Genomic DNA, 115343 nt, shown 5'->3' with positions numbered 1-115343 from the left:
ACGAAGCTTTGCTGAAGATGCTGTACCTGGCGACGATGGAGGTGACGAGAAAATGGACGATGCGGGTGGCCAACTGGGGCATCATTCTGGGGCAATTGGCCATCTACTTCGGAGATCGCGTGACGCCTTACCTTCCGTGACGACGTTAGGTGGCATGCCCACGGTGTGTGGCATGCCACGTCCGGCCAGGATGGCAGCCTAGCATCGGCTGTCAAGGCTGGGAGACGTACCTTGACAGCCTCACATAGGTACGACATCCTGGTACTCGCTACATGAACGAAGTAATCTCTTCAAAATGGAGTTTACACAGAACGCTTGACACACCCGTCCAATGCTCGGAATGAGAGCGGTTGCACCTCTTATGAAGACAAGCGGCCACGGTTCCATCATCAACATTGGCTCCTTAGCTGCTATGATGGGGCATCCAACGACCGCTTATGCTGCTGCCAAGTGGGGGCTTCGGGGACTCTCAAAATCGGCTGCCCTTGAACTGGTGGATTGGGGCATACGGGTGAACACGATTCATCCAGGGATTATCCGAACGCCTATTATTGACGTCAACGGTCCTCTCTACAAAACGTTCGTAAAACACACGCCTTTAGGACGGGGAGGTCGACCGGAAGAAATTGCTGCGACTGCCCTGTTCCTTGCGAGTGACGATTCCAGTTTTATTACGGGAATCGATATTCCGGTTGATGGAGGGTTTTCTGAATTGACCGCATACCGGATGCTATGGAAAGCAAGTCAGGCTGACGGTCAAATCCACAGAGATTGATGCCCTGTATCACGACGATTCCTAGCGTCACTTCAGATTCTTCAAATTCATCTGGAAAGAAGGAGATTAAGCGATGTCACAGATTAAGATGCCGACCGTTGACCAAGCGCAAATTGCACCTGCCGTCCCGTTTCCGAAATTCGAGGAGTACTCCGAGAAGTACAAAGAGCACATCATCATGGAGCGCAGAGACGGCGTGATCATGCTTCGAATGCATACGCACAACAAACCTGTCATCTGGTCGATTGCACTTCATCGTGCCATTCACCAGGCCATCGCTGAGGCTGCCAGAGACCCTGAGAATAAGGTCATGATCCTCACTGCGACAGGTAACTTCTGGGTAGCCTACGGTCTGGCTGTTGAGAAGGGGAAAGAGTGGATGAAGGAGGATGATTGTGCACAACGAGCAGCGGTAAGTCAGGAATTTTTTATAGGAGATGGAATGCCGCTTCAAAACAATTTGATCTTTGATGTGGCGATTCCCACCATCGGCGCGATCACTGGACCTGGATACCACATGGAGTTGGCGCTGCATTGCGATTTAACCATTTGCACAGAAGATACCGTGATGATTGACGTTCATCGATGGATGGGGTTCGTGTCAGGCGACGGCGTGAACATTGCATATCAAGAATTCATGGGCACCAAGCGCGCGAACTACGCCATGCTGTTGGGGACCCCCATCACCGCCCAACAGGCGCTGGAGTGGGGGATGGTGAACGAGGTCGTGCCGCGAGAAAGAATATACGAGCGAGCCTGGGAACTGGGTGCGGAAATTATGAGGGGTGGGGACACGCGCAGTGCTTGGCGCCGATGGATGACCGAAGTGATGCGCAAGCCCTTGAAGAAGAGAATGGCCGAGGATTTCGCTGGCGCCTTCGCGATGGAGATGTATAACTACATGGCGGATCCCGGCGTCAGCCACAATGACGAATATCTCAGTGAGATGTGGGAGAAGGCGGGCATCGAAATTCCAGATTGGACCACTCTCCCCCCTATGAAATGACCTTGTGATGCGCCGTGTTCCGTGTACGGCAGCAAGGGAATGTAGAACACGGCGCTCACAAGCTCGCGCAAGGACTCCAAATACGAAATCCTTCTGACACGAGTGTAGATATGAGGGGGGCGTAGAAGTTGAAACTATTAGATCCCAGCTTATTCAAAGAAACGGAGGAGGGGCTGGCCCTCGTAGGTCAGAAGTGCCGGACCTGCGGGAAAATCGCTTTCCCGAAGAAGCGCGTCTGCCCAGCGTGTTTCTCAGACGATCTCGAAGACAAGCTTCTGAGCAAGACAGGTACGCTCCATACCTTTACCTGCACCTATCTCGGTGTGCCACACCTGAACCCTCCCTACGTCATCGGCTTTGTCGACCTGCCTGAGAAGATCAGGCTCCTTTCGCTCATTACCGACTGCGAGCCCTGGGATGAGGTGTTGCAAGTCGATATGCCGATGGAGATGGTGATCGACAAGTTGATGGAGGACGAGCAAGGCGAAGACGTTTACTGTTACAAATTTAGGCCAAAGGGAGCGGCCGATAGGAAATGACCATGAATTTGAGAAAAGTCGCAGTCGTCGGCATCGGTGAGACGAGTTTCGGCAGGCACATGGAACGTTCAATCACGGATCTGGCAGCGGAGGCTTGCTTGAAGGCGATCAAGGACGCAGGAGTCAGTCACAGGAAGGTGCAGCTCGCGACAGGCGCCTATGCGGCTCAGTGGAACAGCGCCTTAGGCCAGTACTTTACCCTCCCTCAAATCGTCCTCAGAGAGATTGGCATCACCCAGATTCCCATCTTTCGCGTGGAGAATGGCTGCTCGAGCGGTTCAGTGGCCTTTCGAGACGTCTGGTATCGTATCGCGACGGGTGAGTACGATATCGGGTTAGCTTTTGGCGTTGAAAAGATGAACGTGGCGGACTCCAAGAGCATCCGCGGACAGATTTCCGATCACGTGCCGGAACGCGATTTTGATCTCGGTCTTACGGCTGCAGGCATTTACGCGATGATGGCGAGGAGAATGATGGCTCAATACGGGGTCACAAGAGAAAATCTTGCCCAGGTCGTCGTGAAAAATCGGCGCTTCGGGTCAATGAACCCCTTGGCTCAATACCAAGATGCGGTGACGATCGATGAAGTGCTCAGTGCTCGCATGATTAGCGATCCGTTGACGCTCTATATGTGTTGTGGCAGAGGTGACGGAGCGGCCGCAGTCATCCTGATGGACGCGGAAACGGCTAAGCAGTACACGACACACCCCGTCTATGTCGCGGCCAACGTGTTGACTTCTGGTACCTATGCGGACGACGTCGATTTTGTCACCTTTGATGTCGACGTCAGGGCAGCCGCGCAAGCCTATGAGATGGCCGGACTCGGCCCTGAGGACCTTGACGTGGCAGAAGTCCATGACAGTTTCGCTCCGGCTGAGATCAAGCATTATGAAGACCTTGGGTTCTGTGCAAGAGGTGAGGGCGCTCGCTTCTTGGAGGAAGGATTGTCGGACATGGGCGGAAAGATTGTTGTGAACACGAGCGGAGGACTTCTGTCCAAAGGACACGTCATCGGTGCGACAGGCATATCCCAGGTATGTGAACTGGTCAAGCAGTTGAGAGGTACCGCCCATCACAGGCAGGTGGAGGGGGCGAAAGTGGGGCTCCAGCACAACTCAGGCGGATACGTTCATACAGAGTTCTGCTCGTGTGCTATCAACATCCTTACAAGATAGATTTGACCAAAGCATAACGGGGTGAACACGAACATGTCAATGGATAGAAAATACTGGGACATGGAGGCGGAGAGCCTTCTCAATACTCCACAGATGAGAGAAATCCAACTCGCAAAGATCAAGTCATTGTTAACCCGTCTCTACGATGCCAAACCGTATTGGAAAGAGCGGATGGATAAGGCAGGTCTGCGACCAGACCGCATTGCGAGCCTTGAGGACTTTAGCCGAGCCATGCCGATCATGGATAAAGCGGAACGACGCCAGCTAATCCTGGATTGCGATGGTGACGTCCTGAAAATGGTCGATAGGACCATCGCGGTTCCGTTGGACAAAGTCGTTCTGATGGCGGCCACGTCGGGAACAACCGGAGATCCAACGCCATATCCGTTCACGACACGCGATATACAGGTGTATTCGGATCTGTTCTCACGCATGCTGTGGAGGATCGGAATTCGACCGGGCAATCGGATCTTACACGCTTTCGGATTGAGCATGTGGATGGCAGGCGTCCCATATGTCGAGTTCATGCAAAATATCGGCGCTTGCGTGCTTCCAGTAGGAGCAGAAGCGGGCTCGGAGAGAATGCTGCGGTTCATTCGACAGTTCAAGCCGGACACACTCTTTGGGACCCCTTCTCTCGTTGAGCACCTGATTGAGAAGACGCCTGAGATCCTCGGATTGCCCGTTGAGCGCCTCGGCATCAAGAGAATCTTGTGCGCCGGAGAGCCAGGAGCAGGGATTCCCGAAGTCAGGAAGAGGATAGAGACGGCCTATGGAGCCAAGCTCTTTGATCACGGAGGTGCTCTCGGCGTCTCGTGCGACTATGCAGAGTATCAAGGGATGCACCATCTTGCGGACGACAAGTACTTTATCGAACTCGTTGACCCCGAGACGCTTGAACCGATTCCTTTTGAGAATGGTGCCCAAGGAATGATGGTTACCACTTCCCTGGACTTTGAAGGGATGTTGTGGTGCCGTGAGACATTCGGCGATATCTGGCAGGTGTTCACGGATCCTTGCCCCTGCGGACGATCGGGATGGCGTTACAAGATCATTGGTCGGGTTGATGATATGTTGAAAGTGAAGGGTGTGATGGTATACCCCGCCGCTATCGATGGTGTCATCACAGGGTTCGTCCCCCGAGTAACAGGGGAGTTCAGGATTGTGCTCGACACGAAACCACCGCGTGTCGTACCCCCTTTGAAACTCAAGGTAGAATATGGAGAGAACATCAAAGAGAACGAACTAGAAACATTATCCAAGGAAATTGAGGAAAAGATGCATGCCACCCTGCGGATTACGCCTAAGATTATTTGGGTACCTCCGTACAGTCTCGAGAGAACCTCGGGCAAAACCAAGTTTATTGAGAAGGCCTATGTCGACTAGATGATGCACCCTCGTGGTGAGGTGGATGATGATTACGAAGGCGATGAGGAGGTGCGTCAGATGAACATCTATATCGTCGGTGTTGGCATGACGCGGTTTGGCAAACTCCACGACATGAGTGTGAAAGACCTTACCCGTGTGGCCGTGGAACAGGCGTTGAAAGATGCAGGTTGCCGAATACAAGACATTCAGGCGGCGTTTTTTGCACAGACCACACAGGGTGTCTTGGAGGGACAGGTTTTTATCCCAGGACCCATCGCCCTAAGCGCTATGGGCTTTTCCGGGATCCCGATGCTTACGGTGGAGAATGCTTGTGCGTCGGGATCGACAGCGATGTGGGAGGCAATCAACTACATCCGCTCCGGAGCTGGTGATGTTGCGTTGGCCGTGGGTGTAGAGAAGATGAATGTTGGAGATAAGAAGAAAACGCTTTCCTTGTTCGAGGGTGGGTGGGATGTTCACGAAGTCGACAAAAACCTCGAGCGGCTCAAGGAACTCGGCAGCGGGGTCGAGGTGCCGGACGGATCAACGTCGAAAGACCCATATAGTCGTTTCATGGACGTGTATGCAGCGTATTGCCGATATCACATGAAGACGTATGGCTTGACGCAGCGGCAGCTGGCGGCGGTATGCGCCAAGAATCACCGACACTCCGTATACAATGAGCGAGCGTTCTTCCGTAAACCATTCACGATAGATGAGGTTCTGGCCGCGAAACCCGTTGTTTACCCCTTAACGGTCCCCATGTGTGCCCCGGTGACCGATGGAGGCGCAGCGGCCATCCTATGCAGCGAAGGCGCCCTGAGTAAATACGGGTTCGATCGTAGACGGGCGATCAAGGTGTACGCTTCAATCCTTTCATCAGGCCGCGACGCCCCGTACGAGGCCGGAGAGAACAGTGTGGTGGCTATTGCCGCACGGAACGCCTATGAATCGGCAGGTATAGGACCTGAGGACATTTCTTTTGCAGAAGTGCATGACGCGACATCCTTTGGCGAAATTGCAGCGACGGAAGCGCTCGGATTGTGTCCAGTTGGAGAAGGCGGTCTGCGCGCGGAAAAGGGTGAAACGTCGATCGGCGGTCGTATACCGGTCAACCCATCTGGGGGGTTGGAGTCGAAGGGACATCCCATAGGAGCGACGGGGTTGGGGCAGATTTTCGAGATGGTTTCACAACTGCGGGGGGAATGCGGGCAGAGGCAGGTTGAGGGGGCCCGCATTGGCATTCAGGAGAATGCAGGGGGATTGATTGGGACTGAGCCTGCAACTGTGGTCATTACGATTTTGGGCAAATAGCACAGTTGAACTGTGAGTCGATGGGCTCATTGCGAAATGGCATCTTGAGTTCAGAATCTCAGTCTTAGACCGACAGATGAACTATGGGCAGTGTTATCATATGTCCGGCATCAGAAAGGCGGCCGCCGAAACTCCGAGCGACCGCCTTACGTTCTTTGAAATGGCGTTTTACTGAATGGCGCCGACGATCTTTCCTTGCGCGTTGTATTTTAAGAAGATAGGTACGACCGAACCCTGATAATGTTGCTCGATAAACTTCTTTACGGCCGCCGACGTGATAGCCTTGTCGAGCGCGACGATGGCAGGATTGTTCTCTTCGCCAGGCCGCACGACGATCACGTTGGCATAGGTCTTCGCAGCCAGAGAGTTCGCCTTCTCCGCTGCCAGCGCGTCCTTGATGTGGTAGCCCGCCTGGAGCGCGTAGTTGCCGTTGATGATCGCGTAGTTCACGTCCTGTTTCACGCGTGGCACGGCCGCCGGATCGATCTCTTCAATCCGAATGTGATGCGGGTTCCAGGTGATGTCGTTCGCCGTCTCCTGCAGGCTGTTCGGATTCTTCAATTTGATGAGGCCAATGCTCTGGAGAAGCAGTAGAGCACGCGCTTCGTTTGTGGTGTCATTCGGTACCGCGATGGTCGCCCCTTCCGGGATGTTCTTGAGGCTGTTGCTCCGGCCAGGGTAGAGTCCCAGCGGCTCAAAGTGCACGCTCACCGTCGGGATGAGGTGAGTGCCGTTTTTCTTGTTGTAGTCCTCGAGGTAAGGAATGTGTTGAAAGTAATTCGCATCGAGTTGGCCAGACGCGAGTGCGCGGTTCGGCTGGATGTAGTCGTTAAACACGACGACTTGTAGGTCAATGCCTTGCTTTGCAAGGATCGGCTTGATATAGTTCAGAATCTCAGCGTGCGGTTCGGGTGTGGCACCAACGCGCAGAACGATCGTCTTGTGCGGCGTGCTCGCCTCCGCGGTCGACGGCTCAGCTGGCTTGTCTGAGCGCACGATTCCCCAGACGATCGCGGCCACAGCTAAAAGACCGCCCAGGGCGATGGACATCCACTTCTTTGTCAAATCTGACCCCTCCACTCTAGGATGACGTGTGTGATATTCTAAATTCATATCGGTATACTATGAAAAACGCCGAGAGCTGTCAAGACGTTTCGTAGTTACCAGAGAACTTATGCTATTGTCACGACCAGGAGAGCTAGGAGAGAGGAGAGTTGCTATTGATCTGGCTGGATGGAATCACGCACGTCTACGAGAGCGGAAACCGTCCCGTCGTCGCCCTCGACGATGTCACGCTCCATATTGAAGCGGGAGACATTTTCGGCGTGATCGGTTTTTCAGGGGCGGGCAAGAGCACGCTTCTGCGCACCATCAACTTACTCGAGAAGCCATCGAGAGGGCGCGTCGTCGTCGATGGGCGCGAACTCACTGCACTCCCCAAGCGGGAGCTGCAAGAGGCGCGCAAGCGGATCGGTATGATTTTTCAACATTTTCATCTCTTGAAGTCGGCGACTGTGGAAGAAAACGTGCAATTTCCGCTCGCACTCGCGAAAGTTCCCTCGCAGAAGGCGAAGCGGCGTGTGGAGGACTTGTTGGCACTCGTAGGGCTCGAGGGCTATGAGAAACACTATCCGGCACAGCTGTCAGGCGGACAAAAGCAGCGCGTCGCCATCGCCCGGGCGCTCGCGAACGATCCCGTCGTCCTTCTGTGCGACGAGGCGACGTCCGCGCTCGATCCAGAGACGACGCAGTCGATCTTGGACCTGCTGGTCGATATTCACCAAAAGCTCGGTGTGACCATGGTCGTCGTCACTCACGAGATGTCGGTCGTGAGCCGCATCTGCCGCCACGTCGCCGTTATGGAGCAAGGGAAGATCGTCGAACAGGGCGGCGTGATCGACGTACTGCTCGAGCCGAAGTCGGCAGTCGCGAAGCGGCTGCTGGGCAAGCGCGACGGTCAGCTCGCAGGCCGATTCCCGGGTTATGAAGTGAAACCGGATGCGCTGCTGTGTGAAGCGATTCTACTGGGCGATCTCGCCTATTCACCCGTCCTTGCACAAGTGGCCGCCACGCACGGCGTGACGTTCACCATCCTGTCAGGGACCGTCGATGTGTTGGGCGGCAAGCCGTATTCCCACATGGTGCTTGATTGGCATGGCGATCTCGACAGCGTCCAGGCCGCCTGGCGCCGTCTGCGGGATGTCGGTGCGAAGGTGCGGCCGCTTCGCCTCGCCGCGGCAGGTGAGTTCGAGCTGGAGGTGACGGGTTGATGTTCTCGGACATCACGTGGGGTCAAATTGGACAAGCGTCGCTTGAAACCCTGTATATGGTCGCTTTATCGACGATCGGCGCCGTCGTGTTGGGGCTTCCCCTCGGCATTTGGCTGTACTTGTGCGGGCCAGGAGGTGTCGCCGCCAATCGCCCTCTGTATCAGGTGTTGTCCGTCGTCGTGAACATTGTCCGCTCGGTACCGTTCATCATCCTGCTCATTGCCCTCATCCCGATCACCGAGTGGATCGTCGGCACGTCGATCGGCGTCAATGCCGCGATCGTGCCCCTCGTCGTGGGCGCGGCGCCTTTTTATGCGCGCATCGCTGAGACGTCGTTTCGTGAGGTCGACCCCGGCGTCGTGGAAGCGGCCCAGTCCATGGGCGCGTCCATTTGGCAGCTCATCTTCCGCGTGTTGTTGCCTGAGGCGCGACCAGGGCTTATCTCCGGCGCCACGATCACAGCAGTGACGCTCATCAGCTATTCGGCGATGTCGGGCGTCATCGGCGGCGGTGGCTTGGGTGATCTTGCGGTGCGCTATGGCTACGAGCGATTTGAGACGGGCGTCATGCTGCTCACAACGGCGCTGATGATCGTCCTCGTCGAGATCATGCAGTGGGTGGGCGATCGCGCCGCATACCACTTTGCTCGCCGCGAGCGATGAGAAAGGAGAGGCGAGGGTGCAGTCGTATGACACGCTGATCCTTGGTGCGGGTACGGTGGGGCTGTCCATCGCGATCGCGCTCGCGCGCCGAGGTCGGCGCGTCGTGGCGTTCGATCCGCACCGGCCCCCGCACCCGTTTGGCAGTCACCACGGCGAGACGCGCATGTTGCGCGTGCTGTACAGCGAAGGGGTTGCGTACACCACACTGGCGCTCGTCGCCCGGGAAACATGGATGGCACTCGAAAGCGAAGCAAAGGCACAGGGTGTCCTGCCTGAGGGCCGTGTCCTTTTTCACCCTGTCGGCGTCGTAGGCATCATGTCCGCCGACGCACCGGAAGCGCGTCGTCTTGAACAAGCCCGCCGTGAATACAATCTCTCCGGCGGTCCATGCGAAAGCCTCGAGTCAAGGCGCAGGTTTCCTCACATTGCGGTGTCGACGGGCGAGATCGCCTACTGGGATCCGTTCGGCGGGATTCTGGAGAGCGACTTGTGCATGGAGACGATGCGCAACATGGCGGAGAAACTCGGTGTGCACTTCGTCTTCGGCGGGCCGCTGGCTGACATCTCGGTGAAGGCCCGAGCGGCCAGAGTGACGTGGGACACCCAAACGTATGAAGGGGAGATGCTTGTTCTCGCGGCAGGGGCTCACGCAGGTGCGGTCCTTCGGAGATACTTTCCCGAGTGGCAGGCGCCCGTCGTCCCCGTGCGAAAGGCGGTCGCCTGGTTCCCGAGTGTGCGACCTGTTTCACCTGACCTTCCTGCGTTCTACTGTTATGATGGCGATCACGCCTTTTACGGATTTCCAGATATGGGGACTGGCTACAAGGTGGGGCAACACGACGGCGGAGAGCCGTGTGATCCTGGTGCACTCGACCGCCAGTTCCGGGACAGGGATGCCACGCCGCTCGAAGCATGGGTCAGGCGGCGCTTGCCGCTCGCCAGCCCGCGGGCGGATCGGGGTCAGGTGTGTATGTACGCCATGACGCCAGACGATCACTTCATCTGCGACCGGCACCCGTGTTGGCCGCACGTGTACGCCGCCGTCGGGCTTTGTGGGCACGGGTTCAAGTTTGCTCCGGCCTTGGGGGAATGGATAGCCGAGGAGATCGCGGACGGTCGCGAGCGGCAAGAGTTAAGGTTGTTTCGAACCAGGCGCTTTGCCTAGTTCGTTCAACGGTGCCATCGCCAGTGTATCGCACGAAGCTTACGGACATCTTCTCCTTGAGTCATCGGATTGCCAACGGATTCCCTGAGGGAGAGGGGCTGCAGCACAAGTTCTGCCACTGCACGGGTGAAGCGATGGTCTTCGTTGCTCAACGGCCCCTCATCCCCCGGGAGCTCAGGTGACGTCCGGGATCGTTCATGGCGACGGAGACTTTGTCGAGCTTGATGCGCCTGCGTGAAGCCAGGCGCTTCGCGTGCGTCAGCTCCTACAACGTGGAGACCTTGGCCTCCCGGGCCGGGATGCCATTGATGCGCATGACACTCGTGCGGCCATCCACACTCACCGGTACTTCTCCAACCAGCGCGACCCGGCGTACGACGCGGCGTTGCTTGCCATAATCGTTGATGGCGTAATGCTGGGTCGCCCGGTTGTCCCACATAGCCACGTCTCCAGCCGACCAGCGCCACCGCACCGTATGTTCAAGCCGCGTGACATGACCTTGTAACACGGCGAACACGTGTGCAGAATCTGTGGCGGACAGGCCGAGAATTTTTTTCACGAACTGACCGAGAACCAACGTCCTTTCGCCTGTCTCGGGGTGCACGCGCACCACCGGATGTTCTGTTTCATAGACGCGTTTGGCAAAGACTTCGCGATGGTATCTCAAGGAATCCGCCGTGACATGTTCGCGCTGAGCTCCGTAGTCGTAATCGTTGGTATGCAGCGCCCATAGGTGGTCGGCGAGATCGCGAAGCTCAGGAGGCAGTGACTGATACGCGGCGGCTGTGTTAGCCCATACGGTATCGCCGCCGGCGGGGGGAACCTCAACGGCGCGCAGGATGCAGAACTTGGGATATGCGTCCACAAACGTGACATCCGTGTGCCACGCATTGGCTCGGCCTCCAGGGTGCTCTGCATCCAATTCGAAGATGTACTGTGTACCGTCTCGTACCGGAACGGTTGGATGGGCGATGGGTTCACCGAAGAGCCGTGCAAATGCTTCTTGCTCCGCATCGTCCAGATGATGTTGTCCGCGGAGGAAAACCACTTTGTGTTTGAGGAGCGTTTCACGGATCAAGTCGATCTGAAAAGGCCTGAGGTCCTTGGATAGACGGAGACCCCGAATTTCTGCACCGATATGGCCGGCGATAGGGATCACTTCCGGGGTATCTCCGCTGTGGGAATCGGTGAATGCTTGACTCATGTCATGTCATCCTCCTGTTCCTGTAATCCTCAGAGATTAGAAAATGATCCCTGAAGCCTGTGCTGTGGGCTTCAGGACTGAATTGCATCCGCCTTCGCATCAGCCGGCGGTCTCGGCGAACCCTGCGGAGGAGGTTCGTGCACAGGTGGCGTCGGATGTCATCCCCCCTCGAGTTCCCGCTGCGAAAACAAAAGAGGCCAGAACCCTTCGCGACTTGGGATTCCAGCCTCCGGTCTTCCGGTCAGCGGCTTGAAACATAAAATCCTATCGGTTTACTAGAGATACTAGCCGCCCAGCCCACTGTTGTCAATGCCCGTGGCCGAGCAAGACTTCCTCGTCCAGGAGAGAGTTCACTCCATTCCAATGCGATGGACGCATGTACGATGGACGCATCGAGCATGAAGGCCATAGCTTGCTTTCTCGCAGGAAATCACGGGTCTGGAACTTCGGATGAACCAACTCTCACACGTTTTCCGGTCATAAGCAACGAAGGGCACACAAAAGATGGCTGGCGCATAGGCCAGCCCAGTTCGAGAGGTCAAGGAAGGTTGAAGGAGTGGCAAGGGCGACGACGAAATGACAACAAACGCGCCGTCCAGCTCGCATTTAGCCCCGTTCCGCGGCTGGAACCTCGGCCGTTTGGCGTCCGCGGCGAGGTCGAAATCGTTCAGACCTTGCGGCGAAGTAAGATCCAATCACAAACAGAGCGGCGGCGATCTGTGCAATCACCGTTTCCCAGTTGTTAAAGATGGAGAACCAGGTACCCATCCAGTCTGGGATGGCCAGGGGGAACGTGTGCGTCGGAAGCCAGTGTGCCGCCTGCATCTCGTTGACCTGTTCACCGACCATGATTTCCAGCACGACGCCGAGCATGATGCCGGTGAAGACAAGCATGCGTTTGTAGGGCAACACCTGATGCGCGATGAAGGTGAAGTACCCCGTGACGCCGATGAGCACCAATGCAAATAGGGTGCCTAAGAGGACGATGTGGCCGCCCACCTGCAGTCGGATGCTCTGCAGAAAAATGTCCACTTCAAAGCCTTCACGGTACACGGAGGCGAACCCGAGGAGCACCAGGCCTTGGTATGCAACCGTGCGAACCGCCGTCCCATTGGAATCTTCCGCCTGTTCCATGGACGCGATGTACTCACGCTTCTTGCGGTTGTGGAAGGAGATCCATCCCGTCCAATAGATGCGGTGGAAGAACCAGTTCATGACGACCAGCAGAACTGCAATGGCGAAAAGCCCGGTTGCCGCTTGGATGTCCAATTCGGAAGCCGTATCAGCGACGAGCGCAAGGATGGACACGAGGACGATCCAAGTGACGAGCGTCGCACCGAGCCCGATGCCGGCGCCAAGGGCGATGGGCTTCCAATACACCTTCTGAGTTCGGACGAGCCCCGCGACCATGGCCGCAAGCACCATGATGCACTCAAGTCCTTCCCGGTACACGAGAACCGCAGTATCGATCATGGCGCCCAACGGCGTAAGTCCATGAGCCGTGGGATCCGGATCGCCTTTGGCGGTGATGCCCTGCCAAGCCAACACCGCGATGAGGAGTGCCCCGCCAGCTAGCACGGCGGCCGTCCGAAGCCCATTGCGCCGCATGCGTGCAATCCCTCCTTTCCTGTGGAATTTGCGAAAGTTGACCAACGGGATCAACTTTGCAAGGAACATGTTAGCAATTAGAGTTAGCTAACGTCAAGAGTTAGATCGATCTATCCGAAAAGGTTCGCCGTCATGGTCTAGGGTGGAGCTGTCAAGTGATGTACGGGTATTTGCCATGCGAAGATCTCGCGCAAGGCTGTTAGCGCGAAAAGGCGGATCCTTTGACCTGAAAGAATCGAACATTCAGGCAATCAATGTCGGGCTTCGGCAGGAGAGTTTCCGTGATGAGTTGACACTCGTGCCCTGATGTGAGCTATGATACAGTACGGTCGTACCGAAGGGGCTTCGGGATAGAATTCTACGATGAAGGGGTCTTCTCTATGGCAAAAACACCGATTACCGTGGCGTTCGGCGATGGCATAGGTCCTGAAATTATGACGGCAACGCTCCGCATTTTGGAGGCGGCGGGCGCGGAGCTCGAGATTGAGACGGTCGAGATCGGCGAAAAGGTGTACAAGCGCGGCATCGATAATGGCATGGATCCCAAGGCATGGGACAGCGTGCGCCGGACGCGCGTGTTGTTGAAGGCGCCGATTACGACACCGCAGGGCGGTGGCTACAAGAGTCTGAACGTCACGCTGCGAAAGGCGCTCAACCTATACGCCAACGTGCGCCCCACGGTGGCGTATAGCCCGTTTGTGGAGACTACCCATCCCAAGATGGACCTCGTGATTATCCGCGAGAATGAGGAAGACCTGTACGCAGGCATCGAGCACCGTCAGACGCAGCAGGTGTATCAGTGCTTGAAGCTCATCACGCAGCCTGGCTCGGAGCGCGTGATTCGGTATGCATTCGAATATGCGCGCGCGAATGGGCGGAAGAAGGTCACGTGCTTCGTGAAGGACAATATCATGAAGTTCACGGATGGCCTGTTTCACAAGGAGTTCGAGCGCATTGCGGCGGAATACCCGGATCTCGAGCATGAGACGATGATTGTGGACATCGGTGCGGCCCGCCTGGCCAACACACCCGAGCGTTTCGATGTGGTGGTGATGCCGAACCTGTACGGCGACATTCTCTCGGATGTGACGGCCGAGCTGTCCGGCTCTGTCGGGCTCGCGCCTTCGGCAAATATCGGCGACGGGTTCGCGATGTTCGAAGCGATTCATGGATCTGCGCCGGACATCGCGGGACAGAACATCGCCAACCCTTCCGGACTGTTGCTCGCGGCCGTCATGATGTTGCTTCACATCGGGCAACCGGCGGTCGCTGAGAAGATCCATCTGGCCTGGTTGCGCACCATTGAAGACGGCATTCACACCCGCGACATCTATCGCGAAGGATCGAGCCGGAAACTCGTGGGGACGGACGCGTTTGCCGATGCCGTGATCGAGCGCCTGGGCGAACGGCCGCAGATCCTGAAGCCTGTGTCGTACCGGCAGGATGCAGCCGCCGTGGCAAAGCGCATGTGGCAGCCTGGGCCGAAGGCCCAAAAGCAGCTCGTCGGCGTGGACGTCTTCCTCGATTGGGGGCCTGGCGCGCCGGACGATCTCGGCAACCAGCTGAGCCAAATCCGTGTGAACGACTTGAAGTTGGAGGTTATCACGAACCGGGGCATCAAGGTGTGGCCCAACGGCTTGCCTGAGACGTTCTGCACGGATCACTGGCGGTGCCGCTTCCGCAAGGAAGGCGGTGCGCCGGTTCAGGCCGCGGAGGTCGTGGAACTGCAACGCCGGATCATCGAAGCGGGCTTTGACGTCATCAAGACGGAAAATCTGTACACCTTCGACGGTGTCCCCGGGTTCTCGGCCGTGCATGGTTGATGTGCGGGCTGCCGGAGCCCAGGGATGGTGTTCTGAAAAGGGGCGTTCTCGAGTGTTTGCATCACTCGGGCACGCCCCTGCTTTTTCGTCTGGCGGAATTCCTTACATGAAAACAGAACGTTTGAGACAGGCTACGGGAAGATGAGGAAGAGTGGGAGGGTTGTGGTTGGCGGCCGAACAACGTGTGTTCCCCCGGACAGCGGCAGACGCCGCGCGTCAAATTGACGAAGCGCTGCGGCCGTGCCCTGATCTGCGGCTGGAGTCCTGGTCGACACAACGCGAGACAGGTCTCATCCTGTGGATCGATGGACTGGTGGATGCGGACAGGCTCCAGGAGGCCTTGGTCGCGCTGCGGCAAGGAGGAGGTCATCGGGCGAGAAGCGGGAAGGCGCTCAAACCGGGCGTGGCAACGGAGGAGGTGGTCACGCTCTCGGCAGCCATCCAGGCCCTCCTTGAAGGATGTGCGGTCGTCTTGCGAGACGATGCGCACTCGGCGTGTGTCTGGCGGCTGGAACGCGTCCCGGCGAGGGCCGTGGATCGGTCCGAAAATGAACCCACTCTGCATGGTCCGCAAGAAGCGTTCATCGAACGATTGGCCGTGAATATCGCCATGGTGCGAAAGCGCCTCAAGTCGCCGCGGCTCAAGATTGAGACGTTCACCGTCGGAGAGACGTCGCCGGGCACGCTGGCCATGATGTATGCGGAAGGCGTGGTGAAGTCCGATCTGTTGCGCGAGGTTCGGAGGCGCATGGCGCAGATCCGCGTGGATTACGTCGCGGATATCAACGAGGTGCGCGAGTTTATCAACGATCCGCGATTCTCGGTGTTTCCGACCACGGAGGAGACAGAACGGCCCGATCGCGTCGTGGCCGCGCTGATGGAGGGGCGAGTGGCGATTCTGGCCGACGGATCGCCGACGTGCCTCTTGGTACCCGTGACGTTCGCCATGAACCTGAGCTCGCCGGAAGATTACTACATGCACTATTCGCTTGCCCTGCCACTTCGGCTGTTGCGCTATCTGATGTTCTGGGCATCCGTGCTGCTGCCGGCACTGTACGTCGCCCTGTTGACGTATAACCAGGATCTTCTCCCAACGCCGCTTCTGGTGAGTGTGGCGGCACAGCACGCGGGCATCCCCTTCCCCACGGTCATCGAGGCCCTCGGCATGATGGTGGCGTTCGAGGCGCTGCGAGAGGCGGGCACCCGGTTGCCGCGAGCGGTGGGACAGTCGGTGAGCATCGTGGGCACGCTCGTCATTGGCGATGCGGCCGTGCGCGCAGGCCTTGTGTCGCCCGGGATGGTGATCATCGTCTCCGCGACCGGTGTGGCCTCCTTCACGTTGCCGGCCCTCGGACTCGTGCAGGCGACCAGGCTGCTCCAATTTCCGTTTGTCTTAGCCGCGAGTCTCTTCGGGCTGTATGGCATCCTCATGCTCGGCATCGCGCTGCTTGGCCGTATGGCTTCGCTGCGGTCGTTTGGCGTGCCGTATCTGGCGCCCATGGCCCCAACCTTCATCCGCGACATGAAGGACGTCATCATTCGCGCGCCCTGGTGGATGATGCAGGGCAGGCCCCGTCAGTTTGAAACCGTCGAGCGCCATCGCGTTCCTCCGCGCGCGCAGACCAAGGGATCTCGCTGGCGCCGGAGGGGACGCCCGTGACGCACCGGACAAGACCTGGACTCAAGCGCTGGCGGGCGATCTCGGCCGCTCTCTTTTTCGCATGCTTCGCGACAGCCTGCGATTACAACGACATCGACCATCTCTACATCACGACGGGCATGGGCGTAGACCGAGAGCAACAAGGCGTTCGCCTTTCGCTGGACCTGGTTCAACCCGGAGGTGCTGGTAACCCAGCGACGTCTGAGAGCTCGAATACGCAGGGCAACGCGCCGGATTGGATTGTCTCCACTGACGCGAACACCTTCGAGGACGCGATGAGCGAACTGCAGGCGCAACTGTCGCACGCGTTGTATTTGCAGCACAACGCGCTCGTGCTGTTTTCGAAAGACGCACTGCGCGACTTCGCGCCTGTCGCCGACGCCCTGGAGCGCAACCGTCAGTTGCGCAGAAGCCAGCTGTGGCTGGTCACGCCGGGTTCTGCCGAGAACGTGCTGAGGGGGTCGCAAGGGCAGACAGAGCCTATCTCGCTGGTCATCCGCGATCTCGTTGACGAGGCGTCGAGGCGGGAGACGTGTTTTGCGAGCGACGAACTCCATGTGGTCAAATCCTTGCTTCGCCCTTCGGGCGTCGCGCCGCTCGCGGCCGTGGATCTGGGGCGCGGCGGATCGCCCGAAATCGTTGGCCTAGCCTACCTTAGCCGGGACGGACGGGTGGATCTCGTCGAACGCGACCAGTTGCTCGGAAACGCCTGGTGGCTTGGGCGTACCTTGGACGTGCGCGAAACCGTTCCTTGGGTTGAACACGGGAAGCAGGGCGTCATTGGGGTGCATTGGCTGAGAACGTCGACGCGAATCGTGGTGAGCGGGGAGAAACGCCCCCCGACGTTGCGCGTCGTCTGGCGCGGCACCGGGGAAGTTGAACGGTGGGGGGCGAAGGCAAAGATGAGCGCCCAGACGTTTGCCCAACTGGAGTCCGCCATTCGTGAGGATGTGAGACAGCGTCTCGAATCGGCACTGGCACACGCGAAATCGGAAGACATGGATGCCTTCGGGTTTGCTAATGTGTGTCGAGAACGGGGGATCGAACTGCCGAACGGTGAGTGGAAAAATATATCTGTCGAATATGACATTGAGCCGCACATCGTTCACGGCCAACTGGCCAGCACGACGCCGTTTTCAGAGGGCTCAAGGGAGGGAGGACACTGAGATGACCAGCGTGTGGGCCGTGATTTGGGCGATTCTCGGTGCCCTCGTCGATGTTCGCAGGTGGGTGCCGAAGTCGTGGCGCGAATGGCTCGGATGGTTCGCGATGACCGCGGTCGCCATCGGCGTCGCGGTGGCAGCCGATCTCCACCTATGGCCCCGCGTCGGCGCGCTTCACCTTTTCGATCTCGCCTTTTCCGGTCCGACGGCGTGGCTCTATGGAGGGCACGCCGGGCCTTAGGAGGAATGTCGTGTGGTGCAGATCTCGCGGTATCAGCTCATCCTCATCCTGATTTGGACGGTGCTTGGCACCGGCATCGTGACGATGCCAGGGACCATTGCTCAGTTCACGCTTCGGGATGCGTGGATCTCAAGCTTTGGCCTCCTCCTCGGCGCAGTGATGTGCGCGGCCATTGCGCTTGCTCACGTGCGTCTGTTTCCGGGACGAACCCTCACGCAGGCCGCCATCGACGTGCTCGGACCGGTGTTCGGCCGCCTGTACGGCATCTGGTATCTCGCCTATGGCTTTGTGACCATGGCCACCGTTGGCCGCGAGATGAGCGCGTTCATTGGCATCTCTGTGTTGCCCAACACCCCCGATTTCCTCTTGGCCGCCATCGCGTTCGCGGTGTCCATGTACCTGTCGTACCTCGGCCTCGAGGTGGTGGCGCGCGTCAACGAGTTCATCGTGCCGCTTTCCGTCTTGGTTTCACCGATCCTGCTTCTGCTCGCGATTCGCCTGTTTGACCCATCCCCTTTCCAGCCGTTTCTCGGCGATCCCGTGAGCGCCGCATGGCGAGCCGCGGTCGTTCCGGCCTTCGCCTATGGGCTCGAGTTTTCCATCGCGCTCCAGTGGGTCCCTGCGCTTCGCACGCCCCGCACGCTGCCGTGGGACATTCTCATTGCGGGCGCCATTTGCGCCTTCATGCTGGCCGCGCTGGTGACGTTGACGATAGGGGTGCTGGGCGATCCCGCCCGCTATTTGAACTATCCCGTTCTGGAACTCGTGCGCGCCATCCGCCAAGGCAAATTCGTCGAGCGCCTGGACACCCTGTACGTCATGGGGGTCGCCATCACGCTCGTGATAAAGCTCGCAGCTTTTCAACTCGCCGTGGGCGAGGCCGTGAAGGACGTCAGCGGATCGCCCGAACGCACCTGGATTCCCGTCCCCGTCGCGCTTCTCGGATGGTCGCTCTCGAATTACCTCTTCCGCAACGTCTTTGATCTGACGAACTTCATCCTGCGAGACGTGCCGAGCTACTTCCTCGTCACCGTGGTGTTGCTCCCCGGGGCGCTGTATGCCATTCGCGCGCTACAGGAGGCGAAAGCTAGACGCAGGTTGCCAAGCACATAAAATGCCGCGATCCAAGGCATGGATATGACGGGACACGCACAAGGATGGAGGAGATGTCATGCGACAGTCGGCCGAGCCGCTGGTGAGTCAACCCATCAGCCGGACGCTGGAGCACAACGTCAATTACATCAATCAGCTCCTCGGTGTTGGCGTCACGTGGGACATCATGGCAAAACCGTTTCGGTATGGCCGCCTCAACATGATGTCGTACGTGACGAACGGGTTTTTTCTCACGATGAACGTCGTCCTGGTGCTCGACAGTTTCCATCGCAACGTGGAGGCGTTCGAACGGGAGCGCCAAGGTCAGGATTACGACATCGAGGAACTCGTGTTTTACCTGAACACGCACATCGACTTCGTCCAGGTGCAGGTCGTGGATCAGATGACGGACGCCGTGCGCTTCATCCTCTCCGGCCCGCTCGTCACCTTCATCGACGGTTATGACAAAGTGCTCGTCGTGGACACGCGCGTCTATCCCATGCGCGGCATTGAACCGCCCATGATCGAGCGCGTGGTGCGCGGCAACCACGACGGATTCACCGAAACCATGCTCATGAACACGACCCTCATCCGCCGGCGGCTCCGGGATCCGCGCCTGCGCAATGAACTGTACCAGGTGGGCGATCGCGGCCAGACCGACGTGAGCCTCATGTACCTGAAGGACGTCGCAGACGAGGAGACCGTTTCGTCCATTCGAGAGCTTCTCCGCAGCGTCAAGACGGGCGGCATGATGATGGGCGAACAGCAACTCGTCGACCTGATCGGCAAGGTCAAGTGGAATCCCTATCCCATCGTGCGCTATACGGAACGGCCGGACGTCGCGGCGACGGCGCTCATCGAAGGCCACGTGGTGATTGTCGTCGACGCCACGGCGGAGGTCATTATCGCGCCCACGACCTTCTTTCAGCACATTCAGCACCCGCAGGAGTATCACTCCTTTCCGCTCGTGGGCACGTACTTGCGCTGGATCATCGTCATTTCTGTGTTCTTGAGCATTTTCCTTCCAGGTATTTTCATGCTCGCCAATCAGCACCCAGGCATGCTGCCGCCGTGGGCCAAGTTCTTTATGGCAAGCCGCAACGATCCGCTGCCTCTGTGGGCGCAGTTGTTATTGGCAGAGTTCGCGCTCGACGTGCTGCGCCTCGCAGTGCTGAACATTCCGGTGACCTTGTCGAACGCCATCGGCATCGTGTCCGCCTTGCTGTTTGGCCAGTTTGCGACCCAAATTCAATTGCTTCAGCCCGAGGTTTTGGTCTACATGGGTGTCGTCATGCTCGCGCAGTACGCGACGTCGTCGTTTGAATTGGCCTCTGCCAATCAAATGGCGCGCATTTGGATCATGCTCTGGACAGCAGCGCTCAACTGGGGAGGCTTCGTGCTGAGCACGGCGTCCTGGTTCCTCCTGCTTCTGACCACCAAATCGTTTGGCAAACCGTACCTGTGGCCTCTGCTCCCGTTCGCTTGGAGAGACGGCATGCGCGATGTGCTCGTGCGCTGGCCTTCGAGCGATCTCGGCGGTGTGCCGGCCATCTTTCGCAATCGGCGCCGCGCGCGATGACGGGCACCTGCTCGGTGAGGTGGGCGCGCGATCCACGCCCTTTCTGATATAGTGGTCGTGGTTCTACTTCGCTGGGGGTGTGAAGGCATGATTCTGGTGACTGGAGCGGCCGGATACATCGGCTCGCACACGTGCGTGGCGCTCTTGGAATCCGGTTACGACATCGTCGCCATCGACAACTTTGCGAACTCGAAGCCGGAGGCGCTGCGGCGCGTGGCCGAGATCGCAGGCAAGACGTTTCCGGTTCACTCGGTGGACATGTTGGATGCGCAGGCCTTGGACGCCGTGTTTCAGGCCTACGCCTTTGAAGCTGTCGTTCACTTCGCGGGCCTCAAGGCGGTCGGGGAATCGGTGGCGCAACCGCTGCGGTATTACCGGAACAATCTCGTAAGCACGTTGCACCTGCTCGAATCCATGGAACGCCATGGCGTGAAGAAGATCGTGTTCAGCTCGTCCGCCACCGTGTATGGGGCGGCGAACGAAATGCCGCTCAAGGAGGACATGCCCATCTCGCCCGTCAATCCGTACGGACAGACGAAGGCGATGATCGAACAGATGTTGCGGGACGTCGCGGCGGCGACGGCCGATTTCGGGGCGGCGCTGCTCCGGTATTTCAACCCTGTGGGGGCCCATCCATCCGGCCGAATTGGCGAGGACCCGCAGGGCATACCCAACAATCTGGTTCCCTATGTGGCACAGGTGGCGGTCGGCAAGCGCCCGGAGGTGGTGGTGTTTGGCGGGGATTATCCGACGCCGGACGGCACAGGCGTGCGCGACTATATCCACGTCATGGATCTGGCGGAGGGTCACGTGCGCGCGCTCGACTGGGTGTTGTCGAACACGGGCGCCGAAGCGTTCAACCTCGGAACCGGAAAAGGTTCCAGTGTACTCGAGGTCATTCGCGCGTTTGAGCGCGCGAGCGGCAGGCCGATCCCATACCGCATTGGGCCCAGGCGCCCCGGAGACGCTGCCGTGAGCTACGCTGATCCTTCCAAAGCCGAGCGCGTGCTTGGCTGGAAGGCCACGCAGGACCTCGACGCGATGTGCAGGGACACCTGGCGCTGGCAGTCCCAAAATCCCAACGGTTACGATCCCGCCTGACACCCTTCAGCGGGCCCCGAGAAACGGCAACCTCCGCATCGCCCGAGCGAGGGGCTCGCCGATCACCGGGATCCGCGCGATCTCGTCGATGGTCGCGAGTCGGAGGTACACGGCCGACGCGACGTACGTGATCATCCCGACTGCGGCGCAGAGCGCGAATTGCATCCACGCCGTCTGATTCGTGGCGTGATGCTGCACGCCGCGCATGGGGAGCCAAGCCAGCGCTGCCGCGATCGCCATCTTGAGGGTCATGCGCAGATCGAGGTCCAGGTCGTGATAGCGGCGGACGGCGAGCATGGCGAGAACCGTGGCGACGATTCCGCTCGCCGCCACAGCCGATGCCAGACCTTGGATCCCTTCATGTCCGACGGCGACAAATTCATAGACGCAGGCCAGACGGGCAGCGCTCGAGAGAAACGTGATGGCGGTCGACACGAACGCCCGGTTCAAGCCCTGGAAGACGGCGAAGAGCGGATCGCTGAGATACAGGAACAGGCAGGACGGCGCAAGATACACGAGCAGCTGTCCGGCGGTCGGATTGCGGTACAGTGCCACCGCCGCGTCCTGTCCGGACGCGGTGAAAAAGGCGACGGCAAACAGCGCGACAAACGCCGCAGCGTGGATGGACTGGGCGATCCGGCGGGCGACGAGCCGCTCGTCGTGGAGGGCCGCGGCTTCCGAGATGGCCGGGACGATGACGGAGGAGATGGCGCCGGACAACACGGTCGGCATGAATAGAAGTTCCATCGCCATGCCGAAAGCCCCGTACATGGCCGTGGCTTCGCGCCGATCCACACCGGCGTCTCGAAATGCCTGATACATCACCGCGGGCTCTGCCGCGAAGGCGATGACCCCGAGCACGTTCGACAGCATGGTCGGCACGGCGATCTCGGCGAGATCGCGCCAAACGCCGCGGGCGGGCGGATGACCTTGTGGATGTCCGGCGAGCGCTCGGCGATCGCGCAGCAAGTAGGTGGCGAGCATCGTGAGATACCCGGCGAGCTCGCCCATTCCGCCGCCAATGACGAGCGCGAGCGCGCCGTAGCGAACGCCCCACGGGCCCATCCAGATCATGAGCGGTACCGACGTCGCCGCACGCACCGAGGTCTCCACGATCCAGGCGAGCGCAGGTGGGGTCTGGTTCTGGATGCCCATATAAAATCCGCTCATGACCGACGAAAGGCTGACGATGGGAATGCGAAAGACCATCGCCAAAAACGCCGGGACGGCGCGGGGGTCCATCCAGCGGGCGAGCTTTGGCGCCAGGGCGAACGCGAACAGGACCATCGCCGTTCCGGACAGGGCGCTCCACGCGTTGGCCGTCGTCCACGCTCTGCGCGCTCGGGCGATGTCTCCGACGGCGAGGTTTTCGGCGATGACCTTGGAGATGGCGGGCGGCAAGCCGAAGGTGGCGATGGTCACGAGCAAAAAATAAGGAGGGCTGATGGTCTGGAACAGCCCAAAGCCTTGGGCGCCCATCGTGCGGGCCATGACCATCTGGACGCCGAGGGCCATGGCCCGTGTCACGATGCCGGCAAACGCGAGAACGGCCGCGCCGTGCAAGAACGACTGTCGCGCTCGGGTCATTGCATCCACCCCACATCTTCGTCACCGAAAGGGTATGTCACACCTTCTGGACAAAGACCTCGAAATCGGCGGCAATCGGAAGAGAGGTTCATTTCCGTCAATCGCTTGAAGTCACTTTGAACTCGCAGCGCTACCCTCGGATCAGAAACGGTGCGAGGACGTGGGACCATCCGGCCTCGTCCCGCGCTCGAGATCAGAAAGTTACGGGGGAAGCGGAAGATGAAAGCGAAGACGGTTTGGCTGTCTGCTGCGGTTTGGTTCATAGCGGCAGGCGTTACGGGATGTGGTGTGGACCGCGGCCCTGAGCCGGGTGGAGCCGCGGATGTGGCGGTGAAAGCGGTCGCCAATGAGACGCAGAATTCTTTCACCACGGCGCCCTCTGCGTCAACCGGAACCCAGGCGGCGCAAGGCGGTGCGACCGGCGCTCCATCCGCCGTGCAAAGTCAGCCGTATCCGGTCGTCAACACGCATGTGTCTCCGAAGGTCTACGGCATGCGGAAATTTCCGTACCCGTATGAAGCCATGCTGGCCATTTCCTCTGACGCCGACAGCGAGACGTTGAGGAAGTTCAACCTGATCCATGAGTTCATCAATACGACGGAGATGACGCCGCTCGGCAAGGGCCTGGGGCTCGACTTCGCGGACTCCTTCTTCATGTATAACGGAGACAACCTGCCTGGCTATGTCGATATCCATCACGAGCCGATGTCCGACGAGCTGAGTTGGTTCAAAGGGGTATCGAATCAGCCCTATGCCGCGGCCATCCTCAATCACTACATTCACGTCGGCTGGATCGACACGATGCACACATTTGGCGACTTCAGCCAGCGCAATCAGAACGAGACCCTGTTTTCCAGAAAGCTCGCCATCCAGGCCATCGACACGTTGAAAGCCGATGGAGACTTCCTGACGGTCTGGACGGATCACGGCAACAAGTCGAACGTCGACAATTTCGGCGATTACGGCAAGACGCCATTTTACGACTATCAACAGGGCGCGAATCCGTGGTCCAAATACTATCACACGGACCTCACCATTCCGTACGGAATCCGGTTCGTGTGGCCGGACGGGGCGAGTGACCAGTTCGGCATGCGTTCGATGATTTACCCGCTGAAGCTGCCCGATGGGCGGGAAGTGTGGGGATTCTGGCGCTACACCTCGGAGGGGTTCAACGCCAAGGGAGATCCGGAGTGGAACTGGACGCCGTTTGGACTCGACGAGCAGCTGTCGCCCGCCCATTTGGAGGAACTTGAGCGCGATCACGACTACGCCATCGTGGCTCAACACCTGTGCGGAACGACTTATCCGGGCGTGTTGCCGCAGCCGGCGGTCGAAGCGCTCCGGCGCTTGGCGCAACAATATCATGAGGGAAAGATCCTCGTGACGCGCACGAGCCGCCTTTTGAACTACAACGTGGTGCAACAATACGTCTCCTATCGTGTCACCTACGAAGGCGGCAAAGCGTACATTCACATCATGGCCATTCTCGATCCCGTCTTTGGCGCGTATGTCCCGACCGTGGACGACGTTCGCGGGCTGACGTTTTACACGTCCAACCCCGCCAAAACGGTCATCGAGATTCGCAACACGCCGATTCCGGCCGATCTGATTCAGGAAAATCGGTCGGACGGCGTCGCGCCGAGCATCGGCATCAAGTGGTGGCCCGTGGACACGACCAACTATGCCGAGACGGCGCCTGACATCTATTGACCGACGTTTGCAGACGGGATATTCATCAAAGCCATCGGGGCCGTGCCGCGCATCATCGTGGCACGGCCTTCGTCGTCTCGCCTCCCTGGGCGATCACCCATGGGCGCGGCGGCGCATACCCTGAGGCGTGGGTCGGCGCTGCCGGCCAAGTGAGGGGTGACATGCGAATGACACCACGAAGCACGGGGTCCAAGGCCACCCGAGCGGTGGACGCCAGGCGAGCTGCGGGCGTGATCGACCTGTATGAGCGGGGCCATATCGATCTCAACGACGCGCTCGCCAGAATATCAGGCGTGGACGAGAGCGATGCGTCGGTGGCGTTGCCAATCGACAAGCGGCGCATCAACGAACTTTTGCGGGAATTGGACGATCTCGTCGGGCTCGACGAGGTCAAACGGATGGTGCGCGAGATTTTCGCGCTGGTCTACGTGCAGCGATTGCGCCGCGAGCATCGCCTGAAGGCGGATCCGACGGTTTTGCACATGATCTTCTACGGAAATCCGGGGACGGGGAAGACCACGGTCGCGCGAATCCTGGCCCGAATGTTTCACGAATGCGGCCTGCTCGAGAAGGGCCATTTGGTGGAGGTAGAGCGCGCGGATCTCGTGGGCGAATACATCGGTCACACGGCGCAAAAGACGCGTGAACAGATTCAGAAAGCCCTGGGCGGCGTTCTGTTCATTGACGAGGCGTACTCGCTCGCGCGCGGCGGAGAGAAGGACTTCGGCCGCGAGGCCATCGATTGTTTGGTCAAGGCGATGGAGGATCACAAGCACGAGCTGATCGTGATCCTGGCCGGCTATGAGCGCGAGATGCGCTGGTTCCTCAGCACCAATCCCGGGCTTCCGAGCCGCTTTCCCATCCAGATCCGGTTTCCGGACTACGATGTGGACCAACTCGTGCAGATCGCGAAAAAGACGCTCGCGGAGCGAGACTATCGGATGACGGCCGAGGCCGAGTGGGCGCTCAGAAGTCTGCTTCAGCGGGCGGTTGGCGAAGCTCGGCTTGAACCGTTTTCGAATGCGCGATTTGTCCGCAATCTGGTGGAACGCGCCATCCGCCGCCAGGCGGTGCGGCTGTATGACGAACCGCGGCCGAAGCGAGACGCGCTGATGCTGATTGAGGCGCGGGACTGGCAAGGGGATGGTGGCCAATGAGCGACGTCGTGATCGTCGGTCGGGCGAACGCGGGGAAAACCTCGGCTTGCCTCCGCCTGGCGCGGGCGCTGGGCGTGGAAGATCTGGTCTGGATGGTGGAACGGACGGACGGCGCGCGAGAGCGGCGGAGATTGCCGATCCGTGAGGCCGAGCGGTGGCTCACGTCGGGTGAACCTCATTCGACGCGATGGCTTCAGACGCTCACCATCCCCGTCGCAAGGGGCAAGTCGTCCCGCACGGTCGACATCGTCGACAGCGCGGGGCTGGCCGAGGGTCGCGTCCGGGATGAGGCCGTGCGCCGGGCCATGGGACAGACGCTGCGAGCGCTGGTGGCCGCAAAGGCCGTGCTGCACGTGATCGACGCGGCGGACATCGGGCGCGCCCTGCAGGTGTCTCCATCGCCGTTTCACGCGCTTGACGAACAGCTCGTGGCCATCGGCCGCACGAAGGCCTTCTACCTCATTCTCGCCAACAAAATTGACCTGCCGTCTGCCGATCGCGGCGTGGAGTGGCTGCGGGCGCGCCTGCGCGACGCGCGCGTGATCGCCACGTCCGCCAAGACGGGCGCGGGCTTTGACGAGGTGAAGCGGTATGTATGGAAGCTGGCTTGACCTCGTCCGCCTGTTTGGCGCACTGCTCTTCGCGGGCCTCGCGGTCAAGTGGATGGACGATGTGCTGGACGTGGATTACGACCTGTGTCAAGGACAGCGCACGCTCGCCGCGCGCTTTGGCCGAGCCGCCCTGCCGTACGCCTTGGCGATCATGGCGTGCGCCGTGGGGCTCGCGGAAGCCCCGGCCATCGCCGCGTTCCTCGGCGCATACGCCGTCGGAATGTTTGCGCGGCCGTTCGAGCGCATGCCGTCCCAACTCCCGGCCTGGGCCGAAAGTGTCATCGCGCTCTGCCTGTGCGGGCTCATCGCGGGCTGGCGGGGGGCTCTCTGGGGGGCTTCCTTCATGTTCGCGGTCGACTGGTTGGACGATCTCGTCGACAGGTTCCGCGATGCGGAGACGGGCCAATGGAACGCGGTCATCCGATTTGGCCTTGTCGAGGTGCTCGTCTCGATTCTCGGCGCGATGGCGGTTGCCATTTATGCAAATGCGGTGTGGAGTGTGGTCGGATTGATCGCCTTGGCGGCGGTGACGGCCATTGCCGAATTGACAACGGCGAAACTGGTCTCGGAGAATCGGGGGGAAGGGCCATGGTCGCATCTCTCCTGACGGGCCTCATCCTGTTGTTCGTGGCCGCGTCGTTTCATGTCGGGCGGCGCGTCGGCTTTCGGTCTGGAGTCGAGGTCGGCCGGGCGGAAGCGCCCGTCCTGCTTCGCATGCGGTATCAGCTTGAACAGCGCTGTCCAATCTGCGATGATAGCGGAGGATTATCGGGCGAGGAGGCGGAGCGCGAGCGCCGTGGAAGCTGAGAAGGCCGTTCTCCTGGTGTGGCAGCGGAGCGACGAATCTTCGGATGACGTCGCGTACCGGATGGAGGAATTGACAGGCCTTTGCGAGGCCGCGGGGGCCAAGGTCGTGGGAAGCGTCATCCAGCGGCGGCGATCGCCGGATGCGCGCTGGTATCTCGGCCAAGGCAAGGTTGAGCATCTGCGCGATCTCGTCGCGGCGACGGGCGCGGACCTTGTGGTGGCGGACGCGGAGCTCAAACCGACGCAGGCGCGCAACCTGGAGGATGTCGTCGACCGCCGTATTGTCGATCGCACCGTGCTGATTCTCGACATCTTTGCGCGCCGGGCCGTGAGCCGGGAGGGCAAGCTTCAGGTCGAGATCGCGCAACTCAAGTACTTGTTGCCCAGGCTCGCCGGCCGCGGAGCGGCGTGGTCTCGCTTGGGCGGCGGTATTGGCACGCGCGGGCCGGGCGAGTCGAAGCTGGAGCTCGACAGGCGGCGCATTCGGGCGCGGATCAGCAAGCTGGAACATGAGCTGGCGGCTCTCTCCGCCCATCGCGCGCGGCTGAGGCAACGGAGGACGCGGGACAGCGTGGTGGTGGCGCTGGTCGGTTACACGAACGCCGGCAAGACGACGGTGCGCGCCCGCTGGGTGGCGGATCGCGGCCGGGTGGTGGAGGCGGCTGGACGCGATCGGCTGTTTGACACGCTCGACGTGACTGCACGGCGCGTGTTCTCGCCGGCGGGCGAACCCTATGTGGTGACGGACACCGTCGGCTTCGTCGAAGATCTGCCGCATCACTTGGTTCAGGCGTTCCGGGCGACGCTGGAAGAGGTGGCGTATGCGGACGTGATCGTCATCGTGGTGGACGCTTCCCGCGCACCGGATCGGCATCTGCGGGCGACGCGGCAGGTGCTGGCGGATCTCGGCGCGCTGGACAAGCCCATCGTCACGTTCTACAACAAGATGGACGTCGCAGTCTGGCAACCGCCGCCCGATCTCGAGGCGCAGCAGACGGTCTACGGAAGCGCGTCAGCGGGCGATCTCGAGGCGTTGTACCAGGCGGTGGAAATGAGGCTGCATCAGGCGAAGGAGACGGCGAAGTGAGGATGTTAGCACAACCGAAGCAGGAGGAGATCGAAGCCTACGTGGCCGCGTGCGAGCGGCAGATCGAGGTGTATCAACGCAGATCGGAGGCCATTGCGCTGGCGAACCAGGAGCGCGTGCTCGAGGCATTTTGGCGGCACGAGGTGGCGCAGTTCGATCTCGTCGGGTCGACGGGGTACGGTCTCGGCGACGCGGGGCGGGAAAAGCTTGAGGCCATCTACGCCGACGTGTTCGGCGGCGAGGCCGCTCTGGTGCGCCCGCAGATCGTCTCAGGGACGCACGCCATTGCGCTTGCGCTGTTCGGGTGTCTGCGGCCGGGCGACCGCCTCGTGGTCGCGACAGGCGTTCCGTACGACACGCTTCACCCGACGCTCGGGCTGCGGCCGGCGGTTGGCTCGCTCGCGGAGTATGGCGTGGAGGTCGAGATCGTCCCGTTGGCAGAAGACGGCGGCATGGATCTTGCGGCCATCGAGCGGGCGGTGTGTGCGCCGGACGTCAGAATGGTGCTGTTTCAGCGATCGCGCGGGTACGGCGAGCGGCAGTCGTTCTCCATTGCGGAACTGGAGGCGGCGTTCGCGGTGGTGAAGCAATCGAAGCCCGAGGCGTGGATTGGCGTGGACAACTGCTACGGCGAGTTCGTGGAGGAGCGCGAACCCTGTCATGTGGGCGCCGATGTCGCGATGGGCTCGCTCATCAAGAACCCGGGCGCGGGGCTCTGCCCGACGGGCGGCTACGTGGTCGGACGCCGAGACATCGTGGAACGGGTGGCCGCGCGGCTCGTCGCGCCGGGAACGGCCGCCGAGTATGGGCCGACGGGGCCGTACCTCCTGACGATGTTTCAGGCTGCGTTTCTCGCTCCGCACGCGGTGCTCCAGGCGGTCAAAGGCTCGCGGCTCATGGCGGCCGCGCTCCAGGGGCTCGGATTTCGCGTGTCGCCCGAGCCTGGCGCGGATCGAACGGATCTCATCCTGTCGGTCGAACTCGGCGCGCCGGACCGCCTGCTCGCGTTTTGCCGGGCGATTCAAACCGTGGCACCGGTCGACGCGCATGTGCGGCCGGAACCGGCGCCGATGGCGGGATACGCCGATCCCGTCGTGATGGCTGCGGGGACATGGATTCAGGGGGCTTCCCTGGAATTGACGGCCGACGCGCCGATGCGCCCGCCGTATGTGGCCTACGTGCAGGGCGGTCTCACGTATGAACATGCGGTCATCGCGGTGCGGCGAGTCGTGGCCGCCGTCGCGCCGTTTGCGTCAAAGAATATCACGTGAGTGATTGTCGCGGCGCGCCCTCCATGTTACGATTAGTGTCAACAGGTCGCACAGGGAGGGGCGCGCCGTGGATTTGGAAGAGCGCAGGAACATGCCCTTGTTTTCGATTGGCACGGTGCAAAAGCTGACGGGGCTCAGCGCACGGCAAATCCGGTACTACGAAGAACACGGATTGATCCAGCCGGCGCGCACGCCCGGAAATCAGCGGCAGTTTTCGTTCGCCGACGTGGAGCGCCTGATGCAGATTCGGCAGTTGCTCGACGAAGGTCACAACATCGCGAGCGTGAAGCGCAACCTTCTGGAGAAGGACAAGCGGCCCAGGGCCAGTCGTCCGTTGGCGACCAAAGACGTGCCGGATTCCGAAGTTTATCAGTGGCTTGAACGCGAGCTGATGGAGCGAAGGCAAACGGGCGAGTTTCAAGGAGATCTGTCCCGCTTCTATCGCCACCGCTGAGTGAGCCGCGAGGGAGGACTGTATGCGCAAAGAATACACAAAAGAAGAAATATTGAAACTGGCTGAAGCGAACGACGTGCGCTACGTGCGTCTCCAGTTCACCGATCTTCTCGGCATTGTGAAGAACGTGGAGATCCCGGTCGATCAGTTGCCCAAGGCGCTCGACAATCGGATTATGTTTGACGGTTCATCGATTCAAGGCTTCGTTCGCATCGAGGAGTCGGATATGTATCTCGCGCCGGATCGCTCGACGTGGCTCGTCTTTCCCTGGGATACGCCGCAGGGCAAAGTGGCGAGGCTCATCTGCGATGTGAACCTTCCGGACGGCACGCCGTTTGCAGGCGATCCGCGGTCGGTGCTCAAGCGCGTCTGCGAGAAGGCCAAGGCCATGGGCTTTTCCGCGTTTAACGTCGGCCCGGAGCCGGAGTTCTTCCTGTTCAAGTTGGATGTAAACGGAAAACCAACGCTCGATCTGAACGACGAGGGAGGCTACTTTGACTGGGCGCCGGTCGATCTCGGCGAGAACTGCCGCCGGGATATCGTTCTGGCCCTGGAGCAAATGGGGTTCCAGATTGAGGCGTCTCACCACGAGGTTGCACCGGGACAGCACGAGATCGACTTCCGCTATGCCGAGGCGGTGGAAGCGGCGGATAACCTCACGACGTTTCGCTTGGTCGTGAAGACGGTGGCGCGGGAACACGGCCTGCACGCGACGTTCATGCCCAAGCCGCTGTACGGGATCAACGGATCTGGTATGCATACCCATTTGTCGCTGTTCCGCGACGGGCAGAACGCGTTCTACGATCCAGACGGCGAGATGGGGCTCAGCCAGACGGCGCTCCACTTCGTCGCCGGCCTGTTGGAGCACGCCCGTGCCTTCACCGCCATCTGCAACCCGCTCGTGAATTCGTACAAACGGCTCGTGCCGGGGTATGAGGCGCCGAGTTACATCGCGTGGAGCGGCAAAAATCGGTCGCCGCTCGTCCGCGTGCCCGCCGCCCGCGGCATGTCAACGCGAGTCGAGGTCCGAAGCCCCGACCCGAGTTGCAACCCGTACCTCGCCATCGCTTCTCTGCTTGCCGCCGGTTTGGACGGGATCGAGCGGGAGCTGGAGCCGCCTCCGCCGGTCAACCGGAACATCTATATGATGACGGAGGCGGAGAAGGAAGAGGCGGGCATTCGCAGCCTGCCGTCAAACCTGAACGAAGCGTTGGACGCGCTGATCCGGGATCCGGTGATCATGGAGGCGTTGGGCGATCACGTCCTGTTGCACTTCATTGAGGCCAAGCGGATCGAGTGGAACATGTTCCGCACGCAGGTGACGGAATGGGAGCGCGAGCAGTACTTCACCATCTACTGAAGGACGGCAAAGGGGTGGCCGCTCAGCGGTCACCCCTTGATCGCTGTCCGGAGAGCGGGCGGCGCGGTGGAGCTGCGCATCACGATCTCCGAATTGAGCACGATTTTCGTCGTCGTCTTGCGGACGCCTTCGATGCGTTCGAGCAACAGCTGCGCGCCGAGGGAACCGTAGTTATAGGCGGGTTGAACGGCCGCGGTCGCGAGCGAGTCGACCGAGGCGAGATCGTCCGTATTTCCGAAGCTGACCACGCTGATATCCTCTGGAATCCTGAGTCCAAGTGCGCGAAGCCTGCGGACGATGTGCGCATATTGAAACATGTTGCCCAAAAAGAGCGCGGTGGGGGCATCGGGGCGGCGCACCAGCTCGTCCACAAACGATGCGTCCATTTCCCTCGTCATGGGGGCCGTGAAGATGAGCCGGTCGTCCACGGGCAGTCCTCTTTGAAGCAACGCATCGCGATACCCGTCGATCCGCTCGCGGCTCGACGCGCTGTGCAAAGGCCCCACCACGGCGGCGATCCGTTCATGGCCGAGATCGAGAAGATGTTCGACCAACCGGCGCGAGGTCTCGCGAATGTCGCCCTTGACGAGGTCGGCGTCAAGTCCTTCGATCTCGCGATCGATCAACACAAACGGCACCTGGTTCTCGAACAGCCTGGCGAGCGTTTCGCGCGAAGGATCGCCGACGGGCACGACGAGCGCGCCGCGGACGCGATAGTCAAGACACATCTGCACGTACTCCTGCTCTTTGTCAAGATCCTCGTCCGTGTTGGCGATGAACACGCGGAAACCATGCTTGCGCGCCACGTCTTCCATGCCGCGCGCGATGAAGGTGAAAAACGGATTGGTGATGTCCGGAACGATGAGCATCCAGGTGTCGTGCGTCGACGACTGCTGCCCTTTCGGGACGTAATGGAGTTCCTGCATCGCCATGAGCACCTTCTGGCGCGTGGAAGGCTTCACGTATCCCGAGCGGTTCACCACGCGCGACACGGTCATGATGGAGACACCCGCGCGCTTCGCGACATCTGCCATGGTCGTCATGCGTTCACCCCGCCCTCTCTGTGTCCTCCTAGTGTGAATGATAACATGTTGACAACGCATTTTCGAGGGTCGTATACTTCAGATGAACTTTGAAAGAAATCGCATTCATTCAATCGCGTTCTTGTTTGTCTTTCATGTTAATTTAACAGTTAGGTTAACTGCTGTTCGCTTGCGACTTGCGAGCACAGGAAGGGAGGCGGTTCCGCGTGGCGCCGAAGATCTTACAGCTTTCGCCGGTCGACGATGTGGCCGTCGCGCTCGAACCGCTCGACGCGGGTGAGGCGGTGGAGACGCCTTTGGGGGTCGTCGCAGCTCGTGCGCCGATTCCGCTCGGCCACAAGTTGGCCATCCGGCGCGTCTCATGCGGAGCGCCGGTGCGGAAGTATGGTTTTCCCATCGGCGTGGCCGCGCAGGACATCGAGCCGGGGGAGTGGGTGCACACCCACAACCTGCGCACGGCGCTCACGGAACGCGGTTCATACGTGTATCGCCCGAGCGGATCGCCCGCGCCCGTGCTGGACGATGGGTTGACGTTCATGGGGTATGTGCGGGCGGACGGCCAGGTGGGCGTACGGAACGAGATCTGGATCCTGAACACCGTGGGATGTGTCAACAAGGTGGCTGAGCGGTTGGCGGCCATGGCGGATGCCCGATGGCGCGGCCGCGGCATCGACGGGGTCTACCACTTCGCCCATCCCTACGGATGCTCGCAGCTGGGGGACGATTTGACGTATACCCAGTCCTTGCTCGCCGGCCTTGTTCGCCATCCGAACGCCGCCGCCGTGCTCGTGATTGGCCTCGGTTGCGAAAACAACCGGATTGAGTCCTTTCGCGAGCGGCTTGCCCCCTCGTCATTGGAACGGGTGGCGTTTCTCGAACTCCAGCGCACGGCGGACGAGTTCGCGGACGGATTGCGGCTTTTGGAGGGCTTGGTCGAGCGGGCGCAGGCGTGCCAGCGCCAACCCGTTCCCGTGTCTCGGCTCAAGTTGGGGTTGAAGTGCGGCGGTTCGGACGGGTTGTCTGGCATTACGGCCAATCCGCTGGTGGGGCAGGTGGCGGATCGGATCGTCGCGCGGGGCGGCACCGCACTCCTTACCGAAGTGCCCGAAATGTTTGGCGCCGAGACGGTGCTCATGAACCGCGCGGACAGCCCCGAGACGTTCGCCAAAATCGTGGACCTCATTCAGTCGTGGAAGGATTACTACACGCGCCACGGGCAGCCGGTGTACGAGAATCCGTCTCCCGGGAATAAGGCGGGCGGCATCACCACGCTCGAGGAAAAGTCGCTTGGCGCCGTGCAAAAGGGGGGCCGACTGTCGCAGGTGGTGGACGTGGTCGCGTATGGCGATCCGGCCGTGAAACCGGGGCTGAACCTGGTTTCGGCACCCGGCAACGATATGGTCTCCGTGAGCGCGCTCGCGGCCAGCGGCGCGCAGTTGATCCTATTCACCACAGGGCGGGGCACGCCGTTTGGAGGACCGGTTCCGACGCTTAAAATCGCGAGCAATCATCCGCTCGCCGAGTCGAAACCGGGCTGGATCGATTTCGACGCCGGGCGGATCGTCCTCGGGGAGTCGATGGACGCGCTTGCGGACGAGTTGTTGCAGAAGGTAATTCGCGTGGCATCGGGGGAAGAGCTGGCCAAAAACGAAGTGAATGGGTATCGCGAGATCGCCATCTTCAAGGACGGCGTCACCCTTTAAGCGAAACGGAGGATGGGTAAGGATGTATCTGGTGAGAGGAACGTCGGAACACGGCTATCACGAGTTGGTGCCCCAGCAGAACGAGGCAGGATTGAAGTGGATTTCGTTCGGGCACCTGAGGCTCGCGGCCGGGGAGGCGCACGACGCCGCCATCGAGGGGCGCGAAGTGGTCCTGGTTCTTCTGGCGGGCGCCATGCGCGTCTCGATCGGCGGAAAGGTGTTTGGACCGTACGAACGAGCCAACGTCTTCGCGGGGCCTGCAACGGCCGTCTACGTGCCTGTGGGTCAATCGTTTCGCGTGGAAAACGCAGGGGACGGCGCGCTTGAAGTCGCGGTCTGCCAGGCGGTCGCCGAACAGGTGCACGAGCCGTTCGTCGTGACGCCCGACGAGGTTCAGATCAAGACCGTGGGCGAGGCGAATTTCGAGCGCAAGGTGCACGACATTGTCGTGAAACAGGCGGAGGGAAAGGTTCACCGGATTATCGTCGGGGAGACGTTCAATCCGCCCGGCAACTGGTCGAGTTATCCCCCACACAAACACGACGAGTACCTTCCCGGCGTCGAAGCGTTGATGGAGGAGATCTATTTCTATCAGATCGATCCTCCTGGCGGCTTTGGGCTGCAGTCCATTTACACCTCGGACGGAGCCATCGACGAAACCTACCGGGTCAAGCACGGCGACGCGTTCATGATCCCGCGCGGCTACCATCCGGTGTGTGCCGCCGGTGGGTACCAACTGTATTACCTGTGGCTCATGGCAGGGCCTGTCGATCGCGTGATGATTCCACACGACGATCCGGCTCACGCCTGGATTCGCGAGCGCTCCTGGGGTTGAGGATTGGACACCGCGCATGGTGGGGAGACGAGAGAGGATGCGGTTACACGCAGGTACGCTGGAAGGCGAGACTCGCGCGAGCTACGAGAGGGCTCAGGCCATGCCCGTACGCGTGGTGCAGATTGGGGAAGGCATCTTTCTGCGAGGGTTTGTCGACTGGCTCGTCCATCGTTTGAATCAATCCGGCAGGTTTCAGGGGCGGATCGCCGTCGTGAATCCGAGGCCGAGCGGCGCGCATCACATCCAACAGTTCCGCGAGCAAGACGGCCTCTACACGGTCATGGTGCGCGGGCTTCGGGACGGGCGGTCTCTCGAACAGGCGGAGGTGGTGACCTCCGTGGCCCGCGCCATCGATTCGTCCCATGAGTGGGACCAGGTCTTGCAACTGGCGCGCAATCCGCAGGTCGAGATCGCGGTCTCAAACACCACGGAGCTCGGCGTCCGATATGAGCCCGTGCCACGGCCGTCCCGTCAAGCGCCGAGCACGTTCCCGGCGAAGCTCACCCAGTACCTGTACGAGCGGTATCGCGCGCTCGGCTGGCGGGAAGACGGGCGGATGATCGTGGTCCCTTGCGAGCTCATCGACGACAATGGCCAACAGTTGCGCGCGATTGTGGAACGCCACGCGGAGGACTGGCAGCTCGAGGGCGATTTTCACGCGTGGTTGGGCGATCGCGTAGAGTTCTGCGATACCCTGGTCGATCGCATTGTGACTCCGTACGCGGGCCATCCTCCTCTTCCGTACGAGGACGAACTGGCGGTGACGGTCGAGCCGTACTATCTGTTTGCCATCCGGGGGAGTGATCGGCTGCGGGAGGTGTGGCCGTTTCCCGAAGCGGGGCTTCACGTGTTCTACGCGGACGACATCCGCGATTTCCGACTGCAGAAGCTCCGGGCCTTGAACGGCGCGCACACCGCACTCGCGAACTTGGGGCTGATGGCGGGACTGACGACGGTGCTTGAGGTGATGCAACATCCCGCGCTGTCCGCGTTCGTCCGCGAACTGATTCAGGACGAGATCGTGCCTGCGACCGCGTGGCGGATGAACCGTCCGGAGATGTTGCGCGAATTCGCGCGCAATGTGCTGGAGCGCTTTCAGAATCCGTATCTCGAGCACAAGCTTCGATCCATCGCCGCGAATGCCATCTCGAAGGCGAGGATTCGCCTCGTTCCGACCCTTCTCGACGCCGCGGCAAGGGGAGGCGACTTCCGCAGGCTCACAGCCGCCCTCGCCTCGGTGTGCTTGGCGTATCGCCCTGGCATGGAGCATGCGGCCGAGGGCGATCCGGCTGCGGACCGCTTGAAAGCGCTGTGGCAAGAGGACGTGCGGGCCTCCGCGCGGGACATTCTTTCGGACGGAGCGCTGTGGTCTGCGGATTTGACCGAGCTGCCGGGCGTGATGGACACCTGGATTCGATTTGTCGAGACGGCGCTCGAAGAAGGGCCGGTTCAGGCGGCCTCCGCATGGTGAACGGCGGACATGGCTGGAAGGGGGGTGACGCGGCTCTTTGACGCTCGGCCGTGTCGCGGCCGCGATCGAAGGCGTGGAGCGGCAAAGAGAGGTGGCACAACCGCGCGCGAGTGGCGACGAATGTACAGGGGGTGACAGACCTTGATGCAGGCGGAAGTGACTCAGGTGGAGTACCGGCCCAATCTGGGTTATGTCGTGACTGTGGTTATCATCGCATCGCTCGGCGGCCTGTTGTTTGGATATGACACAGGCGTGATCGCCGGGGCGAATGAGTTTTTGAAATCGGAATTTCACATGAGCGCCGCGACCACGGGTCTGGTCTCGAGCAGCATCGACCTCGGGGCGATGCTCGGCGTGCTCATCGCAGGCTTTCTCGGCGATTCGTTCGGGAGAAAGAAAGCGCTATCGGTGGCGGGCGTCATCTTTATTGCGTCAAGCCTCATCTCGGCTTTCGCGCCGAGCGTCGGCGTGCTCGTGCTCGGGCGCTTCATTGGGGGCGTCGGAATCGGGTTGGCGTCGCTCCTGTCTCCGCTTTATATCGCTGAGATTGCGCCGCCGCGCATTCGAGGGCGTTTGGTCGGATCGAACCAATTGGCCATCGTGTCGGGCATCTTCATTGTGTACTTCGTGAACGCGGCCATCGTCAGCTCGCACACCACGGCGTGGAACCAGACGACGGGATGGCGCTGGATGTTTGCCATGGGCGTGATTCCGGCCGTGATCTTCTTCGCGCTGCTCTTCTTTGTGCCGGAGAGCCCGCGCTATCTGATGAAGCGAGGGAGGGAACAGCAGGCTGTCGCAATTCTCGAGCGCGTGAGCGGTCCAGACCGGGCGCGCTTGGATGCCGACGAAATTCGGAAGTCGCTTGAAGTCCTGCCCGATTCGCTCTTTCAAGAGCTGTCGCGCCCGGGGATTCGTAAGGCGCTCGGCATCGGCGTGGTGCTCGCCATCTTCCAGCAGTTCACAGGCACCAACGCTGTCGGCTACTATGCGCCGATGATCTTCAAGGCGGCGGGCGCCGGCACCAACGCTTCGTTTTACGACACCGTGTGGATTGGCGCCATTAAGGTCATCTTCGTCATCGTGCTCATGCTCATCGTGGACCGCGTCGGGCGGAAGCGGTTGCTCGTGTGGAACGGAGGCTTGATGGCCCTCTTCTTGGTCATCCTGGGCATCGCGTTCGCATTGCCCCATATGATCACGTGGCTGGTGCTGGCGCTCGTCTTCGCGCACACCATCGCCTATGAGCTGTCCTGGGGCGGCGGCGTGTGGATTGTCCTGTCCGAAATCTATCCCACGGCGATCCGCGGCCGCGCGATGGCCGTCGCGTCCTTCGCGCTCTGGTTCGCGACCTATCTCGTGGCGCAATTCTTTCCCATTCTGCTGCAGGCCATCGGCGGGACGTGGACGTTCTGGATCTTCGCGCTGTTCTGCATCGCCATGGCTGTGTTCATGCACCGCGCCGTGCCCGAGACGAGCAAAAAGACGATGGAGAGGATTCAGAGCGATTGGCTCCAGTCGGAGCGAGGGCGCTCGATGTAACCGAACGACGAACGGTTTCTTTGCCTGGTCTTTCTCGAGGTGTCCTGAAGATGCGGCGAAGCCCCGAAGCTTGCGCCGCATGTTTTTTTATCGGATGTGCCGAAAGATGCCAATCACTTTCCCGAGAATCGTCACATTCGGGAAGTAGAGCGGTGGCATCGAGTCGTTTTCGGGCTGAAGGCGCACGCGCCCGTCCTCGCGATAGAAGCGCTTGATGGTGGCCTCGTCCTCATCCGTCATGGCGACGACGATATCGCCGTTGTCGGCGGACGTCTGCCGCCTCACAATCGCCAGATCTCCGTCCAGGATGCCCGCGTTGATCATGCTCTCGCCCATCACGCGCAGCGCGAAGACCTCGTCGCCCTTCGCGACATCGCGGGGTAGCGGCAGATAGCCCTCGATATCTTCGAGCGCAGAGATGGGAAGTCCCGCCGTCACACGGCCGACAATGGGCGCCAGCACGACATCGTTTGTGTCGTCCTCATCGACGAGGAGTTCGAGCGCCCTCGGCTTTGTTGGATCTCGACGCAGGTAACCCTTCTGTTGCAGGCGTTCGAGATGCCCGTGCACGGTCGAACTGGATGCCAAGCCGACAGCCTCTCCAATTTCGCGCACCGACGGTGGATATCCCTTCTCGCGGATGTTTTTTCGAATAAACTCGAGAATTGCGCGTTGCCGAGCCGTGAGACCGCTCACCGTCCCCACTCCCTTCGGCCTCATTGTAACACGTTGGGCCGATGGGTGCAAACACGTGTTCGCGTTGGACTAGATGAGGCCGAGATCGGCCAAGGCATCGGCGACGCCGCCTTCCTCGGCCGTCGACGTCACTCGTTTCGCGGCGCGTTTCACGTCCTCGTTCGCGTTGCCCATCGCGTACGAATAGCCCATCGCTCGAAACATCCCGATGTCGTTGCCCCCGTCTCCGATGTGCACGCAGTCTTCGGGCGAAATGCCCAGGAAGGAGAGGAGGTGCAACGCGCCGATGGACTTATCGGATTTGCGGCGTTGGAAGTCGACGGCTTGATCGTGCCAGCGGTAGACGTAGCATTCGGGAAATTCCTGCTCAAACACGCTGTCCCATTCGGCCGTCATGAACGCGTTCAACTGAAACACCCCGATCTCGTCCAGCCGCTCGGCCATGGTCGGCTCGCAGGCGATGGGCGGGAAGTCGTAGGAGGCCAACACTGGCAGGTAGTCCGACGGGATGGGCTGCAGGCTGAAGGCGCGATCGTGCGTGTGAATAATCGTCTGGATTCCGCGGCGCTCCGCGGCTTCCAGGATGCCTCGGACGACCGTCCGAGAGAACGGCAAGGAAAAGATTTCTCGTTCGCCAGCCTTCACCAAGCCTCCGTTAAAATAAATGCCGTACGGAATCCCGAGGGAAGCTTGAACGTGCTGCGCATGAATGACGCTGCGACCCGTGCAAACGGCTACAGGAACGCGGTTTTCGATGAGCTTTGCGACTGCGGCAGCGCTTTTCGGCACGATCCGCCCGTTCACAAACAGCGTTCCGTCAATGTCGAGAAACACCATCTTGACGCGTTGCTTGGTCTTCACGAACTCTCCCCCCATGCTGCGACCGCTCGCGCCGGTGTGAGACCAGTCGAAAATTCATTATACACATCACCTTGCCAAAATAGGCACTGCGGACATGCGCGGATTGCGCACACGCGCGAGCCTCGGCTATCATAGCCATATTGAGGACGAGCAGGAGGATCTGTCGATGCAGGTGACAATGGATACGTTGGTGTCGCTCGCAAAGCGGCGAGGATTCATTTTTCCGGGTTCCGAGATTTATGGGGGCTTGGCCAACACATGGGATTACGGGCCGCTCGGAGCTCAAGTGAAGCACAATTTGAAGCGGGCCTGGTGGCGATTTTTCATCGAACAGAATCCGCTGAACGTGGGCTTGGATTCGGCCATCCTGATGAACAAAAAGGTCTGGGTGGCCTCCGGACATGTGGCCAACTTCCACGATCCCATGGTGGACTGTCGCCAGTGCAAGGCAAGGTTCCGCGCTGACAAGCTGATTGAGGAGGCGGCGGAGGCGCAAGGCAAGTCTCTCGTGGTGGACGGGCTTCCGTTTGCGGAGATGGAGCGGTGGATTGAAGAACTTGGCATCGCATGTCCGAACTGTGGCGCCCATGATTTCACCAACGTCCGCCAGTTCAACATGATGTTCCGCACCTTTCAGGGCGTCACCGAAGATGCGGCCAACGAGGTGTATCTCCGCCCTGAAACGGCTCAGGGGATTTTTGTGAACTTTAAAAACGTCCAAAGGACGATGCGTAAGAAATTGCCTTTTGGCATCGGGCAGTTTGGCAAGAGTTTTCGGAACGAGATCACGCCGGGGAACTTCATCTTCCGCACGCGTGAATTCGAGCAGATGGAGCTCGAGTTCTTCTGTGCACCCGGTGAAGACGAGGAATGGTTTGCGTACTGGCGGCAGACGTGCATGGACTGGCTGCTGTCGCTCGGCATCAAGTCGGAACACCTGCGGTTCCGCGATCACGCCAAGGAGCAGCTGTCGCACTACAGCAAGGCGACCACGGACATCGAATACCGCTTTCCCTTTGGATGGGGAGAGCTTTTGGGAGTGGCCAATCGCACGGATTACGATCTCCGGGCGCATCAGGAACACTCCGGGGAAAACATGGCGGTGCAGGAAGAGGGGAAGGAGCCGTTCATCCCGTACTGCATTGAGCCGTCCATCGGCGCGGATCGACTGTTTCTTGCGGTCTTTGCCGATGCCTACGATGAGGAAGAAGTGTCCGAAGGGGACACGCGGGTCGTTTTGCGGCTGCATCCCAAGCTCGCACCGTACCAAGTGGCCGTATTGCCGCTTTCGAAGAAGCTGAACGAACCCGCGCACAAGCTGTATCTCGACCTCATCCGCTACTACAGCGCGGATTACGATGAGACAGGTTCGATTGGAAAGAGATACCGGCGTCAGGACGAGATCGGGACGCCGTTCTGCGTGACCTACGATTTCGACTCCGACACGGACGGCCAAGTCACCATCCGGATGCGAGATTCGATGGAGCAGGTCCGGATTCCCATCGAGGGCGTGCGGTCCTGGCTGGATGAAAAGCTTCAATCTTCCGGCGCGCCCTGGTGAGGGCATGAAGGCGGACGGATCGAGTCATGCTAAGCCGGGGGTGGGTCAGATGTCAGGTGAACACACGCAACACCACAACGACGATTTCACCTTCGTCGGTCAGCTGCACCACAACCACGAGGTGGAGGCGTTTGTGGAGCGGCGGAATCAGTTGCTGAGTTCGCGGTTGGATGCTGTGGTTCCCTGGAAGGCGTATCACCGGGCGAACGTGCCTCACGGCAAGAGGCAGTCGAACGGCTGAGAGACAACCCACACCCTGGGCGATCCGCTCCGGCGGATCGCCTCTTTTTCGATCCGGCGGGCGCGCAGGCCGCTCGCGTGTGTTACAATGTCGAAAATCTCGTAAACCTTGTACCGTTCGAACGAGAGGAAGACGCCACGATGATGGATGCAGTCTGGCGCCAATGGAAGCGTCCGCCCCGGGATATGGAAGGACCTCATGGCCCGTACGTCCTTTTCGACGGGGCCATGTCGACCTATCTGCACCAGTTGGGCGTTCCCATCGGTACGCCTGTGGAGCAATTGAATCTCACGTCGCCCGATCTCGTCGAGCGCGTGCATCGCCTGTACGTGGAGGCGGGGTGCACCATCGTCCAGACCAATACCTTCATGGGCAACCGCGCCGCGCTAGAGCGCCACGGGCTGGACGTCGACGTGAAGGCGCTGAATCGGAGAGGGGTGGAGATCGCTCGGTCGGCCGCCGGCGATCGCGCCAGTGTCTATGGCACGATGGGCCCCGCGATGGGAGGATACCGGTATGGCGCCCTCCTTCAGGAAGAGGAGCGGGCGTTTCTCTCCCGGGTGTACGCGGAACAGGCGGAGGCGCTTGTGAATGCCGGGATCGACGGCTTGATCCTTGAAACGTTTCCGGATCTGGAAGAGGCTTTGGTGGCCATCGAGGCCGTGCGCCCTCTTCTCGGTGAGTTGCCCCTCGTGGTGAATCTTTCGCCGGAGGAGATCGGGGTGACGCGCGACGGGGTACCCCTTGCGGAGGCGTTCAGGCGCATCAAGGCGGCGGGTGCGGATGTCGTGGGATTGAACTGTCGGCTCGGTCCTTACGGCATCTTGAGGTCGTACGAACACGCGAGAATGGAGATCGACGGACCCTTCGCCGCGGTGCCCAACGCCGGCATTCTGCAGCGAGCGGAAGGGGACGAGATCGCGTACACCGGAGATGAGCGGGACTTCGCCCGCCTGATGGTGCGCATTGCCGATCTCGGCGTGCGGTGGCTCGGAGGTTGTTGTGGAACGACGCCGGCATACATTCGGGCGCTTCGAGACGCCCTGCTGCGCGCCGAGCCCGAGCGAGGCGCTCGCCCGCCGCATGTGAGCGCGTCGACGCCTAGCCGCTCCTCCCTGGCGTTCGAGGACGGGGCGTGCCACGACGGCGTGAGTGTGGTGGACATTTGCCGCGAGAAGAAGGCCATCGTGGTGGAATTGGATCCGCCAAAGCAACTGGCTATCGGCCGTTTCCTGCAAGGAGCGGAAGCCCTTCAGGCTGCGGGCGCCGACTTGATCACGATGGCGGATAACTCGCTCGGCTCGGTCCGCGTCTCCAACATGGCGCTCGCAAGCCTTCTCAAGCAACGGGGGATAGAGCCCCTGGTGCACGTCACATGCCGCGATCGGAATCTGATTGGTCAGCAGTCCCATCTCATGGGGCTTGCCGTCCTTGGCATCCGCAACGTGCTTTTGGTTACGGGCGATCCGTCCCGATATGGCGAGCTCCCTGGTGCCACCAGTGTGTACGACGTCTCCTCGATGGACCTCACCAAAATGGTGAGAAGGTTGAACGAGGGGATCGGCTTTTCCGGGCAACCGTTAAAGCAGTCTTCCCGGTTCGTCATCGGGACCGCGTTCAACCCGCACGTACACAACTTCCAAAAGGCGGTGGAACGCCTGCGCCGCAAGATCGACGCGGGCGCCGACTTCGTCATGACGCAGCCCGTGTATGATCCGGAGCTGATGGTGGCCATCGCGGAAGCGACAAAGGACCTCGGCGTTCCGGTCTTCGTGGGCGTGATGCCGCTCACGAGCGCGAGGAACGCAGAGTTTCTGCATCACCAGGTTCCAGGCATCCGGCTATCCGAAAGCGCGCTGCGGCGGATGCAAGAAGCGAGTCCTGAGGAGGCGGCATGGGTCGGCGAGGAAATTGCGCGTGAACTCGTGGAAGTGGCCATCCGGCTGTTTCCTGGGGTTTATCTCGTGACACCTTTTCTCCGATATGAGATGACGGTTCGGCTCACGCAGTATGCTCGCAGTTTGGAGGCGCGTCTAGCACAGGGGCGCAGGGCGCCGAGTTGAATCGTGTCCCTCCTCGTGAAGATGCATGTCTCCTGCACTTGATTGCAGCGCTCCTTCGGCCGCGCTATGTTGGCAAAGGGTACAAGACGTGTTGCAGGGGAGGGCGCTTATGCGTCGAGTCTTGGCGTTGATCTTGGCAGGTTTTGTTTCCGTGGTCGCGGCGGGATGTGGAACGCCTGCCGCCGGTGATACCCATGGGCAGGCGGCAAAGGTCGCCGGGCGAGATCGCGTTCATCCGTTGGTCTTTCAGAATCTCACAGGAGCCATGAATGAAGGACAGGATCCTCGCTGGGATGCGCGACCGGCCTCTTCGAACCTGTATGGAAAGGTCGTGGTGTGGACAGCGAGCGGACAGAAGGAGGTGCTCGAGGCGGATCGCCAACCGCTTCTCTTCGCGGCGTACTGGTGTCCCCACTGTCAGCGCACCCTGCAATTGCTCACATCGATTCGGCGACAGTTGAAGCGAGCGCCCGTGATCGTCAACGTGGGCTATCCCGCGGGCACGTCGCTTCAAACGGCTGTCCGCATTGCTCGCGAAGAGAACGCCGCCTTGCATCTCGCGCCGTTCCAAGAGGTCTTTATCCTGACGCCAACGGCTGGAGATCGGTATGCGCCGTTAGGGTATCCGACGCTCGTTTTTCGGCAAGGCAACAGCTTGTGGTCCCTGTACGGCGAACATAAGCCCGAGATATGGGAAAAGGCGCTGTCCTGAGCGCTGTTCAACGGGTACAATCGATGATCGTAGGAAGTAGAAACCGCATTGGGACGCATTTAGGAAGAATTCCGATCGAATCGCAAGGTGACGATGCCGATGGATGCCGGAGCGCTGAGTGCGCTGTTTCGACACACGCGGACATGGGGACGCGCACAACGGGGACTGGAGTTGTTCCAATACGCTTCCGACGCGCTGACCACCCTGGCGGCTGTCGACGGAGGTCTCTTCATTTACCGCAAGCGCGGCGTAGAGACGGGCGGAGATCCCCTGCCGCCCGCCATCTATCACAGGTTCGGCGTACTTGCCGAAGGGCTCGTCCCCGCCTGCATGGATGAAATCATGCAATCGAGTATCACGCTGGATATGCCGGTTGGTCGGTGGATGCTGACCGAGGATATCGAGCATCCGGACATCCGCGCGTGGTTATTGTCCTTATCCGTGCTGGAGTTTGGCGTGTGGCCCCTTTATTCCCGCGAGGAGGTTCGCGGCGCTGTTGTCGTGGTGCGGACGCAGCCGGTCGTTCACCTGACGTGGGAGACGAGCCATGCGTTGCTGGAAGCGTGCGCGGCTCAGATCTCGCTGGCCTTGGACATGATCATGGCCATACGCATCGCGGAGCACGCAAGTCACCGAGACCTCCTGACGGGCGTCTGGAATCGCCTCGGCATCGAGCGGAGATGGCCGCACATCCTCCGTTCGCTCACGGAGAACGCGGCTCGGCACGTCATTGTCGGCATCGTGGACATCGATCATTTCAAAGACATCAATGACACGTACGGGCATCCGGTCGGGGATCGGGTGCTTCGCCTCGTGGCCCAGACCCTCCAGGAGGAATCCAAGCCGGACGAACTGGTCGGGCGAATCGGCGGCGACGAATTCGTCGTCATCGCATGGGCGGAATCGCCGGACTGGCGCTCGCGAATGCAGGCGATGCAACAAGCGGTCCATGAGCGCTCCCAGGGCACGTGTGCAGTTTCTGTAGGAGGCAGCGTGTTCGGATTGGACGGGGACAACTTCGACAGTTGTTACGCGGTCGCAGACGCACGCCTGTATGAAAATAAGCGCTGGAGGAAACGGCGCGGAGCGAACCCCGTTTCGTGATGGCTTCCCTGTCCGATTTCTTCTCAAACAGGCTTCGAAGCGCGGAATGGGGTGCACGTGCGCCGCATACAACTGAACAGAAGTTGTGTTCTTGCTGGGAGGATCGGCGCATGTTCTCGCTTCGCCGCCGCAGGAAGGAAACAGAAATCCTCGAACAGCTCGTGCGCCTTCTGACCCTGCTCGAACAACGGCTGAGCGAGCCGCAGGATCGCCGGATCGACATCGCGGTCGAGCAGGTGCAAGTGGACCACGTCGACCTCAAGGAGTTGGTCTTCCGGCTGGACCGCTTGGATGTCAACGAGTTGAGCGGCACACTCACGCTCGGCAATCACATCCGGCTGGACAGCGGGCGAGCATCGGCGTCGCCGATGGCCGATTCGGAGATGGAGTCGACCTCAAGGGGGTATCGCATATGGTGGAACGAGGAACGGCAAGCCCCGAATGCTCGGTGACGTCCCATTTGCATCCCTTCGTTCGCGTGTTGTCGCCTACGTTCGTGATCGGCCAGATCACCGTTCATCAAGTCGCTGGCGCGTCCGTGATGAGCCTAGGGAACACTTGGGCATCCGATTTTCGCCATCATGCGCATATCCAACAGGGGTTCGGCAACGTGTACGGATCCCGCCCGGTTGTGGCGAACAACCATTGGTCTGCGCCCGACGGCGCGCCCGGTCGCGAGACGCCTTCTTCTCCGTGGCCGGAGCGGTGGGTGCGAGCATGACGGCCCGGTGTTCCGGGTTGGAGGCTGAACGATGAACCAGAAGTCGAATCACCCGTTCGAGTTCCTCAACCAGCTGCAGGAACTCGGCGATATGAGAAAGTGGCTTGGGCCCGATTTCCTGAAGAATATGCCCATGCCGAACTTTCAGGGCATGCCGTTTTTCCAGGACGATCAGCCGTCGGCGCCGTTCCCGCCAATCGATCTGTATAACCGAAGCACCGAAATCGTAGCGGTCATCGCGCTTCCTGGTCTCAAATCCCAGGGCGACGTGTCGCTCAGTGTGAGGCCCCGCCAGCTGCGCGTGCGTGGTCAGCTCTCCTCCTACTTTGCGGGAACCCACGATCACGTCCTCGCGTCCGAACTGTTCCGAGGGGCCTTTGACCGCGAAATCGACCTCCCGGAGCGCGTGAATCCGGACGGCGTCAAGGCCGTCTACCGCAGCGGGTTGCTCGTCGTCTACATGGCGAAGGACTTGGCGCGCGAGGCACCTGGCAACACCGTGCCTATCGAATTCTCGACCGAACAGAGCTGATGGGAGGGGAGCGCCGTGACCCAGACTCGCTTGCCCGCATGGCCCATCCAGCTTCACGTCGGCGCCATCGAGCGATCCTCCGCGCTCCTCGTCGGGGGATGGAATGTCGTATACGGCCTCAGTTCGCACGAGAAGTCCAACGTCGGCTTTGGCAGCGTGGGATCTCATTCCTTTATCGCGCAGAACCGCGTGCTCCTCTACGATCCCGACGGGATCGACATGCCCGTTGACGATCGCGACACCCACGTCCTGCAGACTCGCCAGCAAGCGCCGATTGAAACCCGCATTGCGTTCCAGGAGCTCGGGGTGAACTCGATGCAACAGAACGCGGGCGTCTTTGTGGGAGACGCGCAGATCACGGGGTGGGATCAACATCAGAAGTCGAATAAGGCGTCGGGTGACGTCGGAGGCGACCACAACGTCGAGATTGCGGGCGTGCATGTCAACTACGACGCCGACGCCGTGGACGGCATCTTTTTCGACAGCGATCACAAAGCGGGCACCTTTGTGCGCCAGGGGTAGCGCACCGAGGTGCCCGCCTCTCAGAGTTGCCGTTAAGCTCTCGCGGCGGCCATTTTCTCGCGAAGTTTTTCAGTGAGCTTCGGCACGATCTCGAACAAATCGCCGACAACGCCGTAATCCGCGATTTCGAAGATCGGGGCCTCCGCGTCCTTATTGATCGCGATAATCAGCTTCGACTGGCTCATTCCGGCGAGGTGCTGAATGGCGCCGCTGATGCCGCACGCAATGTAGACGTCCGGGGTCACGACCTTACCCGTCTGCCCAATTTGCAAGCTGTAATCGCAGTATCCGGCGTCGCAGGCGGCACGCGAAGCGCCGACGGCCGCGTCGAGGACGTCTGCGAGCTCGTACAGAGGCTTAAAGCCGTCTGCGCTCTTCACGCCGCGACCGCCCGAGACGACCACACGGGCCTCCGTGAGATCCCGTCCCGTGCTGGCCTTCTTTTGGACGTCCACGACTCGCGTCTTCACGTCCGCCGGTTCGTCAAACGCACGCACGTCGACCTCTGCAGACCCTCCTTGTTCGGCGTCGGGCGCGAGGTTGTTGGGCCGAACGGTCACCACGTATGGGGTCGACAGGACGCGCTTGGTTTCAAATGCTTTACCCGCGTAAATCGGCCGTTTAAACAACACCTCGCCGCCTTGCACCTCAAGGCTGACCACATCCGAGACCTGTGGCGCATCCAGCGCGGCGGAGATTTTCGGCGCCAGATCGCGGCCGCTCGCCGTGTGGCCGAGCACGACGACGTCCGGCTGCACCTCATCCAACACAGGGCCAAGTGCGAGATAGTAGTGCTCCGAGTCGTAGTTGGCCAGGGAAGCGCCTTCGATGGCGATGACCTTGTCCTGAGGGTGCTGAGCCAGTTCGCTCGCCGCATCCTTGACCTGATTCCCAATGACGACCGACACAATGGATCCGCCGTCCGCAATGGTACGCGCAGCGCCGAGCGCTTCGAGCGCGACTTGGCGGAGTTTCCCATCCCGTTGCTCTGCAATGACCAGGACCTTCTTCGGCATGAACTTCAACCTCCAGTATCGATTTCATTCCATTGCGCGAGTGTCAACGAAGCGCCTTGACGAGGATTTCAGCCAGCTGCTCGGCCTGCTCGTCCGGTGTGCCCGTGATTTTCTGGCCGGCCTGACGCTTCGGCGGCAACGTCACCTCGACGCGCTCGACCTTGGCGGCTACCTCGTCGCTCGACAAACCCAGATCCGAGAGGGTGAGGGTGGTAAGCGGTTTCTTCTTTGCTTTCATAATATTAGGAAGCGAAGGATATCTGGGTTCGTTCAGCCCTTGTTGTGCAGTAAAGAGTGCAGGCAGCGTCGCTGTCACGGTTTGGACGTCGCCGTCGATCTCGCGGACCCCCGTGGCCTGATTGCCGTCGATGGTCAGTTTCGTGACAGCGGCGATGTGGGGAAGGCCGAGCGCGTGTGCAACGCGGATGGCGACCTGGCCCGCGCCGTTGTCCACCGAGAAGTTGCCGGCGAGGAGCACGTCGAACGACTTGTCCTTGAGATAGGCCACGATGGCCTTGGCAATCGCGCGTTCGTCCGTCAGCTCAGGCGCCTCGATGAGAACCGCTTCGTCGGCGCCCATGGCCAGCGCGGTGCGGAGAGCCTGAGTGGTATTCTCATTGCCCACACTTACCACGGTGACCGTGGCCCCTTGATTCTCCTTCAACTGAATGGCCTCTTCCACCGCGTATTCGTCGTACGGGTTGATGATCCACTTGACACCGTCTTCTGCGATTTTGCCATCCACAAGCCGGATGCGCTCTTCGGTGTCGAACGTCTGCTTCATGAGTACCACGACATGCATGATTCAAAACCTCCTGTGAAACAAAATGGTCAAGCCTATGGCCCAGCGCCGTCAGGCGCGAAGCCCTCGCAAAAAGAAGTCGACGGTCTTGTCGACTTGGGCGGACAGCGAATACCGTCTGCCCGAAATGAGCCAGGACGAGACGACCTCGTCCATCGCGCCGAAGATCAGCAGGCGCGTGAGCTTCACGTCCAAGTCGCTGCGAAAAATCCCCTGTTCGATTCCTCGAACCAGCACATCTTCGATCAGTTGGATGTACGGCTTCAAAGCCTTGCTGATCTCGCTGTGCAGTTCGCGCGAACTCTGACGGAGCTCAAGCTGCGTCACCTTGGCGAGTTGAACATCCTTCTCGAGTTCGGTGAAATGAAGCTCGCAGATCTTGCGAATCGCTTCATCGGCGCGATCATCCTCATGAACGTGCTCGTGAAACTTACGCACGAGACTGCCCAGCTTCTCCCGAAACAAGGAGATCAGGATGTCCTCCTTGTTTTTAAAGTACAGATAAATGGTCCCGTCCGCTACGCCTGCTTCGCGGGCAATTTTTGAAACTTGCGAGTTGAAGAATCCGTGCTCCGCGAACACTTTTAACGCTGCTTTCAAGATGGCTTCGTACTTTTCTCTCCTTTTCTCCGCCAATCCACTTGTCATGAATTCACCTCGGTGTTAATATCGAGTCAAGCGATGAATGAACGCTCATTCATTTTCGTACCCCCATAGTAAATGGCGTGTGCGAGAATGTCAATGATGCAACCGCTTTTTTTACCGTTTAGTTGTAAGCGGTTGCGCGCGCCTTCCGAGCGGTCGAGTCCCGCGCGGAGGGGTTGTGAGCGGACTTTGGACAAAACGGCGGGAAGGGAAGTGACGAGACGTGTTGCTGGCTGTGAACGACATCGCCTTTGCGCTCGCGGTGCTGTACGCGCTGTATCTGTTCGGCACCGTGGTCTATCGGCGATACCGCTATGTGATGCTAGGCAAGCCGGTTCAGTGGAACTGGCGGCCCGAACTCGGGGAATTTATGGCTCAGGTGTTCGGGCAAAAGAAGTTGTTCAAGGACAAGAAGAGCGGCGCCATGCACTTTGTGATGTTTTACGGCTTCATCGTCCTGCAGTTTGGAGCTCTGGACATCATCGTGAAGGGACTGACGCTGGGGCATCACATTCCCTACCCGGCGTATGAAACGTTCTCATTCACACAGGAGTGGGTCGCCATTCTGGTCCTGGCGGCCACGGCCTATGCCGCCTATCGCCGCTACGGAGAGCGGGTCAAACGACTGAAGCGGGGATTTAAGCCCAGCATTGTGCTCATCCTCATCTCCAGCCTGATGGTCTGCGTGCTGATGGACCTGTCGTTTGAACGCGTTTGGCAGCAGGAGCCGGGCGCGTGGTGGGCGCCTGTATCGTCTCTCATCGCGTCCGCCCTCTGGGGCATCGGGCCGAAGGGCGGTGAAATCGGATTCTATGTCTTCTGGTGGTTGCACCTCCTGGTGTTGCTGACGTTCTTGGTGTACGTGCCTCAGTCGAAACACTTTCACCTCATGGTCGCGCCCATCAACATCTGGCTGCACCGAAAAGGGGCGCCCGGCCGGTTGCGCCCGCTCGACTTGGAGGATGAAAACGCCGAGTCGTTTGGCGTCGGCAAGGTGGAAGACTTCGAGCGCAAGCAGATGATCGACTTCTTCGCTTGCGTGGAATGCGGGCGTTGTACGAACTCTTGCCCTGCTTCCAACACGGGCAAGCCTCTGTCTCCGATGCATCTGATTGTCAAAATGCGCGATCACCTGATTGAGAAGGGGATGGCGCAAACCGGGCTGCCGGCGTTTGAGCCGAGCTTCCTCCTTCCCAAGCGGGAAGGAATGGCCCACAAGATGGCCTCGGGCGGAGAAGATATCGTGTTTCCGGAAGGCGTGGTGACCGATATCGAACCGACCTTCCACTGGCAACAAGAGGAGTGGCGTTTGACCGAGGCCGATCCGACCGAGTTGTCGCTCATCGGTGACGTGATCACCGAGGAAGAGATCTGGGCTTGCACGACCTGCCGGAACTGCGAGGACCAATGTCCGGTCGGCAACGAGCATGTCGATAAGATCATCGATCTGCGCCGATATCTGGTGCTCATGGAAGGCAGCATGCCGAAGGAGGCCCAGCGCGCGATGCAAAACATCGAGCGCCAGGGCAATCCGTGGGGGCTGAGCCGCAAGGATCGGGCGCAGTGGATGCAGGGCTTGGACATCCCAGTGCCGACGGTTCACGAAAACCCCAATTTCGAATATCTGTTTTTCGTCGGTTCCATGGGTTCGTACGATCGCCGGGCGCGGAAGGTCACGCATGCCGTGGTTCGGTTGTTGCATGAAGCAGGCGTGAACTTCGCGGTACTGGGAGACGAGGAAAACGGCTCGGGTGATACGCCGCGTCGCCTTGGCAACGAGATGCTGTTTCAGCAGCTTGCCATGGAGAACATCGCGACGTTTCAACAATACGGGGTGCGCAAGATTGTCACGGCGTGCCCGCACACCTTCAACACGCTGAAAAACGAGTATCCGGACTTCGGGCTCGAAGGTGTGGAGGTGTATCACCACACGCAATTGCTTGCGAAGTTGGTTCGCGAAGGTAAGCTCCGGCCGACCCATCCGCTCCACGAGCGCATCGTGTATCACGACGCGTGCTATCTCGGGCGCTACAATGGCGTCTTTGATGCGCCGCGCGACATCCTGAAGGCCATTCCCGGCGTGGAGCTCGTGGAGATGGAGCGGAATCGCGAAAACGCGATGTGCTGCGGTGCCGGCGGTGGGCGGATGTGGATCGAAGAGACCCGCAGCAAGCGGATCAACCTCGCGCGCACACAACAGGCGCTGGCGACCAACCCCACCGTCATCGGCAGCGCGTGCCCGTACTGCCTGACCATGATGGAGGACGGCACGAAACTCACCGAGACGGACGATCGCGTCAAGGCGCGAGATGTCGCTGAGCTGCTTGCCGCGTCGGTCTTCGGAGAGGTCCTGCGCCAACCGACTGAAGATGAGGAGGTTCAAGCCGGATGAGACACATTCGACGAGCTGCCGTGATTGGTTCCGGCGTGATGGGTGCGCAGATTGCCGCCCATCTCGCCAATGTCGGTATCCCGAGCCTCTTGCTCGACATCGTGCCGAAAGAGTTGACCCCGGAAGAACAGAAGAAGGGCCTGACGCTCGAGCATCCCGCCGTGCGGAACCGCCTGGCCACAGAGGCCATCCGCCGGTTGCACAAGCTGAGCCCTGCGCCGTTGTTTCGGGCAGATGATGCCAAGCTGATCACGCCGGGCAACATCGAGGACGACTTGCATCGGATTGCCGAGGTCGACTGGGTCATCGAGGTCATCGTGGAGAGCCTCGAGCCGAAGCGCCAGCTGTTGGAGCGCATTGAGCGACACTGGCATGAGGGCATCATCGTCAGCACGAACACGTCGGGCATTTCCATCAATGCGATGGTCGAGGGCCGGAGTGAAGCGTTCCGACGGCATTTTCTCGGCACGCACTTTTTCAACCCGCCTCGTTATATGAAGCTTTTGGAGGTCATTCCGGGGCGGGACACCGATCCAAGCGTCGTGGAATTCATGCGCGAGTTTGGGACGGAACGCCTCGGCAAAGGCGTGGTCGTGGCGAAGGATACGCCGAACTTCATCGCCAATCGCATTGGCACCTACGGGCTCTTGGTCAGCTTTGAAGAGATGCAGAAGGGAGGCTTCACGGTCGAGGAAGTCGACGCCATCACCGGTCCGGCGCTGGGTCGTCCGAAAAGCGCGACGTTCCGCACCCTGGATCTGGTCGGGATCGACACCTTCGTGCACGTGGCCAACAATGTGCGCGAGAACGTGAAAGATCCCGCTGAACAGCAGGCGTTTGTGGTACCAGAGGCGATTCAGAAACTCGTGGAGCGCGGCTGGCTCGGCGAAAAAAGCGGCCAAGGGTTCTACAAGCGCGTGAAGCAAAACGGGCAACGCCAGATCCTCGCGCTCGATCTCGACACGTTGGAGTACCGCGAGCAGAAGAAAGTGACGTCGGCGGCGCTGGAAGCGGCCAAGCAAGCCAAGGGCGCGGCTGGGAAAGCCAAGGCGCTGATTCAGGGCGGCGACAGGTACGCCGAACTCGCATGGAACATCGTGAAACGCGTGTTGGTGTATTCTGCGGAGAAGCTCGGCGAGATCGCGGATACGATTCAGGACATCGACGCCGCGATGCGCTGGGGATTCAACTGGGACCTCGGGCCTTTCGAGCTGTGGGATGCCCTTGGCCTGGTCGAGACCGCGGATCGCATGCGCGCTGAAGGTCTCGCGCTGCCCAAATGGGTGGAGGACTGGATTGCCGCCGGTCACAAGGCGTTTTACGAGGAAGTCGACGGCCGCCTGACGATGCCGGTCGACGGCAAGCTAGAGCCCGTGCGCGTGCCTGCTGGCGTGATCGATCTCGCCGCGCTGAAGAAGGGCGGCAAAGTCATCGCGCAGAACGCGGGCGCGAGCCTGATCGATCTGGGGGACGGAGTGGCTTGCCTGGAGTTTCACTCGCAGAACAATGCCATCGGCCCCGACATTCTGGCGATGATTGAGAAGAGTGTGGCTATCGCGGAGAAGGACTTCGCCGGCCTGGTCATCGCCAACCAAGGCAAGAATTTCTGCGTCGGGGCCAACCTGGTGCTCATCCTCATGGCGGCGCAGGAAGGCGACTGGGACGAGATCGATCTTTCCATCCGCCAATTCCACCGCGCCGTGCTCGCGCTCCGCTACAGCCAGGTGCCGGTGGTCGCCGCGCCCCATCGGATGACGCTCGGCGGCGGCGTGGAGGTGTGTTTGGCATCGTCCAGAGTGCTCCCGGCTGCGGAGACGTACTTCGGCCTGGTGGAGGTGGGCGTAGGCGTCATCCCGGGCGGCGGCGGCTGCAAAGAGACGGCGCGCCGGGTGGCGGAGTCGGTCGGCCCCGAGGACGATCTCGTCCCCGCTTTGGCCCGCATGTTCCAAGCCATCGGAACCGCCAAGGTGTCGACGAGCGGCGCCGAAGCGCTGGCCATGGGCTGGCTGCGCGAGACCGACCGCGTGGTGGTCAACGACGACCTGCGCATCTCGGCCGCGAAGGCGGAGGTACTCCGGATGGCCGAGATCGGCTATACGGCGCCGCCGAAGGCGAAAGCGATCCGCGTGGCGGGACGGGACGGCAAGGCGACGCTGCAGATGGCCGCGCGCGCGATGTGGAACGGGGGCTACATCACCGATTACGACCTGCACATCGCGTATAAACTGGCCCACGTGCTTGCGGGCGGCGACGTCCCGGCGAACTCGCTCGTCAGCGAGGATTACCTGCTCGATCTCGAGCGGGAGGCGTTCCTCAGCCTGTGCGGCGAGGCGAAGACCATCCAGCGCATGCAGCACATGCTCGCCACCGGGAAACCGCTTCGCAACTGAACCCGTTCGACAACGGACACGATAGGGAGTGAAACCATGCGGGAAGCTGTGATTGTTTCGGTTGCACGCACGCCGGTCGGCAAGGCGAAGCGCGGCGTGTTTCGCCATACGCGGGTGGAGGACCTGGGGCGCGCGGCCGTGCGCGCGGCCGTCGAGCGCGCCGAGGGCCTCGATCCCGCCGAGATCGAAGACGTGGTCATCGGTTGTGCCATGCCGGAGGGCGAACAGGGCCTGAATGTGGCGCGCATCATCTCGCTCTACAGCGGGCTGCCGGAGAGCGTCCCGGCCATGACCATCAACCGGTTCTGTTCGTCGGGGCTTCAGGCGATTGCCATCGCGGCCGAGCGCGTAATGCTCGGACACGTGGAGGTCGCGCTCGCGGGCGGCGTGGAGACCATGAGCCACGTGCCGATGAGCGGATTCAAGCCGTCGCCTCACCCGGACATTCTGCTCGAGATGCCCGACATCTACATCTCCATGGGGCACACGGCGGAGAACGTCGCCAAGCGATTCGGCGTGAGCCGCGAAGATCAGGACCGGTTCGCGTACGAGAGCCACCAGAAGGCGTACGCGGCGCAGCAGGCGGGCAAGTTTGATGACGAGATCGTCCCGGTGGAGACGAAGGTGTGGGACATCGACGAGGAGGGACGGCCGCACGAGAAGACCATCCGGGTCACGCAGGATGAGGGTGTCCGGAAGGACACGACGCCCGAGGCCCTGGCGTCGCTCCGGCCGGCTTTCTCCGTCGGCGGCACGGTGACCGCCGGCAACGCGTCGCAGATGAGCGACGGCGCGGCGGCCGCAGTCGTCATGACGGCTGAAAAGGCGCAGCAACTGGGCCTCAAGCCGCTCGCCACGTTCAAGAGCTTCGCGGTCACCGGCTGCGATCCGGCCATTATGGGGATCGGTCCCGTGGGCGCCATTCCGAAGGCGCTGAAGCTGGCGGGGCTGTCTCTCGCCGACATCGATCTCTTCGAGATCAACGAAGCTTTCGCGTCTCAATGCCTGCAGGTCATCCGTTCGCTCGACATCGATCCGGCGAAGGTCAACGTGAATGGAGGCGCGATCGCGCTGGGGCATCCGCTTGGCTGCACAGGCGCGAAACTGACGGCGACCTTGATTCACGAACTGCGCCGGCGCGGCGGCGGCTATGGCGTGGTGTCGATGTGCATCGGCGGCGGCATGGGCGCGGCCGGCGTATTTGAAGTTCACAAACCCTGAGACCCTGCACAAGGAGTGAGGATGACATGGAAAACAAGACCATTGTCAAGGGCGGAGCGTTTATCATCGAGGAGCTGGAGCCTTCCGCCGTGGTGACGCCGGAAGGCTTCACCGAGGAACAGAAGATGATTGCGGAGACGACGAAGAACTTCATCGAGTCCGAGGTCGTTCCGCGTCACGAGGAGATCGAATCGCTGAACTACGAGCTCACGGTCAAGCTGCTTCGAAAGGCGGCCGATCTCGGCCTCTTGTCCGCCGAGGTGCCGGAGGCGTACGGCGGCCTCGGGCTCGACAAGGTGAGCGCGACGCTGATCAACGAACACGTCTCGCGCGGCGGATCGTTTGGCCTGTCGTTCGGCGCCCACACGGGCATCGGAACTTTGCCGATTGTCTACTTCGGCAACGAGGAGCAAAAGAAGAAGTACCTGCCGAAGCTTGCGACCGGCGAGTGGATCGGGGCGTATTGCTTGACCGAGCCGTCGTCCGGTTCCGACGCCCTGGGCGCCAAGACGACGGCGAGACTGTCGGAGGACGGGAAGTACTACATCTTGAATGGCACGAAACAGTTCATCACGAACGCCGGATTTGCGGATGTGTTCGTGGTGTACGCGAAGATCGACGGCCAGCATTTCAGCGCGTTCATCGTCGAACGCACGATGCCCGGCGTGAGCTTCGGCCCCGAGGAACAAAAGATGGGCATCAAGGGGTCTTCGACGCGCCAGGTGATCCTCGAAGACGTGAAGGTGCCCGTGGAAAACCTGCTCTTCGAAGTGGGCAAGGGCCATCAGATTGCGTTCAACATTCTGAACATCGGCCGCTTCAAGCTGGGCGCGGGCGCGCTTGGCGGATCGAAGATTGCGCTTGAGACGTCCGCCAAGTACGCGAACGAGCGGAAGCAGTTCGGCAAGAAGCTGTCCGAGTTCCCGCTGATTCAGCGCAAGCTGGCGCGGATGAACACGCAGATCTACGCGCTCGAGAGCGTGGTCTACCGCACGGCGGGCTTGCTCGACGCCATCCTGGAGACCGTCGATGTGACGAAGCCGGACGCGGGTGTCCAGTCGGCAAAGGCCATCGCCGAATACGCCATTGAGTGCTCCATCAACAAGGTCTTCGGATCCGAGGTTCTGGACTTCGTCGTGGACGAGGCCGTCCAGATCCACGGCGGTTACGGTTTCATCAAAGAGTACGGCGTGGAGCAGATGTACCGGGATTCGCGCATCAATCGGATTTTCGAGGGTACCAACGAGATCAACCGGATGCTCATCCCCGGCACGATGCTGCGGCGCGCGATGAAAGGCGAGTTGCCGCTGTTCCAGAAGGCGCAGGCGCTGCAGGCGGAGCTCATGCAGATGGTCCCCGGACTCACGCCGCCGGAGGGTACGCTGGCCGAGGAGAAGCAGCTCATCGAGAACATGAAGAAGGTCTTCCTCATGGTCGGTGGCCTGGCTGCACAGGCGCTGCAGGCCCGCGTGAACGACGAGCAGGAGATCTTGGCGAATCTCGCAGACATCGCGATCCAGGCCTTTGCGGCGGAGAGCGCGTACTTGCGGGCGATGCAGCAGGTGGAGTCGGCGGGCGAGGCGTCGGCCGCGTTGAAGATCGCGATGACGCGCGCGTTTGTGCAGGAGGCCGTGGCGAAGGTGGAGCAGGCGGCGAAGGAGAGCCTGGCACACGTCAGCCAGGGCGATGCGCTCAAGATGCAGTTGTCCATCCTGAAGCGGCTGACGCGCCGTTCGGATGTCGACGTGATCGCGTTGGACCGTCAAATCGCCGAGCGCGTGATCGAAGCCGAAGGTTACATCTGCTGAACGAACGCCGCGAAGGGATGGTGACGGTGGATGGAGAGGCCGTGGTTGAAGCACTACCCGCCAGAGGTGCCGAGCACCTACGACTACCCGCGCGAGAATCTGGCCGCGTTTTTGTTGCACTCGGCGGAGGCTTTCCCCGATCGGCCTGCCCTGTGGTTTTTCGGATACAAGATGACGTACCGCGAGCTGTTGGACGCGTGTTGCCGCTTCGCCAACGCGATGCGAGCGATCCCCCTGAACAAGGGGGATCGGCTCGCCATCATGTTGCCCAACTGTCCGCAGGCCGTGATCGCCTATTACGGAGCGCTGCTCGCCGGGCTGACGGTTGTGCAACACAATCCGATGTATACGCCGAGGGAGCTGAAACACCAGCTCGAAGACTGCGGCGCCAAGGTCCTCGTGACGTTGGACGAACTATGGCCCCGCGTCGAAGCGGTCGAAGGCGAGCTGCCCGTTGAGTACTATGTGATCACGTCCATTCGGGATTATCTGCCGCCTGTGAAATCGCTTTTGTATCCGCTCCAGCAGAGCAGGCAGGGTGGCGTGCCGAAGGTGCCGTACGGGTCGCGCGTCATGGCGTGGAAGCACTGTCTGGCCGGGGCGTCCGCCGAACTGCCGAAGGTCGAGATCGACCCCATGGAAGATATTGCGCTCATCCAGTATACCGGCGGGACGACCGGGGTGCCGAAGGGCGCGATGTTGACGCACTACAACCTGGTTGCGAATGCCATCCAGAGTTCGCTTTGGACGTACAAGCTGGAGCGCGGCAAGGAGCGCTACCTCGCGGTCTTGCCCTTCTTCCACGTCTTCGGCATGACGGTGCTCATGAACCAGTCCATGTACACGGGCGGTATGTTGATTTTGGTGCCTCGCTTTCAGGCGGAGCAGGTCCTCAAGCTGATCCATGAATTCAAGCCGACGGTGTTTCCGGGCACGCCGACGATGTACATCGCTCTCATGAACCATCCGAATCGGGCACGATACGATCTTTCGTCCATCGAAGTGTGTGTCAGCGGCGCGGCGCCGCTCCCGCACGAGGTTCAGGCGCAGTGGGAAAAGCTCACAGGCGGCAAGCTCGTCGAGGGATACGGCTTGACGGAAGCGTCGCCCATCACCCACGCGAACAACTTCTGGGCGGAGCGCAAGCCAGGCTCCATCGGAATCCCGTTTCCCGACACGGACGCACGGGTCGTCGATCCGGACGGCAACCCACTGCCTGTGGGCGAAATTGGGGAACTGGCGGTTCGAGGGCCGCAGGTGATGAAGGGGTATTGGAATCGACCGGATGAAACCGCTTCGGTGTTGCGAAACGGGTGGTTATTCACGGGCGATCTTGCCAAGATGGACGAGGACGGATATTTCTATATTGTCGACCGCAAGAAAGATATCATCATCGCGGGCGGATACAATATCTATCCGCGCGAAGTGGAAGAGGTCCTGTACGAGCATCCCGCGGTCGCGGAGGCCGCGGTGGTCGGCGTGGACGATCCGTATCGCGGCCAGACGGTCAAGGCGTTCATCCAGCTGAAGCCAGGCATGCAGGTCACGGAACAGGAGTTGGACGAGTGGTGCCGCGCGAATCTCGCCGCGTACAAGGTGCCGCGCGCGTATGAGTTCCGGGACAGCTTGCCCAAGTCGGCGGTCGGAAAGATCCTTCGCCGCGCGCTCGTGGAAGAGATCACCCGCCAGGCGTGACGGCAAGGAGGGTAGCGGCGTGCCCATGTATCCAGGGGGAAATCAGGAGACGACAGCGGATATCCGAACCTTTGCGGACTTCATCGGCGCGAAACTGGTGAGCGCCGATGGGGACGAAGTGGTGGCAGAGTTGTCCATCGAACCTCATCATTGGAATCTGGCGCGTATCGTGCACGGCGGGGTGTACATGTCGTTGCTCGATTCCGCGATGGGGCTTTTGGTAAGTCTCCACTATCCGAACCGCCCGGTCGTGACGACGAATCTCAACATTCACTTCACGGAACCGGCGAGCGAAGGGACGCTGGTGTGCCGGGCGAGGTTCATTCATCGCGCCCGGAGCACCATGACGGTCGAAGGACGGGTGTATCTCGGAACGGATCGACTTTGTGCGCATGCGACAGGCTCATTTCGAGTGTTGAAGTTGCCGTCGTGATGGAGTTTGCAAGGGCCGACAGCGGGAATTCTCAGCCGCTGTCGGCCTTTTTGCACTCTTTCGCCCATATCTGATGCCTTTCTTGTGCGAAGGGCTTGTCAAACACTATATCTAGTGTTACGCTAGTGCCTGTCCAAAGCATTTGATAGGTGAAGAGGATTGGTGCCCGCCGCGAGGCGGGTGAAAAGGGAATCCAGTGCGAATCTGGAGCGGTCCTCGCCACGGTAACGCGGATGGCGGCGGCAAGGGAGTTCCCGGCCACTCGCATGTCGGCTTCATGTCGAACGAGGTCGACGGCGGGGAAGGCGCCCGCCGCAAATGAAGCGGAGCCCGGAGACCTGCCAATCCTCCGTGGTGGTTCCGACGCTCACGAGGGGTTGAGAAGTCGGCGGATAGGGGACGGTCGCGCACTTCAGCTGGCCGGTCTGCCGCCGTCTGCTCATCCGGGTGAGCGCCCTGGATGAGCTTTTTTGTGGGCGCGAGGTAGGTTCAGGACGAAGTGCGAGGAGTGGATGCAAATGGTACATCCGAGCGACACATCGACGGGACTCATGGAACGAGCGGGACAGGCCCCAAGCCAACCCGGAAACGCGCAGGATGCGCTCGCGGGGTGGCGAGATCGCCTCAAGACGTTTAAGGTCGAGAAGTGGGATGGTCGCGTTGAACCGCTATCCTTGGACAAAATCTTCGCCTTCTTGCAGCGCGGCTGCGAGGCCGCAGAAGGGTGCGATCCGGAGCGCCTCGCGGCAGACGTCTGGCCTCAGTTGAGGGATGGAATGCGGACGTCCGAGATTGCCCGCGTGGCGATTCAAGCCGCGGTGGAAAAGACGAGTGTGGCCGAACCCGCCTGGCAGTTCGTGGCGGCGCGGCTGCTGCTGTTGGACGCCTACAAGCAGGCGGCGAGGAACCGGGGCTACCGCCATATCGGTTACGGGGACTTCTATCGTCTCATTGTGGAACTGGAGCAGATGGGCCGATACGGCACATACATACGGCAGCATTACAGCGAGGACGAGATCGCCGAATTGGCCGCATACATTCGCCCGGAACGAGATCACCTGTTCAACTACGTGGGCCTGAAGCAACTGTTGGATCGGTATGCCATTCGCAACCTGGAGAACGGCATCATGGAACTGCCCCAGGAGCTGTTCATGGGTGTGGCCATGCACCTCGCCATGAAGGAAAGGGACAAAGTCGCTTGGGCCAAGCGGTTCTATGACATGTTGTCCACGCTGCAGGCCACCGTGGCCACGCCGACGCTGAGCAATGCGCGCAAACCGTTCCATCAGCTGAGTTCGTGTTTTATCGACATGCCCGAGGACGATCTCGTCAGCATCTACGCCACAGACGAGGCGTTTGCGCGCGTGTCGAAGTTCGGGGGCGGCATGGGAATCTACGTGGGCAAGATCCGTGCCCGCGGATCGGCCATCCGCAACCACCCCGGTGCGTCTGGCGGCGTGGTGCCGTGGATCCGCAATTTCAACAACACCGCCGTGAGCTGCAACCAGTTGGGGATGCGCGCTGGTGCGGCGGCTGTCTACCTGGATGTCTGGCACAAGGACATCCTGGATTTTCTGCAACTGCGCACGAACAACGGAGACGAGCGCATGAAGGCTCACGACATCTTTCCCGGCGTGTGCATTCCGGATCTGTTCATGCGGCGCGTCGAGGAACGGGGCATGTGGTACCTCTTCTGCCCGTACGAGGTCCGCAAGGTCATGGGATTTTCGCTCGAAGACAGTTGGGGCGAGGAATTTGAACGCCGCTACCAGGCGTGCGTGGACAACCCGGATCTTCCGCGCGTGGAGATCCCGGCCATCGAGATCATGAAGCGGATCATGCAGTCCGCATTCGAGACGGGGACGCCGTTCATCTTCTTCCGCGACACGGCAAACCGGCTCAACCCGAACCAACACGCGGGCATGGTGTACTGTAGCAACCTGTGCACGGAGATCATCCAGAACATGAGCCCGTCCCGCCGGGTCGAGGAGGTCGAGGAAGGCGGCGTGATCACCACGAAGACACAGGCCGGGGATTTCGTGGTGTGCAACTTGTCCTCGCTCAACCTGGGCCGATGCCGGGATCTCGACAGCATTCGCGAGACGGTTCGCCGGCAGATTCGCGCCATGGACAACGTGATCGATTTGAACCATTATCCAGTCCCACAGGCGGCGGTGACCAATCGCAAATACCGGGCCGTGGGCCTCGGGATCAGCGGTTACCATCAGTACCTGGCGGAAAAGGGCATTCCGTGGGAGTCCGAGGAGCACGTGAAGCACGCCGACGAGCTGTTCGAGTGGATCAACTTCTTCGCCATCGAGGCCTCGATGGAATTGGCGCGCGAAAAAGGCCCGTATCCGCTGTTCGAGGGTTCCGACTGGCAAACGGGCCGCTACTTCGAGGTGCGCGGATATCAAACGCGCCCGGGCGGCCCCGACTGGGATCGCCTGCGCCGCGACGTCGCCCGGCACGGCGTGCGCAATGCGTACCTGGTGGCCATCGCGCCGACCAGCAGCACGAGCCTCATCGCGGGCAGCACGGCGGGCATTGACCCGGTCTACGCGCGATTCTTCCTGGAGGAGAAAAAGAACGGCGTGGTGCCGCAAACCGCGCCCAACCTGAACGACAAGACCTTCTGGTACTACAAAGAGGCGCACACCATCGATCAGCGCTGGAGCATTGAGGCTTGCGCGGCCCGGCAGCGGCACGTGGATCAGAGCCAGTCGTTCAACCTGTATATCACGCCGGGAATCAGCGCGCGGCAGTTTCTCGAGCTGTACATGCTGGCTTGGAAGCGCGGGTTGAAGACGGTGTATTACGTCCGAAGCAAATCGGTCGAAGTCGAGGATTGTGTGGCTTGTTCGTCCTGAACCTCACCGACGGACGGGGCGGCGTGTTCGGCATGCCGCCCGCAAACAGCTCCGACGGTGATGAACGACTGGAGGATGGAAGGATGCAACTCAAGCGGACGAGACTATTCAACGCGGAAGGCGATCGCGACTGGGGAAAGCGGCGGATCATCGGCGGCAACACGACCAACATGATCGAGTTGAACAACATCAAGTACGAGTGGGCCTACAAACTCTATCGAGCCATGATGAATAATTTCTGGATTCCGGAAGAAATTCCGCTTTCCGACGACGCCCGCCAGTACGATCTGCTCAACGAGGATGAGCGAAGAAGCTACAACAAGGTGTTGTCCTTCCTCATCTTCATGGACAGCCTGTTGACCCACAATCTCCCGAACATCAACGAGTACATCACGGCGCCCGAGGTCAACCTGTGTCTGACGGTTCACGCCTTTCAGGAGGCCGTGCACTCGCAGTCGTACGGCTATGTGTTGGATTCCGTCGTCAATCCGGCGACCCGCGACCAGATTTATAACGAATGGCGAAACGACGATCACCTGCTCCGGCGCAATCAGTTCATCACCGATCTGTTCGAAGAGTTCATCGAAAATCCGACGGATCGCAATCTGATGAAGACCATCGTGGCCAATTATATCTTGGAAGGGGTCTATTTCTACGCCGGATTTGGCTTTTTCTTCGTTCTCGGCCGTCAAGGGAAGATGCTTGGGACCGTCTCCGAGATCAAGTTCATTCAGCGAGACGAGTTGACCCACCTCGCGATTTTCCGCAATCTGTATCACGAAATTGTGCGCGAGAATCCCGGCATCGTGACGCCCGATATGGAAGAGGAGTTCGTCGAGATGATGCGGACGGCGGTGCAGCACGAAATCGCGTGGGGCCAGTACGTGACCCAGGGGAAGATCGTGGGGCTGACGGACGCGCTCATCGATGCGTACATCAAGTACCTGGCGAATCTCCGGCTTCAGTCTCTGGGATTGCCGATTCTGTACCCGGAGATCAAGGAGCATCCGATGCCGTGGATGGACAGTTTCGCGGCCATCAACTCGCATAAGACCGATTTCTTCGAGCAGCGCGTGACGAATTACACGAAAGCCGGGAATCTCAATTGGGACGATCTGTGATTCCACGTTCAAGAGCCGCCTTCGGGCGGCTCTTTCTGCGATCCGCATGTCTGTGACGTTTCCGGGAAACCTTTGTTTGAGACGGCCTTGGTTCGCCCTCCAGTCCATCGCCGCAATTGCTTTTTTACGGCACCAGATTACAATAAATCACGTCTGACGACATCTTCATGACGCATCCATTCGCTTAGGAATCCGTCAAGAAATGAGGAGCGCTTCCGTATCATGCGTGGACATGATTGGTTCTGGTTGCACCCTGTCATCATTTGCGTGATTATCGCCGCGGTGGCCTACGCGATGTTTAACTTTGGCAGCGTAAAACGGCTCGTGGTCGGCAAGCCGATGCGGACGCGCGATCTCCGGGAGTCTCGAAATCTGCTGGTCTGGTGGATGGCGCTGCCCGTCCTGTCCGCGGACCTGTACTCATCGGTGGCCTACGGCCCCGAGGCGGGCATCACGGAGTTGGCCGGGCTCGGAGAACAGGCGAAGTGGCTGATCCTGCCCATCACGGCCATGACGGTTCTTCTGCTCATCATCCTCATCACGTCGTACATCATGGGCGTGATCGCCTACCCGAACGGCGGCGGCGCGTATGCCATCAGCAAGGACAACTTCCAGCGGTCGTGGGTGTCGCTGCTTGCAGCAAGTGCTCTGATGGTCGACTACGTGCTGACCGTCGCGGTGTCCGTATCTTCGGGCATTCAGAACCTGGCGTCGTCCTATCCGGTCCTGCAGGGGCATGAGACGTCGCTTTCGCTCTTGTGCGTGCTGATCATCCTGCTCGTCAACCTGCGGGGTATCTCGGAGTCTTCGAAGGTGTTCGCGTACCCGACGTACGTGTTCATGGCGTGCATGCTGATCCTGATCGGCGTCGGCTTCTGGAACGAGTTCCGACATGGTTTTGTTCAGCCGCACACGCCGCCGTTTGGGGTTGTGCCCCAGGGCTTGACGCTCATGCTGCTGCTCAAGGCGTTTAGCTCCGCTTGCTCCGCGCTGACGGGCGTCGAGACGATTTCGAACGCAGTCCCCATCTTTCGCGAGGGCAAGAACGGAGCCATCAAGGCCTACATCGCGCTGGGACTTGTCACGGGCGTCACGCTGCTTGGGTTCGCGTATCATCTCTACGTCAAGGGAATCAGTGTGAATCCGAATAACACGATGCTGTCTCAGCTCGCGGAGAGCTATTTTGGGCACGGCTTCATGTATCAATTCATCATGTGGAGCACGCTTGTTGTGCTCATTCTGGCCGCCAACTCGACGTTCACGGGCTTTCCTCAGGTGGCGGCTCTGCTTGCCACGGACGGCTTTTTGCCGCGAGCGCTTCGGCTGCGCGGGGACAGGCTCGGCTACTCGAACGGCATGATTGTGCTTGCCGCGCTCGCGTCGCTCTTGATCGAGATCTTCCACGCGCAGACCAATAACCTCATCCCGCTGTACGCCATCGGCGTGTTCGTCGCGTTCACCGTCGCTCAGCTGGGACTCATCAAACGCTGGATCCGGGTCAAGGGGCGCCTCTGGCGCCTCAAGGCAGGCGTGAACGCCTTCGGCGCATTCATTACGGCGCTCGTGTCCGTCATTTTTGCGGTGACCAAGTTCACGAGCGGTGCATGGATCGTGCTCGTGGTCATCCCGCTGATGATGTATCTTGCGCTCAAGGTTCACCGGCATTACCTGGACGTCGCGGATGAACTTCGCATTGATCTCAAGGTGGATAGGCCTCAACAGCATCGCATCGTCTCCGTCGTCTTGGTCTCGGGCATCCACCGCGTGGTGCTGGACACGATTTCGTTCGCCATGAGCTCGACGCCGAATGTGTTCGCGCTCTACATCGGATTTGACGATGAGTCGATTGAAAAGATGGAGGAGAAGTGGGAAGCGTGGGGCAACCCGTGTCGGCTCGTGACCGTCAAAAGCGAGTACCGTTCCCTGCTGCAGCCCCTGTCCAAATTCATCCGCCGTCTGGAGACCTATGAAGGCGGCAAGCCTGATCACATCCAGCTGTTCATCGCGCAATTCGTGCCGAAAAAATGGTGGCACAATCTGTTGCACAATCAGACGTCTCTTCTTATCCGCGCGTGGATGTTGCGGCATAAGGATGTCGTCGTGACCACCGTGCCGTACCACCTGAAGAAGTGAGATCGTGGGCCGCGCCCGTCGTGAGGCGGAAGCGGCCCACGTCGCTCATTGAGGGAAGAGGGATGGCATTTGATACGCAGGCGGACGTGGCGAGCGTTGCACAGCGTGATCGAGACGGATCGCACCGGCCTTCGCGTTCTCCCGGGCCTGCGCAACGGCGTCGGGATCCTCATTCCGCTGGTGTGTGGTCTGAACTCGGGCCATCTGCTGTCGGGCATCGGCGTGGCGGTCGGCGCGTTGGTCGCCGGATTCGCCGGGAATGCCGGAACGGCGCGCCGGCGCCTGCGCACGATGCTGTTTGCCGTCGCGTGGATGAGCGTCACCACCTTTGTCGGCGCCCTGGCGGGGCACCGCGCTTGGCTCATCGTGGTGATGGCGGCCCTGAGCGGCTGGCTGTCGGGGATGATGCTAGGGGTCAGCCAACCGAGCGGTCAGGTGGGTCTCCTTGCGACGAACGCCTTGATTCTCATCTCCACCAGTCCTCAATCGCTGTCCGGCGCCTTGTACCGCGCGGAGCTCGTCGCGTGCGGCGGCCTGCTTCAGACCGCGCTCATGTGGGCGGTCGATCTCGTCAGCCGGCAAAGCGCTGAGGCCCAATCCGTCTCGAAGGTCTACCGAAAACTCGCCGCGTTTGCCGCGTCTCCCTCGCGCCAGACCGATCTCGAACTGGCCACGTCGTTGGTCGAGGCGAACGACTTTCTCCGCGACTCCCTGATGCCGCGCCGGCGCCGTTCCCGACTCCATCGGCTGCTGGACGCGGGCGAACAGCTCCGGATGTACGTGGTGGCCATTGCCGAGATCGCCCGTGGACGATTCTACGCCCAGGAACTTGGCGACGCCCGATTCGCGGAGGAGATCCTGCGGCAGTGCGCGCCGCTCTTCTCAGCCCTGGGCGATCACGTCTGGTTGATGGCGCAAGGCGATCGGCGTTCGCAGCCGCTCATGTACATCCTGGAGCGGGCGTCGGAGGAGTTGACCGACTTGGCGCGATCCGCGCGAGGAGACGGGCGGAAGGAGCAGACGGCGGCGCACGTCCAGGCGATGGCCGCCTGCCTCATGAGCTTGCGGGACGATCTCGTCCAACCGGCGATTCTTCCCTTGCCAACGGAAGCACTCGAATCTCCCGTGCCCCGCATCAAGCAGGCTTGGCAGACGTTTTGCGGCCACTTGACATGGCAGTCCGCCACGTTTCGCCACGCGTTGCGCGCGGCGGTGGCGGTTGGGGCTGGCGAGGCCTTCGCCGTTCTCATGCGCTGGCCTCACGGGTACTGGGTGCCCTTGACGGCGAACATCATTTTGCGACCTGATTTCACGAGCACGTTCACTCGCGGCATTGCGCGCGTGATCGGAACGATGGGTGGCATCCTGTTGGCGACGCTCTTGATGGTGGCGGTTCCGGATCGAACTGGCATCTTCGCCAGCGCGTGTATCGTCGTCTTCGGATCGCTCATGTACATGTGGGTGACCTACAATTACGCCCTGTTCAGTTGCGCGCTGACCGCGCTGATGGTGGTTTTGCTGTCTCTGTTCGAGCGCCAGGCGCCCCTCCCCACGATGGCGGACCGCATGGTCGCGACGCTCGTCGGCAGCGCGCTTGCCATTGCCATCTACCTCATCTGGCCGACGTGGCAGCATCAACAGGTGCATCGCGTGCTTGCGCTCGCCGTCGAACGAGAGAGGGACTATTTTCGCGGCGTCCTGAAGATGCTGCGAGAGGGTGAAACGGCGTCGCCGCAGACCCTCGCGCGCGAGCGCCAGGCGGTGCGCGTGTCGAGGACCAATGCAGCGTCCGCCGTTCGCCAGGTGCTCGCGGAACCCGTCGCCCCACAGGTTCACGCCCACATGATGGTTGCCGTCCTCGTCGGGATGCACCGCTTTTCAGATACGCTCCTCTCGCTCGAGGCCTACACGTGGGAGGGCCGAGCGGCGCGGCCGCTGACGAGCGGCGAGGAAGAGATCGCGCTTTTCATCGATCGCGCCCTCGCCTCGTTGGCAGACGGGCTGCGAAACGGAACCGGTCAGATGGCCACCGGCATCTCGGGCGCGCGTCAGGATGCGGTCCGCAGCCACGTGGAGGCGTTAGAGGTCAACTGGCGGAAACTCGACGTGATCGCGCGGGCGATGGTGCGGCTGTACCACGTCCTTCACACCTTGGCGCGGCTCGTGCACGAAAAGGCCGGGGAGGAAGCGACGGACGCCAGGACGTCATCGTAGCGCTTTGATCGCTCTCACCGCTTCCTTTCGGTACAATAGGCCCGAGAGCGCTCGCCTGAATGAAGCTTCATGAACACAGGTGGGTATTCGTTCGTCTATACGCCGGAACGGATGACGCAGGGAGGGACAGCGTTGGATCGGAGACCTCAAAGGACCGCGCGCATGCACGATTCGAGGGACAAGCACAAGCCGCGGCGTCGCCGCGGATGGTTGGGCGTGATCGCCGCGACAGCGCTGTATGCCTTCGTTTCGTCTTCGCTGCTGGTCTTTCACGGACCCTTTCCCGCGTTGCGCAATTACGTGATCGACACGCTGGATGAAACGCGGCACGGTTACTTGCTTCGCCCGCTGTCGCTGTTCACGTTGCCCGAGTCGGTGATTGCGGATCACGCCTTGAGCGACAGCCTCGTGTCGGACACGCTTCCCATTTCGGACATCGTCAATCGGGACTTTCACAGCGCGGATAACGCCCTACATCTATACACGTATCACGGGAGTACATTCACGGCCTACATCCTCGTCGTGGACAACCCCAAGCTCGTGCGTGTGGCGGTGACGAAATACATCGGCGAGCGCGGGGAGACGGTGCCGCAGCTCGTCCAGGATGCCGGCGCGATCGCGGGCATCAATGGGGGAGCGTTCGCCGACAACAATCAGCAGGGCACGGGCGCCGAGCCGCTCGGCATTACCATCGTCAATGGGCGCGTGGTGACCGGCGCAAACAGTACCTCGAAATTTCCGGAGATCGGATTCACGAGCGGCGGCGAGATGATCGCAGGGGATTATTCCCTCGCGGATCTCGAGAAGCTCCACGTGACGCAGGCGCTCAGCTTCGGTCCCGTGCTCGTGTTGAACGGTCAGCCCGTAGAGGTGCCGGATCAAGGCCTGAATCCCAGGACCGCCATCGGCCAGACGGCCGACGGGAAAGTGATCATGGTGGTGACGGATGGGCGAGGGCAGTTTGGTCACCTGGGGGCGTCGATGTCCGATCTGACCGCCATCATGCTGCAATATCACGCCGTGATCGCGGCCGATTTGGACGGCGGATCGTCCACGACGATGGTGTACGACGGCCGCATGGTGAACACGCCGGTCGATCTCACGGGCGCCCGCAGCGTGGCCACCGCATTCGTCGTGATGCCGAACTGAGGAAACGAGGAGGGAAGTCGATGGGCCAGGTGGAGCTCAGGCCGAGGGGAAAGCGCGTGGGGCGGCGCTTCCTGGCGCTCGCCGCACTCTGCACGGCCTTGGAGACGCTGTTCTACGATCATCTGAATCACCTGCTGGTCTCGCAACAGGCAGCGTCGCAGCGTGAAATCGAGGCGGCGATGCATCGGAGGGCACAGGCGGAACTGCTGCAGCTCAAGCGCGAGTACACGGGCGTGACGGTCTCCCCAAACGGGCAATATGCGACCTATGTCACGTCTGACTCGACCGGTTGGGACGCTGTTCACGTGGTCCAACTCGACACGGGCGCTCAGGTGAGCGAGGCCACACATCTATATCCGGTGCAGTATGTGGATTGGCTGGGCAATTCGGAGGTCTTCGTCGGCGAAGAACGATCGCCCGGCAACCTGGAACTGAACACGTTCTATGTCTCGAACGGACTGCAGGCCGATGAGACCGCAGCGAGTGTTCCTGTCTTCTCCAATTTGTCGCCGGACGCGCGCATTGTGAAGGTGACGTATAGCACGGCGACGAACGACATCTTTGTGCTGATCGAGGCGGACGGATCGAGCGTCGTCTACCACGTGGGCACCATGGAGACCATTCAGCCCGTCACCGTGCCTCCCGGATATATCAAAAATATCGCCATGACCGAAACAGGCGACAATCTGTATCTGGAGATCAACCAGGGCGGCGAGTGGAACGTCGTCCGGCTCTATCAGACCAGCCAGACGAGCAGCTACACGCCTCAATTTGAAATGAACTGGCAACTGGTCAAATCGAACGCGGCCCTCATCGGCGTCGTCGGCAACACGCTCTATTACGGAACGGTCAACGCCAATGGCCTCGTCACGGCCGTGTACCGGCAAACGGCGAGCGGCGACGAGCTCGTCCGGCAACTCGCGCAGCCCGCGCTCGCAAGCGACATCGCCGTATCGTCTTCGGGAGCCATCGCGCTCAATCCGCCGGCCATGACGAACGTCGAGGTGTGATGAAAGCCGGGCCGGGTGGCCGCGAGCGGCAGCTCACCGGCGCACGGCCTGTATTTGAACTTTACATAATATCTATTATCGGACGTAATGAACAGCTCGAGGAGGGGATTCGTTCTCGCGGGCACCACCGCCATACTCGTCACCATCCACAGCCCTCCAAGCATCTCGGTCCACGACATCGTCTGCCTGCGCTCGACCCATCCGATGGCCGCGGCAAAGACCGGTTCAATCGTGAACGTCAGCGCGATTTGCGTCGGCGATAGGCGTTCCTGCGCCCAGCGCCGACATGGCGATCGCGGCCGCGGCAAATCGAAGCGACAGAAAGGCGTAGGGGTTCAGGACGGCTAGCGCCTGTTGGGTCAGCGTGAAGGTGGCGCCCCAGATGAGCGTCACGAAAACCAGGAGCGCCCGCGCCGCCCACACCTCCGAGATTCGGAGCATCCGCACGGTTCACCCTTCCTGGCGACGTAACCCCATGAGCCGAGTGATCAGATCTCTCAGTTCAAAGGTGAAATCTCAGAGGGAAAAGTGCTTCTACTTCTGCCTCTGCCCCTCCCTGTCCCGCTCCTTCGCGATCAGCTCCAAAATCCGCTGCGCGGTTTCCTCGATGGCGCGATCGGTCACGTCGATCAGCGGACATCCCAAATCGCGCACGATGGACTCGGCATACAGCAGCTCTTCCTCAATCCGCTTCCGGTCGGCGTATTGCGCCAACACCGGCAGCCCCATGTGCTTCAGCCGCTGGCTGCGGATCCGCATCATCTGTTCGACGCCCATCGTCAGGCCGACGATGCGCGATCGCGGCACCTGATACAGTTCCGCGGGCGGTTTGACCTCCGGTACGAGCGGCAGGTTGGCCACGCGCAGGCCCTTGTGGGCGAGAAAGATACTGACGGGTGTCTTGGACGTGCGCGACACACCGACGAGGACGACATCGGCCTGCAGCAGCGCCCGAGGATCGCGCCCGTCGTCCGCCTTGACCGCGAACTCGATGGCGTCGACGCGCCGGAAGTAGTCCTCGTTCAACACGTGCAGGAGCCCCGGCTTTTGCTTTGGATGATCGTGGAACGTGTCGATGAACGCCTGCATCATGGGACCCATGATGTCCACGACCCGCACGCCCAAGCGAATGCTCTCCATCTTCATCATCTCGCGAAGCTCGGGCTGGACGAGCGTGTATGCGATGAACCCTCCGGTTTGCTTCGCCGCCTCCACCACTTCGCGGATCTCGTCCTCGGTGCGCACCTGCGCGTAGCGCACGATTTTCACGCGGCGCATGTCGAACTGATGGATGACCGCGTGGACCACGGCCTCCGCCGTATCCCCCAGCGAATCGGAGCAGATGTAAATCGTGCGCGTGTCCTGAACGTTCGATTCGGTCATGACCAGTTGGTCCCCCATTCTGCCACCAGGCGCGCCAGCGTCGTCTTGGTGATCCGGCCCACCACAACCGGCGGTTGGCCCTCTTCGTTCGAGGGTTCGACGACAGGCAGGCTGTCGACCTTGTAATCGATCATGCGTTTCGCCGCGTCCACCACTCGGTCCTCCGGGGTGACCGTCTCGATGTGCGGGTATCGCGTCATGATCATGCCCACGGGGAGCGAGGTGGCGCTGGCATTTCCCAAGGTGAACTTCAGAAAATCTTTGCGAGAGACGACACCCTGCAGCCGTCCCTCCTCGTCCGCGACGATGAGCCCTCCCACGTCTTCCAAGAACATGGTGATCACGGCGTCGTGCACCGTCGTCGTTTCTCGGACAATCACCGGCAGGGACTGCACTTCACCGACACGGAGGTCGCGCCAAGGAACGGGCGTCGCAGGCTCCGGCGGATCCGCAAGAAAGTAGCCCACGCGCGGCTTGGCGTCCAACTGCCCGAGCATGACCAGCAACGAGAGATCGGAACGAATCGTGGGCCGACTGACGCCCAGCATTTCCGCAATCTGATCGCCCGTGATGGGCTGATGCATCCGCACAAGTCGAAGGATTTCCTTCTGGCGAGGTGTGAGTTCGATGGGCCTCTCCCCCAGCAAGAGGCGGCCAGACGGACCTGAATCCGCCTGGCCGCGAACGTGGTCGCTTCTGTCTGTATTGTACATCAAAACCCGCATCTCATCTTGTCTCCATTTGTCCCCCTGGGTGTCACCGCCATCAACCCGTCATGCGCCTGCGCACGGCCGCCTGAGCCGCCGCGATCCGCGCGACGGGAATCCGGAACGGCGAACAACTCACATAGTCGAGGCCAATCTCTTCGCAGAACGCGATGGAAGCCGGATCGCCCCCGTGTTCGCCGCACACGCCCGTCTTCAGATCGGGACGGCGCTTGCGGCCCGCTTCCACCGCCCACTGGATCAACTTGCCCACGCCCTCGGTGTCCAGCGTCTCAAACGGGTTGTAGGGCAGAATCTCGCGATCCAGGTACACGTTCAAGAACTTGCCTTCGGCGTCGTCCCGGCTGAACGCGAACGTCATCTGCGTCAAATCGTTGGTGCCAAACGAGAAGAATTGCGCGTCCTCCGCAATCTGGTCCGCCGTCAGGGCGGCTCGCGGCACCTCGATCATCGTGCCGATGCGGTACTCGATCTCGACGCCTTCCCGCTCCATCGTCCGCTTTGCGATTTCCTCCATGCGCTCCCGCAGGACGCGAAGCTCTTTCGGCGATCCGATGAGCGGCAGCATCACTTCCAGCTCCACCCCGATGCCTCGACGCTTCGCCTGCGCCGCCGCGGTGATGATGGCCTCCATCTGCATGTCGTAGATCTCGGGGTAGACGATGCCGAGTCGCGATCCCCGGAGTCCCATCATCGGGTTGGCTTCACGCAGGTAACGGGCTTGCCGGAGCAACTGTTCCGTCTCTGCGATCTCGTCCTCCGGTCCCCCCTGCGCGCGAAGCGCTTCAAGCCTCTCGGCCAGCTCCTCCTCCCTGGGCAGGAATTCATGCAGGGGCGGATCGAGCAGGCGAATGGTGACGGGCAGTCCGTCCATCGCCTCGAAAATGGCGGTGAAATCGGACACCTGAAGAGGCAGCAACTTCGAAAGGGCGGCTTGGCGCTCCGCCGAAGTGGTCGCCAAAATCATGCGCTGCACAAGAGGGACGCGGTCCGGCGAGAGGAACATGTGCTCCGTCCGGCATAGGCCAATCCCCTCCGCGCCGAATTCCCTCGCCCGCTTGGCGTCTTCCGGCGTATCCGCGTTCGCGCGCACCTTGAGGCGCCGCACCTCATCCGCGATGGTCAAAAGCTCTTTCAACTCTTCCGCCATTTTCGCTTCTTCCATCTGCGCTTCGCCGACGTACACCGTTCCGGTCCCGCCATCCACGGAGATGACGTCTCCCTCCTTGAGCACGACGCCGCCTGACTCGACTTGCCGCGCCTCGAAGTCGATATGGACGCCGTCGCAGCCACAGACCGCCGGCTTACCGATTCCGCGGGCCACGACCGCAGCGTGACTCGTCATTCCACCGTGAGTCGTCACGACGCCCTCCGCGGCCAGAACGCCGTGGATATCCTCCGGCGTCGTCTCCGGACGTACCAAGACCACCTTTTCGCCTCGCTGCGCCCATTCGACCGCCGTGTCCGCGTCCAACACGATGCGCCCGACGCTGGCGCCTGGAGACGCGGGCAACCCTTTTGCGAACACCTGCAGGGAGTCGGTGCCCTGAAGTCTCCGGTGCAAGAGCTGGCGCAAGTGTTGCGCGTCCACCCGCAGAAGGGCTTCTTCGGGCTGAATGAGTCCTTCGTGCAACATGTCGATGGCGATGCGGACAGCTGCCTGCGCCGTGCGCTTGCCGCTCCGCGTCTGCAGCACAAACAGCTTGCCGCGCTCGACCGTGAATTCGACGTCCTGCATATCGCGGAAACGCGTCTCCAGCTGTTTGGCGAGCGCGACGAGCGACTCGTACACGTGCGGCATGGTGTGGGCGAGATCCGCGATGGGCTGAGGCGTGCGAATGCCGGCCACCACGTCTTCACCCTGTGCGTTGGCGAGAAATTCGCCAAACAGGACGGGCTCTCCCGTGGACGGATGGCGCGTGAAGATCACGCCTGTGCCGCTGTCCTCCCCCATGTTGCCGAACACCATGGCCTGGACGTTGACCGCAGTGCCCAGCGTTTCGGGGATGCCGTGCGCCTTCCGATACACGATGGCGCGCGGGCTGTTCCACGAGCGAAAGACAGCTTCGATGGCGAGTTCTAACTGCACATTGACATCCTGCGGAAACGGCTGACCCACGTGCTCGGCGAACAATTTCAGGCAGGTTGCGACGAGTTCCTTCCACGCGTCCGCGGGAAGGTCGCGATCGCGCTCGACGCCATGCTTGGCCTTCGCGGCGCGCAGCGCGTGCTCAAACGGTTCGATGGGCACGTTGAAGACGACGTTGGCAAACATCTGGATGAGGCGGCGATAGGAATCGTAGGCGAACGCCGGGTCCTGCGATTGATTGGCAAGCGCTCGCACGGTCAGATCGTTCAGGCCCAAATTCAAGATGGTGTCCATCATGCCCGGCATCGAGACGGGCGCTCCAGAGCGCACAGAGACCAACAGCGGCTGAAACGCGTCGCCGAACCGCTTCCCGGCTGTCCGCTCGAGCCGAAGAATGGCGAGTCCCACTTCGTCCAACAGCCCTTCGGGCAGCTTTCCGCCTCGCGCCCAGTAGGCGTTGCAAGCTTCCGTCGTAATCGTGAAGCCAGGCGGTACGGGAAATCCCCACTGCACCATCTGGGCCAGGTTCGCGCCTTTTCCGCCCAGAAGGCTCCGGTTCTTCGGATCCGCTTGATCAAAGGCGTAGACCCACCGGGTCGTGAGCGCCTGATTGCGCTCGACATTCTGCACCTGCGCCATGCTGCATCCCCCTTGTCACGGCCTCTTCTGTCGTTCGGCCGGCGAAGCGCTTCCACACGGCGGAGCGCCCTGCCGCGAGATCGCAATCTGACATCTTGAATCGAATTCTCCGTACTTCGTTCATACCACATCTCGAATTATGACGCAACAATTTTGCTGAAACAGTTGACGAATTGCAGATTATGATGTCATAATTCTGTTGAAGGTGAGTCTGCGATGTTGAATGGCCCGTCGCCGTGTGCAGCGCGCGAATTCCGCGCCACGCAGGCCGATCGCGGCCACCGGAGTGATCAAGGAGGGATCGCCGATGGATCGGGAGCTCGCTCTCGAACTCGTTCGCGTCACGGAAGCTGCTGCGCTTGCGGCCAGCAGGTGGGTCGGCCGAGGTGATGCGGACGGCGCGGACGGTGCCGCCACGGAGGCGATGCGCAATATGTTTCGCACCGTGGACATCCGCGGCGTCGTGGTCATTGGCGAAGGCGAGATGGATGAGGCGCCCATGCTCGCTCAGGGAGAAGAGGTCGGTACAGGACGCGGGCCGCGCGTGGACGTGGCGGTTGATCCCATCGAAGGCACGTCCATGGTCGCGAAGATGTTGCCCAACGCCCTATCGGTCGCGGCCATCGCCCCACGAGGACATCTGTTGAAGGCCCCGGACATGTATATGGAGAAGTTGGCGTGCGGCCCTCGCCTGCGCGGCGTCTTGTCCCTCGACGATCCGCTGGAGACGACGTTGCGAAAAGCGGCCGAAGCGCTCGGCAAGCCTCTTTCCGAGCTGTCCGTAGCCATGCTCGAGCGAGATCGCCACAAGGCCCATCTCGACGTGGCTCGGCGCCTCGGCGTACGGGTGAAGTTGCTGAACGCGGGCGACGTGCTCGCGGCCATCGCGACGGCGTTGCCCCGCGGCGGCACCGACCTGTACGTCGGCTCCGGCGGTGCACCGGAAGGCGTGCTCGCGGCGGTGGCTCTGCGCTGCTTGGGCGGCGACTTTCAGGGCCGGTTGATGCCGCAGACTCCCGAGCAGCGCGAGCGCTGCCAACAACTCGGCCTCGATGTGGCCAAAACCCTCACGGTGTCCGATCTCGCCGGCGAGGACGATGCCATCTTCGCGGCGACGGGCATCACCGACGGGGATTGGCTCGAGGGCGTGCGGCGCGAAGGCGATTATCTGCACACGCATTCGGTCGTCATGCGGGTTCGCACGGGCACGGTCCGCCACGTCAACGCGATTCATTATCGGCCGCTCGAGCTGCGGCTCGCGCAGACGGTGTGACCTGCCGAGGTTGTGTTGATGCTTCATCCTCTCCACACGTTCCCAACTGGAAAGGCCGCCTCCAGGGCGGCCTTCTTTTTATTCGTGCGAGAAGTCGGGCGACGAGCCGCCCCCTCCTCCTCGATTTGCGTTGGTTCGGAGAAACTTCGTCCGATTTCACCCGCCGTGAGCGTCGGCCAGGGTTTGCAACCAGGACCGAGCGTCTCGAGGTCGATCCGACAGCGATTCGTGCACTTTCGCAACTTGAACGAGACGCCGATATCCGCCTTCCGCCACCATGGGTTCCATCCCGAGCGTGCGCAGCGTGTCCGCAGCCTCCCCGAGTTCATGCGCCCTTCGCGTCGCGTGCTCGAGATTGCGCTCCACAAGGTACAGGGCGAGATCCCGCAGGCGGTGATCTGGAAACGAGGCATCCAGTGAATCGAGGACGCGATCGGCCAACCCCATGCGCTCCGCGGCCGCGAGCGATTCCAGGAACAGGGCTTCGAGCCCTTTCAAGACGAGGGAGCGACACATTTTCAGGAGAGCGGCCTGCCCCACCTCACCCTCCAACACCTCGATGCGGCAACCGTATGGCGCGAACCGCTCCTGAAAGGCGGAAGCCCCGTCGCCGTCCACCACGAGCGGGACGCGGTGCCCGTGAGGCTTGACGGCGGACATGACGGCCACAGCAGCATACCGCGCCGACGGCTGAGCGCGGTGGATGATGTCGCCGATCTCGCGCTTCACCGCCGGCGAACACGAGTTGAAATCGGCGTACAGCGCCCCTTCCTTCAGGTGCGGAGCAGCCTCCGATGCCACCGCGATGGCGGCTTGCGCAGTCACCAAGGAAAAAAGCACGTCACATTCCGCTGCGACCTCGGCGATGGAGCGCCCGCACGCGATGCCAAGCGCCTCGGCCTGTGGTCTCCACCTGTCCGCGGGAGCCGCATCGTACGCCACGATGTCGTTCACGCCCGCGGCCCGAAGGCCAGAGGCGATGGCTCGCGCAGCTTCACCGAATCCAATCAACCCGAGTTTCACGCCGCTTCCCCCTCGTCCGTATTCACACCCACGTCACGCCGAGCGCCCGCAGCTTGTCCCGGAGGCCGTAGATGTCGAGGCCGAGTTCGCCCGCTGCAAGTCGCGCCCGGGTCGCTTCTTCCTTGGCCACTCGCTCCTCCGCTCGGCTCGCCACCTCGTCGGCCCGCTCCTTGGGCACGCACACGACGCCGTCCATATCCGCGACGATCACGTCCCCAGGCCGCACGGTCACCCCGGCGCACACGATCGGCACATTCACCGACCCCGGTGTCGCCTTGACCGTGCCCTGCGCCGAGATGGCCCGCGACCAGACGGGGAACTCCATCTTCTCGAGTTCCGCCACATCCCTGACCCCGGCTTCGATCACGAGTCCTGCCACACCGCGAGCCTTGAGCGATGTGGCGAGCAGCTCGCCGAACATCCCGTCGGTGCAGGGCGAGGTGGTGGTCACGACCAACACGTCGCCCGGTCTGCATACCTCCACGCTCGCGTGGATCATCAGGTTGTCTCCGGGGTGGCACAGGACGGTGACGGCGGTCCCAAAGGCATGTGCCCCTCGGTAGATAGGCCGCATGTACGGGAGCATCAGCCCTTCACGCCCCATCGCCTCATGCAACGTCGCCACGGAATAGCGCCCCAGGCGCTCGACACTCGAACGATCCGGCCGCTCGATGTTCGTCACAACCACAGGCTTCACACGAATTCACCTCCGACCGAAGGAAACACGCGCTGATAGGCTTCCGCGTACACGATCGGCTGTCCGGAGTTTCGTCCGGCCTGAACGCCGCGGCGCTTCGCCACATCCGTGTAATACGCCCAGAGATGTTCCTGGGCCTGCATGCACTCCATGGCCTGTCGCTTCTTTTCGAAGACAGGCGTGATATCCAACAAGAGATCGATGCGGAACTGGCATTGCTCGGGCTGATGGGGTTCAAACGAATACAATTGCGGCGCGCCGATCGGCGGGTGTTCAGACGGATACCCGTGCGCCTGCGCCAGAATCCTCGCTTCCCGGACGAGTTCTGCGGTCTGCGGATGGTCGGCGTTGTACGGGTCGATGAAGGTATGGGAAAGGATGATGTCCGGGCGATGCTGGCGAAACTCCTGAACGAGGGCATCCCGCAACTCGGGCGTGACGTCGATGGGATAATCTCCTACATCGAAGAAACGAATCTCGGCACCCAGGATCTCGGCCGCGCGTTCAGCCTCCTCGCGCCGAATCCGCTTGATCTCCTCGAGCGACTTGCCCGCCTTCCACAGGCTCGCGGATTCCCCCCGTTCGCCGTAGCTCAGGCAGAGCACCCGCACCTTCCAACCGCGGCTGCTGTACAACGCGATGGCGCCGCCCGCGCGCCATACAAAGTCGGCGGCGTGCGCGCTCACGACCATCAAGGTTCCTGTGCTTTGCATGACGTACCGACTCCTTTCACCGTTTGGGGTTTACTTTCCAATCAATTTGCGCGGGTTATCCACCCACATCGTCCGCAGGTCCTGAGGTGAAAAACCTGCGTCGAGCAGACGCGCCGTGAAGTCCACGATCCCGTCCACCACGCCCGGGTTGGATTTCTGGCCGAGATCGGTCGAAAGAAGCGTGCGCTCAGGCCCCACGGCGCGGATGGCCTCGTAGAGCACTTCCCAATCGCACTTCTGCGTGTAAAACGTGGTGTAGCAATGTTCGATCATCGCGCCGAGATCGGCCAGCTTGACCTGATCCTCGATGGAGAGCGCTTCGGACGGAAACAGCGCGTGCGTCACGATGACCTTGTTCACGCCCTGTGTGCGGGCTTGTTCGACCACGGCAAAAATCTCGTCCCGCCCAAGATGGCCTGTCGCGAGCGCCATGTCGTATCGGCGCACGCGTTCTAGGCACTGGACGAGATCGGAACGAACATTTCCGCCTTGGTCGAAGACGGAGATGAGCTCCAGGCCAATGCCTTCTGCCCGCACCTCCGATTGAATGCGGGCCCAAAACGGCAGGTGAGATTGGCCGCGCGCCGCCTGCTTCTCCGGGCTCTCGTTGGCGGCATCGACGGTCGGCAGCCAGACGATACGCGCGCCGGCGCGCCCGGCGATGTCCACGGCCACGGGATTCAGCCCTCCCACCGCGTGGTTCAGCACGACAGCGCCCACCACATCGACGCCGGGGACGACGGCGGACACCACCTTCGCCCGTTCAATGGTGGGAAAATAGTGCGATTTCAGCGCAAACCCGGACCAGCCCAGTTCCCGGAATTGATGGGCGAGCGACACGTCGTCGATGCTCCGCTCCACCAGATCTGGCCACACGTGCACGTGCAGGTCGTACATCCCGGCCAGGAGGGAGACGATGTCTTGCCGTTGTCCCATATCACTCCGACCTTTCGATCAAAATGGACTCCAAGATCATCAGACAAAATCGGCAGCAACGAGGCGCAGGCAAATGCGCAGACGTCCATGCGACGGCGCTAAAAGCCGGATCGCATGCCGCGGAGCGTATCGCAGACGTGGCTCAGGTGAACCCGCATGGCCTGTTCGGCGCCATCGGGATCGCGCCTGCGAATGGCGTCCACAATCTTCTCGTGCTCGTTCATCGACGCAGCCGACCGGTTCGGCGCCAGGATGGTCCGGTACTGATACCGAACGCTCTGGGAGTTGAGCGTGTCGAGCAGGCGCCTGGCGGTGTGATGGCGCGAGATCTCGGCGATGGTGCGGTGCAGCTTCGCATTCCCGTCCGAATACGAAAGGAGATCATTCTCCTCGTACTGGCGCCGCATCCAGGCAATGTGTTCTTCCAAGCGCCGCAGTTCTTCATCCGTTGCGCGGAGGGCCGCGTACCGGGCGATGAGGCATTCGAGCGCCATCCTGACCTCGAGAATCTCCACGGCTTCCTCATGGGAAACGTGCCGCACGCGCGCTCCGCGATACCGCTCGCGTTCCACGAGCCCTTCCTGCTCCAGACGGGCGAGCACCGTGCGGACGGTCGCGCGGCTCGCGCCGAGCCAGCGCGCGAGATCCATTTCGACGAGGCGCTGTGACGGCATGAGGGTGCCGTCGATGATGGCGTCGCGCAGGCGCCGATAGCACTCTTCTTCAGTGTAACCTTGGCTTGAGACTTCCACTAAGGCACCGCCTTCCGGTCGACTTGTCACCTGGAACAGTTATACCACAGGCGTGCCATAGTGGTGAAAGCTCTCCACGGTCTTGTTGCCCCAGGCTTGCCCCCTGGCCCGCTCGGCTTCCGTCCATGTAATGGGCTTCCAATCCGGTGCGAGGACCAAGTAACCCCCGGCGCATACCTCGATCCGGTTCCCGCCCGGCTCATAGACGTAGACGAAGTAGGTCTGGTTGATGGCGTGTTTGCTGGGCGCAAATTCAATGAACACGCCGTGATCGATGAACAAGTCCGCCGCTCGCCAGATGGACTCGTTGGTGTCCACGCGAAATGCGATGTGGTGCAAGCGGCCTTTCGCGCCCGTGGCGTCCAAGGTGTAGACGACATCGTACGACTTGTTCATCGCGCGATACCACACACCTGGCCTCTTGCCGTTGTCGAGCCGAATCTGCTCCGTGAGTTTGAGTCCGAGCACCGACTCGACAAAATCGCCGTCCCGTTCGGCATCGGATGACAGAAAGTTGATGTGATCCAGCGTCTTCACCCCGACCCCTCGGCCCGTGAACTTCTGGGGCTGATTCTTCAGGCAGGGGCGGAGGTGTTCGGGCGGCTCATAGTAGGAGGTCTCGTAGTACAGCTCGTACAGGTGACCATCCGGGCCGCGAAATTGGTAGCCAGGCCCATGTCCCAGATTTCCGTCCACCCACGCGCCATCCACGCCGGCTGCGGTGAGCGCTTCCACTCGGCGCTCCAGCGCAGCCTGGCTTGTCGTGCGAAGCGCCGTCTGACCCACGCCGGCTCGCGGGGATTCGGTTAGGATGAGCGAGTACATCTCGTAATCGCCCATGCATCGGAGATAGATGGATTGGTGCTCGCGGGCGACTTCTTCCATGCCCAGGATGTCATGAAAGAACGCGTAACTCTCCTCGAGCACAGGCGTCAACAGCTCCACATGCCCGAGATGGGCGATGTCGTAACAGGGTTCGACGGTCAAAACAGGTCCCCCTCTCTCGTCAGATGTGTCGCGCCGGACCGTGAGGCAACATGATTGTATGACAATCTGGACTACAAAATGATCATGCTCGATCTTGCGCGGATTGTCAACGCTTTCGTGACAGCCAAACTGGACAAGAGGACGACAAGCGCAGGGCCTATGCCCCTGCGCTTGTCATCGTTCCACCTCAGGCTCAAAATCCCCCACGAGCGGCGACACGTCCGCGCCTGGGCGCGGCGGCCAGGCCGACAAGTCGAACGGAAAATCCGATCCCGGGAGGACGCGATCGGCGCCGACGACATCGATCAAGCACTGGAGCGCTGCCTCGGACCAGAGCACGTTGTCGTAGAACATGCGCCGAAGATACGCCGCCGGCCGATCCTGAAGCCGCCCTTTCACGTGCGGCCACACCTCATATCCTTTCTCGATCCGTCCGATCTGATAGGGCAAAAAGCCGCCTCCGTGCGCCAACAGCAGCCGCACCTCGGGATACCGATCGAGAAGGCCCGACAAAACGATGTGGGCGGCGGCCAGCGTCGTCTCCCACGGCACGCCGATCAAATTCGGCAGCGCGAGGCGGCTCGCCCGCGGATCCGCGGGCAACAGCGGGTGAAGAAACAGAATCGCACGGCGGGCGTTCGCGACCTCCCACACGGGCCAGAACCTCTCGTCGCCGAGGAGCGATTCGCCGACACCTGGGCCCACAATCGCGCCCGCGAATCCCTGATCCAAGCGGCGCTCCAACTCCCGTGCGGCCGCATCTGGATGAGCGAGCGGAAGGGTCGCGAGCGGGCGAAACGCCATGCGTTCGCTCACCAAGGCATCCCGCAGCGCGTCGTTGTACACTTCCGCCACGTGTGCGCCCACCTCGGCCGGCAGGTGATACACGAAAAGCTGCGGCAGGGGCGAGACCAGGGCGAACTCGATCCCGGCCTGTCGATAGGCCCGCTCGAACTCGCCAAAGTCGACAAAAGTCCGCTTGAGCTCGAACGACCAACGCCCCTCCACGGTGAGGAACGGCTCCTTGCCGGGATCGCGCCGCTCGAGCGACACCTGAACCCGCGGTTCTCGCTCGAGAAACCCGAGGACCGATTCGGGCAGAAAGTGCGCGTGCACGTCCGCCGTCCGTCTTGGCTTCGTCATGGACCTTCACCCAGGCGCGCGTCCTGCTCTTCCTTCGACACTCCGCCAACGCCCCAGTGGGATTTCGGCACTTCGTACAGAATGACGCGCACCGTCTCCCGTTTGGCGCCGAGCGTATCCACCACCGCATCGGTCAGCTTCTCGATGAGAGCTCGCTTCTGCGCAGGCGAGCGCCCTTCCACCATGGTGACCTGAATCAGCGGCATCCGCACACCTCCTTCACTCGGTGACGTCGAGTTCCAGGGCGCCCATGCCCGCGAAGGCGATCTCGACGCGATCGCCCGGGTGGACATAGACAGCCTCGGTGATGCCGCCCGTCAACACCACCATCCCCGGCTCGATGGCAGCGCCGAAGCGGGTGAGCATCCGCACCTGCTCCACGACGGATCGCACGGGGTGGCCCAGGACGGCCGCGCCGGCGCCGGTCTGGGCGACTTCGCCGTTCACGCGCATCACGACGCCGACCTCGTCCAGGCGACACGCGTACGGCGAAACCGCCTGATCCGCCAGATAGAATCGCGCACTCGAGGCGTTGTCGGCGATCACGTCCACCAGCGTGAAGGAAAAGTTCTCGTAGCGGCTGTCGATGACTTCGACGGCCGGCACGACGCACTCGGTCGCCAGCCACACGTCGCGCGCGGTCACGTGTGGGCCCTCGAGGCGGCTGCGGAACACGAACGCGATTTCCGGCTCCACGCGCGGGTGGATGAGCCCCTTCATCGACAGAACAGGCCTCTCCAGCTCCATCGTGGACAGCAGATGCCCGAAGATCGGCTCGTCGACACCGACGGACCGCTGCTTCGCCTTGCTCGTGAGCCCCATCTTCCATCCGACGAGGCGCGCTCCCTCCGCGATATACTTCTGCACGGTGAGCCGCTGGATCTCATAGGCGTCGTCCACCGTCAGGCCGTCGTACCGAAGCGTCAATTTCTTCAACTCGGTCGCCGACGTCTGGTGGCGATAGAGTTCATCCGCGATGGCTTGAAGTGAGTGCGCCATGCCCCTTCGCCTCCCTGCCATGCGCGATCTCGTACGCGACGTCGACGATCATATCCTCCTGACCTCCGACCACGCGCCGCTTGCCGAGCTCCACGAGGATGTCCCGCACATCCACCCCGAACTGCTGGGCTGCGCGCTCCGCGTGCAGAAGGAAGCTCGAATACACGCCCGCATAGCCGAGCGTGAGGGCCGTGCGATCCGTCAAGACGGGCCGCATCATCCTGGGCCGCACCACGTCTTCCGCCGCGTCCATGGCCGCGTACAGATCCACGCCGGTCCCGATGCCGTACTTCTCGCAGGCCGCCACAAACACCTCGAGCGGCGTATTGCCGGCGCCTGCGCCCAGACCTGCGAGGCTCGCGTCGATCCGATAGGCCCCCTCTTCCACGGCCGCGATGGAATTGGCGACCGCCACGCCGAGGTTGTTGTGCGCGTGGAAGCCGACCTGCACGTCGTCCGGCAGCGCTGCCCTGAGCGCGGACACTTTGCGGCGTACTTCGTCCATCAGCATGGCCCCTGCGGAGTCGACGATGTACACGCAATGCGCGCCGTAGGAGGCCATCTTCTTCGCCTCTTCCACTAGGCGCTCGGTCTCGGTCATGTGGCTCATCATCAGGAAGCCGACGACATCAAGCCCCATCTTGCGCGCCTCTTCCATGTGTTCCGCCGAAATGTCCGCTTCCGTGGAGTGCGTGGCGACGCGCACGCCCCGGATGCCGAGGCCTACGGCGCGCTTCAAGTCTTCGAGTGTCCCGATTCCGGGAAGAAGGAGCGCCACCACCTGCGAATGGTGAACGGCTCCGCAGACCGCGCCGAGATAGTCCTCTTCGGCCTCTTTGGCAAAGCCGTATTGAATCGAGCTTCCGCCGAGTCCGTCTCCGTGTGCGGCTTCGATCTTGGCCACACCCGTCTTGTCGAGCGCCGCCGCGATGGCTTTCGCGTCCTCGACGCTGAACTGGTGCCTCACGGCGTGCATTCCGTCGCGCAGCGTGACGTCCGTGATCTCGATCTTGTACCGATACGCCACCGCGTCTCACCTCGCCTCTTCCGCCGACGCCACCTGCATCTTGTGACGCGCGTATTCTTCGCCAAATTTGACCGCCGCCGCCGTCATGATGTCGAGGTTGCCCGCGTACACCGGCAGGTAGTCCCCGAGCCCTTCGACCTCGATGGAGATGCTGACGAGATCGTCCTGGAAGATGGGCTCGCGGTTCAGCCGGTAGCCTGGCACAAACGTCTGCACGTGGCGCACCATCTGTTCGATGGACTCGCGCACCTTGTCCCTGATTTCCGCGCTGGCATCTTCCATCAAGCAGTAGATGGTGTCCCGCATCAGAATGGGGGGCTCCGCCGGATTCAGGATGATGATGGCCTTGCCCCGCTTCGCGCCGCCGATGGCCTCCAGGGCGCGAGCCGTGGTCTGCGTGAATTCGTCGATGTTCGCCCGCGTGCCCGGCCCGGCGCTCTTGCTGGCAATGGTCGCCACGATCTCGGCATAGCGCACGCCGACCACTCGGCTGACGGCGTACACCATCGGCACCGTCGCCTGCCCGCCGCACGTGACCATGTTCACGTTGGGCGAATCGAGGTGCTCCTCCAGGTTCACCGCCGCGATCACGTACGGCCCGCGCGCGGCCGGCGTCAGGTCCACGGCCTGGATGCCCGCCTCGCGCAACAGTTTGGCGTGGCGGACGTGCGCCTTTGCACTCGTCGCGTCGAACACGATGTCAGGGCGCACGCCTTGTTCCAGGACCGCCTTCAGGCCATCGGCCGATGTCTCGAGCCCCATCTCGCGGGCGCGGCGAAGGCCGTCCGACTCGGGATCAATGCCGATCATCCAGCGCGGTTCAATCCACGGGCTCCGCTTCAACTTGATCATCAGATCCGTCCCGATGTTGCCGGACCCGACGATCGCGGCACTGAGCTTTTTCACTCCGATCCCGCTCCTTTCGCCCACACGAACTCCACTGCCCCAAGCGGTCCAAACGACAACTGAACGCGATCGCCCGGATGAATCGGGACGGCGGCGCTCACGGCGCCCGACAACACGACATGACCCGCGCGAAGCGGCGTGCCCAGCTCCGTCAGCGTGTTGGCGAGCCACGCAACGGCCTTCGCCGGATGCCCCATCACGGCCGCCCCCGCGCCCGTCTGGACCACTTCGCCGTTGACCTTCAGCACACCGCCCACGGTCTCCAGATCGACGCCCGACACAGGCGTCGGCAGATGGCCAAGCACGAAACATCCCGCGGACGCGTTGTCCGCGATGGTGTCCACCAGCCGGATTTTCCAGTCCGCGATTCGGCTGTCGATCACCTCGATGGCGGGCACGACGGCTCGGGTGGCCGCCAACACGCGGTGGAGGTCCACCCCCGGGCCGACGAGATCGTCCGATAAGATGAACGCGATTTCGGGTTCTACTTTGGGCTGAATCAAGGGAAAGTCGATCGCGGAGCCGCTCTCGAACCACATCGACTGAAACAGGTGTCCGAAGTCCGGCTCGCTCACGCCGAGCTGGAGCTGCATCGGCTTGCTCGTGAGCCCAATCTTGTGTCCCACGACGCGATCGCCCATAGCGATCCGCTTCTCCACGTTGAGCTGCTGAATGCGGTACGCGTCCTGCACCGTGAGGTCCGCGTGGTCGTCCGTCAACGGCGGAATGGGCGCGCGTTCGGCCTCTGCCCGCCGCAGCGCGTCAGCCAGGGAGATCAACCGTTCACTCATCTCATCCACTCCGATCACAACTTGATGCACACGTTTTTCAGCTCGGTGAAAAACTCAAAGCTGTGCACGCCGCCTTCCCGGCCGATGCCGCTCTGCTTCATGCCGCCGAACGGGGTCCTCAAGTCGCGCAGGAACCACGTGTTGATCCAAATCACACCTGCCTCGAGTTCGCCGGCCACTCGGTGCGCCCGCTTCAGGTTCGACGTCCACACGGTGGCGGAGAGGCCGTAGTGCGTGTCGTTGGCGAGGCGAATCACCTCTTCCTCCGTGTCGAACGGCTGCACGGTGACGACGGGACCGAACACCTCCTGCCGCGTGATTTCGCAGGTCTCGTCCACGTCGACGATCACGGTCGGCTCGTAGAAGGCGCCCCGCTTCAGATGTTCCGGCCGCCTGCCGCCGGTCAAGACGCGCCCACCCTGTTCGATGGCGCGGCGCACAAACCCGTCGACGCGCTCCAGGTGCTCTTCCGAGATCAGGCTGCCGACGTCCGTCGCAGGATCGAGCGGATCGCCGACCTTCAACTTCTTCGCGCGATCCACGAGCGCCTCCACAAAACGGTCGTAGAGCGGGCGCTCGACGTAGATGCGCGATCCGCAGAGACACACCTCACCCTGGTTGACAAAGCTCGAGCGGACGGTCGTCGCGATGGCGTCGTCAAAGTCGCAATCCGCGAAGACGATGTTCGGGTTCTTGCCTCCGAGCTCAAACGACAGCCTCTTCAGCGTGCTCGCCGCAGAGCGCATCACCGCCTTGCCCGTCGTCGTCTCACCCGTGAGCGAAATCAGGTCCACGTCTTCGTGCTCCGTCAGAAATTGCCCAGCCGCATCGGGTCCAAAGCCGTGTACGACATTCACCACGCCGTCCGGCACGCCGGCCTGCTTGCAGATCTCCGCCAGCCGAGTGGCCGTCATCGGCGTCAGTTCGGCCGGCTTGATGACGCACGTATTGCCTGCGGCGAGGCACGGCGCGACCTTCCAGGTCAGCAGAAACAGAGGCAAGTTCCACGGCGAAATGAGACCCGCCACGCCCACGGGGCGCCTCAACGCGTAGTTGAGCGCCACACCTTCCATTTCGAACGTCTCCGTCGACAGCCCTTTCACGAAGTCGGCAAAGAAGCGGAAATTGTAGGCCGATCTCGGAATGTCCAGGCTTTTGGCGAGCGACAGCGGCTTGCCCGTGTCCGTCGTCTCGAGAAGCGCGAGTTCCTCCAGGTTTTCCTCAATCAACTGGGCAATGCGGTGGAGAATCGCGGCGCGTTCTTGCGCCGTCGTGCGGCTCCAGGTGCGAAATGCCCGCCGCGCGGCCCGCACCGCCCGGTCGATCTCGGCCCGTCCTCCCTCGGCCACGGTTCCAATCCGCTCGCCCGTCGCGGGGTTGATGTTGTCAAAGGTGCGGCCGTCTTCAGACGGCACAAACTCGCCGTCGATAAAATGCAGCACTCGCTCCATGCTCATCCCTCACTTGTCGTCATGCATGCGTATTGGACGCGATTCAACTGGCGTCGCGATACCGAATCGTCAGCACGGGATTGCCCGAACCGGACGAGGGCCCGTATCCGTGCAGCTCTCCTTGGAACTGCTTTCGCAGAACGCCGAGCAGGACCGCCACGTGGCGCCCGCCGGACTCGACGCCCGCCGCGCGCACGTACGACGGCAGCATGCTGACCGCCGACTCCTTGTCTCCTTTGACGAGATATTGACAAAATTCGCGATCCAGCGCTTGTTCTGTGATGTTCGGCCATTTATCCGGTCCTCGGCCCAGGTTGTGCGCAAGCGCGCCGCTCGCCAAAAACACAACGCGTTCGGGCGACTCGAGAAAGACGTCCCCCATGACTTCACCCCACCGCATCGACTCCTCGAGCGAAGCGGCCCAACACACCGACAGGGCCACGACGGGCGTCGGCCGCTTCAGCAGATAGCGCAGCGGCACGACCGTGCCGTAATCCCACACATACGTCGGATCGTCCACCGCGACGACCTGCAGCCCCTCCTTCTTTCCAGCCTCCACCAGGCGTTTGCCCAGTTCTGGATGACCCGGATGATCATAGGGCACGTCGCTGATCAGGTCCGGGCACTCCACCGCCGTCAAGATTCCCTTGTGACGAGGCGTGATGTCGACGTAATGCATGAAGCTCGACATCCAGTGGCACGAGATGATCACCACCACGTCGGGCCGAATCTCGTCGATCACGTCCGCGCATTTCAGCATGGCTTCGACCATGGGCTTCTGAAATTCCGGAACGCGATCCCGGTGGCAGATCCTCGGCGTGTGCGGCGTGATCATTGCCAATTCCAGGCTCACGTCAATCCCTCCCCGAATTTTACAGTTCTCGCGATCACCCAACGCGGCGGAGGGTTCGCTCCGTCTGTTCCCATCGTATCACGCTGAAAACGCTCGCTATACGCTCTTGTTTCTCTATGCGGAACGTGTTACACCATTCCTAGAAGCGCTTTCATCTCCACGTGGGAGGGTTGGACCGTGCCAAGGCAATCGGATGCGCGTACGCTTTCTTCGCTTCGCCACGCGCTGCAGGCGCTGCGATGCTTCTCGCAAGACGAGCCGGAACTGGGCATTACCGAAATTTCGCGCAAGCTGGGACTGTCCAAGAGCACTGTCCACCGGATCATGGCGACCCTCACCGAAGAAGGGTTCGTCCATCGGGACGAAGAAACCCACCGATATCGATTGGGCCTTTCGGTGTTGAGCCTCGGCGGCATCATCATGTCCAACCTCGAGATCTGCCGGGAAGGCCAACACCTCCTTGAGGAATTCGTGCACCGCTTCGACGAAACCGTTCACCTTGCGGTGCTGGAAGACTTCTGCACGGTGTACGTAAGTAAACTGGAGTGCAAGCATCCCGTGCAAATTGCCACCCACGTCGGGCGCCGCAATCCGCTGTACTGCACGAGCTCCGGAAAGGTCATCCTCGCGTACCAGGACGAATCCATGGTGGAAGAGGTCATTCGGCGCGGACTTCAGCCGTTCACGCCGAACACCATCACGGATCCGAATCGGCTCCGCGCGGCCCTCGCCCAAATCCGGGAGGCAGGGTACGCGACGAGCGTCGGCGAACTGCGGCCCGGCGTGAACAGCGTTGCGGCGCCGGTTCGCGATTACACGCGGCGCGTGATCGGCGCAGTCACGGCCGTGGGACCTGCAGCTCGGTTCACGGACGAAAAGATGAAGTCGTTGGCCCGAACCCTGATGTCCATCAGCAAGGAAATTTCCAATCGGCTCGGCTACTATGAAAGGCCGCGATCGCGCCCGTTTCTTCAGGTGTCCCACTCGATGGGCAGCCCGACGTAATTCTCGGCCACGGTGGCGAGCCCATGCGGAGAAGAGGTGATATAGTCGAGTTCGGCCAACTGAATCTCGCGTTCGAACGGCGAATGATCGGAGAATCGATGCAACATCTGGGTCATGAAATACGAGAACCGTTCCGCCTTCCACACGCGCCGCAAGCAGATGGCCGAGTACCTGCGCAACAGGTCGTCCGATCCGTCCCGATAATGGCGCGCAATCGCTTCCGCCAGCACCCGAGCGTCGGACACGGCGAGATTCAGCCCCTTGGCGCCCGTGGGAGGAACGATATGGGCCGCGTCTCCCGCCAGGTACAGGCGCCCATATTGCATGGGAGAACAGACAAAGCTGCGCATCTGCACGATGGACTTTTGCAGGATGGGGCCTTCGACGGGGGCCCATCCGTCCTCTGTCGCCAGCCGAAGCAGCAGTTCCTCCCAGATCCTATCGTCCGACCAGTTGCGGATGTCGTCTTCCGCGTCCACCTGCAGATACATTCGTTGGATCTCCGGGGATCGCGTGCTGACCAGAGCGAATCCGCGGTCGCTGTTGCAGTAGATCAGTTCTCGGCTCGAGGGCGGCGCTTCCACCAAAATGCCGAGCCACCCCATGGGATACGTTTTCACATACTCTTGGCGAGCGCTTTCAGGAATGGCCGCCCGACTCGGGCCGTGAAATCCGTCACACCCCGCGATGAAATCGCATTCCAGAACTTCAAGCGGAGCCCCCGGATCTCGCCGAAAACGAATCCGCGGACGTTGCGTGTCGATATCCTCGAGCGACACGTCTTGAACCGAAAACAGGATCTCGCCGCCTTGCCGCAGGCGCGCCGCGACCAAATCCTTGATCACCTCGTGCTGCGCATACAGCGTGACACACTTACCGGTCAGCTCTTTGAGCGGGATCCGCCTCCCGCGCTTTCGAAACCGGAACTCGATGCCCTCGTGCGCCTCGCCGAGCTGCTCCATGCGGTGATGAACGCCGAGCTCGCGCATGAGATCGGCCGTGCCCTGCTCCAGCACGCCCGCTCGAATCGTCTGCTCAATGGCCTGGCGCGATCTCGACTCGAGGACGACCGACTCAACTCCCCGTTCGGCCAAAAGCAGCGCGAGCATCAGGCCTGCTGGGCCGGCTCCCACGATGCCTACCTGTGTGCGCATCGACCGCCACCTCGCGTTCCAAAAATTGTTTTGCAACGGAAGCTTCCAAAACCAGTCTAGCGCGAGGCGCGCGTCCGCCCTAGGCCAATGTTCCGATATGCGGAATGGCGGGAGACCCGTCTTCCCCATCCTAACCCGAAACGGAGGGTCTGGATCTCACCCATCCGTCTCTCTGTGTTTCGCATTCTTGTCGAGATTCGGACATGAAAAGGCGCGGGAAGGAACCCCCTCCCCGCGCCGGAAAGGCGTCACGACAGGCCCTTGGACCACTTGTACAGTTGGACGGCCGGCCGATACACGCACATGGCGAGCCCCACGATGGCGACAAAATGAAACAAGGCCACGACCGCGTTGCACGCCACAAAGACGAGCAGCGCAAAGTATTGCTCGCCGATGATGAAGCCGCGAAAGGGCACCAGGCTTCTCCATCGCTGCGCGCGTCGAAAGCCTTCATGCCCCTCGCTCGCTTGGGCGTTTGCCGACGCGACGGCACGAGGCTTGAACCGAATTTGCCCATAATACTCAAGAAGGTACAGGGCAAACAGCGCGGTGACGGCCCACTCCCAGACGCCCACCGCTTCCGGATGCCAGCGGGTGTAACCGTAGGCCAGGCTGAAGTAGATGGCAAACTCTTTGATGCGATCCGCCACTTGATCCAGCCAACCGCCGATGGCGGAAAACTGCTGGCGGTACCGCGCCAACTGCCCGTCCGCGCAGTCGAATACGTATGAGACCTCGACCAGCACGAGCCCGGCGACGACGTCGCCGCGGATTCCGGTCGAAAACCCGACGCACCCGAGTAGACATAAAAACAATGAAAACAGCGTGATTTGGTTCGGCGTAACCGGCGTGTTGCGAAGCAGATACACCAACCGAATCGACAGTGGGTAAAACAGATAGTTGGTCCAGATGTCGATTGGGCGCTTCGCGCAGGCGTCAATCCGCTGAAGCTCAGACATCCCGCTCCGCCCCTTGTGCGGCGAGCAGTCGAGGCACCACGCTTTCCAGCGCGTACTGATAGTCCTCAGGAAAGTCAATTTCAACACAAGGAAGCCCCGTCACGTCGATCGCGACGAGCCCTGATTTGTCCTTGAGATGGTCCAGCGCAAACTCGAAAAACTGCATCTCGTTGCCCGGCGTCGCCAAATCCAGCACCTCTTGGCGAAACCGTTCGGCAAACTGACCTGCGAATTTCGCCACGCCAATGAATTCGCCATCGCAGACGGCGGGATCCAAATGTTTTCCAATCGCTACAATCTGGCCCGAACGGACCTCGACCTTCACCTCTTCGTCGCGGCATTGCTTTTTGTCCACGGCGAGGTACCCGCCCTCTTTTCCGGGCGCGAGGCGCTCCAGAATGCGCGCGTCGTAGACCACGTCTGCGTTCATATAGAAGAAATCGCCGCGCCATTCGCGCAGCGCGTGGCTGAGCGAGAACAGCGTATTGGTCGAGTCGTACGCGGGATTTTCGATAAACCGGACGTGGAACGACGGATAATGAGTCTGGACGTAATCGTGAATCATCTCTTTGCGGTAGCCCACGACCATGATGACGTCCCGCACGTCGTTTTTGGCGAGCGCCTCAAACTGCCAGTCGAGGACCGCTTTTGGCCCGACGGGCAACAGGCACTTGGGACGATCGTCGGTCAGCGGGCGCATGCGGCGCGACACACCAGCCGCCAGGATGATTGCGGTCGGTTTCATCTCGGAATTCCCCCATAACCCGCGGCGACAACGTGCTTGTCCACGGTTGCAAGAATGGTAAACCAAAAATGAGCCCGATATACGACTATACTTTGCTCAATCTCAAAAAAACCTCAAAATCGACGATGATCGGTGCCATCCGTCCTCCCGCGACGGCGTGTGACAAATTCGCGCGTTATGTTAGATATCCTGACATAAAGCATTGACGTTGGCTGGATACCACTCCTATAATGAGCGCAGTTCAGCGCTGCACAGTGGGAGGAATCGAACTTGACGCCGCGCGATATTCTCGAATTGATGAAGCAACACGAAGTTCAGATGGTTGATTTTCGCATCGTGGACGTCCCGGGGCGCCAGCACCACGTGACGGTGCCTGCCGCCGAGATCGACGAAGAGGTCTTGGAAAAGGGCGTCGCATTCGACGGCTCCAGCGTTCCGGGTTTTCGGGGCATCGAAGAGAGCGATATGGTGATGCGTCCAGTCCTGGAAACGGCGTTTCTGGATCCGTTTACGGAAGTTCCGACACTCGCCGTCACGTGCAACGTATACGAGCCGAGCGGCAATCGCTATGAGCGAGACCCGCGATATATCGCCGAGAAGGCGGAGCAATACCTCAAGTCGACGGGCATTGCGACGACCGCTTATTTTGGGCCGGAACTGGAGTTCTTCATCTTCGACGACGTCCGGTTCGACTCCACCCAGAGCGGTGCCTTCTACGCCATCGACTCGGAAGAAGCGGTCTGGAACACCGGTACGGGTGTAAAAAACCTCGGCTACCATGTGAAGAATAAGAGTGGCTATTTTCCAGTCGCGCCGACCGATACCCAACAGGACATCCGCACCGAGATGGTGCTGGAACTGATGAAGGCAGGCATCCGCGTCGAGCGGCATCACCATGAGGTGGCCACAGCGGGCCAAGCGGAGATCAACTTCCGTTTCGGCACCCTCACCCGCACCGCGGACACGGTGATGACGTACAAGTACATCGTGCGGAACGTCGCCCGCCGCCATGGCAAGACGGCGACCTTCATGCCGAAGCCGATCTTCGGGGATAACGGTTCGGGCATGCACGTGCATCAGAGCCTGTTCAACGGCGACGAGCCCCTGTTTTACCGCGAGGGCGGCTACGCCAACCTGAGCGAGCTAGCGCTGCAGTACATCGCGGGCATTCTGTACCACGCACCGGCCATTCTGGCGTTTTCCAATCCGAGCACGAATTCGTACAAGCGGTTGGTGCCTGGCTACGAAGCGCCGGTCAATCTGGTCTTTTCGCGCGGCAACCGCAGCGCGGCTATCCGTGTGCCGGTGGCAGTCGTGTCGCCAAAGACGGCGCGCATTGAGTTCCGCACGCCCGACTGCACGGCGAACCCGTATCTCGCGTTCGCGGCTATGCTCATGGCGGGCTTGGATGGCATCCGCCGCAAGCTCGACCCGACCGAACTCGGGTTTGGCCCCATCAACAAGAACATTTACGAGCTGAGCGCCGAAGAAAAGGCGCAAATCAAGAGCGTTCCCGGATCGCTCGGTGAGGTGCTGGACGCGCTCGACGAGGACCACGAGTTCTTGCTCGAAGGCGGCGTGTTCACGAAGGACTTCATCCGCAACTGGATCGACTTCAAGCGCAACAACGAGCTCGCGCCGTTGCACCTGCGCCCGCATCCCTACGAATTCTCGCTGTACTTCGATCTGTGAGCTTCGACGAGGCCGCGCTCCCATCGGGTGCGCGGCCTCTTGCCTTGTATGACTCGTACTCAGGGATCGCATGGGCGGCATTCGCCGCGCAGAACGGCCGAAAGCGCGCAGATGAGCGCGTCCCGAAACATGTCGGCTCGCGTGATGCGGCCGCCGGTCAGAACGCCGATGGCTCCGTCCCCATGCCGCAGCCCGGTTCTCCCCGCCCACGCGTCCATGACGTCGCCCAACTCCCTTCCTGCCCGAATGCCTTCGGCGATCTCGTCCGGCAGCATCATTCGCAACCCGCCGCCTATCGCGATCTCCCCGTCTCCGTGCGTCACCGCCGCCCAATTCACGAGCAACATTCCGTGTTCGGTCTCTTCGACACCGCCCTCCAGTCCAATGCCGAGATGAGCGCCCGTGTGAAGGCGCGCGCGCCGCGCACGCTCGATGGCCCCTTGTCTTGTCTCCAGGTCCGACAGAGGCTGTGCACGGACGCCGGACGGCACCTCCACGCTCTCGATATCATAGGAAATGCCAAACGCGGAAAGGGCGCGCTCCACGGCCAGCCGCTTCGCGCGATTGCGCGATCCAAGTGCCACTCGAAGGGTCGCATCGTTCCTCATCTTCCACTCGTCACCTGCCCGCCCTCATTGTAGACGTTTTGCGCGCCGCGATCGACAAGGTGCGACCGAATCTCCCATATTCGCGACTAGGACGTTGTTGTATGATAGACATGCGTTGTGGACAGGGCCAGGAGGTTGAAAGGTGAGCCAGGAGAGTTTGCGATACGACGTGGTGGTCGTCGGAGGCGGCACCGCCGGCGTCGCTGCCGCGGTCGGCGCTGCCAATCTCGGCGCGAAAACGCTCATCGTGGAGCGAAACCCGTACTTTGGCGGAGCTGCCACACATGCCTCGGTGCTGACCATCTGCGGTTTATTCGCGCAGCGAGAGCCACTTGAGCAGGTCGTCGGCGGCGTGGGTCAGCGGCTTCTTGAGAAACTGGACGAGATCGGAAAATACTACGGTCCCCTTCGCAATCCCGGATCGGGGAACGTGATCGTCCCTCTGGACGCTGAAGGGACAAAATTTGCGCTGGATCAACTGATTCTTGAGGCAGGCGTCGATGCGCGCCTGCACACGACGGTGATTGGCTGCGATGTCGAGCGCGATCGCATTCGGGCCATCCACTGCTTTCACCACGGTGGGGTGTTTTCCGTGGAGGGCGCCGCGTTCGTCGACGCCAGCGGAGAAGCCGATCTCGCCTTCATGAGCGGAAACGGCGTGCGGTACGGGGATGAAGAAGGCCGCGTGCAGGCCGGGACGCTCGTCATGCAGTTCGGCGGCGTCTCCCCGGACGTGCAGCTTCACCGGCATCAGTTCACGGCGGCCGTGTGGCAGGCCAAGCGCCAGGGCGACACCGTGCTCACCAAGGACAGGGGCATGGTCGTGCGACTGCCGGGATCGCAGAACGTGCTCGCCCTGTTCGCGGACGAGGCGGTCAACGGACTCGACAGCGAAAGCCTCACTCGGGCGGAGATGTCGGCGCGCCGCCAGGCGTGGGCTTATCTCGAGGCGTTCCGGCAACACGTTCCAGGGTTCAAGGACGCGTATCTTGTGGCGACTGGCCCGAGTATCGGGGTGCGCGAGACGCGCCACATCGACGGGGAGTACAGATTGACCGGAGAAGAAGTGTTGAATGCCGCGCGATTTCAAGACGCCATCGCCCGAGGGGGGTGGCCGGTCGAGGTCCATCAGCCGGGCGAACCTCCGCGCTATCAACACATTCGCGATCGCGCCTACTACGAAATCCCGCTGCGATCGCTCAAAGCCCGGGACCGCGCCAACCTGTGGTGCGCGGGGCGCGTGATCGACTGCGATCCGACGGCCTTCGCGTCTGCCCGCGTCATGGGGACGGCCCTCGCGACGGGCCACGCTGCGGGCGTCGCTGCGGCCTTGCAGGCGTGCTTTGGCGACCCGCCTGCGGCGGCATCGGTGCGCGCCGAGTTGCGCCGTCAGGGCGCCATTCTCTAATCCAGAAAACAGGCACGGGCCTGCGCCGTCAGATGACGAGCTGCAGGCCCATGTACACGCCAAACCCCATGACGATGAGCGACAATCCCGTGACCAGCCAGCGATACGCCCCGCGCATGCGATATTCCGGCGGCAGGGCTCGTCGCTCCAGCATCAGGAGAAAGCCGAGCACAATGGGCAACAGCAGGGAGTTCATGACTTCCGTGTCCACCGAGAGGTTGATCAGGTTCAGCCCGCTGAACACGAGCAGTGCCCCACCGATGTGCGCCAAGCTGTAGACCGTGTAGAAAACCTTCGCGTCCTTCCACCGCGTGTTCAGGCTGTGGCGAATGCCCGTGACCTCGCCGATGCCCCACGCGCCCGCGAGCGAAACCACGAGCGCCGCCACGAAGCTTGCGCCGAGCATGCCGAGGCCGAAGATGATCTTCGCGGCCGTGGCGCCGAGAAACGGCGTCAACCCCTGCGCGATGTCGCCGACCGTCTCAAGCGCGGTGTTCGGGCGCGTGCGTCCCACCGTCGCCGCGATCATGACCACCACCGCGATCATGATGACCTGCGTGAGGATGGATCCGAGGAAGGTGTCCCATCGCGCAAAACGAAGATCGCGCAAGGTCAACTTGCGGTCGACCACGGCAGACTGCTGGTAAAAGATCATCCACGGCATGATCACGGCGCCGACGTTCGCGGCAAGCAGGTACACGTAACTGGGATGATTCAATGGCACCGTCGCCAGGCCGCGCAACAACTGCTGCCACGACGGATGGGCCAGCAACGCGCCTGGCACAAGCGCCAACTCAAACAGCCCCATCGCGATCCCGACGCGCTCCACGCGCTTGTAACTGCCCGTCAGCGCGAGAGCAATCAGCAAGACCGTGGCTGTCGACACCGTGTAGTACGGCGAGATGCCAAACAACTCGCCCACACCGGCGATGCCCGCGAATTCCGTGACGAGCGCGCCGATTGCGGATAAAAACAGTGTGGAAACGGAGATCCACCCCCAGCCGCGGCCAAAGTGCTGGCGAATCAGTTCGCCGTGGCCTCGCCCAGTCACCAGCCCGAGGCGCACCGTGATCTCCTGTACAAGATACACAATCGGAATCAGGACCAACTGGGGCAGAACCATCGCGTAGCCCCACAGCGCCCCCGACTGCGCGGCCGTGATGATACAACCCGCGTCCGTATTGGCCAACATGACGATCACGCCAGGCCCCAAGGTCGCCAACAGCCGCCACACAAAACCGCGCGCCGTTCGGCGCGCCTCCGCCTGCATCACGTCCGTCTGTCCCATCGCGTTCATGTCCATTCCTCTCGTTGCAAACGCCATCTCGCCGCCGGTATCATACGGGATGGACGGAGTTTGCCCAATCTCATTCCTATTGTGAGTCTAACCGAATTGAAAACCTGATTGCAATGGTCAACATTTGCGGAGGTGCGTTGTACGTGGCGCAGATCGAGGATTTTCAGAAACTCGACATACGGATTGGTACGGTCGTCCGGGCGGAACCGTTTCCGGAAGCGCGCAAACCAGCCATCAAACTGTGGATCGACTTTGGTCCACTCGGGGTGCGCTCGTCGAGCGCGCAAATCACGCGGCGATATCGGCCCGAAGATCTCCTGGGCCGGCAAGTCGTAGCCGTGACCAATTTTCCGCCTCGCCGGATCGCTGGATTTTCGTCTGAGGTGCTGGTGCTCGGGGGGTTGCCCGAAGAAGGCGACGTGGTCCTGATCGGGCCCGACGCGCCTGTGCAAAACGGCACCCCGATTGGATGAGCGGGCGTCAGGCTCGCTCCCCTCGGCCGTTCCACGAGGAAGTCCCTTCGGCGTAGGGATAGAAGTAGTGGTAAAACTCGTACATTTGGTGCTTGTCATACACAGAGGCGTCCGGATTCGGATTCGGCACGTCAATGACTTCGCCGAGGGAAGTGCCGAAGCGGCTGAACACGTCGCCGTCGAAATGGTAGTCCTTCACAGGCACAGTCTCGTGCGCCATGGGCTGAAATCCCGTGCCGATGGAATTAAACACGACCACGCCGGAAATGTCCCACGGGCCGGCGACCTTGCGCTCCTCGAGATACACGGACTGTGCGAGCCAGCCCCCCATCGAATGTCCCGTGAGGATGACGTGCACCTCTTTCGCGTTTGCGGTTTGCAAAGCTTTGGCACAGGCCGCTTCAAAGAACGATTTTGCGGGCTTGAGCTGGTCAATCACGTTCGGAACGCTCAAATAGATCCCCGCGTCCGCCACGAGATCCATCACGTTGTTGGTCGTACCGCGGTAAGAAATGACGACGTCTGCGCCCTTTGCATAAGCGACCGCGTAAAATCCCGCCTCGGCTTCCTCGTTGTCGACGGCCAGCACGCGCCATCCCCGCAAGTCAGAAAAGAACTGCCCCACGGCCTCATCATACGGCTCGTGCCAGTCCATGCGGTTCACGCGGCGGATCTCCTCTAACAGGGCGTCCGGTCCCTTTTCGGACAAGGACGCCTGCTCGATCTCGTCGAAGGACTGACCGACTTCGTCTGCCAAGTTGACGTAAGATAAATCGGTCATCTTCATCAGAACGCCGTCATAGATCCCGTCCGTGACATCCGAAATGGCCGAGACGGATGCCGATGGCTTGGAGACCGGCACACGAACGACGGCATTGACCGTCAGAAAGCGGAAGGGCACGACAAGCATCGCAGATGCGGCCGTGAACGCGAAGAGTCGCTTCCAAAATGACGGCGATCGCATTCGCTTGGCCTCCTCCCTTCTCTGACGCCTGCAGTATACCATACCCGTCCCGCCCGCAGGCCGGATCGTTCGCCAAGGATCTCCGTATATTTGTTGCCACAATTCGACGGGCTCAAACAAAGGCGGGCACGCTCCGCGCGCCCGCCTTCCGCTGCGACTCCATCCCGCGACGAACTCATCTATACATGAAACTTTCGTGTTTTGGACAGAAGCCGATCGGTCAACAGCTGAGAATTCAAAAAGTCCCGCGGACTTATGGTCGGCGTTTGGATGGCATGATTGGAAGCAAACGTGAGGAAGAGCCGTTTGGGCTTTCCATATTGTTCAATCACGCTCTCCTTCGTCATGCCGTGGCGCGTCAAGCAGTGCACAGACGTCAGTTCCTGCAACAGTTCGTTGCAGATCGGACAAGTGACCACGTGGCATTCCCCTTTCGCCGCCTAGCCGAGATTCCGATGCGACCGATTGAGTCCCCGCGGTGTCGTGCTCAAAGATGCGACACTTCTATTCTACTCGAAAAATACAGACGAAGGTAAGCAAATTCGTGTAAAAATCTCGTAATGCTCCGTGGATGGAGGGCGAGACGAGCCCGCCCTTTCGTTACCTGTTCAAAAGGGCATCCACCACGCGATCCAGTTGCATCGCGCGCGACGCTTTGATCAACACCACGTCTCCAGGCGAGAGATGCGCTTCGAGTTCTGGAATCAGTTCGTCCACCGTTCGGAAGTGACGCACGTGGCCAAGCCCCGCTTCTTTTGCGCTTTGTGCCAATTCGACGGCTCGTTCGCCCACGCAGAAAAGGCGATCGACGCCAACGGACGCCGCTTGCCTCCCCGCTTCCCGATGCGCCTCGGCCTCCATGTCGCCCAATTCGAGCATGTCCCCGAGCACCGCCACCCGATGCGGAGGCCGCGCAATGCGCTGAAGCACCTCGAGGCTCGCCGCGACGGACGAAGGACTTGCGTTGTACGCGTCGTCAATCACCGTCACATCCCGCGCGGACATCAGGCGCAGGCGACCGCGCTGCGCTTCGACGCGGCTCAGCCCTTCGGCGATGGCCTCGAGCGTAAGGCCCAGCACATGTCCCACTGCGACGGCGGCAAGCGCGTTCATCACGTTGTGTTGACCCAGCAGGCGAATTCTCATTCTGGCAGGACCATGCGGGGTATGGACGTCGAACGCCATGCCTTCCTGCGACCAGTCGACGGACAGCGCGCGGATGTCGCACGCCTCGGTCATTCCATACCATACGATCCTCGCGTTCGTGCGGTGGGACATCCGGCGAAGCCAAGGATCGTCCCCGTTCAAGACGGCGATCCCGTCATCCGGCAAACTCGCGATCAGTTCGGTCTTGGCCAGGGCAATGTTTTCCTGGCTTCCGAGCAGTTCGATGTGATTGTAGCCAATGTGTGTGATGACGCCTACGGTGGGCCGCGCAATGGCGCAAAGTTCCGCAATTTGCCCCAATCCGCGCATGCCCATCTCGAGAACCATGGCACGATGGGAGGTGTCCCGCTGTAGAATGGTGAGAGGTAAGCCCAATTCGTTGTTCTGGTTCGCCGAAGTGTACACGCAGGGGCCGAGTGCGCTGAGGACGGCGGCGACCATCTCCTTGGTCGTCGTCTTCCCGTTCGATCCCGTGATGCCGATCACGGGACCATCGAATTGATTCCGCTCCCAGCGTGCAAGGGACTGCACAGCCTCCAGGGCGTTGGGAACGCGGACGCAGGGCCCGAGCGCTGTCTTGACGTCCTTCGTCACGACGGCTACACTGGCTCCGCGGCGAAACGCTTCGTCGACAAACTGGTGCCCGTCGACTCGCTGCCCCACAAACGCGACGAAGGCATCGCCCGGCTGAACCTGCCGATGGTCGATGGCCACGCCCGTCACGCGGACGTCAGGGGGCTGTTGGGCGACAGGGATGCCACCCACGACTTTCACGAAGTTCGCAAACGACATCGGTGTCATCTGGGTTCTTTCCCCTCTACGCACGTTTTGGAAAAGGAGATGTGTATCTGTGCCAAATCGAAAGCTGAGGGTCGGCGTGATCTTTGGCGGAAAGTCCGGTGAACACGAGGTCTCCCTGCAGTCGGCCAAGTCCATCATGGATGCGCTTGATCCTCTCCACTATACCACGATTCCCATCGGCATTTCGAAGGACGGGCGCTGGCACGTGGGCAAAGGCGCGTGGAAGGCGCTCGAAGCCAAACAGCCAGCCGCGTTTCCGGCGAAGAGCGCCGCGAGTTCGCCGGCTTCGTCCAAGCGGTTTATCAACCCCGAGATCCAGGGCTTATCGCCTGTGGATGTGAAGCGGTCCGCCGATTCGCTTCCTCCCGCGCTCTTGAACGAGATCGACGTGGTCTTTCCGGTCCTGCACGGGACGTTCGGCGAAGATGGAACGATTCAAGGACTGCTTGAGATGGTCGGCGTCCCCTATGTGGGGGCCGGTGTGCTCGCGTCGGCGGTGGGGATGGATAAAATCGCGATGAAGCAGATCTTTTCCGCGGCCGGAATTCCCCAGGCGCGTTGGGTAGGCTTCACGCGCGCTGTCTTTGCGCACGACGAAGCTCGCATCGTGCGGGAGATCGAAGATCAACTGGGCTATCCGTGCTTCGTGAAGCCCGCCAACCTCGGGTCGAGCGTGGGCATCTCCAAGGCTCGCAACCAGCGCGATCTCGTCGCGGCCATCCACCTTGCCCTGTCTTATGACAGGCGCGTGATTGTGGAAGAAGCCATCGACGCTCGAGAGGTCGAGATCGGAATTCTCGGCAATGACCATCCCATCGCCTCGGTCGCGGGCGAGATCGTCCCGAAGCGCGAATTTTACGATTACGAGGCGAAGTATCAGGAGGGCGGCGCGGAACTGCGTATCCCGGCGGATCTGTCCCCGGAGGAGCGACAGGCGGTGGAGTCGTATGCCATTCGGGCATTTCAGGCCATCGATGGTTCAGGGCTGGCGCGCGTGGACTTTTTCGTCGAACGCGGAACCGGCCGCGTCCTGGTCAACGAGATCAACACCATGCCCGGATTCACCCGGTTCAGCATGTATCCCAAGCTGTGGGAAGCGTCCGGACTGGCGTACGACAAGCTGCTGGATCGACTGATTGAACTGGCGCTGGAGCGGCACGCGGAGCGCAGCCAGCTGTTGCGATCCTACGATAAGACCTAAAAGAGCAAGACCTAAAAGAGCGCGGCTGGAAGTCCAGCCGCGCTCTTTTCAATCGGGAAAGAGTTCGTAGAAATTGGCGTATCGTTCGTCGCGCACCGGTTCTCGGGTGGAGCTGCGCGATGCCGCAGGGCGCGATTTCGCCTTGTTCTGGGCCGCCTGGGCCTCGTTGCGCATTTGGGCCTGCCGTTCGCGGTACTGCGCTCGATAGGCCTCGAGATCCTGGCGCGAGCGGACGTTGCTCTTCTGCCACGTGTACAGGACGCGATCGATGTATCGAAAACTGTACTTGTTGGCCAGGACGCTTTCTTTCAAGGCCTCGATCACGAGCCACTCCGGATAGCCGTGCTCGCCCAACCAGGCCCGCAGCTGGTCGCATTCGAGCGACGAGAGCGGGCGGCCGAACTCCTCTTCGAACAGGCTCACGAGGTCCTTCTCGGCCGGCTGCGGCTGCATCATGCGCTGACGGCCTTTCAGCTTGTCCCAGAGCGGCTGCAGGTCGAAATAGGTGACGTGCGCTCCCTGGTCGTCATAGCGCTCGCCGATGGCGAGAAACCCCTCGGTGACGAGGCGTTCCACACAGGCCATGACCTCTTTGCTCGACATGCCGCAGCGCTCGCCAAGCTCGTACGGCGACAGCTCGGTGGTCCCTTCCGTCTGCCCGCTCGCCAGGATTTGCAACAGGACCACAAGTTCATGCGGATGCAGACCGAGTTGGGCAAACCGCCGCAGAAGATCGGATGGCACGGCGACAAACGGAGCGCTGAGGTAGTCGCTGTTGCCAGCTTGCCGCCCGGAAGGTTCCATTCGCTCGCCTCCCCTTGGGGTCATGGCGACATTCGATAGAGCATGCGCGGAAACAGAATCGCTTCCCGGACGTGATCGAGCCCACAGATCCATGCAATCGTCCTTTCCAGACCAAGGCCGAAGCCGGAGTGCGGCACGGAACCGTAGCGCCGTAGGTCCAGATACCAGCCGTACGTCTCCTCCGGCAACCGGTGCTCTTCGAAGCGGGCCTTCAGCAGGTCGTAGTCGTGGATGCGCTGGCTGCCGCCGATGATCTCGCCATATCCCTCGGGCGCGAGCATGTCCGCGCAGAGCACCACCTCGGGCCGCTCCGGATCGGGCTGCATGTAAAACGCCTTGAGCTTGGTGGGATAGCGCTCGATGAAGACCGGCGTTTCGAATTGCTCCGCAAGCGCGGTTTCGTGTGGAGCGCCGAAGTCGTCTCCCCACGCGATGTCGAAGCCGTGATCGCCAAGCCAGCGAATGGCGTCGTCGTAGGAGATGCGCGCGAACGGGGCTCGGACGCGCTCGAGCCGATGGATATCTCGGCCCAACAGCTCAAGCTCCGGCGCGCAGCGCTCCACCACGCGCTGAACCACGTGCTCGACCAGCGCTTCCTGCACGCGCAGGTTTTCCTCGTGTTCGACGAACGCCATTTCAGGCTCCACCATCCAAAATTCGATCAAGTGGCGCCGGGTTTTTGACTTCTCTGCTCGAAAACAGGGTCCGAAGCAGTACACCTTGCCGAGCGCCATTGCCGCGGCCTCCATGTACAGCTGGCCGCTTTGGGTCAGGTACGCCGTATCGTCAAAGTAGCGCGTCTCGAACAGTTCCGTCGTATCCTCGCACGACGCCGGCGTGAGAATCGGCGCGTCCACCCGCGTGAACCCGGCGTTGTCGAGGAACTCACCAATCGCGCGCTCGATCTCGGCGCGAATCCGGAGAATCGCCCGCTGCCGCGGCACGCGGATCCACAGATGCCGATGATCGAGCAAAAAGTCGATGCCGTGCTCCTTCAGCGCGATGGGATACTCATGTGCGCGCTGGAGAAGTTCGATGTGACGGACGTCGATCTCATATCCGCCCGGCGCCCGTGCGTCCGCGCGAACCGTTCCCTCCACCACGAGCGACGATTCCTGAGTGAGCGAATCGCTGAGCGCGAACGTCTCATCCGACACATTCGACTTGACGACCACGCATTGAACCAGGCCTGTCCCGTCGCGAACTTGTAGAAAATGAATCTTACCGCTGGATCGTTTGTTGTACAGCCATCCGCGCAGACGCACGTCTTGACCGACGTGATCGGCGAGTTGGCGAATCGTGGTCCACTGAGCCACGCCTTGTCCCCCCATGCACAAAGCCAACGCGATACGCACCGATTATAGCAGAAAAGCGCAGGGGCTTGACCTCCCCTGCGCCAATGCGGGCGGCATCACTCGGTCGCCGTGGTCATCGCGGACGTCAGTTCGGCTGGCGCGAGCCCCTGCAGCCAGCGGCGAAACTCCGCGCCGTCCACGCTTTCGTCCCGAACCACCTGCTTGGCGAGCCGAGCAATTTCGCCTTGGTACGGCCGCAAGAGTTCCCGCGTCACACGCTCCTGTTCGGCGAGAATGTGGCGAACCTCGCGCTCCAACAGCCGTTCGGGAAGGTGCTCTTCGTCGACAATGCCGAGCCTCGACAATCCGCATCGCACCATCGTGCGGGCCAGTTGCGAAGCCTGCTGAAAATCGTTCTGGGCACCTGTGCTGCGGTTGCCGTATTGAAGCTCCTCCGCCAGGCAACCCGCGAGCGCGATGTCGATCTGCTGCTCCAACTGTTCTTTGGTATAGAGATACTGGTCATCTTCCGGAATCTGGCGGACAAAACCGAGCGCTCGGCCGCGGGGCGCGATGGTAATGTGCGAAACCGCGCCGGGTCGAAGGATCTCGGTGACAATGGCGTGTCCGATCTCGTGGACCGCCACGCGCTCCAATTCCTCGTCCGTAGGCCGGCGGCCCGTCTTCTCGCCCATCAGAACTTTGTCCACCGCGTCCCGGAACATCTCCTGTCGAATCATCGATTCGCCGTTTCGGAGCGCCATAATGGCGGCCTCGTTGACCACGGCTTCCAATTGCGCCCCTGAAAACCCGAACGTCTCGCGAGCGATGTGCTCAAGATCCACATCGGGCGCCAGGGGTTTGTTTTTCGTCTGGATGCGGAGGATGTGTAGGCGACCTTCCTTATCGGGCAGATCGACGCGAATCTGTCGATCGAACCGGCCCGGCCGAAGCAACGCAGGATCGAGCATATCCGGGCGGTTGGTCGCAGCCATCACCAGGACGAACGGGTGTTGGGACGTGTTCATGCCGTCCATCTCCGTCAGCAACTGGTTGAGCGTCTGATCGTACTCCTGATGGCTGTGCTGACCGCGCCGTCCGCCCACCACGTCGATCTCGTCCAAAAAGATGATGGCGCTGTCCTTGTTTTCTCGCTTGGCCAAGGCTCGCGCCCGTCGGAACAAATCGCGAACCCGGCTCGCGCCCACGCCGACGTACATCTCGACAAACTCAGAACCGGACGCAGACAAGAAGACAGAGTCGGTGTAGGTCGCGGCGGCTTTTGCCATGAGCGTTTTGCCGGTGCCCGGGGGTCCGGTCAGAAGAATCCCTTTGATAGGTCGAATCCCGAGCTGGGCGATGCGATCCCGATACCGCAGGAAGTCGAGCGCCTCCATCAGTTCCCGCTTTGCGGTCTCCTGACCCCCGATTTCGTCGAACGATACGTTCGGGCGCGCCGAGACATCCCGGCCTGCCGGAGATTGCGCGTTCCGCCTGTCCAAAACGATCCACAGCATCGCGCCGAGCCCCGCCAGGAACAGAACCGGGATGATTTGAATGACGTGAAGCATCCCCAAGAATGCGACGACAGCAATTCCCGTGCCGATGAGCCATTCGCGCATGGTCATGACGTCGCACCCCCTGTGCGCGAGGCGTAAGGAATCACGCGATAGAGATAGTAGGGACCGCGCTGCAGCTGGATGTAAATGTAGGAATTGTCCATGGTCAGGCGGCACGCCAGATGATACGTTTTCGCAAGGCGTTGCACGTCCGAGGCCATTTGCGTGTAATCCTGTTTCGCGATACCCTGCTGAATGTAGAGTTCAAACGAGCTTTCAAACAGCTGCGTCAAAGGTCCTTCATGCGCGTCGCCGATGCGGACGCTGACATTCGCCCCCAGTTTTCGTTCTATCTCATCGGATATGGCGTCGTACGTGGTCTGGAGATCCCCGTCTTTCAGCTGCTGAAACGGCCCCAGTTGAACCTGAACCACGTCCGGACTCCCTGTCGTGATATCCACCTGTTCCACACCGGCGACCGACTGCAGGCTTTGTTTCAGCGGGTTCAACAAGTTGTAATGCTGATAGGCCTGCCAGCCGCCGATGAGAAGTGCGAGCATCAAAAGCGCCGTCACGAAGATCGGCACAATCCGGATGCGAGACAAATACCTCGCCCCCTTCTATCGCGGGTCTGTGCGGCTGCTGACAACAGTATAACACGCCGCCGAACATGTGTTCAGCCGCACTTGTTTCCCGCGCTTCCAGCTGTTCAGGATCGCCCGAGCGTGTAGCGCCACAGCAACTGACCCGTGGCGGCGTTGAAATACAAAAAGGCCAGGTGCCCGTTCAAGCGACCCATGACCTCGTACACAGCCGTCCCAGATTTCGCCCAAGTCGGGGCGTCCGCTCCGTTTGCCACGTACCCGAGCGACACCGACTCCACCTGCAAGCCCCACGCCCTGGCGCGCTGTTGAATCTCGCTTTCCGGCAGCACCGCAGAAGCGGGCACCACAAAAGCTCGCTGCATGGACGGGATGTAAAAGGCGAACCATGTGCGGCCAAATTCGTCCTCGCCCCGGAATACGTCCTCCACCCCGGCCGCCGTGAAGACGCTGTACGACTCCAGGCGGTCGAGCGGCGTGTGATTCAGCACGTACATGGCGGCCTGCTGTTCGGCCGTCCAGTAGGGGCTCTCGAGCCGCCAAAAGTACGCCAGGACAGCGATGCCGATCACGACCATCGCGATCGGCACCGAGGTCCACCAAAGCCTCCGCCTCGTCATGTGGCATCCGTCCGGTAGATGGTGATCTGCACCTTGCCGGGGTGCTGCTCGGATTTCGCCATCCCGAAAATGACGTCCTTATCTTTCAGATTCCGGTTTAAAAAATCGATGAGTCGATACAGGTCCTCGGAATTTGAACACACCATCGTCGCATAGACGCTCCATTTGGAATCCAAACCATTCCACCCGCCGTCAAGAGCTAGATATCATGTTCTGCAAAAATCGATCGTCCGTGAAGTGATAACGCAGGGGCGTCAGACTGATTTTGCCTGAACGCACCACGCCGATGTCGACGAGCCCGTCGCCGACTTCATCAATGATATCTCCTCCATAACGATACACTTCGTGCCCTTCCACGTCGAGTTCGCGCGAGAAGATGTCGTGGTACCTCCGCACGCCGAGATCGCACCACACGATGTCGGAACGAGCCCAAAGCTTTTGGCCCACAAAGGGGATGTTGGCGCTGAGGAACGTATCCGCAGGCAGTTCAAGATCGAGGGCCAGCTGAATCAGCAGACGACAAGCCTCTTGTGCTGAGGCAAAGTCGAACGGTGGCCCCACATGGGACAGGGCGAGGGCTTTCACGCCTTGCAAGGCTGCCTCGCCCGCGATGGCCACCGTCCCAGAATACAGTACGTCGGTCGCGAGATTGGCACCGGCGTTGATCCCGGACAACACGAGATCGAACGGCCGCTCCGCATGGAGGACAGCGAGCGCCCACTTGCAACAGTCAACGGGCGTCCCGGAGAGGGCGTACGCTTCCGTGGCGCCTGGAACCTCGCGCCGTTCCACGCGGATGGTGCGGTGCAGACTGATCCCGTGGCTGGACGCGCTGCGCTGCCTGTCGGGAGCAGCCACGATCACCTCGCCAAAAGACGCGGCGACTTCGACCAGCGCGAATAACCCCGCGGCCTGGATGCCATCGTCGTTGCAGATCAGAATGCGCATGACGACGTTCTCCTCTCTGATCACCTCACGCCTCATACGACCGCGGCGCATCGCTCATACTTAGAAGTACGATACCAGGAGGTGGGCATATGACAGAGCGCGATGAGACGCTCCCCGAATGGACCAACCGGGAGGCCCTGCGCGAAGACGTCCGCCGCTTCGTGTTCGAGGCGTACATGGACATCGCCCTGGCCGACATGCTGGATCCCAACAAGTTGATGGATCCCGATGACGGCACCGACAGCGCTCTGGAACGCGACTAAGCCTGGGTCAGGGCCGACTTAAGGCGTCTGGCTTCGTAGCGGATGCGTTCCGTGTCCAGGGCGGTGGGTTCGCGGTTTTGCAGCACCCACTCGCCCGCCACGATCACGTCGCGCACGTCGTCGGCCCCAGCGGCATACACGACGTCGGACAGCAGATCGTGGGATGGCGCGAAGTGCGGCGAGCGCGCGTCGAGCAGAACAATATCACACGGTGCCCCGGGACGGAGTGTCCCGTGGCCATCCGGCAGGAACAGCGCGCGCGCGCCCCACTCCGTCGCGAGCGCGAAGGCGGTTGCCGCGTCAATGGCGGTCGCATCTTCCTGCACACCCTTGTGCAAGGTCGCGGCCAGACGAAGTTCTTCGAACATGTCGAGGTTGTTGTTGCTCGCTGCGCCGTCGGTGCCGAGCCCCACCGTCACACCGCGCATCAGCATGTCCCGCAGCGGCATGATTCCGGAACCCAGCTTCAGATTGCTCTGGGGGTTGTGAGCCACGCGGACATCGTGGGCGCGCAAAATCTCGATGTCGTTCTGCGTCGCGTGAACGCAGTGGGCCGCGAGCGTCGGAACTTGGAACAGCCCAGCGCGCTCCGCCAGCCCGATGGGCGTAAGACCCTCCTGCGAAAGGAACTGGTCCACTTCCCCGCGCGTCTCGCTCAGGTGAATCTGGATGCCGACGCCGAGTTCGGCGGCGAGATCGGCAATTTGCGCCAGAAACGGCTCGGGACACGTGTAAGGCGCATGTGGGCCAAGCGCGACCTGAATGCGCCCATCCGCCGTCCCATGCCAGGCCTGCACAAACGCGCGGCTCGCCTGAAGCTTCTCCGCCTGCACTTCTTTATCCGCGGCGGCAAGTCCGATGGACAAAAGCGCCCGCATGCCGGATTCGGTCGCCGCCTGTGCCGCATCGTCCATCATCATGTACATATCGGCATAAGCCGTCGTCCCCGACAGAAGCATCTCCCAACAAGCGAGTTGCGTGCCCCAGTATACGCACTCGCGGGTGAGGCGCGCCTCGATGGGGAAAATGCGCTCCTCAAGCCAGGTCATGAGCGGCAGATCGTCTCCGACGCCGCGCAACAGCGTCATGGCCGCATGTCCATGCGCATTCACCAGGCCCGGAATCGCGATTCGATCCCGCTTTCGCCACCGCCGAACGACCGCCTCGCCGGGCTCGGGCACATATTCCCCTTCGCCGTGGCGGACAATAGTCGATCCTTCCACCACCAAGTACGCCGGCCCGTGATAGACCGTCTGCCGGTCCACGATAGCACCCCCGACCTCGAGCACCGTGACTGCGCGCTCCTGTGCCATTCGCCTCATCCTTCCAACTTCGTCTTCCTGTAACGATTCTCGCAGAGCCGCGCCAGCGACTCCGCATACGGGGGCTCTGCCACGCCCGCCTCGGTGATGATGGCCGTGATCAGGTGATTCGGCGTGACATCGAAAGCCAGGTGCCGCGCCGAGGCGCCCTCCGGAGCCACGGGCTTGCCCATCCAGTGTGTCACTTCCTCCGCACTGCGCTCTTCAATCGGGATGGCATCGCCGCACGGCGTGGCGAGGTCAACCGTCGTGGTGGGCGCCGCCACGTAAAACGGGATCCCGTGATAGGCCGCCAACACGGCGAGCGCGTAGGTCCCGATTTTGTTCGCCGTGTCCCCATTTTGGGCGATTCGGTCAGCTCCCACGATCACGGCGTCAATCCAGCCGAGCTTCATCGCGAAGCCGGCGGTCGAATCCGTGATGATGTCAAACGGAATCCCCTCTTCTTGCAGCTCGTATGCCGTCAGGCGCGCCCCCTGCAGATAGGGGCGCGTTTCGTCCACGTACACGTGCTCAAGGGTGCCTGCGTCGCGCATCGCCCGTAAGATGCCAAGCGCCGTTCCATATTCCACCGTTGCGAGGGAACCCGTGTTGCAATGCGTCAACACGCGGCCGCCGTGGCGAGCGATTCGCATGGCGCCGATCTCGCCGATGCGCCGGTTGGTCCGGACATCTTGTTCGGCGATGGCCACCGCGCGTTCGTACAGAACGTCCGCCTCCGATCCCGGCGGCGCGTTCTCCAGCGCCTCCATCATCTCGTCGACGGCCTGCATCAGATTGACGGCGGTCGGGCGTGCGGTCTTCATCCACGCGGCGACTTCCGGTAGGCGCGTTCGCACCTCCGCCGGGTCGATTCGACGCGCCTCGAGCGCCAGGCCGAACGCGGCCGCCGCGCCGATGGCCGGTGCGCCTCGGACCCGCATCGAGCGGATGGCCTCGTACACGTCTTTCGCGGAACGGCAGGTGATAAAGACCGCCTGATGAGGCAGTCGCGTCTGATCGAGCAAGTCCAGCCTGTCCGGCTGGTACTGGATGGCCCTCACGCTTCTGTCTCCCCCACGAGCGGCACCTGGCCCAAAACCGCCGACTTGCACGCGCAATCCCGCACGCCCTGGTCGCGCGCGATATAGGTGAAGAACAGGCGCCGAATGTCCGCCACGTTGTCCCGCATCGCCTCGAGGACCTCCTCGTGCGACAGCGGCTTCGCCGCCATGCCCGCTGCCCAGTTGGTCACCATGCACACGGTGGCATAACACATCTCCGCCTCTTTCGCCAGGGCGGCCTCCGGCATGCTCGTCATGCCCACCACGTCCCCGCCGAGGCGGGCGAACATGGCGATCTCGGCCTTCGACTCAAACCTGGGGCCTTCCGCGCACACATACACGCCGCCGTGATGCAACCTGAGGCCGAGATCGCGCGCTACCTCGACCAGCCCCTTGCGCACGCGAGCGCAGTACGGGTCGGAAAAGTCGATGTGCACGACCGGGCCCTGCTCGAAAAAGGTGGAGGGGCGTCCCTTGGTCCAGTCGATCACGTCGTCGATCACGACGAGATCGCCGGGCCGGAACAGCCGATTGAGCGAGCCGACGGCGGCGGTCGCGAGGACCGTCTCGACGCCCAGTTGTTTCAACGCCCAAATGTTGGCCCGATAGTTCACGCGGTGCGGGGGCACGCTGTGGCCGCTGCCGTGCCGTGCGAGAAACACGACCTCCTTGCCTTCGTAAGCCCCTACGGTTACCTCAACGTCCCCGTACGGGGTATGTACACGTTCGCGGACGGCGTCCGGGAGATCGCCGGCTTGATACACGCCGGTGCCGCCAATGATGCCATAGCGCATGAACGGTTCCTCCACTCCTAGGGTCTTGTCCTCGATTATAATGGACGGACGCGCGTTTGTCGCCAAGACGGGGGAAGCCCATCGTACACCGCGCGCACGCGGGAAGCCGGTTGACGCGGCGCGAGATCCATCCAGTCGCCCCTGTGCGACACGCGGCCCAGCACTCGCTGGAGATTGAAGTCGCGGGGCGACGCGCCTCGTTCAAGCTCGTCCCAGGTGACGGGCACCGACGCCAGGGCCGCGGCCACCGCCCGCGCGCTGTATGCCGCAATGAGGGTGCGGGTCGGGCCGTGTTGCGGCGCGTCGACGTACACCCGCACGCCGCGATCGCGCACACGCCGCTCGATGGTGGCCAACGCGGGCCACCTGGATGCGCAGTAGGCGGCGATGAACTGGACGACGGGGCGCGTGATCGCGTACGGCAGCGGCTCGTCGAGCGGCACGAACAGTTGCAGCCCGGAGGCCCCGGTGGTTTTCGCGACGGCGTCGAGGCCCAGATCCCGAAGGACCTCGCGCAGGTGGAGGGCGAGTTCCCGGACGCGGTCGAAGTCATCTGGGTCGGATGGGTCGAGATCGAACGTCAGCGCCGTGGGGCAGCCGGCCTTCGGGCCGGAGCACTCGTGCAGGCCCGCGTGGAACTCGATGGCGCCTAAGTTTCCATAGTAGAGAAGCGTCTCGACGTCGGGAATGGCGACGAGACCACGTCCGTCTTCGGCAGGCCACCGCGGCAGGTGCGGCGGGGCATGTGGTGGGACGTGCCGCTGGTAAAATCGGCGCCCCTCGACCCCGTCGGGGCATCGAACCAACGTGACCGACCGGTTCTGCAGGTGATGAACCAAATAGGGGCCGATTTGGAGAAGATACTCCATGTAGTCCCGTTTGCAAAGGCCAGCCGCAGGAAAGTAAACCTTGTCGCCGTTTGAAATCCCAATCCCGGGCTCTTGCCGCCGCATAGGCTTCACCTCTTGCCTAGCGTGCGCAACGCATGCCGGCCGTATCATGGAGGAATTCCAAGTGCCGTTCTTTCGACCCTTCGAACCCATCCGAGCTCGCGAAGTTCCTACGGGAGACGCGTGGATCGCGCAGGTCAAGTGGGACGGCGTGCGCGCCGTCGCGGAGGTGGATGGCGATGGGGTGCACCTTTGGAACCGCCGCGGGCGACCAAGAACCAACCGCTTTCCGGAGATCGCTCAGGCGCTCAGGCCCTTCGAGGGATGTGCCTTCGATGGAGAGGTCATCGCGCTGTCAAACGGGAAACCTGACTTTTATCAGGTCCTTCGCCGGGACCAGACGACATCCGCGCATGACATCGCGCGCATGATGGGTGACGTGCCGGTGTGGTACGCCGTGTTCGACGTGGTGAAAGTCGGAGGCCGATGGATCGGGGATTGGCCCCTGCGCGAACGGCTCGATTGGATGGTCAAACACCTCGCGGGCGTGGAACACGTGTTGCCGAGCCACGCCGAGGTGGACACCGCCGCCCTGTTTGAAGCCACCGAGCAATTGGGCCTCGAAGGCGTCGTCTGTAAGCGAGCCGATTCGGCGTATCTGCCCGGAGGTCAGGACGGGCGCTGGGTGAAGGTCAAGCACCATCGCGACGCCATCGCGGCGGTGGGCGGGGTGACCTACCGAGACGGAGCCCCGAACGCCCTGATGCTCGGGCTTTTCGACGAGCGCGCCCGGCTTATCCACATCGGCAACGCGGGCTCCGGTCGACTGAATGCAAGCGAATGGGCCGATCTCGTCCGTCACATTCTGTCGCGCGAGATTCCAGTGTCTCCGTTCGCTCGCGCTGCGAAGACGAACCGCTCGTGCCGGTTCGCGCAACCCACGGTCGCCGTCAAGGTGCGCTACACCGGATGGACGGATCGCCGGACGCTGCGCCATCCGGTGCTCTTGGGCCGGCTCGAACTGCCCGCAACGCCCGAGATCTGCGGCTTTAGGCAGGCCGATCCGTGAATCGCTCACGATGTCTTGCGCTTTCGGCGCTTTCCATCCCGCCCTGGATCCGACTGTTTGGCCATCTGCAGGCTTTTCTTGAGCGCCTCCATCAGATCCACCACGTCGCCGCCCGCCTGGGCCGCCGGCGGCTGCGACGCGACATCGCCCTGCCGCTCGGCGATCCACGCCTGCAAACGCGCTTTCCCCTCGTCTCGGTACTCGCTCGGCACGAACGGGCGCGTCAATTGCTGGATCAGCGTCTCCGCCACCTCGAGCTCGTTCGCGTCCACCTCCACCGGATCGCGCACGTACGGCAGCTCGCCCGTCGAGCGCACGTCCTCCGGCCACGCGAGCGCGTGCACCGTCAGCACCTCTCCGTCCGCCTCGCTCGCCCTCACCAGAGCGAGCGATTCCACGCTCCGGAGCGTCATCCTGGCCACGCCCACGCGCCCCGAGGACCGGAGCGCGCGCCATAACAGGCGGTACGCCTTTTTTCCGCTCGCCTCGGGCGCAAGATAGTACGCGCCCTGGAACATCACAGGATCGATTTCGCCCGCGTCGGCGAATTGGACGAGATCGATGGTTTCCGCGCGGCGCCCCTGAAGCTCGCGAAGATCGTCGTCTTCCACCACGACAAACTGGCCCTTGGCGTACTCGAACCCCCGCACGATCTCGTCCTGACTCAATTCCACCTGACAGTGGGGACAGAACTTCCGGTACGAGATCGGCGTCCGACAGGCCTTGTGCAACTGCCGGAAATGGATCCCGCCCGTCTCCGTGGCCTTGTACAGCCGAACGGGGATGTTGACCAGCCCAAAACTCACCGACCCGCGCCACATGGCGTGCATTCGGTTCATCCCCTTCCTCGCCGATGAGGTTAGGGTGAGAGCGAAGCGCGCGCCACATGCTCGGAGGAAGCCGGCGCAGCTTGCAAAAACTTCCGCACCTCCCCCACCAGATCCCGTTCCGGGAGCACGATGGGCCGCAGGCCGGGAATCGATTTCCAGAACATTGATCCGTATCGCTGGGTCACGATCCGCTTGTCGAACACGACGATCACGCCGCGATCGTGCTGCGTGCGGATCAAGCGGCCCACCCCCTGCCGAAAGCGCACCACCGCTTCCGGGAGGCTGAGCGCGCGAAACGCGTTCTGTCCGCTCGCCTCCAGGCGTTCCAGACGGGCGGCCGTGACGGGGTGCGTCGGCGGAGCGAAAGGCAGGCGGACGATGACGAGAGACGTGAGCTGATCGCCCGGCAGGTCGATGCCCTCCCAGAACGTCTGCGCGCCGAACATGACGCTCTCAGGATGCGCCCGGAACGCTTCCAGCATCGCGGCGCGGCTTCCGTCGACGTCCTGCGCGAGCAGAGAAAGCCCGCGCTCGGCCAGCGCCTCGCGGGCGATGCGTGCGGTCTCCCGAAGCAGCGCATGACTGGTGAACAAAACCAGCATTCGGCCGCGCGAAGCTTCGGCCAGGCGGGAGATGGACGCCGTCAGCCAGATCGCGGCTTCTTCCACGGGCGCGGCCGCGATGTCCGGAATGTCGCTTGGCACAAAAAGGCGCGCCTGCTTGTCCATCGCAAAGGGAGATGGAACCGTTCGCGCAACCACCCGCTCTCGGTCCGCGTGCTCCTTCAGCCCAAGCTTCCGGATGGCGAACTCGAACTCGCCGTTTACGGCCAGCGTGGCCGAGGTCAGAATGACGGATCGCATCGGATCAAACAGGTGTTGCTTCAGCACCCGCGCGACGTCGACCGGCGCGCGGTGCAAGCTCACGCGCACGCGGGTTCCCGCGGACTGAACTTCGGCCCAGGTGACGTCGTCCGGCGCTTCTTCCAGGACGGCCTGCATCCGCGCGATCCCGTCGAGCCAACTCCCGAGAAAGCCTGCCCCGTCCACGACCCGCCCGACGTGATCGTCCGACGGCAGCGACTTCACCAGCTCCAGCAATCGCTGGCGCAGATCCTGGAGGCGCTTGACCCCGCTCTGCGCGCGCTC

The 115343-nt window shown here is 61.4% G+C and carries 107 protein-coding genes and 1 riboswitch (2 of these 108 only partly in view); of the genes, 59 read left to right on the top strand and 48 right to left on the bottom strand.

Going from position 1 to position 115343, the window contains the following annotated elements; translation table 11 throughout:
* The 7 genes from J3481_RS00840 to J3481_RS00810 form a co-directional block, all read left to right on the top strand.
* Positions 1 to 140, top strand: partial view of an IS256 family transposase gene (locus J3481_RS00840; RefSeq protein WP_206830532.1) — the end only. It extends 1084 nt beyond the left edge of the window; the window shows 140 of its 1224 coding nt (coding positions 1085–1224); the start codon falls outside the window, past its left edge; the stop codon is at positions 138 to 140.
* Between the two features lie 191 nt (positions 141 to 331).
* A complete protein-coding gene (locus tag J3481_RS00835; protein WP_328702025.1) occupies positions 332 to 775 on the top strand; it encodes an SDR family NAD(P)-dependent oxidoreductase in 444 nt (147 codons plus the stop codon).
* A 73-nt stretch (positions 776 to 848) separates the two neighbouring features.
* Positions 849 to 1781, top strand: a complete 933-nt coding sequence (locus J3481_RS00830; protein ID WP_206830530.1) for an enoyl-CoA hydratase/isomerase family protein — start codon at positions 849 to 851, stop codon at positions 1779 to 1781.
* A gap of 128 nt (positions 1782 to 1909) precedes the next feature.
* A complete protein-coding gene (locus J3481_RS00825; protein ID WP_206830529.1) occupies positions 1910 to 2320 on the top strand; it encodes a Zn-ribbon domain-containing OB-fold protein in 411 nt (136 codons plus the stop codon).
* Complete coding sequence (locus J3481_RS00820) at positions 2317 to 3495, top strand: thiolase family protein (protein WP_206830528.1); 1179 nt, start codon at positions 2317 to 2319, stop codon at positions 3493 to 3495. The genes J3481_RS00825 and J3481_RS00820 overlap by 4 nt, the downstream gene beginning before the upstream one ends.
* A 33-nt stretch (positions 3496 to 3528) precedes the next feature.
* Complete coding sequence (locus J3481_RS00815; protein ID WP_206830527.1) at positions 3529 to 4881, top strand: phenylacetate--CoA ligase family protein; 1353 nt, start codon at positions 3529 to 3531, stop codon at positions 4879 to 4881.
* A gap of 60 nt (positions 4882 to 4941) precedes the next feature.
* Positions 4942 to 6177 (top strand): thiolase family protein, encoded by a 1236-nt coding sequence (locus J3481_RS00810; RefSeq protein ID WP_206830526.1) that lies wholly within the window; start codon positions 4942 to 4944, stop codon positions 6175 to 6177.
* Positions 6178 to 6345: 168 nt separating this feature from the next.
* Here J3481_RS00810 and J3481_RS00805 read toward each other — a convergent pair whose 3' ends face one another.
* Positions 6346 to 7242 (bottom strand): MetQ/NlpA family ABC transporter substrate-binding protein, encoded by an 897-nt coding sequence (locus tag J3481_RS00805; protein ID WP_206830525.1) that lies wholly within the window; start codon positions 7240 to 7242, stop codon positions 6346 to 6348.
* A 149-nt stretch (positions 7243 to 7391) separates the two neighbouring features.
* On the opposite strand from J3481_RS00805, the gene J3481_RS00800 reads away from it, so the two are divergent.
* Genes J3481_RS00800 through solA form a run of 3 tightly spaced genes read left to right on the top strand, consistent with a single transcriptional unit; the run spans position 7392 to position 10274 of the window.
* Complete coding sequence (locus tag J3481_RS00800) at positions 7392 to 8447, top strand: methionine ABC transporter ATP-binding protein (RefSeq protein WP_236010929.1); 1056 nt, start codon at positions 7392 to 7394, stop codon at positions 8445 to 8447.
* Positions 8447 to 9109, top strand: coding sequence for a methionine ABC transporter permease (locus J3481_RS00795; protein WP_206830545.1), 663 nt, complete (start codon positions 8447 to 8449; stop codon positions 9107 to 9109). The genes J3481_RS00800 and J3481_RS00795 overlap by 1 nt, the downstream gene beginning before the upstream one ends.
* Before the next feature lie 16 nt (positions 9110 to 9125).
* The gene (gene solA, locus J3481_RS00790) at positions 9126 to 10274 is read left to right on the top strand and encodes an N-methyl-L-tryptophan oxidase (RefSeq protein WP_206830524.1); all 1149 of its coding nucleotides are present in this window, start codon (positions 9126 to 9128) and stop codon (positions 10272 to 10274) included.
* A 265-nt stretch (positions 10275 to 10539) separates the two neighbouring features.
* On the opposite strand, the gene J3481_RS00785 is transcribed toward solA, so the two are convergent.
* Positions 10540 to 11478 (bottom strand): TauD/TfdA dioxygenase family protein, encoded by a 939-nt coding sequence (locus J3481_RS00785; RefSeq protein WP_206830523.1) that lies wholly within the window; start codon positions 11476 to 11478, stop codon positions 10540 to 10542.
* A gap of 606 nt (positions 11479 to 12084) precedes the next feature.
* Positions 12085 to 13086, bottom strand: coding sequence for an FTR1 family iron permease (locus J3481_RS00780; RefSeq protein ID WP_206830522.1), 1002 nt, complete (start codon positions 13084 to 13086; stop codon positions 12085 to 12087).
* A gap of 380 nt (positions 13087 to 13466) precedes the next feature.
* Here J3481_RS00780 and J3481_RS00775 point away from each other — a divergent pair, with 380 nt between their 5' ends.
* The 7 genes from J3481_RS00775 (at position 13467) to galE (ending at position 21745) form a co-directional block, all read left to right on the top strand.
* Positions 13467 to 14909: an NADP-dependent isocitrate dehydrogenase gene (locus J3481_RS00775; RefSeq protein WP_206830521.1), complete on the top strand. Its 1443-nt coding sequence runs from the start codon at positions 13467 to 13469 to the stop codon at positions 14907 to 14909.
* A 166-nt stretch (positions 14910 to 15075) separates the two neighbouring features.
* Positions 15076 to 16569, top strand: coding sequence for a spore germination protein (locus J3481_RS00770; protein WP_206830520.1), 1494 nt, complete (start codon positions 15076 to 15078; stop codon positions 16567 to 16569).
* Entirely contained in the window at positions 16566 to 17735 is a 1170-nt protein-coding gene (locus tag J3481_RS00765) for a Ger(x)C family spore germination protein (protein WP_206830519.1), read from the top strand. The genes J3481_RS00770 and J3481_RS00765 overlap by 4 nt, the downstream gene beginning before the upstream one ends.
* A 1-nt stretch (position 17736) precedes the next feature.
* Positions 17737 to 17973 carry a hypothetical protein gene (locus tag J3481_RS00760; RefSeq protein ID WP_206830518.1) on the top strand — a complete coding sequence of 79 codons (237 nt, stop codon included), beginning with the start codon at positions 17737 to 17739 and terminating at the stop codon, positions 17971 to 17973.
* A 12-nt stretch (positions 17974 to 17985) separates the two neighbouring features.
* Positions 17986 to 19086 carry a GerAB/ArcD/ProY family transporter gene (locus J3481_RS00755; protein WP_206830517.1) on the top strand — a complete coding sequence of 367 codons (1101 nt, stop codon included), beginning with the start codon at positions 17986 to 17988 and terminating at the stop codon, positions 19084 to 19086.
* A gap of 58 nt (positions 19087 to 19144) precedes the next feature.
* Positions 19145 to 20644, top strand: a complete 1500-nt coding sequence (locus tag J3481_RS00750) for a spore germination protein (protein ID WP_206830516.1) — start codon at positions 19145 to 19147, stop codon at positions 20642 to 20644.
* Positions 20645 to 20731: 87 nt separating this feature from the next.
* Positions 20732 to 21745 carry a UDP-glucose 4-epimerase GalE gene (gene galE, locus J3481_RS00745; RefSeq protein ID WP_206830515.1) on the top strand — a complete coding sequence of 338 codons (1014 nt, stop codon included), beginning with the start codon at positions 20732 to 20734 and terminating at the stop codon, positions 21743 to 21745.
* Positions 21746 to 21751: 6 nt separating this feature from the next.
* Here galE and J3481_RS00740 read toward each other — a convergent pair whose 3' ends face one another.
* The gene (locus tag J3481_RS00740) at positions 21752 to 23332 is read right to left on the bottom strand and encodes a putative polysaccharide biosynthesis protein (protein WP_206830514.1); all 1581 of its coding nucleotides are present in this window, start codon (positions 23330 to 23332) and stop codon (positions 21752 to 21754) included.
* A 219-nt stretch (positions 23333 to 23551) separates the two neighbouring features.
* Between J3481_RS00740 and J3481_RS00735 the strand changes: the two genes are divergently transcribed.
* The 9 genes from J3481_RS00735 to glnA (J3481_RS00695) all read left to right on the top strand — a co-directional run bounded on the left by J3481_RS00735 (position 23552) and on the right by glnA (J3481_RS00695) (position 31789).
* Positions 23552 to 25042 carry a hypothetical protein gene (locus J3481_RS00735; protein ID WP_206830513.1) on the top strand — a complete coding sequence of 497 codons (1491 nt, stop codon included), beginning with the start codon at positions 23552 to 23554 and terminating at the stop codon, positions 25040 to 25042.
* A gap of 167 nt (positions 25043 to 25209) precedes the next feature.
* On the top strand, positions 25210 to 26199 hold the full coding sequence (locus J3481_RS00730; RefSeq protein WP_206830544.1) for an AAA family ATPase: 990 nt from the start codon (positions 25210 to 25212) through the stop codon (positions 26197 to 26199).
* Entirely contained in the window at positions 26196 to 26810 is a 615-nt protein-coding gene (locus tag J3481_RS00725) for a GTPase domain-containing protein (RefSeq protein WP_206830512.1), read from the top strand. The genes J3481_RS00730 and J3481_RS00725 overlap by 4 nt, the downstream gene beginning before the upstream one ends.
* Complete coding sequence (locus J3481_RS00720) at positions 26791 to 27417, top strand: hypothetical protein (protein ID WP_206830511.1); 627 nt, start codon at positions 26791 to 26793, stop codon at positions 27415 to 27417. Before J3481_RS00725 ends, J3481_RS00720 begins: the two co-directional genes overlap by 20 nt.
* Entirely contained in the window at positions 27399 to 27617 is a 219-nt protein-coding gene (locus J3481_RS00715; RefSeq protein WP_206830510.1) for a hypothetical protein, read from the top strand. Before J3481_RS00720 ends, J3481_RS00715 begins: the two co-directional genes overlap by 19 nt.
* Positions 27607 to 28704: a GTPase HflX gene (hflX, locus tag J3481_RS00710; protein WP_206830509.1), complete on the top strand. Its 1098-nt coding sequence runs from the start codon at positions 27607 to 27609 to the stop codon at positions 28702 to 28704. The genes J3481_RS00715 and hflX overlap by 11 nt, the downstream gene beginning before the upstream one ends.
* 2 nt (positions 28705 to 28706) lie before the next feature.
* Positions 28707 to 29975: a methionine gamma-lyase family protein gene (locus J3481_RS00705; RefSeq protein WP_206830543.1), complete on the top strand. Its 1269-nt coding sequence runs from the start codon at positions 28707 to 28709 to the stop codon at positions 29973 to 29975.
* 67 nt (positions 29976 to 30042) lie between these two features.
* A complete protein-coding gene (locus J3481_RS00700; protein ID WP_328702024.1) occupies positions 30043 to 30429 on the top strand; it encodes a MerR family transcriptional regulator in 387 nt (128 codons plus the stop codon).
* Positions 30430 to 30451: 22 nt separating this feature from the next.
* On the top strand, positions 30452 to 31789 hold the full coding sequence (glnA, locus tag J3481_RS00695; protein ID WP_206830508.1) for a type I glutamate--ammonia ligase: 1338 nt from the start codon (positions 30452 to 30454) through the stop codon (positions 31787 to 31789).
* Positions 31790 to 31818: 29 nt separating this feature from the next.
* Here the strand turns inward: glnA (J3481_RS00695) and J3481_RS00690 are convergent, their stop codons facing one another.
* Positions 31819 to 32832: a substrate-binding domain-containing protein gene (locus tag J3481_RS00690; protein ID WP_206830507.1), complete on the bottom strand. Its 1014-nt coding sequence runs from the start codon at positions 32830 to 32832 to the stop codon at positions 31819 to 31821.
* Positions 32833 to 33038: 206 nt separating this feature from the next.
* On the opposite strand from J3481_RS00690, the gene J3481_RS00685 reads away from it, so the two are divergent.
* The 4 genes from J3481_RS00685 (at position 33039) to J3481_RS00670 (ending at position 38383) form a co-directional block, all read left to right on the top strand.
* The gene (locus J3481_RS00685; protein WP_206830506.1) at positions 33039 to 34535 is read left to right on the top strand and encodes a UxaA family hydrolase; all 1497 of its coding nucleotides are present in this window, start codon (positions 33039 to 33041) and stop codon (positions 34533 to 34535) included.
* A 22-nt stretch (positions 34536 to 34557) separates the two neighbouring features.
* Positions 34558 to 35370: a 5-deoxy-glucuronate isomerase gene (gene iolB / locus J3481_RS00680; protein WP_206830505.1), complete on the top strand. Its 813-nt coding sequence runs from the start codon at positions 34558 to 34560 to the stop codon at positions 35368 to 35370.
* 37 nt (positions 35371 to 35407) lie between these two features.
* Entirely contained in the window at positions 35408 to 36841 is a 1434-nt protein-coding gene (locus tag J3481_RS00675) for a tagaturonate reductase (RefSeq protein WP_206830504.1), read from the top strand.
* 144 nt (positions 36842 to 36985) lie between these two features.
* On the top strand, positions 36986 to 38383 hold the full coding sequence (locus J3481_RS00670; RefSeq protein WP_236010954.1) for a sugar porter family MFS transporter: 1398 nt from the start codon (positions 36986 to 36988) through the stop codon (positions 38381 to 38383).
* An 87-nt stretch (positions 38384 to 38470) separates the two neighbouring features.
* Here the strand turns inward: J3481_RS00670 and lexA are convergent, their stop codons facing one another.
* Positions 38471 to 39079 carry a transcriptional repressor LexA gene (gene lexA, locus J3481_RS00665; protein WP_206830502.1) on the bottom strand — a complete coding sequence of 203 codons (609 nt, stop codon included), beginning with the start codon at positions 39077 to 39079 and terminating at the stop codon, positions 38471 to 38473.
* A gap of 69 nt (positions 39080 to 39148) precedes the next feature.
* Positions 39149 to 39940: an HAD family hydrolase gene (locus J3481_RS00660; protein ID WP_206830501.1), complete on the bottom strand. Its 792-nt coding sequence runs from the start codon at positions 39938 to 39940 to the stop codon at positions 39149 to 39151.
* Positions 39941 to 40106: 166 nt separating this feature from the next.
* On the opposite strand from J3481_RS00660, the gene J3481_RS00655 reads away from it, so the two are divergent.
* From J3481_RS00655 to J3481_RS00615, 9 genes are all read left to right on the top strand, one after another.
* The gene (locus tag J3481_RS00655) at positions 40107 to 41501 is read left to right on the top strand and encodes a glycine--tRNA ligase (RefSeq protein WP_206830500.1); all 1395 of its coding nucleotides are present in this window, start codon (positions 40107 to 40109) and stop codon (positions 41499 to 41501) included.
* 49 nt (positions 41502 to 41550) lie between these two features.
* Positions 41551 to 41742, top strand: coding sequence for a hypothetical protein (locus tag J3481_RS00650; protein WP_206830499.1), 192 nt, complete (start codon positions 41551 to 41553; stop codon positions 41740 to 41742).
* Between the two features lie 140 nt (positions 41743 to 41882).
* Entirely contained in the window at positions 41883 to 43805 is a 1923-nt protein-coding gene (locus J3481_RS00645) for a bifunctional homocysteine S-methyltransferase/methylenetetrahydrofolate reductase (RefSeq protein ID WP_206830498.1), read from the top strand.
* 109 nt (positions 43806 to 43914) lie between these two features.
* Positions 43915 to 44517: a TlpA family protein disulfide reductase gene (locus J3481_RS00640; protein WP_206830497.1), complete on the top strand. Its 603-nt coding sequence runs from the start codon at positions 43915 to 43917 to the stop codon at positions 44515 to 44517.
* Between the two features lie 99 nt (positions 44518 to 44616).
* Positions 44617 to 45621 (top strand): GGDEF domain-containing protein, encoded by a 1005-nt coding sequence (locus J3481_RS00635; RefSeq protein ID WP_206830496.1) that lies wholly within the window; start codon positions 44617 to 44619, stop codon positions 45619 to 45621.
* A gap of 110 nt (positions 45622 to 45731) precedes the next feature.
* The gene (locus tag J3481_RS00630) at positions 45732 to 46073 is read left to right on the top strand and encodes a hypothetical protein (protein ID WP_206830495.1); all 342 of its coding nucleotides are present in this window, start codon (positions 45732 to 45734) and stop codon (positions 46071 to 46073) included.
* Positions 46034 to 46342, top strand: coding sequence for a hypothetical protein (locus tag J3481_RS00625; RefSeq protein ID WP_236010925.1), 309 nt, complete (start codon positions 46034 to 46036; stop codon positions 46340 to 46342). The genes J3481_RS00630 and J3481_RS00625 overlap by 40 nt, the downstream gene beginning before the upstream one ends.
* A gap of 31 nt (positions 46343 to 46373) precedes the next feature.
* Positions 46374 to 46874 carry an Hsp20/alpha crystallin family protein gene (locus tag J3481_RS00620; protein ID WP_206830494.1) on the top strand — a complete coding sequence of 167 codons (501 nt, stop codon included), beginning with the start codon at positions 46374 to 46376 and terminating at the stop codon, positions 46872 to 46874.
* A gap of 15 nt (positions 46875 to 46889) precedes the next feature.
* Complete coding sequence (locus tag J3481_RS00615) at positions 46890 to 47396, top strand: hypothetical protein (protein ID WP_328702023.1); 507 nt, start codon at positions 46890 to 46892, stop codon at positions 47394 to 47396.
* Between the two features lie 32 nt (positions 47397 to 47428).
* Here the strand turns inward: J3481_RS00615 and J3481_RS00610 are convergent, their stop codons facing one another.
* Genes J3481_RS00610 through J3481_RS00600 form a run of 3 tightly spaced genes read right to left on the bottom strand, consistent with a single transcriptional unit; the run spans position 47429 to position 49862 of the window.
* Positions 47429 to 48412 carry an electron transfer flavoprotein subunit alpha/FixB family protein gene (locus J3481_RS00610; protein WP_206830493.1) on the bottom strand — a complete coding sequence of 328 codons (984 nt, stop codon included), beginning with the start codon at positions 48410 to 48412 and terminating at the stop codon, positions 47429 to 47431.
* Positions 48413 to 48455: 43 nt separating this feature from the next.
* Positions 48456 to 49214, bottom strand: coding sequence for an electron transfer flavoprotein subunit beta/FixA family protein (locus tag J3481_RS00605; protein ID WP_206830492.1), 759 nt, complete (start codon positions 49212 to 49214; stop codon positions 48456 to 48458).
* Positions 49215 to 49265: 51 nt separating this feature from the next.
* Positions 49266 to 49862, bottom strand: a complete 597-nt coding sequence (locus J3481_RS00600) for a TetR/AcrR family transcriptional regulator (RefSeq protein ID WP_206830491.1) — start codon at positions 49860 to 49862, stop codon at positions 49266 to 49268.
* Positions 49863 to 50082: 220 nt separating this feature from the next.
* Between J3481_RS00600 and J3481_RS00595 the strand changes: the two genes are divergently transcribed.
* From J3481_RS00595 to J3481_RS00540, 12 genes are all read left to right on the top strand, one after another.
* Complete coding sequence (locus J3481_RS00595; protein WP_206830490.1) at positions 50083 to 52251, top strand: (Fe-S)-binding protein; 2169 nt, start codon at positions 50083 to 50085, stop codon at positions 52249 to 52251.
* Positions 52248 to 54641 carry a 3-hydroxyacyl-CoA dehydrogenase/enoyl-CoA hydratase family protein gene (locus tag J3481_RS00590; protein WP_206830489.1) on the top strand — a complete coding sequence of 798 codons (2394 nt, stop codon included), beginning with the start codon at positions 52248 to 52250 and terminating at the stop codon, positions 54639 to 54641. The genes J3481_RS00595 and J3481_RS00590 overlap by 4 nt, the downstream gene beginning before the upstream one ends.
* 36 nt (positions 54642 to 54677) lie before the next feature.
* Positions 54678 to 55862 (top strand): acetyl-CoA C-acyltransferase, encoded by a 1185-nt coding sequence (locus tag J3481_RS00585; RefSeq protein ID WP_206830488.1) that lies wholly within the window; start codon positions 54678 to 54680, stop codon positions 55860 to 55862.
* A gap of 26 nt (positions 55863 to 55888) precedes the next feature.
* A complete protein-coding gene (locus tag J3481_RS00580) occupies positions 55889 to 57670 on the top strand; it encodes an acyl-CoA dehydrogenase family protein (protein ID WP_206830487.1) in 1782 nt (593 codons plus the stop codon).
* Between the two features lie 30 nt (positions 57671 to 57700).
* Positions 57701 to 59365 carry a long-chain-fatty-acid--CoA ligase gene (locus J3481_RS00575; RefSeq protein WP_206830486.1) on the top strand — a complete coding sequence of 555 codons (1665 nt, stop codon included), beginning with the start codon at positions 57701 to 57703 and terminating at the stop codon, positions 59363 to 59365.
* 25 nt (positions 59366 to 59390) lie between these two features.
* Positions 59391 to 59798 carry a PaaI family thioesterase gene (locus J3481_RS00570; protein ID WP_236010951.1) on the top strand — a complete coding sequence of 136 codons (408 nt, stop codon included), beginning with the start codon at positions 59391 to 59393 and terminating at the stop codon, positions 59796 to 59798.
* A gap of 143 nt (positions 59799 to 59941) precedes the next feature.
* Positions 59942 to 60158, top strand: a riboswitch (cobalamin riboswitch).
* Between the two features lie 158 nt (positions 60159 to 60316).
* Positions 60317 to 62668, top strand: coding sequence for a ribonucleoside-diphosphate reductase subunit alpha (locus tag J3481_RS00565; protein WP_236010924.1), 2352 nt, complete (start codon positions 60317 to 60319; stop codon positions 62666 to 62668).
* An 83-nt stretch (positions 62669 to 62751) separates the two neighbouring features.
* A complete protein-coding gene (locus J3481_RS00560) occupies positions 62752 to 63789 on the top strand; it encodes a ribonucleotide-diphosphate reductase subunit beta (protein WP_206830484.1) in 1038 nt (345 codons plus the stop codon).
* A 222-nt stretch (positions 63790 to 64011) separates the two neighbouring features.
* The gene (locus tag J3481_RS00555; RefSeq protein WP_206830483.1) at positions 64012 to 65922 is read left to right on the top strand and encodes an APC family permease; all 1911 of its coding nucleotides are present in this window, start codon (positions 64012 to 64014) and stop codon (positions 65920 to 65922) included.
* Positions 65923 to 65991: 69 nt separating this feature from the next.
* Positions 65992 to 68136, top strand: coding sequence for an FUSC family protein (locus J3481_RS00550; protein ID WP_206830482.1), 2145 nt, complete (start codon positions 65992 to 65994; stop codon positions 68134 to 68136).
* A 132-nt stretch (positions 68137 to 68268) separates the two neighbouring features.
* Positions 68269 to 69285, top strand: coding sequence for a phosphodiester glycosidase family protein (locus tag J3481_RS00545; protein ID WP_206830481.1), 1017 nt, complete (start codon positions 68269 to 68271; stop codon positions 69283 to 69285).
* Between the two features lie 20 nt (positions 69286 to 69305).
* Positions 69306 to 70295: a hypothetical protein gene (locus J3481_RS00540; protein ID WP_206830480.1), complete on the top strand. Its 990-nt coding sequence runs from the start codon at positions 69306 to 69308 to the stop codon at positions 70293 to 70295.
* A 225-nt stretch (positions 70296 to 70520) separates the two neighbouring features.
* Here J3481_RS00540 and J3481_RS00535 read toward each other — a convergent pair whose 3' ends face one another.
* The 4 genes from J3481_RS00535 to ppdK all read right to left on the bottom strand — a co-directional run bounded on the left by J3481_RS00535 (position 70521) and on the right by ppdK (position 75131).
* The gene (locus tag J3481_RS00535) at positions 70521 to 70742 is read right to left on the bottom strand and encodes an EamA family transporter (RefSeq protein ID WP_206830479.1); all 222 of its coding nucleotides are present in this window, start codon (positions 70740 to 70742) and stop codon (positions 70521 to 70523) included.
* A gap of 87 nt (positions 70743 to 70829) precedes the next feature.
* Positions 70830 to 71696: a pyruvate, water dikinase regulatory protein gene (locus tag J3481_RS00530; protein ID WP_206830478.1), complete on the bottom strand. Its 867-nt coding sequence runs from the start codon at positions 71694 to 71696 to the stop codon at positions 70830 to 70832.
* A complete protein-coding gene (locus tag J3481_RS00525) occupies positions 71675 to 72403 on the bottom strand; it encodes a helix-turn-helix transcriptional regulator (protein WP_236010922.1) in 729 nt (242 codons plus the stop codon). Before J3481_RS00525 ends, J3481_RS00530 begins: the two co-directional genes overlap by 22 nt.
* A gap of 40 nt (positions 72404 to 72443) precedes the next feature.
* Positions 72444 to 75131, bottom strand: a complete 2688-nt coding sequence (ppdK, locus tag J3481_RS00520) for a pyruvate, phosphate dikinase (RefSeq protein WP_206830477.1) — start codon at positions 75129 to 75131, stop codon at positions 72444 to 72446.
* A gap of 307 nt (positions 75132 to 75438) precedes the next feature.
* Between ppdK and glpX the strand changes: the two genes are divergently transcribed.
* Positions 75439 to 76404, top strand: a complete 966-nt coding sequence (gene glpX / locus J3481_RS00515; RefSeq protein WP_206830476.1) for a class II fructose-bisphosphatase — start codon at positions 75439 to 75441, stop codon at positions 76402 to 76404.
* Between the two features lie 156 nt (positions 76405 to 76560).
* Here the strand turns inward: glpX and J3481_RS00510 are convergent, their stop codons facing one another.
* The 14 genes from J3481_RS00510 to J3481_RS00445 all read right to left on the bottom strand — a co-directional run bounded on the left by J3481_RS00510 (position 76561) and on the right by J3481_RS00445 (position 88682).
* Positions 76561 to 77427 carry an NAD(P)-dependent oxidoreductase gene (locus J3481_RS00510; protein WP_206830475.1) on the bottom strand — a complete coding sequence of 289 codons (867 nt, stop codon included), beginning with the start codon at positions 77425 to 77427 and terminating at the stop codon, positions 76561 to 76563.
* A 22-nt stretch (positions 77428 to 77449) separates the two neighbouring features.
* Positions 77450 to 78124, bottom strand: coding sequence for a 4-carboxy-4-hydroxy-2-oxoadipate aldolase/oxaloacetate decarboxylase (locus J3481_RS00505; RefSeq protein ID WP_206830474.1), 675 nt, complete (start codon positions 78122 to 78124; stop codon positions 77450 to 77452).
* The gene (locus J3481_RS00500) at positions 78121 to 78837 is read right to left on the bottom strand and encodes a PIG-L deacetylase family protein (RefSeq protein ID WP_206830473.1); all 717 of its coding nucleotides are present in this window, start codon (positions 78835 to 78837) and stop codon (positions 78121 to 78123) included. Before J3481_RS00500 ends, J3481_RS00505 begins: the two co-directional genes overlap by 4 nt.
* A 30-nt stretch (positions 78838 to 78867) precedes the next feature.
* A complete protein-coding gene (locus J3481_RS00495; RefSeq protein ID WP_206830472.1) occupies positions 78868 to 79773 on the bottom strand; it encodes a DUF6282 family protein in 906 nt (301 codons plus the stop codon).
* 98 nt (positions 79774 to 79871) lie between these two features.
* The gene (locus J3481_RS00490) at positions 79872 to 80525 is read right to left on the bottom strand and encodes a GntR family transcriptional regulator (protein ID WP_206830471.1); all 654 of its coding nucleotides are present in this window, start codon (positions 80523 to 80525) and stop codon (positions 79872 to 79874) included.
* A gap of 39 nt (positions 80526 to 80564) precedes the next feature.
* Entirely contained in the window at positions 80565 to 81512 is a 948-nt protein-coding gene (locus tag J3481_RS00485) for a VOC family protein (RefSeq protein ID WP_206830470.1), read from the bottom strand.
* Positions 81513 to 81686: 174 nt separating this feature from the next.
* Positions 81687 to 82655 (bottom strand): amidohydrolase family protein, encoded by a 969-nt coding sequence (locus J3481_RS00480; RefSeq protein ID WP_206830469.1) that lies wholly within the window; start codon positions 82653 to 82655, stop codon positions 81687 to 81689.
* On the bottom strand, positions 82652 to 82861 hold the full coding sequence (locus tag J3481_RS00475; RefSeq protein WP_206830468.1) for a 4-oxalocrotonate tautomerase: 210 nt from the start codon (positions 82859 to 82861) through the stop codon (positions 82652 to 82654). Before J3481_RS00475 ends, J3481_RS00480 begins: the two co-directional genes overlap by 4 nt.
* A gap of 13 nt (positions 82862 to 82874) precedes the next feature.
* Positions 82875 to 83654, bottom strand: a complete 780-nt coding sequence (locus tag J3481_RS00470) for a 2-keto-4-pentenoate hydratase (RefSeq protein ID WP_206830467.1) — start codon at positions 83652 to 83654, stop codon at positions 82875 to 82877.
* Entirely contained in the window at positions 83623 to 84681 is a 1059-nt protein-coding gene (gene dmpG / locus J3481_RS00465) for a 4-hydroxy-2-oxovalerate aldolase (RefSeq protein WP_206830466.1), read from the bottom strand. The genes J3481_RS00470 and dmpG overlap by 32 nt, the downstream gene beginning before the upstream one ends.
* Positions 84682 to 84687: 6 nt before the next feature.
* A complete protein-coding gene (locus tag J3481_RS00460) occupies positions 84688 to 85587 on the bottom strand; it encodes an acetaldehyde dehydrogenase (acetylating) (protein WP_206830465.1) in 900 nt (299 codons plus the stop codon).
* The gene (locus J3481_RS00455; RefSeq protein ID WP_206830464.1) at positions 85584 to 86378 is read right to left on the bottom strand and encodes a 2-keto-4-pentenoate hydratase; all 795 of its coding nucleotides are present in this window, start codon (positions 86376 to 86378) and stop codon (positions 85584 to 85586) included. The genes J3481_RS00460 and J3481_RS00455 overlap by 4 nt, the downstream gene beginning before the upstream one ends.
* 14 nt (positions 86379 to 86392) lie before the next feature.
* Positions 86393 to 87829, bottom strand: a complete 1437-nt coding sequence (locus J3481_RS00450; RefSeq protein WP_206830463.1) for an aldehyde dehydrogenase — start codon at positions 87827 to 87829, stop codon at positions 86393 to 86395.
* Between the two features lie 43 nt (positions 87830 to 87872).
* Entirely contained in the window at positions 87873 to 88682 is an 810-nt protein-coding gene (locus J3481_RS00445) for a DODA-type extradiol aromatic ring-opening family dioxygenase (protein WP_206830462.1), read from the bottom strand.
* A 177-nt stretch (positions 88683 to 88859) separates the two neighbouring features.
* Between J3481_RS00445 and J3481_RS00440 the strand changes: the two genes are divergently transcribed.
* Complete coding sequence (locus J3481_RS00440) at positions 88860 to 89687, top strand: IclR family transcriptional regulator (RefSeq protein ID WP_206830461.1); 828 nt, start codon at positions 88860 to 88862, stop codon at positions 89685 to 89687.
* Here J3481_RS00440 and J3481_RS00435 read toward each other — a convergent pair.
* The 3 genes from J3481_RS00435 to J3481_RS00425 all read right to left on the bottom strand — a co-directional run bounded on the left by J3481_RS00435 (position 89654) and on the right by J3481_RS00425 (position 92545).
* On the bottom strand, positions 89654 to 90841 hold the full coding sequence (locus J3481_RS00435) for a 4-hydroxybenzoate 3-monooxygenase (protein ID WP_206830460.1): 1188 nt from the start codon (positions 90839 to 90841) through the stop codon (positions 89654 to 89656). The two genes, J3481_RS00440 and J3481_RS00435, sit on opposite strands and share 34 nt — an antisense overlap.
* A gap of 248 nt (positions 90842 to 91089) precedes the next feature.
* Entirely contained in the window at positions 91090 to 91800 is a 711-nt protein-coding gene (locus J3481_RS00430; RefSeq protein ID WP_206830459.1) for a CDP-alcohol phosphatidyltransferase family protein, read from the bottom strand.
* Complete coding sequence (locus J3481_RS00425; protein ID WP_206830458.1) at positions 91793 to 92545, bottom strand: phosphocholine cytidylyltransferase family protein; 753 nt, start codon at positions 92543 to 92545, stop codon at positions 91793 to 91795. The genes J3481_RS00430 and J3481_RS00425 overlap by 8 nt, the downstream gene beginning before the upstream one ends.
* A 270-nt stretch (positions 92546 to 92815) precedes the next feature.
* Between J3481_RS00425 and glnA (J3481_RS00420) the strand changes: the two genes are divergently transcribed.
* Complete coding sequence (gene glnA, locus J3481_RS00420) at positions 92816 to 94237, top strand: type I glutamate--ammonia ligase (protein WP_206830457.1); 1422 nt, start codon at positions 92816 to 92818, stop codon at positions 94235 to 94237.
* 59 nt (positions 94238 to 94296) lie between these two features.
* Here the strand turns inward: glnA (J3481_RS00420) and J3481_RS00415 are convergent, their stop codons facing one another.
* Positions 94297 to 94845, bottom strand: a complete 549-nt coding sequence (locus tag J3481_RS00415) for a DUF84 family protein (RefSeq protein WP_206830456.1) — start codon at positions 94843 to 94845, stop codon at positions 94297 to 94299.
* A 142-nt stretch (positions 94846 to 94987) separates the two neighbouring features.
* Here J3481_RS00415 and J3481_RS00410 point away from each other — a divergent pair, with 142 nt between their 5' ends.
* Positions 94988 to 96253, top strand: a complete 1266-nt coding sequence (locus J3481_RS00410; RefSeq protein ID WP_206830455.1) for an FAD-dependent oxidoreductase — start codon at positions 94988 to 94990, stop codon at positions 96251 to 96253.
* A gap of 28 nt (positions 96254 to 96281) precedes the next feature.
* Here J3481_RS00410 and J3481_RS00405 read toward each other — a convergent pair whose 3' ends face one another.
* Positions 96282 to 97550, bottom strand: a complete 1269-nt coding sequence (locus tag J3481_RS00405) for an NRAMP family divalent metal transporter (RefSeq protein ID WP_236010921.1) — start codon at positions 97548 to 97550, stop codon at positions 96282 to 96284.
* A gap of 143 nt (positions 97551 to 97693) precedes the next feature.
* Between J3481_RS00405 and csaA the strand changes: the two genes are divergently transcribed.
* On the top strand, positions 97694 to 98023 hold the full coding sequence (gene csaA, locus J3481_RS00400) for a chaperone CsaA (RefSeq protein WP_206830453.1): 330 nt from the start codon (positions 97694 to 97696) through the stop codon (positions 98021 to 98023).
* A 7-nt stretch (positions 98024 to 98030) separates the two neighbouring features.
* On the opposite strand, the gene J3481_RS00395 is transcribed toward csaA, so the two are convergent.
* Both J3481_RS00395 and J3481_RS00390 read right to left on the bottom strand, forming a co-directional pair.
* A complete protein-coding gene (locus tag J3481_RS00395) occupies positions 98031 to 98987 on the bottom strand; it encodes an alpha/beta hydrolase family protein (protein WP_206830452.1) in 957 nt (318 codons plus the stop codon).
* 600 nt (positions 98988 to 99587) lie between these two features.
* Entirely contained in the window at positions 99588 to 100955 is a 1368-nt protein-coding gene (locus J3481_RS00390) for a UDP-N-acetylmuramoyl-tripeptide--D-alanyl-D-alanine ligase (RefSeq protein WP_206830451.1), read from the bottom strand.
* A gap of 49 nt (positions 100956 to 101004) precedes the next feature.
* Here J3481_RS00390 and J3481_RS00385 point away from each other — a divergent pair, with 49 nt between their 5' ends.
* On the top strand, positions 101005 to 102156 hold the full coding sequence (locus tag J3481_RS00385) for a D-alanine--D-alanine ligase (protein ID WP_206830450.1): 1152 nt from the start codon (positions 101005 to 101007) through the stop codon (positions 102154 to 102156).
* A gap of 48 nt (positions 102157 to 102204) precedes the next feature.
* Here the strand turns inward: J3481_RS00385 and J3481_RS00380 are convergent, their stop codons facing one another.
* The 7 genes from J3481_RS00380 to surE form a co-directional block, all read right to left on the bottom strand.
* Positions 102205 to 102960 (bottom strand): DnaD domain-containing protein, encoded by a 756-nt coding sequence (locus J3481_RS00380; RefSeq protein ID WP_206830449.1) that lies wholly within the window; start codon positions 102958 to 102960, stop codon positions 102205 to 102207.
* Positions 102961 to 102980: 20 nt separating this feature from the next.
* Positions 102981 to 104276 (bottom strand): asparagine--tRNA ligase, encoded by a 1296-nt coding sequence (gene asnS, locus J3481_RS00375; RefSeq protein WP_206882416.1) that lies wholly within the window; start codon positions 104274 to 104276, stop codon positions 102981 to 102983.
* A 95-nt stretch (positions 104277 to 104371) separates the two neighbouring features.
* Positions 104372 to 105883, bottom strand: a complete 1512-nt coding sequence (locus J3481_RS00370; protein WP_206830447.1) for an ATP-dependent metallopeptidase FtsH/Yme1/Tma family protein — start codon at positions 105881 to 105883, stop codon at positions 104372 to 104374.
* Positions 105880 to 106419 carry a hypothetical protein gene (locus J3481_RS00365; protein ID WP_206830446.1) on the bottom strand — a complete coding sequence of 180 codons (540 nt, stop codon included), beginning with the start codon at positions 106417 to 106419 and terminating at the stop codon, positions 105880 to 105882. The genes J3481_RS00370 and J3481_RS00365 overlap by 4 nt, the downstream gene beginning before the upstream one ends.
* A gap of 104 nt (positions 106420 to 106523) precedes the next feature.
* Entirely contained in the window at positions 106524 to 107036 is a 513-nt protein-coding gene (locus tag J3481_RS00360; protein WP_206830445.1) for a hypothetical protein, read from the bottom strand.
* Positions 107033 to 107212 carry a YpmA family protein gene (locus J3481_RS00355; protein WP_206830444.1) on the bottom strand — a complete coding sequence of 60 codons (180 nt, stop codon included), beginning with the start codon at positions 107210 to 107212 and terminating at the stop codon, positions 107033 to 107035. Before J3481_RS00355 ends, J3481_RS00360 begins: the two co-directional genes overlap by 4 nt.
* A gap of 16 nt (positions 107213 to 107228) precedes the next feature.
* On the bottom strand, positions 107229 to 107984 hold the full coding sequence (surE, locus tag J3481_RS00350; RefSeq protein ID WP_236010920.1) for a 5'/3'-nucleotidase SurE: 756 nt from the start codon (positions 107982 to 107984) through the stop codon (positions 107229 to 107231).
* A gap of 89 nt (positions 107985 to 108073) precedes the next feature.
* Between surE and J3481_RS00345 the strand changes: the two genes are divergently transcribed.
* A complete protein-coding gene (locus J3481_RS00345; RefSeq protein ID WP_206830442.1) occupies positions 108074 to 108247 on the top strand; it encodes a hypothetical protein in 174 nt (57 codons plus the stop codon).
* Here J3481_RS00345 and J3481_RS00340 read toward each other — a convergent pair.
* From J3481_RS00340 to ligD, 4 genes are read right to left on the bottom strand one after another with little or no spacing between them, the layout of a single operon-like run.
* Entirely contained in the window at positions 108244 to 109560 is a 1317-nt protein-coding gene (locus tag J3481_RS00340; RefSeq protein ID WP_206830441.1) for an amidohydrolase, read from the bottom strand. The two genes, J3481_RS00345 and J3481_RS00340, sit on opposite strands and share 4 nt — an antisense overlap.
* A gap of 5 nt (positions 109561 to 109565) precedes the next feature.
* Complete coding sequence (gene mtnA / locus J3481_RS00335; RefSeq protein ID WP_206830440.1) at positions 109566 to 110612, bottom strand: S-methyl-5-thioribose-1-phosphate isomerase; 1047 nt, start codon at positions 110610 to 110612, stop codon at positions 109566 to 109568.
* The gene (mtnP, locus tag J3481_RS00330) at positions 110609 to 111406 is read right to left on the bottom strand and encodes an S-methyl-5'-thioadenosine phosphorylase (RefSeq protein WP_206830439.1); all 798 of its coding nucleotides are present in this window, start codon (positions 111404 to 111406) and stop codon (positions 110609 to 110611) included. Before mtnP ends, mtnA begins: the two co-directional genes overlap by 4 nt.
* A 35-nt stretch (positions 111407 to 111441) precedes the next feature.
* The gene (ligD, locus tag J3481_RS00325) at positions 111442 to 112359 is read right to left on the bottom strand and encodes a non-homologous end-joining DNA ligase LigD (RefSeq protein WP_206830438.1); all 918 of its coding nucleotides are present in this window, start codon (positions 112357 to 112359) and stop codon (positions 111442 to 111444) included.
* 61 nt (positions 112360 to 112420) lie between these two features.
* On the opposite strand from ligD, the gene J3481_RS00320 reads away from it, so the two are divergent.
* Positions 112421 to 113365, top strand: coding sequence for an ATP-dependent DNA ligase (locus tag J3481_RS00320; protein WP_206830437.1), 945 nt, complete (start codon positions 112421 to 112423; stop codon positions 113363 to 113365).
* Positions 113366 to 113370: 5 nt separating this feature from the next.
* On the opposite strand, the gene ku is transcribed toward J3481_RS00320, so the two are convergent.
* Together ku and J3481_RS00310 are read right to left on the bottom strand one after the other, a co-directional pair.
* Positions 113371 to 114195: a non-homologous end joining protein Ku gene (gene ku / locus J3481_RS00315; RefSeq protein ID WP_206830436.1), complete on the bottom strand. Its 825-nt coding sequence runs from the start codon at positions 114193 to 114195 to the stop codon at positions 113371 to 113373.
* Between the two features lie 29 nt (positions 114196 to 114224).
* A protein-coding gene (locus tag J3481_RS00310; protein ID WP_206830435.1) for a helicase C-terminal domain-containing protein crosses the window boundary here: on the bottom strand, positions 114225 to 115343 show its 3' portion. It continues 1740 nt past the right edge of the window; the window shows 1119 of its 2859 coding nt (coding positions 1741–2859); its start codon lies off the right edge, out of view — the gene reads right to left on this strand; the stop codon is at positions 114225 to 114227.

The organism is Alicyclobacillus fructus (assembly GCF_017329605.1).
Taxonomy (GTDB): domain Bacteria; phylum Bacillota; class Bacilli; order Alicyclobacillales; family Alicyclobacillaceae; genus Alicyclobacillus; species Alicyclobacillus fructus.
The sequence above is the reverse complement of the archived record's forward strand: the minus strand, read 5'-3'. Positions and strand labels throughout refer to the sequence as shown.

Excerpts from the sequence above, each read along its gene's own strand:
- J3481_RS00675 (WP_206830504.1), top strand. The coding sequence starts at position 35,408 with ATGCGGTTACACGCAGGTACGCTGGAAGGCGAGACTCGCGCGAGCTAC.
- ku (WP_206830436.1), bottom strand. The coding sequence starts at position 114,195 with ATGCACGCCATGTGGCGCGGGTCGGTGAGTTTTGGGCTGGTCAACATC.
- J3481_RS00730 (WP_206830544.1), top strand. The coding sequence starts at position 25,210 with ATGACACCACGAAGCACGGGGTCCAAGGCCACCCGAGCGGTGGACGCC.
- J3481_RS00575 (WP_206830486.1), top strand. The coding sequence starts at position 57,701 with ATGGAGAGGCCGTGGTTGAAGCACTACCCGCCAGAGGTGCCGAGCACC.
- J3481_RS00625 (WP_236010925.1), top strand. The coding sequence starts at position 46,034 with ATGGTGGAACGAGGAACGGCAAGCCCCGAATGCTCGGTGACGTCCCAT.
- J3481_RS00585 (WP_206830488.1), top strand. The coding sequence starts at position 54,678 with ATGCGGGAAGCTGTGATTGTTTCGGTTGCACGCACGCCGGTCGGCAAG.
- J3481_RS00725 (WP_206830512.1), top strand. The coding sequence starts at position 26,196 with ATGAGCGACGTCGTGATCGTCGGTCGGGCGAACGCGGGGAAAACCTCG.
- J3481_RS00500 (WP_206830473.1), bottom strand. The coding sequence starts at position 78,837 with ATGCAAAGCACAGGAACCTTGATGGTCGTGAGCGCGCACGCCGCCGAC.
- J3481_RS00610 (WP_206830493.1), bottom strand. The coding sequence starts at position 48,412 with ATGCCGAAGAAGGTCCTGGTCATTGCAGAGCAACGGGATGGGAAACTC.
- J3481_RS00395 (WP_206830452.1), bottom strand. The coding sequence starts at position 98,987 with ATGCGATCGCCGTCATTTTGGAAGCGACTCTTCGCGTTCACGGCCGCA.
- J3481_RS00590 (WP_206830489.1), top strand. The coding sequence starts at position 52,248 with ATGAGACACATTCGACGAGCTGCCGTGATTGGTTCCGGCGTGATGGGT.
- J3481_RS00495 (WP_206830472.1), bottom strand. The coding sequence starts at position 79,773 with ATGGGACAACGGCAAGACATCGTCTCCCTCCTGGCCGGGATGTACGAC.
- J3481_RS00815 (WP_206830527.1), top strand. The coding sequence starts at position 3,529 with ATGTCAATGGATAGAAAATACTGGGACATGGAGGCGGAGAGCCTTCTC.
- J3481_RS00450 (WP_206830463.1), bottom strand. The coding sequence starts at position 87,829 with ATGGAGCGAGTGCTGCATTTTATCGACGGCGAGTTTGTGCCGTCTGAA.
- J3481_RS00530 (WP_206830478.1), bottom strand. The coding sequence starts at position 71,696 with ATGGGGGACCAACTGGTCATGACCGAATCGAACGTTCAGGACACGCGC.
- mtnP (WP_206830439.1), bottom strand. The coding sequence starts at position 111,406 with ATGCGCTATGGCATCATTGGCGGCACCGGCGTGTATCAAGCCGGCGAT.
- J3481_RS00645 (WP_206830498.1), top strand. The coding sequence starts at position 41,883 with ATGATGGATGCAGTCTGGCGCCAATGGAAGCGTCCGCCCCGGGATATG.
- surE (WP_236010920.1), bottom strand. The coding sequence starts at position 107,984 with ATGCGCATTCTGATCTGCAACGACGATGGCATCCAGGCCGCGGGGTTA.
- J3481_RS00830 (WP_206830530.1), top strand. The coding sequence starts at position 849 with ATGTCACAGATTAAGATGCCGACCGTTGACCAAGCGCAAATTGCACCT.
- J3481_RS00810 (WP_206830526.1), top strand. The coding sequence starts at position 4,942 with ATGAACATCTATATCGTCGGTGTTGGCATGACGCGGTTTGGCAAACTC.
- J3481_RS00640 (WP_206830497.1), top strand. The coding sequence starts at position 43,915 with ATGCGTCGAGTCTTGGCGTTGATCTTGGCAGGTTTTGTTTCCGTGGTC.
- J3481_RS00560 (WP_206830484.1), top strand. The coding sequence starts at position 62,752 with ATGCAACTCAAGCGGACGAGACTATTCAACGCGGAAGGCGATCGCGAC.
- J3481_RS00775 (WP_206830521.1), top strand. The coding sequence starts at position 13,467 with ATGGCAAAAACACCGATTACCGTGGCGTTCGGCGATGGCATAGGTCCT.
- J3481_RS00580 (WP_206830487.1), top strand. The coding sequence starts at position 55,889 with ATGGAAAACAAGACCATTGTCAAGGGCGGAGCGTTTATCATCGAGGAG.
- J3481_RS00690 (WP_206830507.1), bottom strand. The coding sequence starts at position 32,832 with ATGACGACCATGGCAGATGTCGCGAAGCGCGCGGGTGTCTCCATCATG.
- J3481_RS00470 (WP_206830467.1), bottom strand. The coding sequence starts at position 83,654 with ATGGCGCACTCACTTCAAGCCATCGCGGATGAACTCTATCGCCACCAG.
- J3481_RS00390 (WP_206830451.1), bottom strand. The coding sequence starts at position 100,955 with ATGACACCGATGTCGTTTGCGAACTTCGTGAAAGTCGTGGGTGGCATC.
- J3481_RS00540 (WP_206830480.1), top strand. The coding sequence starts at position 69,306 with ATGGGCCAGGTGGAGCTCAGGCCGAGGGGAAAGCGCGTGGGGCGGCGC.
- galE (WP_206830515.1), top strand. The coding sequence starts at position 20,732 with ATGATTCTGGTGACTGGAGCGGCCGGATACATCGGCTCGCACACGTGC.
- J3481_RS00715 (WP_206830510.1), top strand. The coding sequence starts at position 27,399 with ATGGTCGCATCTCTCCTGACGGGCCTCATCCTGTTGTTCGTGGCCGCG.
- J3481_RS00380 (WP_206830449.1), bottom strand. The coding sequence starts at position 102,960 with ATGGAACCTTCCGGGCGGCAAGCTGGCAACAGCGACTACCTCAGCGCT.
- J3481_RS00570 (WP_236010951.1), top strand. The coding sequence starts at position 59,391 with ATGTATCCAGGGGGAAATCAGGAGACGACAGCGGATATCCGAACCTTT.
- J3481_RS00650 (WP_206830499.1), top strand. The coding sequence starts at position 41,551 with ATGTCAGGTGAACACACGCAACACCACAACGACGATTTCACCTTCGTC.
- J3481_RS00525 (WP_236010922.1), bottom strand. The coding sequence starts at position 72,403 with ATGCGGGTTTTGATGTACAATACAGACAGAAGCGACCACGTTCGCGGC.
- J3481_RS00750 (WP_206830516.1), top strand. The coding sequence starts at position 19,145 with ATGCGACAGTCGGCCGAGCCGCTGGTGAGTCAACCCATCAGCCGGACG.
- J3481_RS00600 (WP_206830491.1), bottom strand. The coding sequence starts at position 49,862 with ATGACAAGTGGATTGGCGGAGAAAAGGAGAGAAAAGTACGAAGCCATC.
- J3481_RS00480 (WP_206830469.1), bottom strand. The coding sequence starts at position 82,655 with ATGACGAAGCCAAGACGGACGGCGGACGTGCACGCGCACTTTCTGCCC.
- J3481_RS00435 (WP_206830460.1), bottom strand. The coding sequence starts at position 90,841 with ATGCGCACACAGGTAGGCATCGTGGGAGCCGGCCCAGCAGGCCTGATG.
- J3481_RS00405 (WP_236010921.1), bottom strand. The coding sequence starts at position 97,550 with ATGAACGCGATGGGACAGACGGACGTGATGCAGGCGGAGGCGCGCCGA.
- J3481_RS00655 (WP_206830500.1), top strand. The coding sequence starts at position 40,107 with ATGCAGGTGACAATGGATACGTTGGTGTCGCTCGCAAAGCGGCGAGGA.
- J3481_RS00370 (WP_206830447.1), bottom strand. The coding sequence starts at position 105,883 with ATGACCATGCGCGAATGGCTCATCGGCACGGGAATTGCTGTCGTCGCA.
- glpX (WP_206830476.1), top strand. The coding sequence starts at position 75,439 with ATGGATCGGGAGCTCGCTCTCGAACTCGTTCGCGTCACGGAAGCTGCT.
- J3481_RS00340 (WP_206830441.1), bottom strand. The coding sequence starts at position 109,560 with ATGGCACAGGAGCGCGCAGTCACGGTGCTCGAGGTCGGGGGTGCTATC.
- J3481_RS00425 (WP_206830458.1), bottom strand. The coding sequence starts at position 92,545 with ATGAAACCGACCGCAATCATCCTGGCGGCTGGTGTGTCGCGCCGCATG.
- J3481_RS00720 (WP_206830511.1), top strand. The coding sequence starts at position 26,791 with ATGTATGGAAGCTGGCTTGACCTCGTCCGCCTGTTTGGCGCACTGCTC.
- J3481_RS00635 (WP_206830496.1), top strand. The coding sequence starts at position 44,617 with ATGGATGCCGGAGCGCTGAGTGCGCTGTTTCGACACACGCGGACATGG.
- J3481_RS00415 (WP_206830456.1), bottom strand. The coding sequence starts at position 94,845 with ATGAGGAACGATGCGACCCTTCGAGTGGCACTTGGATCGCGCAATCGC.
- J3481_RS00760 (WP_206830518.1), top strand. The coding sequence starts at position 17,737 with ATGACCAGCGTGTGGGCCGTGATTTGGGCGATTCTCGGTGCCCTCGTC.
- J3481_RS00835 (WP_328702025.1), top strand. The coding sequence starts at position 332 with ATGCTCGGAATGAGAGCGGTTGCACCTCTTATGAAGACAAGCGGCCAC.
- J3481_RS00795 (WP_206830545.1), top strand. The coding sequence starts at position 8,447 with ATGTTCTCGGACATCACGTGGGGTCAAATTGGACAAGCGTCGCTTGAA.
- glnA (WP_206830508.1), top strand. The coding sequence starts at position 30,452 with ATGCGCAAAGAATACACAAAAGAAGAAATATTGAAACTGGCTGAAGCG.
- J3481_RS00735 (WP_206830513.1), top strand. The coding sequence starts at position 23,552 with ATGAAAGCGAAGACGGTTTGGCTGTCTGCTGCGGTTTGGTTCATAGCG.
- iolB (WP_206830505.1), top strand. The coding sequence starts at position 34,558 with ATGTATCTGGTGAGAGGAACGTCGGAACACGGCTATCACGAGTTGGTG.
- J3481_RS00455 (WP_206830464.1), bottom strand. The coding sequence starts at position 86,378 with ATGAGTGAACGGTTGATCTCCCTGGCTGACGCGCTGCGGCGGGCAGAG.
- J3481_RS00705 (WP_206830543.1), top strand. The coding sequence starts at position 28,707 with ATGTTAGCACAACCGAAGCAGGAGGAGATCGAAGCCTACGTGGCCGCG.
- J3481_RS00785 (WP_206830523.1), bottom strand. The coding sequence starts at position 11,478 with ATGAGTCAAGCATTCACCGATTCCCACAGCGGAGATACCCCGGAAGTG.
- J3481_RS00605 (WP_206830492.1), bottom strand. The coding sequence starts at position 49,214 with ATGCATGTCGTGGTACTCATGAAGCAGACGTTCGACACCGAAGAGCGC.
- J3481_RS00670 (WP_236010954.1), top strand. The coding sequence starts at position 36,986 with ATGCAGGCGGAAGTGACTCAGGTGGAGTACCGGCCCAATCTGGGTTAT.
- ligD (WP_206830438.1), bottom strand. The coding sequence starts at position 112,359 with ATGCGGCGGCAAGAGCCCGGGATTGGGATTTCAAACGGCGACAAGGTT.
- J3481_RS00555 (WP_206830483.1), top strand. The coding sequence starts at position 64,012 with ATGCGTGGACATGATTGGTTCTGGTTGCACCCTGTCATCATTTGCGTG.
- J3481_RS00565 (WP_236010924.1), top strand. The coding sequence starts at position 60,317 with ATGGTACATCCGAGCGACACATCGACGGGACTCATGGAACGAGCGGGA.
- J3481_RS00360 (WP_206830445.1), bottom strand. The coding sequence starts at position 107,036 with ATGACGAGGCGGAGGCTTTGGTGGACCTCGGTGCCGATCGCGATGGTC.
- J3481_RS00780 (WP_206830522.1), bottom strand. The coding sequence starts at position 13,086 with ATGCGGCGCAATGGGCTTCGGACGGCCGCCGTGCTAGCTGGCGGGGCA.
- J3481_RS00475 (WP_206830468.1), bottom strand. The coding sequence starts at position 82,861 with ATGCCGCTGATTCAGGTCACCATGGTGGAAGGGCGCTCGCCTGCGCAG.
- J3481_RS00820 (WP_206830528.1), top strand. The coding sequence starts at position 2,317 with ATGACCATGAATTTGAGAAAAGTCGCAGTCGTCGGCATCGGTGAGACG.
- J3481_RS00630 (WP_206830495.1), top strand. The coding sequence starts at position 45,732 with ATGTTCTCGCTTCGCCGCCGCAGGAAGGAAACAGAAATCCTCGAACAG.
- ppdK (WP_206830477.1), bottom strand. The coding sequence starts at position 75,131 with ATGGCGCAGGTGCAGAATGTCGAGCGCAATCAGGCGCTCACGACCCGG.
- J3481_RS00345 (WP_206830442.1), top strand. The coding sequence starts at position 108,074 with ATGACAGAGCGCGATGAGACGCTCCCCGAATGGACCAACCGGGAGGCC.
- J3481_RS00620 (WP_206830494.1), top strand. The coding sequence starts at position 46,374 with ATGAACCAGAAGTCGAATCACCCGTTCGAGTTCCTCAACCAGCTGCAG.
- J3481_RS00430 (WP_206830459.1), bottom strand. The coding sequence starts at position 91,800 with ATGTCTGAGCTTCAGCGGATTGACGCCTGCGCGAAGCGCCCAATCGAC.
- J3481_RS00740 (WP_206830514.1), bottom strand. The coding sequence starts at position 23,332 with ATGACCCGAGCGCGACAGTCGTTCTTGCACGGCGCGGCCGTTCTCGCG.